Origin of the sequence: Arthrobacter sp. 2RAF6, from assembly GCF_052115205.1 — a bacterium.
Lineage (GTDB): Bacteria > Actinomycetota > Actinomycetes > Actinomycetales > Micrococcaceae > Arthrobacter.
Genome location: NZ_JBFRGF010000018.1, coordinates 1 through 94,710, shown reverse-complemented (window position 1 = coordinate 94,710; position 94,710 = coordinate 1). Strand labels below are relative to the sequence as shown.

The following is a 94,710-nucleotide window of genomic DNA, read 5'->3' as shown; positions in this document are numbered from 1 at the left end:
AGTGGGTATCCGGTTAGCTCAGGTATTCTGGGTAAATGTCGAGACCGGATTTTCCGCGGACGATTCTGGAGTTCCAGTCGCGGTTTGGCGACGAGAAGGCGTGTCTGGACTATCTGCTTGAGTGCCGCTGGCCGGAGGGCTACGTGTGTCCGCGGTGTCAAGGCCGGTCTGCCTGGCCCGTGGCGGCGCGGGGACTTTGGGAATGCGCCGCCTGCCGTTACCAAGTCTCGCTGACGGCCGGTACGGTGCTCCACAAGACCCACACAGCGCTGCATTTATGGTTCTGGGCGGCCTACCTGATGACGACTGGTACCCCGGGGATCTCCGCCCGGCAGCTGCAGCGACAGCTCGGATTGTCCCGGTACGAGACGGCGTGGACCATGCTGCACAAGCTGCGCCGGGCTATGGTCAACCCGGAACGCACCTTGCTGACCGGTGAGGTCGAGGTGGACGAGTGCGAGGTCGGCGGTCCTGAGATCGGCCGGCGCGGCGGCAGGAGCCTCACAGCCCGGGCCGCGCACGTCGTCGTTGCCGTGGAGGTGCGCGGCCAGGGCTCGGGACGGGTGCGGATGAAAGTGATCCAGGATGCCACCGGTGACACTCTGACCGGTTTCGTGATGGACACCGTGGCTCGTGGGGCCATTGTGCATACTGACGGCTGGATGGGGTACGCGCCGTTGGCCAAAAAGGGCTACAGTTCCGCTACAACCGGCGCGGCACGCCCATGGCGGCCTTCCAGTCCCTGCTCGGCCTCGGCACTACGCAAGCACCGACCACCTACCGCCAAATCACTGCCCACGATTCGGGACCGGACCCCGCCACCTGAGCTAACCGGATACCCACTAGCTGCATTATGCCGATGTCCGGATTATGCCGACGTTTGCTGTTGTGGCCTGATTTGGCGGGCTTGTCTGGGATTCTTATCGGCATAATCAGAGGGCTTCGAGGAACGCGAGGAGCTTGTCGCCGGGTGCGTAGCGGCCCGGCGGCGTGTTCGTTGGGCGGATCCTTTCGAGTGCTTTCTCTTTCAGTGCGAGGTCGGCGTGGACGTAAATCTGTGTTGTCTCGGCGCTTTCATGTCCGAGCCAGAGCGCGATCACTGAGGTCTCGATACCGGCATGCAGCATCCTCATGGCAGTGGAGTGGCGCAGCACGTGGGGCGTGATGTTCTTTCCGCTCATTGATGGCTCGGTATTCGCTGCGGTGACGGCATGGAGGCTCACTCGCTGGGCAACTGCGTCGGTGCTCATCCGGGCTCCGGTGCGGGTGGGGAACACGGGGTCGTGTTCGGAGGGTCTCTGCTCCAGTCGCAAGGTCGTGAGCGTTTTCACGTTCTCCGGGCTGAGCGGGGTTGCTCGGTTCTTTCGCCCCTTGCCCTGGCAGATGACGTGCGCTCCGGGACCGAGGTGGATGTGTTCCCAGGTCAGTCCGGTCAGCTCTGTGACGCGTAGCCCGGTCGTGATCGCGGTAAGGATAAGAGCGTGATCGCGTCGCCCGGTGCGGGTAGTCCGGTCGGGTGCGGCCAGTAGTGCTTTGATCTGGTCCTCGGTGAGCCAGTCGATATCGCTGCGATCAACTCGTTTTTGCGGGATGGCTAGGACCCGGGCGATCAGCTCGGCGTGCTCTGGGTGCTGGTAGGCGGCGTAGGCGAAGAAGGAGCGGATGGCGGCCAGTCTCGCGTTCCGGGTCCGGGTGCTGTTGCCGCGTTCGTGCTCGAGATGTTTGATGAAGCTGGTGATCCGGGCGCTGTGAAGCATCGTCAGCTCGATTTTGTCCGGGCTGATCGCGGTGGATTCGTGGACGTGGGCCAGCAGCAGCCGCCAGGTGTCGCGGTAAGCGGCGATGGTGTGGGTGCTGGCGCCGAGAGCGCGCATCAGGTGCTCGGCGAAGTACTTCTCCAGCGTCGGCGCGAGCAAAGTCATGATTGCTCCTCCGCCTGAAGCGGGCCCAAGCGTCGTCCGGCCTCGGCGAGAAGCTCGGGGACCGCTTCCAGATACCAGTAAGTGCTTCCCGGGCTCGCATGCCCCAGATAGGTGGAGAGCACGGGAAGTACCTCGGCCGGGACGGCTCCGTCCCGGTAGGCGCCGATCATCGTGGTGACGGCGAAGCTATGCCGCAGATCATGGATCCTCGGCCGGCACTGCTGCGATTTCGGCGTGATGCCGGCCCGGGCGACAAGACGATGGAAAACCCTGTGCACATTCTTGTAAATCAGCCGCGTTCCCGCGCTGGATACCAGCAACGCCTCCGTGGAAACCGGCCCGAGCAGCCGGTGACGGGTGAGCGCATAATCGGCGAGCACCTCCAGGACGCTGGAGTGCAACGGGACCAGCCGGGACTTACCGAACTTCGTGTCGGCAACGCTCAACACGCCTGCGTCCAGGTCCGAACGATTTGCGTTGATCGCCTCGCTCACCCGCATCCCGGTGCAGGCCAACAGGCCGATCAGCGTGCGGTAAGTGGCCGCGACCATCGGGGAGCGCAACAGCCGGGCCTGTTCCAGCAGCGCCAGGACCTGCTCATCCGAGTAGATGAACGGGACGGCCCGCGGCGACCGAGCGGGCAGAAGCTGCCGCGGCGGGACCTCGATACTCGAATCGAAGGCGTGCGCCCAGCGAGCGAATGAACGCGCCACGGAGAGCCTGGCGCCGTGATAGCTGGCAGCGCCGCCCGGAGCTCTCGCCCAGCCAAGAATATTCTCCGTCGTCACCGTTTCCTGGCCGTTTCGCTCGAGGTATCGGAGGTATTCGGTGAGGTAACGCTCGTGGGTCGCGAGCTTGAAACCCAGTCCGCGGCGCAGCCGCAGATAATCCCCCACCAGCGACTCAAGCGCGCTCATCGGAGCTCACCGCCCGCCAGACCTGCTCCGAGACCCGGCCAGGGCCGGGCCAGACCGGCCAACCGGGTGAGGTCGACCTTCGCGTAGATCGTCGTCGAGGCCAGATGGCGATGCCGCAGCAGCTGGGCCACCTCTTCCAAGGACGCGCCGGCATTGATCGTCGCCGTCCCAGCAGCATGCCGCAACCGGTGAGCACCCACCGGCCCGAGTCCGGCCCGTGCGCCGGCGCACCGGACCACGGCTTTGACAGCTGCGCTGGAGAGCTGACGATACGGAGCCGAGGACGTGAAGAACAACGCCCTGCCCGTCGCGGCAGGATGACGTTCGACCGACAGATGCGCAGCTAACCCCGCACCAACATCGGCGGCCAGCGGCAGCAGATCGCTCTGCCCGCCCTTACCGGGAACTCGCAGCGTTCCCGCCCGCCAATCGATATCGTCCAGGCTCAACGCAGCGACCTCCCCGGCCCGCAACCCGAGCCGGGCAAGTAGGAGCACGATCGCGAGATCACGCTTTCCCGTGCGGGATGCCGGATCGACCGCGGCGATCAACGCCTTCACCCGCTCGGGAGTCAGACCTCGTGGCAGGCCGGAATCCCGATACCCCGACCGGGCCGGCACCACCTGATCCAGCCGATCGCCGATGTGGCCGGCGGCGAACAGGAAACGCAGCAGCGACCGCAGCGCCGTCACCGTCAGCTTGGCCGACCCCACCGGCATTCCCGGAATCTGCGACATGACGAACCCGCTCACCGCCCGAGCATCCAGACCCTTCAGATCCAGCGCCTGGCCGCCTAACCGCGACAGCAGAAACGGACGCGCCAACTCTCGGTAGTACCGGATCGTCGATACCCTCAGACCACGATCGTCGGCCAAGAACCGGCCCCACCGCTCCAGAACAAGATCCACCGGACCAGGCTCCGGCACGGTCTCGGGTTCCTCGCCTGGAATCACCTCGATCGATCGCAGATACGCGACCACAGGCGCCAGGCTCCCCGCCGAGGACATGTCCGTGTGCGTCACCCGGCGGCCCATCAGGAACCGTTCGAGTGCGGCAGCATCGCACGCCGCCGGTGAGACCGCTTCCTCGGCGAGCCACCGGCTCAGATGCCGCATCAGATTCAACCGCAAACCGATCGAGGTCGGCGCATACCCCAGCCGGCCAAGATACTCAGCGAACCCGACTCTGAAACCGTCCAACGGCCCAGAAACCACGACGTTCAAAGCACTATCCATCACGCTCTCCCTTTCCAAAACGAGGAAAGGCAAGCGTGCACCCGTCACCTGATTATGCCGATAAGAATCCCAGACAAGCCCGCCAAATCAGGCCACAACAGCAAACGTCGGCATAATCCGGACATCGGCATAATGCAGCCACCACCACCATCTGATCCACAAGGAAGAGTGGCACATCCAGGTCCGAGCAGGCGTGCCCTGGTTCATCCCGCCACCCCACATCGACCCAAGGCAAAAACCACGCAAGAACCGCTATTTTCAGGTGTGAGCACGTTTCTTGGTATTGATCCTCAAGGCCTGTGCAAGAGTGTGGGGATGGAAATTCGTAACCGTGAGATCCTCGTCGATGAACTCACGGCTGTCATGCGCGGGTACGAGGCGGCCAACAACACACACGACATCGAGCGGGTTCTGCCGTATATAGACAGCGACGCTACCTACTGGTTCTCAGACGGATCTCACGAGGGGCGCGTTCAGGTCCGGGCAGCCATCGAGGCGACCTTCTTTGCGATTCGGGACGAGCGATACGTCGTTGACGAACTGACGTGGGTGCTCGTGCAGGAGGAGGCCGCCGTGTGCCGCTACCGATTCTCCTGGACGGGAATTATTGACGGGCAACAACACTCCGGAAGAGGACGCGGCACCAACGTGGTCGTGCGCACACACGAAGGCTGGCAGATTGTCCACGAACAACTGACGGCCGATTCGTAATAGCGCACCGGGAGGCGCCGTTGCCTGAGGCGAAACTGGGTGGCCAGATCCCGCGCTTGTGTCGCGAATTGGTGATTCCGAACGACCCCGAATGGAAAGTACTCTCTGGTTTACTAGGGCACATGGGGGACTTGGCAGAAAACAAAGTTCGCACGCTCAAAGTTGAAGGCTTGGTCAACGGACGCGACCTCGGTGGTCTACGGCGCGTCGATGGGACGGTCACTCCACGCGGCATCTTCTTCCGGAGTGAGAACGTCGATTGGATCACCGGGAACGGATGGCAACAGGTCTACGATGCCGGGATACGCACCGTGGTGGACCTCCGTCAGCAACGGGAACGCAACACAGATACCCGGGAACGGCCCGGCTGGCTCACCACGAGCCACGTTGACCTTGACGGCCTGGAAAACAAAGAGTTCTGGGCGGACTATTGGGACAACGGCCTAGTGGGCGCCGCGATTTACTTCCTCCCGCACCTTGCAGCCATGCCCGAACGGGCCGGTATAGCCATGACGGAGGTACTCAACGCACCGGCAGGAGAAGTCCTCTTCCATTGCATGGGAGGCAGGGACAGGACGGGCCTACTTGCCATGGCTCTGCTTCATGCAATCGGCACCGACCCCGAATGCATCGTCGATGACTATCTGGAAACCGTCAGGCTGGGTGATGCACGGGCAGCCAACGGCGAGCGAAACAACGCCGAACCGAGGCTTGAGGAACTCTGCCGGCAACACGGTACAACAACCGAAGCCGCGTTTCGGGATGCCTTGGCAAATTTCGATCTCCAAACCTTCCTCGACGCCGCAGAGCTCGCCGACAAGGACCGGGAGGGCTTGTTCACCTGGCGCGGCGCGACGGCTGCATGTGCATACGTAGGTTGATCTCGACTCGCATCCCGATCTGCGACACAGAAAATGCCCCACGAGGCGCGTATTCGCGTGTCGTGGGGCATTTTGCGTCGCGTGAAACAGGTGCGCGTCCCCCTACGCCGCAACCCCTTGAAAGTGTTTCTCGATAATCCCCTTGATGTCCCCATGGCACCCACCACACCCAGTGCCAGCCCGCGTAGACTTTGAAACCTCAGGCACGGAAGAGCAGCCATCCAGCACGGCTTCCTTGATGCTCGCACCGCTGACGCCCGCGCAGCGGCACACTGTGCGCTGCGGATCATCATTCGAAGCAGAAGAATCGAGCTGGTCCGGGCCGTCCAGACGGAGCAGGAGGGACCGGTCTGCCGGCAGCTCGGAGCCCCGTTCGAACAGCATCACGAGCTCCGCGGCCGTGCGCGGCATACCCACGGTCACAAGTCCTTCGAGCGCTCCGCTCCGCGTGGTCATTTTGACATAGCGGCCGTGTTCGGGGTCGGCCCACTGGGCGACCTGGCGCCGGGGCATTCCCTCGGAGACACCGACGGACAACAACAGCTCGTCATCCCAGGGCTCGGCGCTGTTGTCGCCGGCGACCGCCAGGTTGATGCCGCGTGCCTTCAACACGACGACGCCGGGCTTCTCCTGCGGCAGGGGGGCCAAGGTGTCGGCCGCGGCCTGGCCGCCCTCGGCTAGGAGGATCAGGTACTCGGCAAGCCATTCGGCCTGGCGCCAGCCCGGACCCACCAGGCCGGATGGACCCAGTGCGGTGCGGCATTCGGCGCACTCGGTATCGGCGCAGCGGACTTCGGCGCAGTCGCCGATCGCGAACATGTGGGGCTCATGGTAGGTCCGAAGGTGGTGATCCACCAAGATGCCGGTGGCTGCAGGCAGCCCACAACCTTCGGCCAGTTCGATCCGCGGCCGAACGCCGCAGGAAAGGACAAGAAGGTCGCCCTCGATCCTTGATCCATCGTCGAGCACGAGGGCGGAAAACATGCCGTCGGGGCCATTGTGCTCCACCGCTGTGGAGCGGGCGTTGCCCACCATAGTGATCCCGCTGTTGCGCAAGCTCGCCGCCAGAACGGCTCCACCGCCGCGGTCGATATTGCGGCCCAGCGGGAAGGAACCGTTGTGCACCACCGTGGTCAAGGCGCCTTCCTCTGCCGCGGCGAGGGCCGTTTCAAGGCCAAGTACGCCACCACCGAGGACGATCACGCGCTTGCCGGCAGTCACGGCGTCGCGCAATTGCGCGGCGTCGCGGAGGTCGCGCAGGGCCGTCACCCCTAAGGGGAGCACCGGGTGCGAAGGATCAGGGTTGATACCCGTGAGGTTCGGAATGACGGGCCTCGAACCGGTGGCGAACACCAAGCGATCGTAGCGGGGCGTGGTCCCGTCCGAAAGGACAAGCTGCTGGCGCGCGCGGTCGATGCGTTTGACGGTGACGCCCAGCCGCACCTCGACGCCGTCGGCCGCCAGATCGCCAGCGTCCGCCATCGCGAGTGCCTCTGCCGTGGTCCGCCCCACGCCGAGTTCGGCCACCATGACGCGGTTGTACGCGGCTTCGGCTTCCTGCCCGACGACGAGCAACTGGACAAGGCCGCTGCGAACGGCGGGCAACAACTCGTCCACTAGCCGGGCCGCGACCGGTCCGAACCCGACAATCACAATGCGCTCGCTCACGATGCCTCCTTGACCTGCATAGACAAGCTGTCCTGCATTGACAAGCCGACCGCCGCTGGCACAGCCAACTGGGCAGCCAACGCCGATTCGACTTTTGCTAGTGTGGCCTTCCGGACCCAGACCGTGCTGGTCTTGAACTCCGGCATTCCGGAAATAGGATCCGTGACCGCCTCGGTGAGACGATTGGCGCTGCCCAGTCCTGGAAAATGGAAAGGCAGGAAGACGGTGTCCGTCCGGATGCTGTTGCTGAGCTCCACCTTGCACAGGACCTCTCCGCGCTCGTTGGAGACCCGGACAAAGTCGCCGTCGGAGATGTCCCTGACGGCCGCCGCCGCGGGGTGGATCTGCAGGAGCGCCTCCGGCTGCGCGGCCGCGAGTTCGGCCACGCGGCGGGTCTGGGCGCCCGATTGGTAATGTTCCAGCAATCGCCCGGTGACGAGCGTCAGCGGATCTGGATCGGAGCCGACGACGGCGGAGCGCCGGGACCGCTTTTGCGGCGCCACCGGGACCATCACCGCGCGTCCGCCGGCGTGCGCGAAGCTATCGAGGAAGAGCCGCGGCGTTCCCGAACTGCCGGTGGGATAGGGCCAGTAGGCGGCTTCTCCGCGATCCAGCATGGCGTAGTCGATTCCCGAGTAGTCGGCCAGGCCGCCTGCCGAGGCGAGCCGGAGCTCCTCGAAGACGGTTTCGGGATCGTCGCTGAACGTGGACGGTGCGTCGAGGGATTCGGCCAGCCGGGCCATGAGCCACAATTCGCTGCGGACGCCCGCGGGAGGAGTGAGCGCCTGCCGGCGACGGAGCACGCGGCCCTCGAGGTTGGTCAGGGTGCCTTCTTCCTCGGCCCATTGGGTGACCGGGAGGACGAGGTCGGCCTCCAGAGCGGTCTCGGACATGAAGAAATCGCAGACAACCAGGAAATCCAGGCTGCGCAGGCCCTCGATCACCGCACCGGCGTCGGGGGCTGACACCGCCACGTTGGCGCCGTGCACGAAAAGGCAGCGGACGCCGTCGGGCTGTCCCAAGGACTTCAACAGCTCAACTGCGGGCAGGCCGGGGCCGGGAATGAGGCTTTCGTCCACGCCCCACACCTTGGCGACATGGGCGCGGGCGGCGGGATCGGTGATCTTGCGGTAACCGGGGAGCTGGTCGGCCTTCTGGCCGTGCTCGCGGCCGCCCTGGCCGTTGCCTTGGCCCGTCAGCGTGCCGTAGCCGCTGCGGGATGAGCCCGGCAGGCCGAGAAGGAGGCTGAGGTTGATCGCGGCCGTGGCGGTGTCCGTGCCATCGACGTGCTGCTCGACTCCGCGGCCGGTCAGGATGTAGCTGCCGCCGCGCCGGGCGCCGTCGGCGAGGCGGCGGGCGGTGTCCCGGATAAGCGTGGCGGGCACGCCGGTGATCGACTGGACCCGTTCCGGCCAGAAGCCGGCGAGGCTACGAACGATCGCCGGGTACCCGGTAGTGCGGTTCTCGAGGTAGTCGGCGTCGGCGAGGCCTTCGTGGATGACAACGTGGGAGATACCCAAAAGCAGGGCGAGGTCCGTTCCGGGGGTCGGCTGCAAGTGGATGCCGCCGCCGTCGCCGGTGAATGCGGCCGTCGCGGAACGGCGGGGATCGGCCACGATCAACCCGCCGGAATCGCGTGCGCCCTGCAGGTGCTGGACGAACGGCGGCATGGTCTCGGCAACATTGGAGCCGAGAAGGAAGATAACGTTCGCCGAATCAAGGTCCTCCACGGGGAAGGGGAGGCCGCGGTCCACGCCGAACGCGCGGTTTCCGGCTGCCGCAGCTGAGGACATGCAGAAACGTCCGTTGTAGTCGATGCGCGAGGTTCCCAGGGCCAGGCGGGCGAACTTCCCCAACTGGTAGGCCTTCTCATTGGTGAGTCCGCCGCCGCCGAACACGCCGACTGCGTCGGGCCCGTAGTGCTCGCGGGTCTGCTTGACGGCTCCGGTGACCAGCATGAGTGCCTGGTCCCACGTGACCGGCCGGTGGACGCCGTCGGACCCTTTCAGCATGGGTTCAGTGACGCGTCCGGTGTGGTTCAACAACGACGGCGATGTCCAGCCCTTGCGGCACAGCCCGCCCCGGTTGGTGGGGAAGTCGCGGCCGGTTACCTCCAGTAGTGGAAGTGCCTTTGCTACGGGAGCGGGGTCTGACCCCGGCTGCGCCGAGGGCGCCGCCGGGGTCAGGGTCATGGCGCACTGCAGCGCACAATACGGGCAGTGGGTGTTGGCGCCATTGGGCATATTAGATGTGTCCCATCGCGTTACGGTTAGCCTTCCGGAGGTAGCAGGCCCAGCAGACGATGAGCATCAGCACGTACGCGCCGACGAAGCCGTAGAACGCGGGGGTGTAGGAGCCGGAAGCGCTGGATGCGTTGAGCACCTGGGGGATGACGAATCCGCCGTAGGCGCCGATCGCCGAGATCAGGCCGAGGGAGGAAGACGCGAGGCGTGCCGTGCTGGCGGCGCTCGCCCCGGAGCGGGCTGCCCGGCTCGATGTGGCGAAGATGACCGGGATCATGCGGTAGGTGGCGCCGTTTCCAAAGCCGCTTGCCGTGAAGAGGAAGAGGAACAGGACCAGGAAGAGCCAGAAGTTCTTGAGCGGAAGGGTCCAGATCATGGTCAAGGTGATGATGGCCATCGCTGCGAACGCCGTGACGGTCATCCGGGCTCCGCCCATGCGGTCGGCCATGCGTCCACCGTAAGGACGGGCAAGGGAGCCGACCAGCGGGCCAAGGAAAGCGAGCGAGAGGACAACTGCGCCGAGGTGCATGGAGGAGAAGGCGGGGAAGTAGTCCTTGATGAGCTTGGGGAAGACTCCGGAGAAGCCGATGAACGAACCGAAGGTGCCGATGTACAGGAACGCCATGATCCACAGGTGCGGTTCCTTGAGTGCGGCGATCGAGCCCGCAACGTCACCCTTGGCGCTGGTGAGGTTGTTCATGTACTTCCACGCGCCGAACGCGGCGACAAGGATGAGGGGAATCCAGATGAGGCCGGCCATGGGCAGGTTGACGGTGCCGGCGGCCAGGAGGGTGACGGCGATCGGGACGACGAGCTGCGCGACGGCGGCACCGAGGTTGCCGCCCGCGGCGTTCAGGCCCAGCGCCCAGCCCTTTTCGCGGGCAGGGTAGAAGAAGGTGATGTTTGCCATCGAGCTGGCGAAGTTGCCTCCGCCGAAGCCTGCAAGGCCCGCTACCAGCAGCATGACGCCGAACGGAGTGCCGGGGGTCGAGACACACAGGGCGAGGCCCGCCGTCGGGATCAGCAGCAGGAGGGCCGAGACGATGGTCCAGTTGCGGCCACCGAACCTTGGAACCATGAAGGTGTAAGGGATGCGCAAGGTGGCACCGACCAGGCTGGGGATCGAGATGAGCCAGAAGATCTGGTTGGTGTCGAACTTGAAGCCTGCGGCCGGGAGCTGGACGACGACGATCGACCAGAGCTGCCAGACGACGAAGCCGAGGAATTCGGCAAAGATGGACCAGTACAGGTTGCGCTTGGCGATGGAACGGCCAGCAGCTTCCCACTGATCCTTGTTCTCTGCATCCCAGTTGGCAATCCAGCGGCCAGGGCGGTGTTCAAGCTCGGGGACGAGGGCGGTGGGCGCCTGCTCGTTGGTGAGGATTTCGGTGCTTCGGTCAACTGTCACGGAGTGCCTCCTTTGTGGGGACGTTGTACTTCCACGTTAGGGATGGCGCGTTTCGCGGACCGTCGCGGTTTGTAAACGTGCTGTGACATTTGCCTATCGGAGGGGGTCACCGGTGCGTGAGGCGATGGTGAGGTTGTGTGGCGCAGACCACAGAGTGAGACTTTCCAAAGCGTCCGCATACTGGACTTGATTGTCCATTTGTTGGATACCGGGAACTATTATTGAACTCTCAAATAATCTTTGCCGGCAGGCTCAGGAACGCCGGGCCGGCGTGAACGGAAAGCAACCACTACATGTCTTCCATCGCTGAATCCAAGGAAAGCGAGTCAGTCAAGCCGGTCAACTCGCGGGGACGGGTGATCTTCGCCAGCCTCATCGGGACGTCCATCGAGTTCTACGATTTCTACGTTTACGCCACGGCTGCCGTCCTCGTCTTTCCCAAACTGTTCTTCCCGACGGCGGATGAGACCACCCAGCTGCTGAGCTCCTTGGCGGTGTTCGGTGTCGCCTTCGTCGCCCGCCCGCTCGGCTCCATAATTTTCGGCCACTTCGGTGACAAGTTCGGTCGCAAGGGAACCCTGGTTGCGTCCCTCCTGACCATGGGTATTGCCACGTTCCTGATCGGCTGCCTCCCCACGGCGCAGGTCCCGGGCTGGACCTTCCTCGCCCCCACGTTGCTGGTCGTCCTGCGTTTCGCCCAGGGCCTGGCCCTCGGCGGTGAGTGGAGCGGTGCCGCGCTGCTCGCAACGGAAAACGCGCCGGCCAACAAACGCGCCATCTATGGAACATTTCCGCAGATGGGTGCGCCGATCGGCTTCATTCTGGCCAACATCATCTTCCTGGTCTTCAGCTACACCCTGACTCCCGGGGCCTTCGCCGCCTGGGGCTGGCGCGTGCCATTCCTGCTCAGCGCCGTGATGGTGATCCTCGGCCTCTATGTGCGCCTCAAGCTCATTGAAACTCCCGCTTTCACCAAGGTGCTGGAATCGAACGAAGTGGCCAAGCTGCCCATCGGACGCGTGTTCAAGAAAAGCTGGCGCCCGCTGATCCTCGGTACGTTCATCATGCTCGCGACGTACGTGCTGTTCTACTTGATGACCACGTTCACCCTGACCTACGGCACCAAGCCCACCCTGGCGGGCGCTCAAGCAGCAGCGGTCAAGGCCGGAAAGCCCATGACCGACGCGGCCGCCGCGGCGTTCGTCCCAGGCCTGGGCTTCAGCCGCAACGACTTCCTCTGGATGCTGATCGCCGGCGTCGTCTTCTTCGGCATTTTCACCCTGGTGGCCGGCCCGCTGGCCGAAAAGTACGGCCGTCGCAAGATGCTCCTCGCTGTGACGGCGGCCATCCTGGTATTCGGTTTGCTGTTCGTGCCGTTGTTCAGCGGCGGCTTCGTCGGCACCATGGCGTTGCTGATCATCGGCTTCACGCTGATGGGGCTCACCTTCGGCCCCATGGGTGCGCTGCTTCCGGAACTTTTCCCCACCAACGTCCGCTACACCGGATCCGCCGTCAGCTACAACATGTCCAGCATCCTCGGTGCGGCTGTGGCTCCGTTCATCGCGGTCTGGCTCTGGGAATCGGCCAAGGGAAGCACGGTCCTGGTGGGCGTCTACCTGAGCGTCATGGCGGTCCTGACGCTCGTGGCCCTGTTCCTGTCCAAGGAAACCAAGGACACGGACTACGAGAACAATGTAGCCTGACCCTGTATTAACAAGCTCCCGATTAACAGGCTCCCGTTAAATGGCTCCGGCCCCGCACCAATGGTGCGGGGCCGGAGCCATTCAGCTATTGGTTAGTCTTCGATCGTCGCGATGACGGCCCCTGCGGAGACGGTCTCGCCTGCCTTGGCCACCAAGCCGTGGATGGTGCCGGCCTTGTGGGCGGTGAGGGGCTGTTCCATCTTCATGGCTTCGAGGACCACGATCAGATCGCCTTCGGCAACTACGTCGCCGGCGGCTACTGCCACCTTGACGATGGTGCCCTGCATCGGCGAAGTGAGGGCGTTGCCACCCGCTACAGCAGCCGTGGCGCCCGCCGAGCGGGAACGCTTCTTGACCTTCGCGGCCTTGGTGCCCGTGCTGGCAACCGAGGAAACCGAGCCGAGAGTCGCGGGAAGGACAACTTCCAGCCGCTTGCCGCCAACCTCGACGACGACGCGCTGGCGCTCACCGGCGTCGGCGGCTTCTGTTCCGGTTCCGGTAGGCGTCCACGCGGGGATGTTGTTGACGAACTCGGTCTCGATCCAGCGCGTGTGCACCGTGAACGGGCCTTCGGCCGGAGCGAACGCGGGGTCGGTCACCACTGCGAGGTCGAAAGGAATGACGGTGGGAATGCCTTCAACCACCATTTCCTCGAGGGCCCGGCGGGAACGCTGGAGGGCCTGTTCGCGGCTGGCGCCTGTGACGATCAGCTTGGACAGCATGGAATCGAAGTTCCCGCTGATGACATCGCCCTGCTCGATGCCGGAATCGATGCGGACGCCCGGACCCGTCGGGTTCTTCAGAGTGCTGACGGTTCCCGGTGCAGGCATGAAGTTTCGGCCCGGGTCTTCGCCGGTGATGCGGAATTCAAAGGAGTGGCCGCGGACCTCGGGATCGCCATAGCCGAGCTTTTCGCCGCGGGCGATGCGGAACTGCTCGCGGACCAGGTCGAGGCCCGTGACCTCCTCTGAAACGCAGTGCTCCACCTGAAGTCGCGTGTTGACCTCAAGGAAGGAGATGATGCCGTCCTGGCCCACCAGGAATTCGCACGTTCCTGCGCCCAGGTAGCCGGCTTCTCTCAGGATGGCCTTGGAAGACTCGTACAGTCGCTCGTTCTGCTCGGGGCTCAGGAATGGCGCCGGGGCTTCTTCCACCAGTTTCTGGTTGCGGCGCTGGAGGGAGCAGTCGCGAGTGGAGACCACAACGACGTTTCCGTAGGCGTCGGCGAGGCACTGGGTCTCGACGTGGCGCGGGGAGTCGAGGAAGCGCTCGATGAAGCACTCGCCGCGGCCGAAGGCGGCAATGGCCTCACGCACTGCGGACTCGAAAAGCTCGGGGATTTCCTCGATAGTGCGAGCCACCTTGATGCCGCGGCCGCCACCACCGTAGGCGGCCTTGATAGCGATCGGTAGCCCGAACTCCTGGGCGAAGGCCAGGATCTCGTCAGCGGATTCCACGGGGTCGGCCGTGCCGGGAACCAAGGGAGCGCCGACCTTTTCGGCGATGTGGCGGGCCTGCACCTTGTCGCCCAGCGCGGAGATGGCGTCCGGGGACGGGCCGATCCAGGTGATGCCGGCGTCGATGACCTTGGCGGCAAACTCTGCGTTCTCGGCGAGGAAGCCATAGCCGGGGTGGATGGCGTCCGCACCCGACTGCTTGGCGACCTCGATCAACTTGTCCATCACGAGGTACGACTCAGCAGCGGTGGTGCCGCCCAGTGCGTATGCCTCATCTGCCAGCCGCACGTGCAGGGCGTCGCGATCGGGGTCTGCGTAGACGGCCACGGAAGCGATGCCTTCGTCCCGGGCTGCGCGGATAATGCGGACCGCGATTTCGCCTCGGTTGGCGATCAAGACCTTGGTGAGAGGGCTGGAAATGGGCTGCGCCGGATTAGCTGACAAGTTGACTCCTTCTGTCCTTCAGGGAGCCTAGCGTGATTTTGAGGGTTCCGCCCATATTGATGGGGGATTCCGTGTGTGAGACGGCCTGTCTTTGTAGGGTTGCTACAAAGGCTGGAAGCCGGCATTCGGGCCGGCCCCTCGGACCGCCGCTATTCGCTGCTCGCTCCGGAGCCGTTTTGGGTCCAGAGTTCGGTGATTCCGACGTTCGCTTGCCCCAGCAGATCGCGGAGGGTCGAGATGGAGAGCCCGACGACGGCGTGCGGGTCGCCGTCGACCTTGCGGATGAAGGCCCCGCCCAAGCCGTCGATCGTGAACGAACCGGCGCAATGCAGCGGCTCGCCGGTTGCGATGTAGGCGTCGATGTCCTTCTCGCTCATCTCGGCAAAGTGGACTTCTGCGCTGGACACGGCACCGACTGTTGCTCCGGTGCCGACGGCGGTCTCGCCGTCGTTCACGTCCGCTGCGGTTTCGCGGCAGTCAACCAGCCAGTGCCCGGTGTGGAGTATGCCCTTGGATCCGCTCATGCGAAGCATCCGTTCCTTGGCCACGTCCACCGTGTACGGCTTCCCATGCGATTCGCCGTCGAATTCGAATACGGAGTCGCAGCCGATCACCAGGGCCCCCTCGGCGTCAGGAAGGGACGCGACGGCCTCGGCCTTGGCGCGGGCAAGGAGGAGCGCGGTGTCATGCGCGTCGGTCACCCCATACCGGGCTTGCACGGCGTCCTCGTCCACGTCCGAGACGAGTACTTCGTGGTGGATGCCGGCCTCCGTGAGGAGCTTGGTGCGGGCGGGGGACTGGGAAGCCAGGATCAATCGGGTCACGGCTCAAGCGTAGTACGCGGCCCCGCCCCCCCGACGCTCGCTCACTTATCTGGGTGTCTGGCCGGACGCTCGCTCACTTATCTGGGTGTCTGGCCGGACGCTCGCTCACTTATGCCGCCAAATCGGTCAAATGCTCCTTCAGATATGTCCCAGGGTGGACATGTTCCTGGAATAAAGGTGAGCGAGCGTTTGGGGGATGGGCGTTATAGGTGAGCGAGCGTTTGGGAGAAACGGGTTAAAAGTGAGCGGGCGTCGGTTCTGGACACAGAACCGACGCCCACCGCTAAGACGACCGGGCGCTCAGTGCACCAGCTCCTTGGCCCCGCCTGCCGCCGTCGTGCGCTGCAACTTGGCGCCCTCGACGTCGACGTCGGGCAGGATCCGGGACAGCCATCGCGGCAGCCACCAGGCCTTCTCGCCCAACAGGTACATCACGGCCGGAACGATGGTCATCCGCACCACGAACGCATCCACGAGGACGCCGAACGCCATCGCGAAACCGAGCGGCCGGACCATGGTCAGGTGGCTGAAGATGAAGCCGGCAAACACGCTGACCATGATGATGGCGGCGGCCGTGACCACAGCTGCGGCATGGCTGAAGCCGGTTCGGACCGCCTGCTTCGCGTTCTCCCCGTGCATGAATGATTCGCGCATGCCTGAGGTGATGAACACCTGGTAGTCCATGGCCAGGCCGAACAGCACACCAATCAGGATGATCGGGAGGAAGCTCAGCACGGCTCCGGGATTGGGCACGTCGAACACCGCACCCAGCCAGCCCCATTGGTAGACGGCCACCACAGCGCCGAAGGCTGCCGCGAGCGAGAGCAGGAAGCCGCCGGTGGCGAGGAGCGGAACGACGATCGAGCGGAACACCAGGAGCAGGAGGACCAGCGAGAGACCGACGACGATCGCCAAGTAAGGCGGCAACGCGGCACCGAGCTTCGCGGAGACATCGATGTTGCCGGCCGTCTGCCCCGTCAATCCGATGGTGGCGCCTGTGGCCTGCTGGATTTCGGAACCCTTCGCACGCAGTTCCGAGACGACCTGGACGGTACTTGCACTGGCGGGTCCATCCTTGGGGATGACCTGGAAAACGGCGGTGCGGTGATCCGGGCTGAGGGCTACCGGAACGGCTGCCACGACATTGTCGACGCCGCGCAGCTTGTCCGTCACGTCGAACTGCTTGGCCTTGGCCTGCTCGTCGCTGAGCCCGGACGGGAACGTGCCGACAACCACGATGGGACCGGTCATGCCCTCCCCGAAGCTCTTCCGTGTCAGGTCATAGGCCTTGAACGCTTGCGAGTCGACCGGTTCCGAACCGCCGTCGGGCAAAGCGAGGCGCAGCTGGGAGGCCGGCAGGGCCAGCACCCCAAGCAGCACGACGCCGGCAAGCAGCGAGACCACCGGGTTCCGGGTCACGAGCCCGCCCCACCCGCGGCTGCTCCGGCGCTGGTCCTCCGCGCGGTCCGCCGAGGCGTGCTCCGGCTCCGCGTTGTGGCGCTCCGCCTTGGCCCACGCCCGCTTCGAGATCAGTTTGCGGCCGACCAGTGACAGCACCGCCGGGGTCAGTGTGAGGGAGACGACGACGGCGACTGCCACCGTCGCGGCGGCCGACAGGCCCATGACGGCAAGGAACGGGAGCCCCGGAACGACCAATGCGGCAAGGGCGATGACGACAGTGAGGCCCGCGAAGAGAACGGCGTTGCCTGAGGTGCCGGTGGCGAGGGCCACGGATTCCTCCGCGTCCATCCCCGAAAGCAATTGCCCACGGTGGCGGTTGACGATGAAGAGCGAGTAATCGATTCCGACGGCGAGGCCCAGCATAAGCGCGAGCATCGGGGAAATGGAGCTTATGTCGATGACGCCGGTGAGGGCAAACGTTCCGCCGACGCCCACGGCCACGCCAATGATCGCCATCAGGAGGGGCAAGCCTGCGGCGACAAGCGTTCCCAGCATCACGATGAGGGCGATGGCCGCCACAGCGATGCCGATGATTTCGGAGACCCCGAACAACTGCGAGACGTCCTCGGTGATTTCCTTGCTGGCCAGCGCCGTGACACCTGCTGAGGAGACGCCGTGGACGATGTTCTGGACTTGTTGCCGGGCTGCGGGGGTCAGGCCGTTGATGGAGGTCTTGAACTGGACCTGGGCGATCGCCGCTTTGCCGTCTTCGGAGACGAAACGCATGCCTTGGGAAGCTGTCACCTGGCGCTTGGCGAACGCAACGGCGGCGGCACCATCGGTTGCTTGCTTCTGGCCGGCATCGAGCTTTTGGCGCCCGGCCAGGAGTTCGGCCTTCTGCGGGGCGAGCTGGGCCTGGACCTGCGCAGCGGGCATCCCCGCAGCGGTCATTTGCTGCTCGGCGGCCTTGAGCTGGGCATCACCTGCATCGAGCGTGGCCCGGGCCTTGTCCAGTTCGGCCTGCCCGGCGGCCGCTTTCTGTTCCCCGGCAGCAAGATCGGACGGCGCCTTGTCCAACGTGGCTTGGGTTGTGAAGGGGTTGACCGTGGACTGCACCTCCGGCAGTTTTTCCAGCTGGGCGAGGGCCGACGCAATGGCGTCCTTGCCGGCCTGGTTGAATCCGGCGTCGCCGGCTTCAAAGACGATCCCCGCGGAGCCGCCCGAGGAGGCCGGAAGGTCCTTCTTCAGCTTGTCCAGCATCTGCTGGGTCTCGGTGCCGGGGATCTGGAAGTTGTTGGACATGGTGCCGTGGAAGGCAGCCGCGGAACCGCCGACGGCCACGAGCACGGCCAGCCAGAGGGAGATCACCAGCCAGCGGTGACGGTAGGAGAACTTACCAAGGCGGTAGAGCAGGAGTGCCATATCGGAACCGATCTGTCGGTGTGGTTATGCCGAGTGTTGCGGGTCAGTCGCGGGCGGAGTGCCGCGCGACGCCGGGCTTTGAGGGGCGGGTGCCATGAAGCCCGAACCGAGCAGGCCAATTGCGTCGATCAAGTGCTGCCGCAGGCTCGCGAGGGATTCAGGGGAAAGATCCGGGCCGTGTTGTTCGAACCAGACACTCATGGCTGCCTTGCCGCAGGAAATAATCGACCCGGCCAAGGCCCGCAGATAGAGCTCATCGACATCCGGGCCGAGGCGAAGACGGGCGGCGTCGATGATCTGCGTGGTGCAGTGGTCCCAGGCTTCGAGTTCGGAACGCACCAGGGCACGGTTGTCGTGGGTCAGGCTGAAGAGCTCGGCCATGGGGGAGACCGTCATGGGGTCAGCCAGCGCCGTGAGGGCGGCCCGGGCGGAATCGAGGATGGGTTCGTCCGAAGGGCGCAGGCGGAATTGTTCGAGGGCATGGTCCAGGAAGCCTTCGGTCACGGAGGCCAGTGCGGCTTCAAGGCTCGGGAAGTAATTGAAGAAGGTGCGCCGGGATACGCCGGCCTCTTCCGCGATGTCTTCCACGGTGAAATTGCCAGCGCCCCTGCTGCACAACATGGCGAGGGCTGCGTCCGCTATCGCTCGGCGGGTGGCCGATTTGTTCTGCTCCCTGCGCGAGGGGACAGTGGCGGTGTCGGAAGTTGTCACATACTTACACTAAGTGCAACTTTGCACTCAGGGCAAGTTAAGGTCCGGTTGAATCTTCAGTCGTGGGCTGCGCGGATTGCTGGGCTGCGGTGCTGGTCAGGTAGATCGACTGGCCAGTGGCGCCGGGCTCGCCTTCGGCGAGCGGGATGGCGAACACTGCAGTTCCATAGGCGCACACCTCCGTCCAGTTGCCGCCCATCTCGGACGTGTCGAAGCGCATGGCGACGATTGCGTTGGCGCCGCGCTGCTGTGCCTCGTTGACCATGCGGGCCATGACCTCCTGGCGGCTTTCATAGAGGGCCTTGGTCATTTCGGGCAGCTCGCCGCCGCCGAGGGAGCGGAAACCGGCAATCATTTGGGAGCCGAGATCCCGGGAGCGGACGGTGAGGCCCATGACTTCGCCGAAGACGGCGTCGATCCTGTGGCCCGGAATCTTGTTCGAGGTGACTATCAGCATGGACAGAGCCTATCCAGAATCCACCGTTTCCCACCGTTAAAAGGACGAATCCCCAGGGCATTCCCCGGGGATTCGTCCGTGCGATGGTGAACGGCCGCTAGGCCTTGGCGTCAGCGAGCTCGCGAATGCCCTCGGATGCCTCCGGAGACTCAGTCTCGGCCGCGAACGCCGTTCCCCTGCGTGGGGCGTTGTAGAGCGATTCGTCCAGGATTCCCTGCCGTTTGGCGACGATGGCCGGAACCAGCGCCTGTCCGGCCACGTTGACGGCCGTGCGGCCCATGTCCAGGATGGGGTCGATCGCCAGGAGGAGCCCGACGCCGGCAAGCGGCAGCCCCAGCGTGGACAGGGTCAGCGTGAGCATGACGACGGCGCCGGTGGTGCCTGCCGTTGCCGCCGAACCAAGGACCGAAACCACCACGATCAGCAGGTATTGGCTGAAGTCCAGGTTGATGCCGAAGAACTGGGCAACGAAGATCGCAGCGACGGCGGGGTAGATGGCGGCGCAACCGTCCATCTTGGTGGTGGCGCCGAGCGGCACGGCGAAGGATGCGTAACCTTGCGGAACGCCGAGGTTGCGTTCGGTGACGCGCTGCGTGAGCGGCAGCGTGCCGATCGAGGAACGCGAGACGAATGCCAGCTGCACGGCGGGCCACACTCCCGAGAAGTACTGCTTGACGGACAGTCCATGCGTCTTGACCAGGATGGGGTAGACGACGAAGAGCACCAGGGCGAGGCCCGCGTAGATGGCCACAGTGAACTTGCCGAGCGAACCAATGGTGTCCCAACCGTAGACGGACACAGCGTTGCCGATCAGGCCGATGGTGCCCAGCGGGGCGATGCGGATGATCCACCAGAGGACCTTCTGGATGACGGCCAGGGCGGAAGCGTTGAGGTTCAGGAACGGTTCGGCCTGCTTGCCGACCTTGAGGGCGGCGACGCCGACGGCGATGGCGATCACCAGGATCTGCAGCACGTTGAAACTGATCGACGTGCTGGCGACGCCGTCCGTGACGCTCGTGCTGGCGCCAATGCCCAGGAAGTTCTTGGGGAAGAGGCCGGTGAGGAAGGCCCACCAGTCGCCCGTCTTTCCTGTGTACTCGGCCTTCTTGGTGATGCCGGTGCCGGAGCCCGGCTGCAGGAGCACTCCAAGTCCGATGCCGATCATCACTGCGATGAGCGAGGTGATGGCGAACCAGAGCAAGGTGTTCCACGCCAATTTCGCCGCATTGGACACTTGGCGAAGGTTCGCGATTGAGCTCACCACTGCGGTGAAGATCAAGGGCACGACGGCGGTCTGCAGCAGTGAGACGTAGCTCGAGCCGATGGTCTGCAGCGTGGCGCCGAGCCCGTTGGGAGCCTTGGTGGTGCTACCGGTGGTTTTGGCCAGGAGCCCGAGTGCCAGGCCGATCACCAAAGCCGCGATGATCTGGACGCCGAAGGACGTTGCCCACGTGGGAAGCCGGGACGAAGTCTCTCCGGCGGAAGTCAAAGTGTTGGATGAATTGCTCACCGGAACAAACTAGGCCCCGACAAATACCACCGCGACCAGACGTTGAGAAATGTTACGTTCTTAAATTCGAGCAACTAGGGGAAGATCTCCTATGGGTCAACCCATCTAGCTCGCATTTGTTGTCGTTTTGAGCCCTCAAAACGACAACAAATGCGAGTCAGTTGGACTACCCCAGCAACGCCCGGCGAAGCGTATCCAGGCCAACAGAGCCGATATTCAGCGCATCCGTGTGGAACGATTTCAGGTCGAACCCGTCGCGGCGTTCGAGTTCAGCCCGGATTTCTTCCCATAGCCGCTGCCCCACTTTGTACGACGGGGCCTGGCCCGGCCAGCCGAGGTACCGGGTGAATTCGAACTGGAGCTGGCCCGCGCTGATGGGAAGGTTGGCCTTGAGGAATTCGAAGCCCTTGTCCGAGGTCCAGGTGCCACTGCCCCAACGTTCTGGAACTTCCAGCTCGAGGTGGACGCCGATATCGAACACCACGCGGGCGGCACGCATGCGCTGCATGTCCAGCATGCCCATGTGGTCGCCCGGATCCTTGAGGTAACCGAGCTCCAGCATGAGCTTTTCGGCATACAGGGCCCAGCCTTCGCCGTGCCCGGACACCCAGCAGACGTTCCGTCGCCAGTTGTTGAGGAGTTCGCGGCGGTAGACGGCGGTGGCCACCTGGAGGTGGTGGCCGGGTACGCCTTCGTGGAACACCGTGGTGGTTTCGGCCCAGGTGGTGAAGGTGTCTTCGCCGGCCGGGACGGACCACCACATGCGGCCGGGCCGGGAGAAGTCGTCAGAGGGACCCGTGTAGTAGATGCCGCCTTCGTCGGTGGGCGCGATACGGCATTCGAGCGTCTTCATGATGTCCGGGATGTCGAAATGGACGTCCGCAAGTTCGGCTACTGCGCGGTCTGAGAGTTCCTGCATCCAGGCTTTGAGGGCATCGGTGCCTTTGATTTGCCGTTCGGGATCGTTGTCGAGAATGGCTTTGGCCTCCTCGATGGACGCGCCGGGCTTGATTTGCTCGGCCACGCGTTCCTGTTCGGCAATGATCCTGTCGAGTTCCTGCACGCCCCAGGCGTACGTTTCCTCCAGGTCCACGGTTGCTCCGAGGAACGAACGCGAGGCCAGGGCGTAGCGTTCGCGGCCCACAGCGTCCTTTTCGGGAGCAAAGGGCAAAAGCTCCGCTTCGAGGAAGGCGGCAAGGCGCAAGTAAGCGGAACGCGCGACGGCGGCACCGGCGTCGAGCTTTTCCTGCAGTTCGGCCCGCAGCGCCTGGCCGTCGATGGTGGCTTCGGAGGCGAGCTTGGCGAAAAAGCCGTCCTCGGCCGCGTATTTGCTGGTCTGTTCGATGACGATCCTGACTTGGCGGACCGCGGAGACTTTCCCTGCGTCCCTGGCCGAACGGAGGGAAACGATGTACCCGTCAATGGCTTCCGCAACGTTGGCCGCGCGGCCGGCGATGTGCTCCCAGTGTTCGGCCGTGTCGGTGGGCATGAGGTCGAAGATCGCGCGGATGGTTTGGGCCGGAGACTCGATATTGTTCAGGTCCGCGGCGTCCCAGCCGGACTCGTGGATCTCGAGGGCCAGGCCGAGCCGTTCCCGCATCGCGTCAAGGGTGACGACATCGGAGGCGTCCGTCGGTTCGAGCGCGGCCAGCTCATCGAGCGTGTGGCGTGCCGCCTTGGCGAATGCCTCCGCGCCGGCAAGCGAGAAATCCTGGTATTCGGTTTCGTGTCCGGGCAGGCCGAGGGTGGTGGCGAGGCTCGGGTTGAGGGCAAGGAGGGTTTCCGTGTAGGCGTCGGCGACCGCGTCGATGGCAGTCTGGATGCGTGCCGGAGCTGTGTTAGGAGTAGTCACCCCACGAGCCTAGCCGCGACAAGACTCTTGTGAAAGGGTTGTTGCAGAAGTCTCGGAGGCCAACCCAACTGACTGGCATTTAATGTCGTTTTGAAGGCTCAAAACGACATTAAATGCGACTCAGTTGGGTCACCGGGGGAGTCAGCCCCTGCTGCGCTTCCAGGCGCCCGGCCCCGGAGTGGGGTCCATGCGCAGTTGCTGTCGGCGCAGCCAGTGCCGCGTGCTCGGTTTTGGAGTTTCGGCTTCCTCGTGCGATCCAAGGGAAGCGACGACGGCGGCAAGCGCCGCGAGCTCTTCCGGCGTCGGGTCTCCCTTGACCACCGAAAGCAAGGGCTCGGCCGGCCCCACGTCAGTGGAATCAGCCGCGGAGTCCGGAACGTTCTGTTCGAGGCTCACAGGGGGATGTTTCCGTGCTTCTTGGTGGGCAGGCTGGCGCGCTTGTCGCGAAGGGCGCGGAGGCCCTTGATGATCTGGATGCGGGTCTCCGACGGCACGATGACGGCGTCGACGTAGCCAAGCTCGGCTGCCTGGTAGGGGTTGAGGAGTTCTTCCTCGTACTGGCGGATGATCTCGGCACGCTTGCCTTCGACGTCGCCACCGGCCTCGGCGACGGCGGCAAGGTCGCGGCGGTACAGGATGTTGACGGCACCTTGGGCGCCCATGACGCCGATCTGGGCCGTCGGCCAGGCCAGGTTGAGGTCGGCCCCAAGCTTCTTGGAACCCATGACGATGTACGCTCCGCCGTAGGCCTTGCGGGTGATGACGGTCAATTTGGGCACGGTGGCTTCGGCGTAGGCGTAAAGGAGCTTGGCACCGCGGCGGATGATGCCCTGGAATTCCTGGTCCTTGCCGGGCAGGAAGCCGGGGACGTCCACCAAAGTGATGATCGGAACATTGAAGGCATCGCAGTGGCGGACAAAGCGGGCGGCCTTTTCCGAAGCGGAGATGTCCAGGGTGCCGGCGAACTGCATCGGCTGGTTGGCCACGATCCCGACGGTGTGGCCTTCGACCCGGCCATAGCCGATGATCACATTGGGGGCATAGAGCGACTGCATTTCGAGGAAATGGGCGTCATCCACGATCTGCTCGATGACCTTGCGCATGTCGTAGGGCTGGTTGGCAGAGTCCGGGATGAGCGTGTCCAGGGCGAGGTCGTCGTCGTCGAGCTCCAGTTCTTGCTCGTGCTCCAGGACGGGGGCCTCGGACAAGTTGTTGGACGGCAGGAAGTCCAGGAGTTCGCGGACGAACTCGATCGCGTCGGCTTCGTCGCTGGCGAGGTACGTTGCAGTGCCGGTGGTGGCGTTGTGCTGGCGCGCGCCGCCGAGGGTTTCCATGTCCACGTCTTCGCCGGTGACGGTCTTGATGACGTCGGGGCCGGTGATGAACATGTGGGAGGTCTTGTCCACCATCACCACGTAGTCGGTGAGGGCGGGGGAGTAGGCGGCGCCGCCGGCGCACGGGCCCATGATGAGGGAAATCTGGGGGACAACGCCGGAAGAATGGACGTTGTTGCGGAAGATGTCGGCGAACATCGCCAGCGAGGCGACGCCTTCCTGGATGCGCGCGCCGCCGCCGTCGTTGATGCCGACCATCGGGCAGCCGTTGCGGAGGGCGAATTCCTGGACCTTGACGATCTTCTCGCCGTTGACCTGGCTCAGGGAGCCGCCGTAGACGCTGAATTCCTGGCTGTAGATGGCTACGAGGCGGCCGTCAACGGTGCCGTAGCCTGAGACGACGCCGTCGCCGAGGGGCTTCTTCTTCTCCATGCCGAACGCGGTGGAGCGGTGGACGGCCAAGGCGTCGAACTCTACGAAGGAGTCTTCGTCGAGGAGCATGTCGATGCGTTCGCGGGCGGTGTTCTTGCCGCGGGCATGCTGCTTCTCGATCGCTTCGGGGCCGGAAGGTTGTTCTGCACGGGCCTGGCGGTCGCGGAAGTCGGCAATCTTTCCCGCTGTCGTTGTCAGATCGTGGCTCATCAATGTCTCCGGCTCTGTAGCTGATTTACGCTGGCACTGCTTCGTTAGGCATGCGCTCTTAAGTAGCATCCGTACAAAGTGCGGGCCCTGTTGGCTAGTCTAATGACGCAAAAGCCACAGACCGCTGTAGAAACCCTACAATTTTCCGACTTCAAGTCGGGCGTTGAACAATGTTACTCACCGGTAACATGGTTGGGCTACAGTGTCCTCATGACCTCAAGCAACGATGCTTCTGCAAACCCTGCCTTTCCCTATCAGGCTCGTGGATCACTGAAGGGCCGCACCATCCTGATGTCCGGAGGCAGCCGCGGCATCGGCCTGGCAATCGCCACCCGCGCTGCCCGCGACGGCGCCAACATCGTCATCATGGCCAAGACCGGAGAACCCCACCCGAAGCTGCAAGGAACGGTCTTCACGGCCGCCGAGCAACTGGAAGCAGCCGGCGGCCAGGCGCTGCCGCTCGTGGGAGATGTCCGCAACGACGGCGACGTTGCCGCGGCGGTTGCCGCCGCCGTCGAACGCTTTGGCGGAATCGACGTCGTCGTCAACAACGCCTCGGCGATAGATCTCTCCCGCACTGACGCCATTGACATGAAACGCTACGACCTCATGCAGGACATCAACGTTCGCGGCACCTTCCTGCTGTCCAAGCTCGCGCTTCCGGCCCTGCGGAAATCGAGCAACGCGCACATCCTGACTCTTTCCCCGCCGTTGAACCTTGACCCGAAGTGGGCCGGCATGCATTTGGCCTACACGTTGGCCAAGTACGGCATGAGCCTCACCACGCTGGGCCTGGCCGAAGAACTCAAGAACGACGGCGTGGCGGTCAACTCCCTGTGGCCATGCACTCTGATCGACACCGCTGCCATCCGAAATATGCCCGGAGGGGCACAGATCGTCCAAGCCGCCAGGGGCTCGGAAATCATGGCCGATGCGGCCCACGCTGTCCTGACCGGCGCGCACCTGACCGCAGGCCCAGCCGGTTCGGCAACTAATACAGGCAATTTCTACACGGACGAACAAGTGTTGAGGGCTGCAGGTGTTTCAGACTTCAGGCCCTACAGTCTGGGTGCCCCGGAGGAGAAGCTTGTGCCGGATATCTTCCTCTAAGCGGACAACTCCTTCCGGGACCAGCCTGGCTGGATAGGATTCTGTCTATGGATGTCGAACAGCCTGCCAGCAGCGAACCACGTGCCCCCCGCTTGGGCCTGGACCGTGATGCCCTGCTTCATCCCGACTTCCTCGCGGCCACCGGTATTTCGCAATTGAAGATCGTGGAGACCACAGGCTCCACGAACGCAGATCTGCTGCGCGCCGTCACCACGGAACCCAAGGAATGGTCCGACCTCGCAGTCCTCACCGCCGAGCACCAGACGGCGGCGCGGGGCCGGCTCGACCGTCACTGGGAATCTCCCGCACGTTCGGCGATTTCCGTTTCGATCGTCCTGCGCCCCGTCAATTCCCAGGGCCTGCCCGTCCCGACCCAGAGCTACTCCTGGCTCTCCCTCCTGGGCGCGCTGGCCCTGCGCGAGACGCTCCTGGAGACCGCCGGTCTTCCTGCCGAGATCAAATGGCCCAACGATGTCCTCGTCCGAGGCAAGAAGATTGCCGGCATCCTGGCCCAGATGGGGCCGATGGGCGACGGATCGGTTCCTGCCGTGATCCTGGGCACCGGCCTCAACGTCACGCTTGGCGAGGATGAATTGCCTGTCCCCACTGCGACCTCCCTCCTCCTTGAGGGCGCCACGACCACGGACCGCTCCGTGCTTCTGCGGAACTATTTGTCCCGCTTCGCGGCGCTCTACCGCAGTTTCTGCAATGCCGACGGCGACCCTGCAGCAGGATTGGCCGGGGGCTCCTCCCTGCACAAGCGGGTGGAAGCTGTCATGGTCACCTTGGGACGCGAAGTGAAGGCGCATTTGCCCGGCGACCACGAATTGGTGGGGCATGCGTCCAGGTTGGATGAATATGGTTCCCTTTTGGTGGTGGACCATGGTGGCCGCGAGCACGTCGTGACCGCCGGCGACGTCGTCCACCTGAGGGCTACCGAAAGTGGTTATGCGTAAAGAGCTCCTGCGTGGGGAGCAAGTCATCGTGATCACGCGGCAGCAGCCCAGGATGCTCTTTGGTCCCGTCCTGGCATTCATCATGGTCCCCGCTGCGGCCGCGTTCGCCTGTGCATGGATAGTCAAGGGCGGACCGGGCAAGTTGCTCCCTGTCATCACGAGCGACTGGACCCAATGGTTGGTTGCCGCGTGCCTGGCCATAATGGCGATCGTGCTGCTCGGCTACAGCCTTCCGCGATTCGTCCGCTGGCGTGGCATACGGTACATCCTGACAAGCGGTCGGATAGTTGCCCGTTTCGGAATGCTTCGCCGGGGCGACTGGCAGGTGCCGCTGGCTGCGGTGCGCAGCGTAGGGATCAAACAATCGCTGCTCCAACGGATATTGCGCTCCGGGAATATATCCTTGGATACCGGGCACCCCGGCGAGACCGTCCTCGCGGACGTTCCGGAGGTCGGCAAGTTTCGAAGTTTCATCCTCGATGCGATGGCCGAGCTTCCGACGAATGTCAGGTTCGGCCCCGGCGCCGTGCCGGAGCACAGCGATTTTGACGGTTTTGCCGAGCCAGTTGACTACCCTGGTGCCGCGTTGCCCTGGGATGTGAGAGAAGGTGGAAGAGATGAGCGTTGACGAGCAGGAGCCTGAGTACATGGACCACGAGCCCGACGCCGTGCCCGAACCTTCCGTGGACCAGGCACCAACGGGGGTCCTCCCTGTCGTGTCCCCGCCCACCGGGGCCCTGTCAGCAGAACGGCTTGCCATCAAGGCCTTGGAAACGAGGCTTCTGGGCGGCGAACGCAAACTCCGGCGACGCGAAGTGGCGGCGGGCGCAGGCGTCTCGCTATTGTCGGCCCGCAAGCTGTGGCGAGCGCTGGGTTTCCCCAACTTCGGCGACCAGGATGTGGCGTTCACGGAGCGCGACCTCGCGGCGCTTTCCACCATCCTTGACCTTGTCCGCGCGGGAAAGCTCACCGAGGAAGCTGCCATTTCCGTGACGCGCGCCATCGGGCAGATGACCGACCGCATGGTGGTGTGGCAAGTCGAGGCGCTCATTGAAGACATGGTGGTGCAGCAAGGCATTCCCGACGCCGTTGCCCGCAAACAGTTGGTCAACGAACTGCCCAACCTCGTGGATGCCATGGAAGAGATCCTGCTGTACTCGTGGCGCCGCCAGATGAACGCCGGCGTGCAGCGCCTGGCCGTCCGTGCCGAAGCAGGTTTGCAGGCCAGCGAGGCCGGCCGCGAAGGGGACGAAGACGACGCTCCTCTGCCCTTGGCGCGCGCCGTAGGCTTTGCCGACCTCGTCTCCTACACGAGCCTCTCACGCCGCATGAACGAGAAAACCCTGGCCCAGTTGGTCCAGCGCTTCGAGAACAAGTGCGCGGAAATCATCTCCATCGGCGGTGGACGCCTCGTCAAGACCGTCGGCGACGAAGTCCTCTACATCGCCGAGACGCCGGCCGCCGGCGCCGAGATCTCCTTGGCGCTCGCCCAGGCCTTCACGGAAGACGAAATCCTGCCGGAAGCCCGCGTGGCCATGGTCTGGGGACGCATCCTTTCCCGTCTCGGCGATATTTACGGCCCGACCGTCAACCTGGCGGCCCGTCTCACGGCCTTGGCTGAACCCGGTACGGTCCTCGTGGACGAGATGACGGCGGCAGCGCTGGGCCAGGACGAACGCTTCGTCCTGGTTCCGCAGACGGCCGAGAACGTTCGTGGCTTCGGGGAAATCCTTCCCGTCCGGCTTGCGCGCGGCCTTGGCAAGGGCCTGGTTCTCGACTGATGAATTCACCCTCCGCAGCGACCGCCCCTGAGCCGGAATTCACGTTGAGCTATGGCTATGGGACGGACCGCGGACTCAGCCGGGAACTCAACGAAGATTCACTCATCGCGGAGGATCCGGTCTTCGCGGTGGCTGACGGCATGGGTGGGCATGAGGCAGGCGAGATTGCCAGCGCATTGTGCGTACGGACTCTCGGCAGCATGCCGCAATTGGCGTCGGGAGTCCGCTCGGCGACCGCTGTTGCCATGCAAGAGTGCATCCTTGCGGCCGACTTCCAGATCCGGAATGCCACGGGTGGCCGCGCCGGAACCACACTCACCGGCGTCGTCGTCGCTGAGCACATGGGCGTCCCGTATTGGCTCGTCATGAACATCGGCGATTCGCGGACGTATCGCTTGAGCGGGGGCGATTTCAGGCAGATCAGCGTGGACCACTCGGAAGTCCAGGAACTCGTGGAGGCCGGCAGCATCACGCGTGAAGAAGCCATGGTGCATCCGCGCCGCCATGTGGTGACCCGCGCGCTTGGCACCGGCGGCGAAAACGAAGCGGACTTCTGGTTGCTGCCCATCCAGGACGGGGACCGGATGCTGATCTGCTCGGACGGACTCACGGGGGAGCTGAGCGACGAACACATGTTCCGGATCCTGAGCACGGTGGAGAAGCCCCAGGACGTCGTGGATGCCCTCATCCAGGAGGCGTTGCTGAGCGGCGGACGGGACAATGTCACCGCGATTGTGGTGGATGCCAGGATCGGGTAGAACGACGCCGAATGGGCCGGCACACGCTCGTGCCGATGGGGTTTTTGGGGAACGGGATTTGCGACACGCCCGGACTTTGTAGGAAGATTCCGGTCAATACCACCCCAACTCCGGGCGGCCTGTGCCGTCCTGCAGAGGTAAACATGACCCAACGCTCCTCCGCGCGCTCTGGCGGCGCGACCCGTGCCGCCGTGCGACGCCCGTTCTCCGTTGCCCTCGCGGGCATTGCCATGGCTGTGGTGATGTGCGCTTTCCCGTTGCTTTCGGCCCACGCCGAGACCGTCGTGGCTCCCGGCCAGGGACAAGTTTTGCCCACCTCCCCGGCCCCGGACCCGGCACCAACCGAGCCCACGGCGACCCAGCCGAAAGTCGTGGATCCCGCTCCCTCCAAGCCACCCGTCGTCGTGCCGGTTCAACCTGCCCCGGTGGCACCCGCGCCTGCCGCGCCCGCACAGGCCCCCATGACACAAGTGACGGTGGAACCGGAACCCAGCGTGGCGCCGTCGGAGGCTTCTGTGGCCTCCAGCCCTGCGACCCCCTCGGACACCCCGACGACGAGCAGCGCCTCGCCGTCGGCGTCGTCCAATTGGAATACCCCCATCCAAGACGGGCTCAAGGCCACCCAGGCTGCCTCGGTGGGCGATGCCAAAGGGCCGGGTTCGGACATGTTCGCCGTGATCGCCATCATGGGCGGCGTTCTTTTGGTGGCGGCCGGCGGCATTGCCTTCGCTTTGTGGAGCCGCCACCGCTTTACGCACTGATTCCTGCTTGTCGCCCGTGCTTGTGATTCCTGCTTGTCGCCCAGCGGCCCTATTTTGTCGCGGCTTTGCGGCAAGATAGGTACGTGAGCACAGCAGAGAGCGAAACCGCAGTTCCAACGGAAGCCGTACGGGAAGAGTACGAAAACCTCGCAGACCTCGTCCGCAAGTACCGCTACGCGTACTACCAGGAGGATGCGCCGACGGTTTCGGACGCCGAGTTCGACTCCCTGTACCGCCGCCTTGAGGAGATCGAGGCCCTGCACCCCGAGCTCGTGTCCAACGATTCGCCAACTCAGGAAGTGGGCGGCGAGGTGTCGGCTGCTTTCGCCGCCGTCGAGCATCTTCAGAGGATGTACAGCCTGGAGGATGTCTTCTCGCTGGACGAGTTGGAAGCGTGGGTCCGCAAGGCCGAGGCTTCGGTCGAAAAACTGGGCACGGCGGCTTCCCGCATTGCATGGCTGACGGAGCTCAAGATCGACGGCCTGGCAGTGAACCTGCTCTATCGCGACGGCAAGCTGGTCCGTGCCGCCACGCGCGGTGATGGCACCACGGGCGAGGACATCACCCACAACGTGCTCACCATCAAGGAGATCCCGCGCCAGCTCAGCGGCAGTGGATTTCCGTCCGAAGTGGAAATCCGGGGCGAAGTCTTCATTCCGTCCAAGGCTTTCGCTGAATTCAACGAAGCGCTGATCGAGGCCGGCAAGGCGCCGTTGGCCAACCCCCGCAACGCCGCGGCCGGCTCCCTGCGCCAGAAGGACCCTGCGGAAACAGCCAAGCGTCCGTTGCGGATGTTCGTCCACGGCATCGGAGCCCGCGAAGGCCTTGATTCCACCAGCCAGTCGGAAACGTACAAGCTGCTGGAAGAATGGGGCTTGCCGGTCAGCCCCTACTTGAAGGTCTTGGACTCCTTCGAAGAGGTCCTGGACTTCATCAAGCACTTCGGCGAACACCGGCACGACCTCCTGCACGAGATCGACGGCATCGTGGTCAAAATCGACGACTTCGCCACGCAGCGCGCCCTCGGTTACACCTCGCGGGTTCCTCGTTGGGCCGTTGCCTACAAATACCCGCCGGAGGAAGTCCACACGAAGCTGCTCGACATCCAGGTCAACGTTGGCCGCACCGGCCGCGTCACTCCCTACGGGGTGATGGAACCGGTCAAGGTGGCTGGATCCACCGTGGAGATGGCCACCCTGCACAACCAGGATGTGGTCAAGGCCAAGGGAGTCATGATCGGCGACATCGTGGTGCTGCGGAAGGCCGGCGATGTCATTCCTGAGATCGTCGGGCCGGTATTGGCGCTGCGTGATCAGCAGGATCCTCCCGTGCGTGAGTTCGTGATGCCCACGGAATGCCCGTCCTGCCACACGCCCCTGGCTCCGGCGAAGGAAGGCGACGTCGATATCCGATGCCCCAACGCGAAGTCGTGCCCGTCCCAGCTGCGCGAGCGTGTCTTCCACGTCGCGAGCAGGGGCGCCTTCGACATTGAAGCTTTGGGGTGGGAAGCAGCCATCGCCCTTACCCAGCCTGCCGAACCGGAAACGCCGCCCCTGCGCAGTGAAGCGGCCTTGTTCAGCCTCACACCGGAGGATCTCGCCGAGGTCCGCATCCGGCGCGAGAAGCGCTCCAAAGGCGTGGGCACGGGAACGTTCGAACTCGTTCCCTACTTCTATTCCAAAGCCACCGCGAAGACCCCCTCAAAACCCACAGCCACCACGGACAAGCTGTTCAAAGAACTTGAGAAAGCCAAGTCACAACCCCTCTGGCGCGTCCTCGTTGCCCTGTCCATCCGGCACGTCGGCCCCACTGCGTCCCGGGCCCTGGCCACGGCCCTTGGGAGCATGGAAGCCATCCGGGCCGCCTCCGAGGAGGAGCTGGCCAACGTTGACGGCGTGGGACCGACCATCGCCGCGGCACTCAAGGAATGGTTTGCCGTTGACTGGCACCAGGAAATCGTTGATCGCTGGGCAGCTGCCGGAGTGCGCATGGTTGACGAACGCGATGCCGGCCTCCAGCGGAACCTGGAAGGCCTCACCATCGTGGTGACGGGCTCCCTCCCCACGCTGAGCCGGGACGAAGCCAAGGAAGCCATCATCATCAGGGGCGGCAAGGCAGCCGGCTCGGTTTCCAAGAACACCAGTTACGTCGTGGCCGGGGAGAACGCAGGCTCCAAGCTGGACAAGGCCGAGCAGCTCGGCATCCGGGTGTTGGACGAAGACGGTTTCAAGGCATTGCTCGACGGCGTCCTGGAACCAGCCGACGGCACGGCTCCGGATGATGAAGACGCAGCCGCTGCTCTGGCCGGCGCTGCCTCGTCGGACACGGACGCCGCCGAATGACGGCCGACGTTTTGGAACTTCTCGCTGTCGCCCGAGATGCTGCTGCGGCAGGAGCGGAGGTGCTCGCCGCCAGGCCTGCCGGCCCCAACTCGGCGGGGAACCTCGGCGTCGTGAACAAAGGCGACGCCGGCGACTGGGTGACGGCCTTCGACGTCGCGGCGGAGAACGCTGTGCGGGGCGCCATTACGGCAGCCCGCCCGCACGACACCATCACGGGCGAAGAGCACGGCACCACCCGGCCCGAGCGGCCCAGTGGCTACCGATGGTCCATCGATCCGCTGGACGGCACCACCAACTTCATCCGTAATATCGTCTACTACGCCACGTCCGTGGCCGTTGCGGATGCCGACGGCGTCTGGCTGGCCGGCGTCGTCAACGCCCCCGCGCTGGGACGCATCTACTCGGCGGCACGCGGCCACGGAGCGTGGCTTGAAGAAAACGGGCAGCACACCCAGCTGAGCGGACCGCTCTTGGGCCGCACCGGGCTGATCGTTGCCTCAGGGTTCAGCTATGATCCCGCCACGAGGGCCGAGCAGTTCGCCGGGCTCGGGAGCCTCATGGAAGGCTTTGCCGACCTCCGCCGGCTGGGCTCCGCCGCGTTGGACCTCTGCCTCGTGGCCGATGGAACCCACGACGCCTTCGGAGAGCGCGGGCTCAACGAACACGACTACGCGGCGGGCGCGCTGATCGCCGAGGAAGCCGGATGCTGGGTCCGGCGCCCACGGCTGACCAGCCCGCTGGACGGCGGCCCCACAGATGCGGACCGATTGGAAGCGTGGACGTGCGCGGGGACCCTTGAGCTCTCGGGCAAGTTCCCGCTCTAGGCTCCTGCGACGCCCGCTCTCTTATGTTGGTTTTCGGACGACGCCCGCTGCTGTCGGGGTGCGAGCCCTGTCAGGCGCCGGCATTCGCGAGCGACCCCACCGCTGAGAATCGGTTCGCGGGGCGTTCCAAGCCGTAGTGTTCGCGCAGCGTGTCACCGCTGTACTCGCGGCGGAACAGCCCGCGCTGGCGCAGCACCGGCACCACCTGGTCAACAAATGTTTCGAGCCCCGACGGTAGAACGGCGGGCATGATGTTGAAGCCGTCTGCCGCGCCGTTTTCAAACCATAGCTGGATCGCATCGGCGACTTGCTCCGGCGTTCCGGCGAAGGTCAGGTGGCCGCGGCCGCCTCCGAGCCTGCCGATCAGCTGCCGTACCGTGAGTTTCTCGCGGCGGGCCAGTTCCACAATGAGGGTATAGCGGCTCTTGGCGCCTTCGATCGAATCCTCGTCCGGGAGATCGGCGGGAAGCTGCCGGTCCAGCGGCAGGTCCTCAGGATCCACGCGGAGGGTCTTGGCAAGCTCGGCCCTGGCGTATTCGGGCCGGATGAGCTCGTCCAATTCGCGTTCCAGACGCAGCGCTTCGGCTTGGGTGGAGGCGATCACAGGCACAATTCCGGGGAGGATCTTGAGGCTCTCAGCCGCCCGGCCAAGTGCGACGGTCCGGGCCTTGAGATCAGCGTAGAACGCCTGTGCGTCTTCCAAAGTTTGCTGGGCGGTGAACACAGCCTCCGCATACCTGGCCGCCAGGCCCTTGCCGTTCTCGGAGGAGCCCGCCTGGACAATCAGGGGATGGCCCTGGGGTGAGCGTGGCACATTGAGCGGCCCTTGGACCCGGAAATGCCTGCCCACGTGGTTGATGGGCCGGACCTTGGCGGAGTCTGCCCAGACGCCGGCTTCCTTGTCCGCAAGCACAGCGTCGTCCTCCCAGCTGTCCCAGAGCTTGGCGGCCACCTCCAGGAACTCGGCTGCCCGTTCATAGCGGGCGGCATGGGCGGGCTGATCGTCTATGCCGAAGTTGCGTGCTGCTTCCGGTCCGGCTGTGGTCACCACGTTCCAGCCAGCCCTTCCTCCACTGACGAAGTCCACCGAAGCGAAGCGCCTGGCCAGGTTGAAGGGATCGTTGTACGTGGTGGACGCCGTGGCGATGAGGCCGATCTTTTCGGTTGCAGCCGCAATCGCGGTGAGCAGCACGGTCGGTTCCAGCTTGCCCGCGGGACGGCGTCCGACGTCGCCGAAGATTACGGGGGAGTCGGCGAAGAAGATGGAATCGAAAGTGCCACGCTCGGCAATCTGCGCGAGGTTTTGGTAGTGCCGGATGTCGGTGCTGGCGCGCGGGTTGCTCTCGGGCAGCCGCCACGAAGCCTCGTGGTGGCCAGTGCTCATGAGGAATGCGTTGAGGTGGAGTGTGCGTTGCTGGGGGCTCATGCGGGGTCCTTTCGTTGTGTCCTGGCCGCCAATCAACCACGCGACACCCGCCCCGCGCCAGCCTCGCGCAACCTTCCCGCAACAACAGGAAACCGGGCTTCACAGCCCGAAACCGGACTCAATCTGGCGCCACGCAAAGCAATGTTTGAGGGTCCCGGACGCTCGCTCACGTATGTGGGGTTTCCGGCGGACGCTCGCTCACGTTTGTGGGGTTTCCGGCGGACGCTCGCTCACTGATATCTGAGCGGGCGTGCGGTCAATGGTGATAGTTCGGTCACGGAAACGGCGCTTTGGCACCTCGGCCCCCATGGACGCGACTACCATGGATCAGTGCATTCGCAGATTACCGTCCGTCCCGCCCTGCCCGAAGACTACGACGCCGTAGCCCGTATCACGATGGCGTCTTACGTGACCGCGGGCTACTACGGCAGCCCGGACCACCCGTACCTGGAGAAGCTGCGCGATGTGGCCGGCCGCGCCCGGTACGCCGACGTTTTCGTCGCCGAGCGCGATGGCCGGGTCATCGGCTCCGTCACGTCAGCCAAGTCCGGAGGCGACTTTTCGGACATTGGCCTTCCGGACGAACTCGAAATGCGCACCTTGGTAGTTGATCCGGACGTGCAGCGCTCGGGCGCGGGACGAGCCCTCGTTCAGGCGGTCGTCGACCAGGCCCGCTCCATGGATGGCATCAACGCCGTTTCCCTCACCACCGGCGCCACGTGGCAAAGCGCCAATGCCCTCTACGCCAAGACCGGATTCGAGAGGGAGCCCGAGCGTGATTGGTTCGTACCCGGGACCGACATAAAGCTGTTCGTTTACCGGCAGGATGTCCGCCAGCCATAAAGTTTCCTCGTAAACCCCGGTCATCGGGCCGGGTGCGGAAACTGAGAAAGGCGCGGCATGCGCAAGACATTCGGCACGGGCTCGGTCTGGGAACAGACCCTTGGATACTCCCGTGCGGTCCAGGTGGACAACACACTCTTCATTTCGGCCACAGCGGCGTCCGGAACCGTTGATGGCAAGAACGCGATAGTCGGCGACGACTTCTACTCGCAGACCAAGTACATCCTCGAAAAGCTGGGTGCGGTCTTGGCCGACGCCGGGTTCGCTTACGAGGACGTCGTGCAGTCCAAGCTCTACCTGACCGACATCAGCAAGTGGGAAGACGCCGGCCGCGCGCACGGCGAAGTCTTCGGCGAGATCCGTCCCACCCTTTCCCTGGTCCACGTCCTGCCGTTCCTCGACCCGGAAATGCTGGTCGAAATCGAACTGGTAGCCCAGAAGAGCGCCTAAGAACGATCAAGGGTTGGGCGCGAGCTGGCAGTAGATGCCCTCAAAAACGGCGGGAAGGGTCATTTGCTGCCAGTTTGCGCGGGGACACCGTAGCGATGTTCCGGGCGGCCCGTGGTGCCGTAACGAAGTTGGATCTCGACGGCGCCATCATCGGCGAGCGAGGACAGGTACCGTTGCGCCGTGGCGCGCGAGACGCCCACCCGTTCCGCTACTTCCGTGGCCGAGTATTGTTCCCCCGGTGCCAAGGAGTCCAGCACCGACGCTTCGGTCGCCGAACGCGGCTTTCCCGACGGCGCCACGTCGCCGGCGACGAGCGCCCGTTTGGCCCGTTCGATCGTGTCCTGGTCCACGGCATGCTGCCGGCCGAGGATCCGCCGGTATCTGGCATAGGAACGCAGTTGCTGCGAAAGCGATTCAGCTGTGAACGGTTTCAGTAGATACGCCAAAGCCCCGCGGCGCAGGGCTGTCCTGATGGACACGGCGTCGGACGCTGCAGTCAGCATCATGGCATCGACATCGAGTTGCCCCAGGAGATCCAAACCCGAACCGTCGGGCAGATAAACGTCCAGCAACACGAGGTCCGGCCGAAGGCTATGCACGGACTGCAGCGCCTGCGCCGTGGATCCCACCGGGGCCAAGGCAAGGAAACCGGCCACGGAGTCCACGTAGGCGGCATGGAGCTTGGCGACGTGGAAATCGTCATCCACAATCAACACCCTGAAGTCTTCGCTCACTGGTGTCCTTCCTTGCGTTCGGCTGGTGCGGAGCGTTCGGCTGCTGCGGATGGTTCGGCTGGTGCGGCATCGCCCGGCGTGCCGGTCACTTTCGGCATCGTGGCCATGAAGACGGCGCCTGGACCGCCCGGCGAGCCCGGTTCCAGGACGCGCACGTCGCCACCGCGACGGCGGGCGAGTTGCCGGACCAGCGCGAGGCCGAGTCCCTGCCCGCCTGCCCTGGCGATCCCGACCTCGGCGGGCTCCGCCGTCGTGAATCCTTCCACGAAAACCACTTCGGGCTCGATGCCGCCGAGGCCGTCGCCGGAGTCCGCGACGACGATGTGCAGCGTGCCGCCGTCGGGCCCCGGTTCGTCGAGCAGCTCAAGCTCCACCCAGCGTTGCGTCGAAGAGCCGGCGACGGCAGCGTTGACGGCGTTGTCGATCAGGTTGCCGAGCACTGTGGTGACGTCCTGCGGCTCGGTGACGTGCTCCCGCACCAGCGTCTCCGGGCCGATCCGCAGCGCCACCCCTCGCTCGTCCGCTTCAACGCTCTTCGCACCGACGAACGCCTGCAGATAAGGATCCTGGAGGAGCTCGGCTTGCTGCACGGGAAACTTCAGCGGCCCGGTGGCGGAGATCCTGGCGAGATAGTCCTTGGCCTGGCCATGTTGGCCGATGCTCATGAACCCGGCGATCGTATGGAGCTGGTTCGCGAATTCGTGGCGCTGGGCCCGGAGCGCGGCGGACATGGTGCCCACGGCGTCGAGCTGGCGTGTCAGCTGCTGCAGCTCGGTCCGGTCCCTGAGCATGACCACCCAGCCGAGATCTTCCTTGCGGTGCAGCGCCTTGCGGGCGTTGGCAACCAAGACGCGGCCGCCCGCAACGATTTCCACGGCTTCGGCGTCGTGCGCGGAGGGTTGAGTGAGGGCTTTGAGCTGCGCCGGGACGGCGGCACTCTCCCAGTCGGTGCCGGTCCAATCCGAGCCCGTCCAGTCGGTGCCGGTCGCGGCGGGGGAGCCGGGGGTTCCCGATGCTTCCGGCATGCCCAACAGTCGTCGGGCCGCCGCATTGAATACTGTGATGCGGCCGTCGGCGGAAATGCCGATCACGCCGTCGTCCACGCCCTGAAGCACGGCCACCTGGTCGTGCACGAGGGTGCTGATCTCTTCGGGTTCGAGGCCCAGTGTGAGGCGTTGCAATCGGCGGCGCAGGAGGAATGAGGCCAAAACGCCTGCAATCAGGGAGCCCGCCGCGGTCAGGGCAATCGGGACGATGTCCTCGGCGAGGCTTTGGCCGAGCGACTCCATCGAATAGCCCACGCTGACTTCGCCCACCACCGACGCGGCGGAACCCGGAGCGAAGACCGGAACCTTGGCACCCGCGGATGGTCCCAAGGTCCCCGTGTTCCGGGTGGTGACTTCCTTTCCGGACAGGGCGTCCGAGGGGTCAGTGCTGACCCGTTCGCCGAGCCGGACCAAGTCCGGGTGAGCCAGCCGCAAGCCGGTCTCGTCCGTAACCACCACGAACAAAGCACCAGTGCGGCCCCGGGCCGCCTCGGCAGCGGCTTGGATCGGCCCGGCCGCTAGAACGGTAGCGGGCGGGGTTCCGGGCTCCTTGCTGATGGCTTCGACCTGGGCACGGATCACCGGATCCGAGGCCACGGTGCGCGCCAAAGTCAACGCCTGGTTTTCCGCCTCGGCGCCGATCCGCCCATAGACGAGCCACGCATGGACGGTGCCGCTAAGCAGCACGACCAAGAGAACGACCCCCAGTTGCAGGAGCAGGGTCTGCGTCGAGAACCGCAGGGCAAGCCTGGGCATCCTGCCTCCTTCCGGCGGGGATTGGCCGGCTGGAGCTGGGCAGCAGCGGCGCTGTACTTGTTCGTCTACCTCTCCATTGAAGCATTGAGCACAATGAGCAAAATGCTCTCAATCAGCAGTATGTCCATCAAATCCCACAAACACCCGGCCGTGAGCGCCGCCACTATACGTTCTGTATCGCGCATCACATCGACGTGATGCCGTTCACTGTAGTAAGGAGCCGGCTGTGCTGGTATTGCTTGGATTCGCAATGATTGCGGTGTTCATGGTCCTGATCATGACAAAGAAGTTGACGCCCGTTCTGGCGCTGATCATCGTTCCTACCATTTTCGGCCTGTTTGCCGGTGCCGGTCTTGGCATCGGAAGCATGGTGATGGACTCGATGAAGTCCATGACGTCCACGGCCGCCCTCCTGATGTTCGCGATCGTGTATTTCGGACTCATGATCGACGTCGGCCTGTTCGACCCACTGGTCAAGTTCATTCTCCGCAAGCTGGGCAACGACCCCGCCAAAGTGGTCCTGGGGACCGCCATCCTCGCTGCCGCTGTTTCGCTCGATGGCGACGGCTCCACGACCTTCATTCTCACCACTGCGGCGATGCTGCCCGTGTACCTCCGTTTGAAGATGAGCCCCGTGGTCCTGACCTGCGTGGCCGGTCTGGCGAACGGCACCATGAACATCCTGCCGTGGGGTGGTCCAACCGCCCGCGCGGCCACCGCCCTCAAGATCGATGTCAACGACGTATTTGTTCCGATGGTGCCGTCCCTCATTGCGGGCCTCGTCGTCGTATTCGTGTTCTCCTGGCTCTTGGGCCTGCAGGAACGCAACCGCCTCCGTGCCACGGCTCCCGAGATCTGGGGCGATGTCGCCGACGCAGGGGACGTGTTCGACGGCGGCACGCACCGCGGCGGTGCTGGCGCCGGATCCTCGGGCCGCGGTTCCGGCCCGGGCCGCACCGCCGCCAGGCCTGGCGCCGGCGGAGGCGCCGGCGTCGGACTCCTGGAAAGCACCGAAACCCTCGTGGACCTCGCCGACTCCGGCTTGACCGCCACCGCACTCGATCCCAACCGCAAGACCCTGCGCCCGAAGCTCTTCTGGTTCAACCTCGGCCTGACCGTCGCTGTCATGGTCATGCTCGTGGCCAACCTCGTGCCGCTGCCGTATGTGTTCATGGTGGGTTCCGCGATTGCCCTCCTGGTGAACTTCCCCAGGGTCAAGGAACAGGGCGCGCAGCTGGTGGCCCATGCGCCGTCCATCGTGGCTGTGGTCAGCATGGTCATGGCGGCGGCTGTCCTGACGGGTGTCCTCAACGGCACCGGCATGGTCAAGGAAATGTCCGCATGGTTGGTCCACATCATCCCCGCCGAGATGGGTCCGTTCATGGCCGTCATCACCGGCCTGCTCAGCATCCCGATGACGTTCTTCATGAGCAACGACGCCTTCTACTTCGGTGTCCTGCCGGTCCTGAGCGAAACCGCCGCGCACTACGGCATCAGCGGAGCGGAAATGGCCCGCGCCTCCATCACCGGCCAGCCCTTCCACCTCCAGAGCCCCTTGGTCCCCGCCATCCTGCTCCTCGTCTCCCTGGCCAAGGTGGAACTGGGAGACCACCACAAGAAGGTCCTGTGGCGCACGGCTGTCATCTCCGTCGTCATGCTCGCAGTAGGCATGCTGACGGGAGCCATCGGCATCGGGTAGCAAACCAGTCACCCGCACCAAGCAACGCGGGGTCACTTACGGCCCATTCCGGACCTCCGGATGGGCCGTAAGTGACCCCGCGTTGTTCGTCGTTTAACCCACGTAGACTAGTCCGGAAAACCATTTGAACTTTGCAGGGGAGATCCATGGCTGCGATCAACCGTGACGACGTCGCGCATCTTGCGCGTCTGGCTCACATTGAAATGAGTGCCGAAGAGCTGGACAGGATGGCCGGCGAGCTTGCCGTCATCGTGGATTCGGTGAAGTCCGTCAGCGAAGCCGCCGGGGACGATGTCCCGGCTACGTCCCACCCGATTCCGTTGAGCAACGTGTTCCGTGAGGACGTCGTGGGCCACACCTTCACGGCCGAGCAGGCGTTGTCCGGGGCTCCGGATTCCTTCGAGGGCCGCTTCAAGGTTCCGGCAATCCTGGATGAGGACTAAGCGAATGACTGAATTGAACAACTCCGAACTCATCCGCCTGTCGGCAGCACAGCTGGCCGCCAAGCTGGCCGCGCGCGAGGTCACGTCCGTCGAGGTCACCCAGGCGTACCTGGACCGCATTGCCCTTGTAGACGGCGGGGCTGATGGCATCCATGCTTTTTTGCACGTCAACACTGAAGAGGCGCTCGCCGTCGCCGCCGAAGTGGACGCGATCCGCGCCGCCGGCGGTGCCGAAGCTGAAGCGCTGCACGAACTCGCCGGCGTACCCATCGCCGTCAAGGACCTCATCGTCACCATTGGCCAGCCCACCACGGCCGGTTCCAAAATCCTCGAGGGCTGGCACAGCCCTTATGACGCCACCGTCATCAAGAAGCTGCGCGCAGCGAAGATGCCCATCCTTGGCAAGACCAACCTGGACGAATTCGCCATGGGGTCCTCCACGGAACACTCGGCTTACGGCCCCACCCGCAACCCGTGGGACCTGGACCGCATTCCGGGCGGCTCCGGCGGTGGCTCCGCGGCCGCCGTCGCAGCTTTCGAAGCTCCGTTGGCCCTCGGCACGGACACCGGCGGATCCATCCGCCAGCCCGGCGCCGTCACCGGCACCGTCGGCATGAAGCCCACGTACGGCGCTGTATCGCGCTACGGTGCCATTGCCATGGCGTCGTCGCTGGACCAGATCGGCCCGGTTTCGCGGACCGTGCTGGACTCGGCCCTGCTGCAGGAAGTCATCGGCGGCCACGACCCCTTCGACTCCACCTCGCTGACGGACCCCTTCGACACCCTCGTTGCCGCAGCCAGGACGGGCAACGTCACGGGCATGAAGATCGGCATCATCAAGGAACTCCACGGCGAGGGTTACCAAGCCGGCGTCGAGAACCGTTTCAACGAGTCCCTTGAGCTGCTCAAGGAGGCCGGCGCGGAAATCGTCGAGGTTTCCTGCCCCAACTTCAAGTACGCGCTGGGCGCCTACTACCTGATCATGCCGTCCGAGGTTTCCAGCAACCTGGCCAAGTTCGACGGCGTGCGCTACGGTCTGCGGGTTCTCCCCGAGAACGGCCCCATGACGATCGAACGCGTCATGGCCGCTACCCGTGCCGCCGGTTTCGGCGATGAGGTCAAGCGTCGCATCATCCTGGGCACCTACGCCCTGAGCGCCGGGTATTACGACGCCTACTACGGTTCGGCGCAGAAGGTCCGGACGCTCATCCAGCGTGACTTCGACGCCGCGTTCGCCCAGGCCGATGTCCTGATTTCGCCGACGGCTCCTACTACCGCCTTCAAGCTGGGGGAGAAGCTGGACGATCCGCTGGCCATGTACCTCAACGACGTCGCCACCATCCCGGCGAACATGGCCGGTATCCCGGGCTTGTCCCTGCCTGGCGGCCTGGCCGACGAAGACGGCCTGCCCGTAGGCATCCAGCTGCTGGCGCCTGCCCGCGAGGACGCCCGACTGTACCGTGTGGGCGCTGTCCTTGAATCCTTGCTCGAAGAGAAGTGGGGTGGCCCCTTGCTGGACCGTGCCCCTGTTCTCGGTTCCAGCTCCACCATCGCCGGAGGTTCCAACTGATGTCTACCGACGCCATCCTCAGCTTCGAAGAGGCCATGGAGAAGTTCGATCCAGTCCTTGGCTTCGAGGTCCACGTGGAGCTCAACACCAAGACCAAGATGTTCTCATCAGCCCCGAACGTCTTCGGCGACGAGCCGAACACCAACGTCAACGAGGTTGACCTGGGCATGCCCGGCGTCCTGCCGGTGGTGAACAAGACGGCAGTGGAGTCCTCCATCAAGATCGGCCTTGCCCTGAACTGCAAGATCGCCGAGTACTGCCGCTTCGCCCGGAAGAATTACTTCTACCCGGACACCCCGAAGAACTTCCAGACGTCCCAGTACGACGAACCCATCGCATACGACGGATACCTGGACATCGAACTCTCGGACGGCACCGTATTCCGCGTCGAGATCGAGCGCGCACACATGGAAGAGGACGCCGGAAAGCTCACCCACATGGGTGGCGCCACGGGCCGCATCCAGGGCGCCGACTACTCGCTGGTGGACTACAACCGTTCCGGTGTGCCGCTCGTGGAAATCGTCACCAAGCCGATCGAGGGCGCGGGCAGCCGGGCACCCGAGCTCGCCAAGGCCTACGTTGCCGCAGTGCGCGAAATCGTCAAGAACCTCGGCGTTTCCGACGCCAAGATGGAGCGCGGCAACGTCCGTTGCGATGCCAACGTCTCCCTGCGTCCGCACGGCCGCGAACGTTTCGGCATCCGTTCCGAGACGAAGAACGTGAACTCGCTTCGCGCCGTCGAGCACGCCGTCCGTTACGAAATCCAGCGCCACGCTGCGGTTTTGGACTCCGGTGAGCCGGTCATCCAGGAAACGCGCCACTGGCACGAAGACACGCGCACGACGACGTCGGGCCGGGCAAAGTCCGACGCCGACGACTACCGCTACTTCCCGGAGCCGGACCTCGTTCCGGTCCTCGCGTCCCGTGAATGGGTTGAAGAACTCCGTGCCACGCTGCCCGAGCCGCCCGCGGCCCGCCGCAAGCGGCTCCAAGCCGACTGGGGCTATTCGGACCTCGAGTTCCGCGACGTCGTGAACGCGGGCGTCATGGACTCCATCGAGGAGACCATCGCCGCCGGTGCCAGCGCCTCCGTGGCCCGCAAATGGTGGATGGGCGAGATCGTCGGACGCGCGAAGACGGCCGACGTCGATCCCTCCGAACTCGGCGTCACGTCGGAAACCATCGTGGAGCTCAACAAGCTCGTCGAGGGCGGCAAGATCAACAACAAGATGGCTTCCCAGGTGCTGGACGGCGTCCTCGCCGGCGAGGGCACCCCGGCGGAGATCGTCGAGACGCGCGGCCTCGCCGTCGTGTCCGACGACGGCCCCCTTCTGGAAGCGATCGACGCCGCACTTGCGGCCCAGCCCGACGTCGCGGAGAAGATCCGCAGCGGCAAGCTGCAGGCTATCGGTGCGATCGTCGGCGGAGTCATGAAGGCCACTCGTGGGCAGGCCGACGCCGGCCGAGTCAAGGAGTTGATCCTGGAGAGGCTCGGCGTCGAGGGCTGATCCCCACCACCACCCTAACCTCGCTTCACCCAACTAGCTCGCAGTTAATGTCGTTATGAGCCGTCAAAACGACAACAACTGCGAGCTAGTTGTGTCTGGATCCACAGCCGTCACACAGCTTCAAGGATCATCATGGAGTCATCAGTTCTTTGCTGACCGCCCCTTACCGGCCCGGGGAGGAGCGGAGGAAGGATTCGGCCATGTCCACCATGACTCCGAGGCTTCGTAAGGCCCTCCTCGCCGGCGGTATCGCCGTCGTCTTGAGCGGCGGTGGTGTGGCCGCCGCCTGGGCTGCCGGCCAGATCATCCCCTCGTACGTGGTGAGCGCGACGCCGACAAGTACCGCATCGCCTGCCACTCCGTCGCCCGGGGCTACTTCGCCGGCGGCCCCTTCGCCCGGCAAGGCCCGGCCGTTCCCCGTACTTCCACGCGGCTTCGCAGGTCCGGGGATCCACGGTGAGTTCACGGTCAAGAACAAGGACGGCACCTACACGACCCTCGTGTCCCAGCGTGGCACCGTGCAGTCCGTCAGCGATTCGAGTATTTTCGTGAAGAGCGATGACGGCTTCACGCAGAGCTACGCGATCACACCGTCTACCACCATCGTGAAACTCCCTGCTGCCGGATCGGGCACGCAAGGCCGCCATCCATCGCCCCAAACCATCAAGGCCACCGACCTGAAGGCGGGCGACACCGTCGCAGTCTCCGGTACGAAGAGCGGCACCACCGTCACGGCCACACGCATTATCGGGGGTACCCTGCCCGCGGCGCCCAATGATGGCGGACGGCGGCTGGGTTACGGGAGCGTCTCCTCCTGATCTTGTTTGATCGCGGACGCCGGGCGACGCGCCGAAGCTTCCAGCGTGTCGACGCCGTTGGACCAGCAAAGAAGGTCAGGACGGCGCCCGCTCGTCTGGCTATGATGCTACTACCGCCGAACCACGCCCGTGGTTCGGCGGCTTAGCCAAGAAGGAGACGAATGCGCCCCACGATCAAGTCCGTGGCGGCGGCAGCCGGGGTTTCGACGGCGACTGTTTCCTACGTGCTTTCAGGCAGAAGCGGAAAAGACGGCAGCAGGAGCGGGTCCGGCGTGGCCCCCGCTACCGTGCTGCGGGTTCAAGAGGCTGCCCTGGCCCTCGGATATCGCCCCAACCAATCGGCCAGGGCGATCCGCACTGGACGAACGAACCTGATCATGTTGTCGCTGACCATGATCTCGGATCCGTGGGCACTGGATGTGAGCCGCGCGGTCGGTGCGGCTGCTGCCCAACGCGGGATTACGCCCATGATCCTGGCCGATACCGACTGGCGGGTCGCCCTGAAACGGCAAAACGCAGACGTGACATTCATCGACGGCGCCGAAGAGCCCGGGGATGTCGAACTGCTGGCGCAGGCGGCGAGATTGCAGCGCTTGGTGGTTTTCAGCGACACCATGGAACCTGAGGGATTCGACGTCGTGCGGCCCTTGGCCGGTTCGTCTTGCGAACAGGCGGTGGATCACCTCACCGGGCGGCACCGCCGGGTAGCTTGCCTGATCTCCTCAAGACATTCGATGAGCACCCTGGACATCCGATTGGGCGCCTACATCCGTGGCCTGGCCAAGGCTGGTTTGGATTACCGGGACGACTACGTCGAGACGTATGACCGCGACGGACTCAGCGCCTTCGATGCGGCGCTGCGGCTCCTGCAGCGGGCGGACCGTCCGACGGCCATCTATGCGACCACCGACTTCGCCGCGATCGCAGCCATCCACGCGGCCCAACGGCTGCAACTCCGCATTCCCGAAGACATCGAAGTCCTCGGTATCGGCAACACCACTGAAGGCGAGCGCATGACGCCGTCGCTGACCACCGTTGGTCCCGAGGGCTTCTTCGATGGCCTGGCCGCATTCCTGCTCGACCGGGCAGAGAATCCCGATGGGCCCGCCAGCATTCTGGAATTCCCCTGGAAGCTCATCGTGAGGGAATCAGCGCCCGCGGTGTGAACCCGCGGCGCCCCTCGGCATGAACCAGCGGCTATCGCGATGGCGTGCCGAATACTTGCCCGATGATCAGGCGACTCGCCTTCATGCACTTTGATGACGTTTTCTACCCGTAAAAGTTAAGGAAAGATCATTCGAAACCTTGCCTTTAAACGATTAACATGATGTGATCAACTGCACAACACCAGTTGGGTTGGCTGTTCGCCGAATGCGGGCCCGCCCCCGAAGGACCGTCGGTCTTCTGACCAAGACATCGGAGAATTCTTATGAACCACAACGTGACCCGCAGGTCATTCCTTTCCTTTGCGGCTGCCGGTGCCGCCGTCGTTTCGCTCGCGGCGTGCGGCGGGAACAGTGCCGCCGGGGGTAGCGCAGCCAAGGCCGCCTACGCTGCTCCCGCCAAGGACCTGAGCGCCGAGCTGAGTTACGCCATCTGGGACGCGGCGCAAAAGCCCGCGATGCAGAAGATCGTGACCGAATTCAACAAGCAATACCCGAACATCAAGGTCACCATCGACGTCACGCCGTCGAAGGGTTCGGCCTACTGGACGAAGATCCAAACCCAGGCAAGCAGCAACACCCTGCCGGACGTTTTCTGGATGAATGGCCCGCACATCAAGCTTTACGCGCAAAACAACCAGCTGATGCCCTTGGACGGCCTGGTGTCCGGCAAAGCGGTGGATACGGCCAATTACCCCAGGGCGTTGGTCGATCTGTACACCGTCAACGGGGCGTTCTATGGGGTCCCCAAGGACTTCGATACGAGCGCGCTCTTCTACAACAAGGCCCTCTTCAAGGAAGCCGGGGTGTCCGAGCCGACATCCAACTGGACGTGGGACGACGTGAAATCCGCTGGCGCCAAGCTGTCCAAGTTCTATCAGGGCAAAGGTATCTACGGGTATGCCGGTGACCTCACAGGTGGCCAGACCAGCTACTACAACACCATGATCGAGGCCGGCGGGACCATCATCTCGACTGATGGCAAGAAATCCGGATACGACTCCGCCGGCTCAATCGCCGGCCTCCAGTTCTGGCGCGACCTGATCGAATCCGGCGTATCTCCCTCGATGCAGCAATTGACGGATACCGCGTCGAGCGACATGTTCACGTCCAGGAAATTGGCTATGACCATGGACGGCTCCTGGACCGTCGGGCCGGCCCAGAAAGCCCTTGGCGACGATCTGGGCATTGCCAGCCTCCCGAAGGGGCCGAAGAGCAACCAGAGCGTGATCCACGGACTTGCCAACGTGATTCCCGCCAATGCGAAGAACCCGGCCGCTGCGCAGGCGTTCGTGGCCTTCCTGGGAACCCGGGATGCTGCCAAGATCCAGGCAGAAACGGGAACCGTCATCCCGGCCTTCAACGGCACGCAGGATGCCTGGGTCAAGTCTGTTCCCTCTGTTGACCTCAACGTCTTCCTTGATCTGGCCAAGGATGCCTCGCCCTACCCTGCGTCGGCAAACACGGCCGCCTGGAACGAGCTCGAGAACACCTTGCTGCCGCAGGCGTTCGCCGGGACCAAGCCGGTTGCCGACGTCGCCAAGGACCTCGCCAGCCAGATGAATGCCGCGCTGGCCAAAGAATCATGAAAGCCCAGACCCTGACGCCGGCCTCCAAAAGCGGCCGGACCGCCCAAACAACGGGGGATCGCCGCGAAGGAAAATCGAAGTCGGATGGCTGGTGGCCGTGGTTGTTCGTGGTGCCTACTGTTGCGGGCATCGGTGTGTTCTACCTTTGGCCGATCGTCCAGACGTTCTACTACAGCTTCACCAAGTGGGGAGTGTTCGGCGGAACAAAGTTCATCGGCCTGGACAACTATGCGCGGATGTTCGCGGATTCCACTATTCCGCAGTCGATCCTCAATACGCTGATCTACACGGTCGTCGTGCTGTTGGGGATTCCCATCGCGGTCGTCCTTGCGTCCTTGATCGAGCGTCCCGGCCTGCGCTTCGCAGCCCTGTACCGGACGCTGTACTTCATTCCCTACATCACGATGCCGGCCGCCGTCGGGATTGTCTGGAGGTTGATCTACAACGGTGACTTCGGACCCATCAACTGGTTCTTGGGCTTGTTCGGGATCCAGGGCCCCTACTGGACGTCCACGCCGGGGTTTGCACTGCTCGCCGTGGCTACCGTAGGGCTTTGGATGTCGCTGGGATTCAACCTCATCATCATCAGCGCGGGACTGCGGGAGATCCCGCGTGAGCTCTTCGAGGCCGCGGAAATGGACGGGGCCAGCCGGGTCCGCCAATTCTTCAGCATTACCGTTCCGTTGTTGACGCCCAGCATCTTCTTCGTCACGATCGTCACCGTGATCAGCGGCTTCCAGCTGTTCGATCTGCTGTACGTGATGATGGGGAAAGCCAACCTGGCGATGCCGCAGACGCAAAGCCTCGTGTACATCTTCTACAACCAGGCCTTCCTTCAGAACGACAAGGGCTATGCGGCAGCCATCGGCATCCTGATCCTGGTCATCATCGCTCTTCTGACTGCTTTCCAATTCCGTATCCAGAAGAGGTGGGTCAACTATGTCTGAATCGATGTTTTCAACAAAGAGCGGCGTCGAATCGCGACGGCGCGGGGCGGCTGCCACGAGGCCATCTCAAGCTGGAGGCAAACCCTCGGGACCCGCAAGCCGCGGCGCCAAGGACCGCGGCGCCAAGGGCCATGGCGTCAAAGGCGCCAAACGCCACGGCGCCAAAGGCGGCAAGCAGGGCTCGAACGTCCTGGCACACTGTGTACTGGCCATCGGCGGGTTGGCCATGATCTCACCACTCCTATACCAGATCGTCATGTCGCTTTCGACGAACGCCGAAGTCCAAAGCACGCCGCCCACCCTGTGGCCCAGCGTTGTCCAATGGCATAATTTCGCGGACGTCTTTACCTCCATGAATTTCGGTTCACAGCTCTGGGTGACGGTAGCAATCACTGTCGTCAGGGTGATCGGCCAGGTGCTCCTCTGCTCGATGGCGGGCTACGCCTTCGCGCGGATGCAGTTCCGGTTCAAAGGGCCGATTCTGGCCATTGTCTTGTCGATCATCATGGTGCCGTCGCAATTGTTCCTGATCCCGCAGTACCAGATCATCCAGAACCTGGGTTGGCTGAACAGCATTGCCGGCATCGTCGCTCCGGGTATCTTCAGCGCCTTCGGCCTGTTCCTGATGCGCCAGTTCTTCATGGGGCTCCCGGACGAACTCGAAGACGCGGCACGGCTAGACGGTGCCAATCCGTTCCAGATCTTCTTCCGGGTCATGCTGCCCCTCGCGGCAAACGGCCTGTGGGCACTGGTCATCATTACCGTGCTGTGGTCCTGGAATGACCTCCTGTGGCCCTTGGTTGTGACGTCGACGGCGAACGCCGCACCGTTGAGTGTCGGGCTTTCGAATCTCCAAGGTGAGCACGCCAACAATTACCCGATACTCATGGCGGCATCGCTGATGGCCATGGCGCCGATCCTGATCATGTTCCTGCTCATGCAGAAGCGTGTCATGGCAGGAATCGGCCGCTCCGGACTCAAGTAGAGCTCAAGTAGAGCTCACGAAGAGACCCACACAGGAAAGGATCGCAGCCTTGACGGGACAGAACCCGGCCCCGGCGGACGGCTGGTCGTTCGTGCTGGTGGACTCCTTGGAAAAGGTCTACCCGGACGCTCCACCACGGCCGTTCGACAGGACCATTCCGATGTCCGTTTTCCCCGGCGAGACCGCCTCGGTCCAGGTGGCCCTCAGGCCGCCCATGAAGCACGACTTTCGGCTGGCGGGGGCGTTGGAAGTTGCAGTCGATGGTCCGGCGGCAGTGTTTGCCTCCATTTCGCAGGTCGAGCTGGTGCCATGTTCCTTGGCGGCATTCCCGCAGCATGATGGCGGCTATGACCGGGACGCTCCCGGTTTGTACCCCGACCTTCTGCGCCCCGCCCCGGATAGGCTGATCAAGCCCCTCTACGGGCAATGGACCGCTGCATGGATCGACCTCCTGGTGCCATCCGCCGAGAACGCCGGCGATCACGAGCTCGGTATCTCGGTGCGGGACGTGGAAGGCAACACGCTCTTCAGCACCAGCATCGACGTCACGGTCCTGGCGGCTCCGGCCCCGGAACTGGAGATCGTGAACGCCCACTGGTTCCACTGCGACGGCTTGGCGAGCCATTACGGCGTCGGCGTGTTCAGCGAGGAGCATTGGTCGATCATCGATGCCTTCATGGGGTCTGCGGCAAGGATGGGCGCGAACTCGCTGCTGACACCCACGTGGACTCCTCCGCTGGACACGGCTGTCGGGGGAACGCGGCTGCCCACCCAGCTGATCGGGATCCGCCAAGATTCCGGCTACCACTTTGATTTCAGCAAGCTGCTGCGCTGGGTGGCCCTTTGTGCCAAACATGGCATCCAGTACTTGGAAATCGCCCACCTGTTTACGCAATGGGGAGCCAAGGCGACGCCGGCGATCTACGTCGAGACCACGCTAGGCCTGGAGCGACGCTTTGGCTGGGACGTGCCGTCGACGTCGCCGTCTTACCGGGAGTTGATGGCCGGGCTACTGCCGGCCCTGCGTTCATTCCTGGCAGAGCATTGGTCCCTTGACCGGGTCATTTTCCACATTTCCGATGAACCGGAGGGGGCCGAAGCCCTGGTGGGGTACCAGCAGGCAAAGGACGTCGTCGCGGATCTCCTGGACGGGATGACGGTGGTTGACGCCCTGAGCGACTTTGAGTTCTACAGCAGCGGGGCAGTACCGAATCCCGTGGTGGCAAGCGATGCCGTGGCACCGTTCCTGGCGGCCGGTGTGAAGGACTTGTGGGTCTATTACTGCGTCGCGCAGGACACCGGCGTTGCCAACCGGTTCATTTCCATGCCTTCAGTGCGAAACAGGGTGTTGGGCCACCAGCTCTTCGCCTTGGCATGTGCGGGCTTCCTGCATTGGGGATTCAACTTCTACAACACAGCCCACTCGCTGGCGCCCGTCGACCCGTTCAAGGACACCTGTGCCGGAGGAGCTTTTCCGGGCGGCGACGCCTTCATGGTCTATCCCGGACCGGACGGGGTGCCGTGGGAATCGATCCGTTACAAGGTGTTCGCGCAGGCCATGTGGGACCACCGGGCACTCTCGCTCCTGGCCAAGCTGGCCGGTCGCGAGGAAGTGCTCGCCCTCATCGATACGGACGGCGCGGGCGGGAGCCTCGCCATGGACAGCTTCAGCTACGACCCCCTTCATTATCGGAGGGTTCGCGAGCTGGTCAACCAAGGAATCGCGCAGCGCGTGGGTCAAACACGCCGGCGCATCAACTGATCTAGTTAGGAAAGTACTTATGGACCTCAAAGTAGGCATCGTCGGATTCGGCTTGCGGTCGTCACTGTGGCGCCACGCGCACAAGCCCGGCCACGGTTCGGAAGTCACCGTCGTGTGCGATCTGGGCGAGCGGGGCCGGGCGGATGCGGCCGAGAAGATCCCGACCGCGGTGATCACCGACGATCTGGACGTCCTGTTGGCCTCTGGCCTGGACGCGGTCCTGGTCCTGACTCCGGACAACCAGCACGCCGCCGTCGCCGTCCGGACGCTCACAACGGGCATCCCGACCTTCTGCGAGAAACCGCTTGACGTCACGCTGGAAGCAGCCGACCACATCCTGCAGACGGCCTTCGACACCGGAACGCGCCTCTACGTGGGCCACAACATGCGGCATATGCCGGTGGTGGTGCAGATGCGCGAAATCATCCAGGCCGGGACCATCGGTGATGTCAAGGCAATCTGGTGCCGGCACTTCGTGGGGAACGGCGGGGACTACTATTTCAAGGATTGGCACGCCCAGCGCGCCAACACCACGGGGCTGCTGCTGCAAAAGGGCGCGCACGATATCGACGTCATCCACTGGCTCGCCGGGGGATACAGCACCAAGGTGCAGGCGGTCGGCGACCTGGCCGTCTACGGGGATGTCGCTTCCCGGCGCGACAACACGGGGCGCCGGATGGGAGATTGGTTCTCCGTGGACAATTGGCCCCCCACCGAACAGACGGACCTCGCCGAGACGATCGACGTCGAGGACATCTCGATGATGAACATGGTCCTGGACAACGGCGTGCTCGCCTCGTACCAGCAGTGCCATTTCACCCCGGACTATTGGCGGAACTACACGGTGATCGGCACCAAGGGCAGGATCGAGAACTTCGGAGACCGGGCCGGCGACCAGATCTACGTGTGGACCACCAGGACCACCTCCGGTTTCGCCGAGCCCGACCAGAAGGTCTTGGTCAGTGACGGAGAAGGCGGCCACGGGGGTGCGGACCCCTTGCTCATAGCTGAGTTCCTGCGCTTCGCCAGGAACGGGGGCGCCACTGCGACTTCGCCGATCGCGGCCCGCGAGGCCGTGGCTGCGGGAGTGCTCGCCACCGAGTCCCTTCGCGGCGACGGTTGCGCCCGCGAAATTCCGGCCTTGCCCGAAGAGCTCGTGGAGTATTTCAATGCAGGCCAGCCGGCCCGGGTCCGGGAACTCTAGCGCCCGCGCCCCCAAGTAGCTCGCATTTGTTGTCGTTTTGGAGCCTCATAACGACATCAAATGTGAGTCAGTTGGGCTGGATGCCGCCGGCGAGTTCGGTCATGACGGTCTGCAGTGCTTCGCAGACCGTCATGACCGATTTCCGTTTCAGGGTTTCCGGCCTCGCCAGGATGTCGATCTTGCGCACGGAATTCACCCCCGCGAGCGGACGCAGCACTACGCCCGCGTCGAGTACCCGCTGGGCCGTGAACCGCGGGAGCAGACCTATCGCGCCACCATCGGCCACGAGCGAGGCCACGGTGGAGTAGTCGTTGATGCGGTGCAGGACATCCGCCGGACGCCCACTGACGGCGACGACGGCGGCCAGCACGTCCGCGGGGGAGTAGCCGGCGCGGCTGGTCACCCAGGGCTGCCCGACGACGTCGGCCGGCCTGAGTTCGCGGCGCGCCGCGAGCGGGTGCCCGGCAGGCAACGCGACGTCGAGCGGTTCGTCGGCGAGCGGAATCACGGCTACTTTGTCGGTGGGCCACCCGGGGCTGTGCTCCATCCGGTGCGCCAGCACGAGGTCATAGCGCGCGGCGAGGCCAGGAAAATCCTCCTGCGCTACGTCTTCGTCGGCGAGTTTCACGCGCGGAACGCTGCCTTCCGGACCCGCGTTGCGCGCGGTGGTCAGCAATGCCGCGAGCGGAGCGAACAAAGCCTGGCCTGCACTGTGGAAGGCGCTCACGGTCACGGTGGAGCCCGGTGAGTCGTGGTACGCGCCGATGGCTGCCCGGGCGTCGGCCATGGCGCTCACGACGGCGGCTCCGGCGTCGGCGAGGACCCGGCCCGCGTCCGTGAGCACCAGGGCGCGGCCTTCCTTGCGGGTCAGCGGCACGTCCACCGACTTCTGCAGGAGTGCGAGCTGTTGGGAGACAGCCGACGGGGTGACCATGAGCGTCTCGGCCACGGCCTTGACACTGCCGAGATCTCCTAGTTCCCTGAGCATTTGGAGCTGATGAACTTCCATTTAGCAAATGCTAAATCGTTGATTGAGAAAAACCTAGTTGTGCTAAACCGTCCGTGGGGCTTCAATGAAGTGAAACGGCACACAAACGGCCCAGTCCCTTGAGTTAGGAAGACCCATGAAGGCTCTCTACAAGTCCGGTCCCCACGCCGGTTTTGAACTCGTCGAACGCCCCGAGCCGGAGGCAGGTCCCAGCGATGTCAAGATCCGCGTCATGACCACCGGCATCTGCGGAACGGACCTGCACATCCAGTCCTGGGACGCTTGGGCGCAGGGCATCATCGAGACTCCGTTGATCGCGGGACACGAGTTCTACGGCGAAGTGGTCTCCGTGGGCGAGGACGTCCGCGACGTCAAGGTCGGCGACCGTGTCTCCGGGGAAGGCCACGTGGTCTGCGGCATCTGCCGAAATTGCCGTGCAGGCCGCCGGCAGATGTGCATCCACACGGTGTCGGTGGGCGTGCAGCGCGACGGTGCTTTTGCCGAATACGTCGTCATCCCGGAGACAAACGTCTGGGTCCACCAGGATCCCTCCATCACTCCCGAGCTCGGCGCAATCTTCGACCCCTTCGGCAACGCCGTCCACACCGCACTGAGCTTCCCCTTGGTCGGCGAGGACGTACTCATCACCGGTGCCGGGCCCATCGGACTCATGGCAATCGCCGTCGCGCGCCACGCCGGTGCCCGCAAGATTGCCATCACGGACGTCTCCGCTCCCCGCCTCGAACTCGCCCGGAAGATGGGCGTGGACCTCGCCGTCGACGTGTCGAAGATGCGCGTCAAGGATGCCCAGCTCGAGCTCGGCATGCGCGAAGGATTCGACATTGGCCTGGAAATGTCCGGGCATCCCACGGCCCTGCCTGAGATGATCGACAACATGAACCACGGCGGACGCATCGCCATGCTTGGCTTGCCCAGCCAGTCCATCGACATTGACTGGGGCAAAGTGGTCACCCACATGCTGACCCTCAAGGGCATCTACGGCCGCGAAATGTACGAAACCTGGTACGCGATGAGCGCCATGCTGTCCTCCAACCCCGTACTTCACAGCCACATATCCGCCGTCGTCACGGACAAGCTGTCCGCCACCGACTGGGAAAAGGGCTTCGAAATCGCCCGCGCCGGCACGGGCGGCAAGGTTGTCCTCGACTGGACCGAAATCTAGTCGCCGTAGAGTCCTCGCCAAGACCCCAGTACCCAAGACCCCAGTACCAGGAGCCACCATGTACTCAAGCATCAAGGACCAGCTGCAGGGCGAACTTGAAGAGATCCGCACTGCGGGCCTCTTCAAGACCGAACGCCACATTGACTCGCCGCAGGCCAGCCACATCTCGGCGGGCCAGCTCGGCCAGCCGGCGAACACCGTCCTGAATTTCTGCGCCAACAACTACCTGGGCCTCGCAGACCACCCGGACATCATCGCGGCAGCCAAGTCCGCCATGGACGAGCGCGGCTTCGGCATGGCATCCGTCCGATTCATCTGCGGCACCCAGGACCTGCACCTTGAGCTCGAGGCCCGGGTCTCACAGTTCCTCGGAACCGAAGACACCATCCTGTTCTCCAGCTGCTTCGATGCCAACGGAGGCGTCTTCGAGTCCCTGTTCGGGGCCGAGGACGCCATCATCTCCGATTCCCTCAACCACGCCTCCATCATCGACGGCATCCGGCTCAGCAAGGCCAAGCGCTTCCGCTACGCCAACCAGGACATGGCTGACCTCGAAACCAAGCTGATCGAGGCGTCAACCGGCGAGGCGCCGGCCCGGCGCAAGATCATTGTGACCGACGGCGTCTTCTCCATGGACGGCTACCTCGCTCCGCTCGAGGCCATCTGCGATCTCGCGGAAAAGCACGACGCGCTGGTCATGGTGGACGATTCCCACGCCGTCGGCTTCATGGGAGCCACCGGTGCCGGAACCCCGGAACACGCGGGTGTTTCCAACAGGATCGACATCTACACCGGCACGTTCGGCAAGGCCCTGGGAGGCGCCTCCGGCGGCTACGTCTCCGGCCGCAGCGAAATCATCGCCATGCTGCGCCAGAAGGCCCGCCCGTACCTGTTCTCCAACTCCTTGGCTCCGGCAATCGTTGCAGCCACCATCAAGGCCATTGAGCTGGTCCAGGGTTCGGGCGAGCTCCGCTCCAGGCTCTTCGAGAATGCTGCCTTGTTCCGCCGCCGCATGAGCGAGGAAGGCTTCGAGCTGCTCGACGGCGAGCACGCTATCATTCCGGTGATGTTCGGCGACGCCGTGGCGGCCGCGAAGGTTGCCGACGAGATGCTCCACCACGGAGTGTTCGTCACGGCGTTCAGCTACCCCGTAGTACCCAAGGGGGCTGCCCGGATCCGCGTGCAGCTCTCGGCGGCACACAGCGCCGACGATGTAGAGGCGTGTGTCCAGGCGTTCGTGAAGAGCCGCGCAGCCGCGGGGCTCTGAGTTCCCATGATCCTCACCATCCTGGGCGGCGGGGGGTTCCGGGTACCCCTGGTCTATTCAGCACTGCTGTCGGACCACGGGCCCGGCCGGGTCACCGAACTGAGGCTGTTCGATGCCGACCCCGTGCGCCTGGGCGTCGTGGCGAGGGTCCTCGCCGACATGGCCGAGGGGGTGCCCGATGCACCCGCAGTGCGGATGTTCACGGAGCTGTCAGAGGGGTTGCCGGGCACCGACTTTATCTTCTCTGCCATCAGGGTGGGCGGGCTGGAGGGGCGCGCCGCAGATGAACGGATCGCCCTGGAGCACGGGGTCATCGGGCAGGAGACCGTCGGTGCCGGGGGGATTTCGTATGCACTGAGGACCATTCCCGTGGTCCTGGACATCGCCGCGTCGGTGAAGGAGCATGCTCCGGAAGCCTGGTTCATCAACTTCACCAACCCGGCCGGCGTCATCACCGAAGTCATGACACGGGTCCTTGGCAAGAAGGTGGTGGGGATCTGCGATTCGCCGGTGGGGCTGGCCAGGAGATGCCTGCACGCAGCCGGAGTCCACCGCGGAGCGGCAGCCTTTCGGGACGGTTCCGTGGAAATCGACTACATCGGACTGAACCACCTGGGCTGGCTGCGCGGGCTGGTGGTCGACGGTGAGGATGTCCTGCCGCGGCTCCTGGCCGACGACGGCGCCATCGAGTCCTTTGAAGAGGGCCGGCTGTTCGGCGCTTCGTGGATCAAAGCCCTGGGCGCGGTTCCCAACGAGTATCTGCATTACTACTACTTCAGGCGGGAGGCGCTCGACGCCGACCGGCGCACCGAAACCACCCGTGGCGCCTACTTGGCGAGGCAGCAGTCGGCCTTCTACAGCGGGCTAGCGGAAGCGAACGACGGCGGTGCGGGGCCCGCCCCGGGGGTCCCGTCGTCGAAATCAGCCCTCGGGCTCTGGGAAAAGACCAAGCTCGATCGCGAAGAGACGTACATGCAGAGCAACAGGGACGCAGCGGGCACGTTCGAGCGGGACGCCGAGGACCTGGTATCCGGCGGCTACGAGGCCGTGGCCTTGGCGATCATGCGTGCCATCAGCCAGGGGGAAACGGCCCGATTGATCCTGAATGTGCCCAATGCGGGCACCCTGGCTGAGCTCGACGCCGACGCCGTCATTGAGGCGCCCTGCCTCGTTGATGCCGGCGGAGTCCGATTGCTCCCGGCCAAGGCTCTCCCGGACTACGCGCGTGGACTCGTCATCAACGCCAAGGCAGTGGAACGCGCCACGATCGACGCTGCGCTCACGGGTTCCCGGCGCTCCGCGTACAAAGCGATGGCCATGAACCCGCTCGTGGACTCGGTCAGGGTGGCAGAAGCCCTCCTGGATGACTACATCAACAATTTCAAGGAGCTCCAGTACTTGCGCTAGGTCCCCTTCACGGGAGCACTGTCCCAAGGGGGATCGGAGGCCTAGTATCTGCAGCATGGACAAAGATGCAGCACAACGTGTAACCGAGGTGTTGGATTCGCAGCAATGCTGGAATCTCCTGAGGGGCGTGTCCGTCGGCAGGCTGGCCGTGTGGCTCGGAGACCACCCCGACATTTTTCCGATCAATTACACCGTGGACCAGGGGACGGTTGTCTTCAGGACCGGAGCGGGCGCGAAACTCGCCGCGGCTCTGGGCGAATTCCCGGTGGCCATGGAGGTGGACGGTGTCGACGCGAACACGGGAGTCGCGTGGAGTGTTGTGCTCCACGGCAAAGCGGCGCCCGTCAAACAGCTCGATGACGTGGTCAATTCGTTCTCGTTGCCCCTGTTTCCTTGGGAAGCTGGCAAGAAGGACCATTTCGTGCGGGTTCCCGCGGATTCGATCTCGGGGCGGCGCTTCACCGTCACGGAGCCGCTCACATGGTGGACCCCCTACAGCGGGATCAAGCCGTCCGCGGTGGAATAGTGCCCTCGCATCTGGGCCTGTGCGCTGACAGGATGGGGGGATGGCTGCAAATTATGATGTCGTAATTGTCGGTGGAGGCATCGCCGGGTTGTCGCTGGCTTCGGCGCTGGCCGGCCAGTGCTCGGTGGCCCTCGTGGAAGCCGAACAGACACTTGCCTACCACACGTCCTCCCGCTCGGCCCGGCAGTTGATACCGAGCTACGGACCCGCCGTCGTGCAGGAACTTACCGTCCGCACGCTGGAACTGATGGCAGCCCGTGACGCTGCATTACCGGTGCCGGTACTGGAGCCGCGCTCGTTCATGTTGGTGGGCGACGAAGCCACCGTCAAGGCAGAAGCAAGCGGGCACATGCACCCCATCACGCACGCCGAAGCCCTTGAGCTGTGCCCGGCACTGAATCCTGGATCCTTCACGGCCGCCGGCCTGGATACCGGGTCGTTCGCCTGCAATGCGCCCGTGCTCTTGGAAGACCACCGCCAACGGGCCGAGGCCGGGGGAGTGGACATCATCACCGGCGCCCGGGTCCATTCGGCCCAACGCCTCGGTTCCGGCTGGCAATTGGGCGCCGGGCTGGAAGGCTTCCAGTCCGCCGTCGTCGTCAACGCAGCAGGTGCCTGGGCGGATGAACTCGCGGTGCTCAGCGGGGTGGAGAAACTGGGCTTGCAGCCGTTCCGGCGCACGGCGGCAATCGTCGACGTCGAACGCCCGCTTCCGCTCGGAAGTCCCATGGTGTGCGCCGCGGATGACACCTACTACTTCCGTCGCGAGGGCGATCAGGTACTCATTTCGCCGTCGGAGACGGTGCCGAGCGGCCCCGAAGACGCACAGCCGCGGCCCAGCGACGTGGAAGAGCTCGTCGCCCGGCTGAATACGATCACCTCGTTGGGCATCCGCTCCGTGGCCAAAGCCTGGACCGGGTTGCGCACTGAAGCTGCCGACGGCGTTCCGGTGGTGGGTTTCGACGCCGAGGCTCCCGGCTTCTTCTGGCTTGCGGGCCAAGGTGGCTACGGTTTCCAAACCTCTTCCGCCATCGCCGAACTCGCGGCCGCGGAAATCCTGGGTTCGGCGTTCCCTGGCTCCGCATCCGGGCTTAGTCCGGTATCCCGGACACCTATGGAGCTTGCCGCCGCGCGTTGGTCCATCCGCCGTTGAACAATAGGTTCATGAGCGGCCAAACGAGCACACTGATCAGCAACGTCGGCGAACTGATGACCCAGGACGCGGAGCATCGTGTCCTCAAGGACGCCGCCGTGGTGATCGAAGGTGAGCGGATTTCCTGGATCGGACCGGCGTCGGAGGCTCCCTCGGCTGATGAACATGTGGACGCAGAAGGCCGCGCGGTGCTCCCGGGTTGGGTGGACTCGCACTCGCACCTGATTTTCGCCGGGGACCGCACCGCCGAATTCGAGGCCAGGATGGCGGGCCAGAGCTACAGTGCCGGCGGGATCGCCGTCACCACGGGCGCCACGCGCGCCGCGAGCGACGAGGAGCTGACCCGGCTCGCTGCCGGGCGCGTGGCCGAAGCCGTCTCCCAAGGTACTACCTATCTTGAGAGCAAGACCGGCTACGGACTGGACCTCGAGAATGAGGCCCGCAGTGCACGCATCGCGGCAGCGACTGTAGATGAAGTCACCTACCTCGGCGCGCATTTGGTTCCGGCCGGAGTCGACGCCGAGGAATACACGGACCTCGTCTGCGGTCCGATGCTCGACGCTGTCCGCCCGTACGTCCGTTGGGCCGACGTTTTCTGCGAGCGCGGCGCTTTCACCGAAGAGCAGTCGCGCCGCGTCCTGACCGCGTGCCGCGATGCGGGCCTGGGCCTGCGTGTCCACGGCAACCAATTGGGTGAAGGACCTGGTGTGCAGTTGGCCGTGGAGTTCGGTGCGGCCAGCGTTGACCACGTCAATTACCTTTCGGCGGCCGATATCGAGGCGCTCGCCGGAACCTGGAGCGGCTGGGACGCCTCCACCGGAACGGGTGCACGCGGCACGGTGGCCACGTGCCTGCCTGCCTGCGATCTTTCCACCCGCCAGCCGCTCGCCCCGGGCCGCACGTTGATCGACGCGGGGGTGCAGATTGCCTTGGCCGCGAACTGCAACCCCGGCACCTCCTACACGAGTTCCATCGCCTTCTGCGTCACAACGGCCGTGTTGCAGATGCGCCTGAGCGTCCACGAAGCCGTGCGGGCGGCCACCTATGGCGGTGCGCTGGCGCTCGGCAGGGAATCGGGCAACGACGTCGACGGCGAACGGGCGGTGGGTTCGATCGCCGTCGGACACCGTGCCGACCTGCACATGCTCAAGGCGCCATCGGCGACGCACCTGGCCTACCGTCCCGGTATCCCGCTGACTTTCGCTGTGTGGCGGGCAGGCGTTCGCGCGGCCTAGCGGCGCTCCCGAGTCAACAAAGCAGGGCCTCTCCAGATGGAGGGGCCCTGCTTTTTCTTTCGGCGCACGTGGTGCCTGCCACGATCCTTGTGCGATTGAATATGATCGTTTAGTGTTTGTATGGATCATAAAACGTCAAACCGTCGAATGTTGAATGACGTGTTGAAGAGTGCGTCGAAGAAGCGCGGACAGGAATGGTAAGTGCGATGAGTAACAACACCCTCGGGGCCTTCATGGAAGAAGAGCTTGTTTCGCAGCCCGAGGTCTGGAAGCGGGCCATCGAGCAGTGCGAACTTGAGCAAGCCAAGGCGGGGCACCTGCTTCCTGCTGACGGTGAGCGAGTCGCCGTCGTCGGTTGCGGTACCTCATGGTTCATGGCTCAGAGCTATGCCGCTGCCCGGGAAGCCGCGGGCAAGGGCGTCACCGACGCGTTCGCAGCGTCCGAAGCCTTCCTCAATCACAACAGCGCCGGCCGCCACTACGACGCCGTCATCGCCATCACCCGCTCCGGCACCACCACGGAGGTACTTGAGCTTTTGGAAGCCTTGCGTGGAAAAGTCCGCACCATCGCGGTAATCGGGGACGTGAATTCGCCCATCACCACCCTGGCCGACGCCGTGATCGGCCTTCCCTACGCGGACGAGAAATCGGTGGTCCAGACCCGTTTCGCCACGACGGCCCTCGTGTACCTCCTGACGAGCCTTGGTATCGAGCTCGGCACGGCAATCGAGGACGCCGTCGCTGCCGTCGCCGAGCCTGTTTCCCGGGAGCTGCTCGACGCCGAACAGTTCACCTTCCTCGGTACCGGCTGGACCGTTGGCCTGGCCCACGAAGCCGGACTCAAGATGCGCGAAGCAGTGCAGGGGTGGACCGAATCCTATCCGGCGATGGAATACCGGCACGGTCCCATTTCCATCGCCGCTCCTGGTCGAGTGACGTGGATCTTCGGCCCTCAGCCTGAGGGCTTGGACGCCGATATGGGCCGCACGGGCGCCCTCTATGTCAACACCGGCAAGCACCCGCTCGCCGAGCTGGCCCGGGTCCATAAAGTCACCCTGGACCGGGCACGCGTGCGCGGCCTCAATCCCGATCTGCCGCGCAACCTCACGCGTTCTGTCGTCCTGAACGCCACGGCCTAGGCAATCCCATGGTTCTCGGAACCGCTGAATCCGCAGTCCTGGCCTTCGATGTCGGCGGCACGGATCTGAAGGCAGGCCTTGTCGACACGGCCGGGAATGTCCTGGGCCTGCGCCGCACTGCTACGCCGCATGATCCCTTGCGGCCTGGCGAGGCGATCCTGGACGCCATCGCCGCGATGGCTGCTGAGTTTGCCGCTGAATTTCCCGGCCACCCGGCGAAGGCCGCGTGCATTGTGGTTCCGGGAATCGTGGACTCAGACACCGGAATCGGGATCTATTCGGCGAACCTGGGATGGCGGAACTTTCCCTTCGGGGAAAAGGCCGCGCAGCGCCTCGGACTGCCGGTCTCCTTCGGCCACGATGTCAGCACGGCAGCCGAAGCCGAATTCCGGTTCGGAGCGGCCCGCGATTTTCGCAACGTCGTGGTGATGGTGGTTGGTACCGGGATCGCCGCCGCCGTCATCTCCGACGGGTACCCGGTGCGCGCAGGCGGCTTCGCCGGGGAACTGGGCCACGCCCTCGTACCGGACCCCGACGGTCCGGGCCACGCGATCCTCGAGGCAGTCGGCTCCGCCGGGGCGATCGCCCGGCGTTACAGTGACAAAGCCGGAACTCCCCGCACCGGTGCCCGTGAAGTCCTCGAACGGGCCAAAGCAGGCGATGCGCTTGCGGCCCGGATCTGGGGCGATGCAGTGGATGCACTCGCTTTCAGCCTCAGCCAATGCGTCAGCATCATCGGCACCGAGGCAGTGGTGGTGGGCGGCGGGCTCGCCGAAGCGGGAGAAGGACTCCTGCAGCCACTCCGTTCGGGCCTCGACGAGCTGCTCGATTTCCAGCGCCGGCCCGTCATCATGCGCGCCCAACTGGGCCAGGATGCAGGCCTGCTCGGCGCCGCCATGAGGGCCCGGGCCTTGCTCCCGGCCGCGAAGGCCGCCTCCGGCACAGGGACGAGGCGATGAAACAGGCCATGAAACGGGTCATTACCGTCACGCCCAATCCGGCCATCGACCTCAGCTACCACGTCGCCGGGATCACCCCCGGAGCAAGCCATCGCGTCGCCGCACCCCTCAGCCGCGCGGGTGGAAAGGGCCTCAACGTTGCGCGGGTGGCCCATCAGCTGGGCCACCCCGTACTAGTTCTCGCCCCCTCGGGCGGCACGGCCGGTGCCGAATTCGCTGCCGAACTGCTCAGCAGCGGCGTCCCGCATCGCCTGATTCCGGTCGCCGCGGAAACACGGCGCAGCATCGCCCTCGTCGACACGGTGGGCGGCGAAACGTCCATTTTCAATGAGGAGGGGAGTCCCCTCCAATCGTCCGAATGGCAGGCGCTGGCCGCCGCCGTCGTCGACGCCCTCGACGGGCAAAGCGCGGGAGTGCTTGTCGGTTCGGGCAGCCTGCCGCCCGGCGCGCCCGCCGACTTCTACCCGGCACTGGTGCGTCTGGCGCACGACGCCGGTATTCCCGCCGTCGTCGATACCTCCGGTCCCGGGATCATCGCCGCCGCACAGGCCGGGGCGGATCTCCTCAAGCCCAACAATCACGAACTACTCGAAGCAACAGGGGAAAGCAGCCTGGACGTCGCGGCGCGGCGATTGATCGCCCTCGGGGCCAAAACTGTCCTGGTCAGTGCCGGCGCTGAAGGCATGCTTGCGTTCCACCATGCCGCCCCCGGAGGCTACTGGAGCGCGCGGCTCCCGGAGCCGCTCAGCGGCAACCCCACTGGAGCCGGCGACGCCGGTGTGGCGGCTGCCGCCGTCGCGCTCGCCGCAGGCTTCACCGACATCACTGATATTCCCGGGATTCTGCGCCGGGCAACCGCCTGGTCCGCCGCCGCGGTGCTCATGCCGGTGGCCGGCGAGATCTCGCCGCTTTACGCGGACCTCGAAGACCAACTCATTCTCAGCTGGAAGGAGACCCTGTGACGCTCGTCAGTACACGGGAACTCATGGATACCGCCGCGTCCAATGGAATCGGACAGGGCGCCTTCAATGTCATCCACCTCGAAACCGCCGAAGGCCTGGTGGCGGGGGCGGAGACGGCGGGTGTCCCGTTGATCCTGCAGATCTCGGAGAACTGCGTCCGTTTCCACGGCGGACTCGTCCCGATTGCCCGGGGTGCAATGTCCATCGCCAGGGACTCTTCGGTACCCGTGGCCCTGCACCTGGACCACGCCGAATCCGAAGAGCTGGCACTGCAAGCTGTCGACCTCGGGTTCGGCTCGGTCATGTACGACGGCGCGCACTTGCCTTACGACTCGAACGTTGAAGTCACGCGTCGGATCGCCAGATACGCCCAGGACCACGGGGTGTACGTCGAGGCCGAGCTCGGGAAAGTGGGAGGCAAGGACGGTGCCCATGCTCCGGGAGTCCGGACGGATCCGGCCGAGGCCCGTTCCTTCGTGGACGCCACCGGCGTCGACGCCCTCGCCGTCGCCGTCGGTTCCTCGCACGCGATGACCGAACGCAGCGCAGCCTTGGACTTGGCCCTCATCACCCGGCTCAAGGAGGCCGTCCAGCTGCCGCTCGTCCTTCACGGGTCCTCCGGCGTGGCGGACGAAACGCTGGTGGCGGCAATCCGGGCCGGTATGACTAAGATCAACATATCCACACACTTGAACGGGTTCTTCACCCGCGCCGTCCGTGAGTACCTGGATGCCAACCCCTCGGTGGTGGACTCCCGCAAGTACATCAAGGCCGGACGAGACGCCCTGGTGTTGGAAACCGCACGTTTGCTGACGCTGTTCGCGAAAGTGAACTAGTCCCAATTTCCGGAAGGTTCGTGATGACCCGCAACGATCGACTGACAGCCATCCTTGATCTCCTCGCCGAGTCAGGGCATGTTGAGGTCGAGGATATCGTGACCCGGCTGGCCGTCTCGCCGGCTACTGCGCGCCGTGATCTGGACAGCCTCGCCAAGCAGCGGCTCCTGAGCCGTACCCGGGGCGGTGCAACGACGGGATCAGTGGCCTACGAACTTCCGGGGCGCTACAACAGGGATGATCACGCCGAGGCCAAGCAGCAGATTGCCCTGGCAGCTTCGGAGCTCATCATGCCCGGGGCAGTGATCGGACTCAGCGGCGGCACCACCAACACGGCCCTGGCCCAGGTGCTGTCCACCCGCGAAGACCTCAACGCGCCCTCCAACCGGCCCATGCTGACGGTGGTCACCAACGCCATCAATATCGCCGCCCAGCTTGCCGTGAGACCCAACATCAAGATCATGGTCACCGGCGGCATCCTGAACCCGCGTTCGTACGAACTTGTCGGGCCTTACACGGATGTCATCATGCAGAAGGTTGCCTTGGACATCGCTTTCATCGGCGTTAATGGAGTCGATCCCAAGATCGGTCCCACCATTACCGACGAAGGAGAAGCCATGGTGAATACCGTGATGGCCCGCCGCGCCACCGACTCCTACGTCCTGGCCGACTCCACGAAGATCGGCAAGCGTGCCTTCGCGGCGATGGCCGGGTACGATTTCCGCAGGCTCATCACGGATTCGGGCATCACGGCAGAGGACAAGGCAGCGTTTGAAGCCAGCGGCACCGAGGTGATCGTGGCCAAGGACGCCTAGCAGCGTTGTGCCCGTCAGAAGACCATCGGGGGAGCGTTCAGGACGGTTTCGTCCGTGCTGCGCTGCACCCACTGGCTGAAGGGCGTGTCGAGATCGTACTTGTCCTGATCGTTGCGGATAAGGGTCCGTAGCTCCGCGTTGCCCGGGTTGTTGAGGGACTCGAAGTACTCCACCGACCAGTGGAACCATCGCATGCAGAAGAGCCGCATGGTGAGGCCATGGGTCACCAGCAGGGTGTTGGGCGCGTAGTCGGGTTTTTCCCAATGCCGGTACAGGGTTTCCATGAAGGACGAAATCCGGTCGTAGACATCGGAGCCTGATTCGCCCTCGCGGAACCGGTAGAAGAAGTGCCCGTAGAGGTTGCGAAGCTCCTTCTGGTCCCCGATGTCTCCGGCAATCTGGAAGTTGGCCCAGTCCTGTTCACGCAGCCGGGGCTCCTCGATCACCCTTTCCGTGATGCTGTCCAGATTCAGTGCCTCGAGGGTCTGGTACGCCCGAAGGTAGGGCGAGACATAAACGCACACAGGTTCGCCGTCGAGCTTCCTGCGCAGGGCCTCACCCGCGGCCCGTGCCTGTTCGATGCCGAGCTTCGTCAGCGGGATGCGGTAATCGGGCACACGGTTGTAGATGGAAGTGTCGGCATTGGCGGCGGACTGGCCGTGCCGGATCATGAAGATTCGTGCTGGCGCGCTCATCCCACCAAGCATAGGGTCAGGAGCCGCCCGGCCCATGCAAGAGGACACCGGGGACCCGGCTCAGGGAAAACATCAGGCAAATGCGGGCAAGATAGGAGCATGCTCCTAGCCTCAACGCGCCGGTTGCGCGCCGAAGTGCTGATTGTCCTTGGCTTGTCCCTGGGTCAATCGGCTGTGTACTCCGTAGTGCAGTTGTTGGACAAGATGACCCAGGGGCCCTTGGCCCATGCGACGTCTACCCTCAACCGCTCGCAGAGCACGCGCGAGTACTTCGACCTCACCTACCAGCTGCTGGATATCGCGTTCGCCCTGGTCCCTGTGGTGTTGGTGTTCTACTTCCTGTCCTTGCACCGCCAAACGGCGGAGAGTCCCTCGGGATTCACCCGGCTGGGCTTCAACTTCGCCCGCCCGGGCCGTGACGCCTTGCACGGACTGGGCCTCGCCGCGCTGATCGGCATCCCGTCGCTGGGCCTCTATGCGGCCGGCCGCGCCCTCGGGATCACGACGGCGATCATCCCCAGCGGCCTGGACTCCTACTGGTGGACCGTGCCGGTGCTGGTCCTCTCCGCGGTGCGGCACGCCGTCGTCGAAGAAGTCATCGTGGTGGGCTACCTCCTGGACCGGTTCGGGAAGTTCGGGTGGAGCACCCCGCTGGCGATCATGCTCAGCGCCCTCCTTCGCGGCAGCTACCACCTGTACCAAGGCTTCGGGCCGTTCATCGGCAACGCCGTCATGGGCCTCGTGTTTGGCTGGATTTACACGAAGACCAAACGCGTCATGCCGCTCGTCGTGGCGCACGCGCTCCTGGACATCGTGGCGTTTGTCGGCTTCAGCGTCTTCGGCAAGGCCATCGGGCTGGGCTAGGGGCGCGTTAAAAGGTATCGGCCGCCATTGCGGGGTGACATCGTTGGCACCCGCATATGGCGGCCGAAGTTTTTCCCGGACCATCCTGGCCCGTTGGTCCGTCAGATGGTGACGGCCCCGTTGGTGGTTTCGAACGTTACCGACATGATTCCCGGCGTTCCGTGCGGAGCCATCCATTGGACTGCAACGTCCTCAAGCGGCTTCTCCACGGGTTCCCCAAGCCACTCGGTGACGCGCTCCGCTGAGCCCGCAATGGTGAGGCTGGACATCTTGACGTCGCTTGGGTACACGAGGGACGGGTGAAGGGCAGGGTCGCCCTCCCAACGGAGCAAGTAGGGAACCTGGGGATCGGCGATGAGTCCCAGGATGCCGATCTGCGACCAGACGAGTTCGCGGCCGTCCGGAAACTTGCGGTTGCCGGGAACAGCGGCGCGTCCGAGCCGCTGTTCGAACGGGCTCAGGTCGTCAACAGCGACGCACCAGCCCATCCATCCACCTCCCGTGGCGGAGCGTGCACGGACGGCTTGTCCAAAAGGTGCCTTGTCGGATGCCGGGTGGTCAAGGACCTCGACAACTTCCAGGTATTTGTGGTCAGCAAGGGGAATGATCATGTTCCGGGTACCGAAGCGCGGGTGCACTCCGCCCCGGACTGCGTCCACTCCCAATGCTGCGGAAATCCGCTCGGTGGTGGCCAACAGGCCATCTCGTTCACAAGCGTAAGAGACGTGATCCATGCGCATGGCTTCATCTTGGCACTTTGTGATGGAGCTCTCAGCTAAGTCAAGCCTAACCAAGGTGGGATGTATCGAAAAGGCAGCTCAGAGTCACTTCAGGACGCGCCGGGACCGAAAACTACTGGGTTCGTCACAAAGCTTCCGGAGCCCGCAATACCGTCCCTAGACTGGCGGCAACCGAACGCCGGCACGCTGAATACCGCAGCCCGGCAGGCTGAAGCACGGCAAAAGCCCAGACAACCAGGAGTCCGCATGTCCCAAGGATGGTCATTCGAAACGCGCCAGATCCACGCCGGCCAGGAGCCGGACGCCGCCACCGGCGCCCGGGCACTCCCGATCTACCAGACCACCTCGTTCGTCTTTCCCAGCGCGGAAAGCGCAGCCAACCGCTTCGCGCTGGCCGAACTGGCACCCATCTACACCCGGATCGGCAACCCCACGCAGGATGCGGTGGAACAGCGCATAGCGAGCCTGGAGGGTGGCTTGGCGGCGCTCCTGCTGAGCTCCGGCCAGGCCGCGGAAACGTTCGCCATCCTCAACGTCGCCGAGGCTGGCGACCATCTGGTCGCCAGCCCGAGCCTCTACGGCGGCACCTACAACCTGCTCGCCCACACGCTCAAGAAATTCGGAATTTCGGTCACCTTCGTCGAGGACCCGGACAACCTCGACCACTGGCGCGACGCAGTGCAGCCAAATACCAAGCTCTTCTTCGCCGAAGTCGTCTCCAACCCCCGCCAGGATGTTTTGGACATCGAGGGCGTCTCCCGCATTGCGCACGAGGCAGGGGTCCCGCTCGTCGTGGACAACACCCTCGCCACGCCCTACCTGATCCGGCCCATCGAGTGGGGCGCGGACATCGTGGTGCATTCGGCCACCAAGTACCTTGGCGGGCACGGATCTGCCATCGCCGGCGTCATCGTGGACTCCGGCAACTTCGATTTCGGCAAGGACCCTGAGCGGTTCCCCAACTTCAATACTCCGGACCCCAGCTACAACGGCCTGGTCTACGCCCGCGACCTCGGCAAGGACGGTGCCCTCGGCGCGAACCTCTCCTACATCCTCAAGGCCCGGGTCCAGCTCCTGCGCGACCTCGGCTCGGCAGTTTCCCCGTTCAACGCTTTCCTGATCGCCCAAGGAATCGAAACCCTCAGCCTGCGGGTGGAACGCCACGTGGACAACGCCACCAAAGTGGCGCAATGGCTCGAAGGGCGCGACGACGTCGAATCGGTCGCGTACGCGGGGCTGCCTTCCAGTCCGTGGTTCGAACGCGGGCGGAAGTACGGCCCCCGGGGCACCGGCGCGGTGGTGTCCTTCACCATCCGCGGCGGGATCGACGCCGGCAAACGCTTCGTGGACGCCCTGGAGCTGCATTCGCACGTGGCAAACATCGGCGACGTCCGTTCCTTGGTCATCCACCCCGCGTCCACCACGCACAGCCAGCTGACCGCTGAACAGCAGGCCGTTGCCGGAGTGACCCCGGGCTTGGTGCGGTTGTCAGTCGGGATCGAGCACATCGACGACATCCTCGCGGACCTCGAGGCAGGATTCCGGGCAGCCAAGGGCAGCTAGGCGCATTTGCCGGTTCGTTCGATGCCGGGGCGCCCACTCCTGTGGGCGCCCCGTTCCCCGGTTAACCCGCGATGTAATACCCGGAAGTGTCGGCGATAAGTTGGACCGTGCCGGAGGAGGTGTTGGTGAAGGAGATCGTTCCGTCGGCGGAGACCGGGGTGATGGCGAAGTTGGGGACGATCTGCCCTGGGGCGTAGTTGACGTTGGAGGTGTTTGGTTGCGGGGTTCCTGCGGCATAAGCGGTGATGAAGCCGTTGGACGTGGGGCCGGCGACGGTGATGTTCATCGCGACCGCTGAAACACCCGTGGCCGGGATGCCTCCGTGCCCTGCGACTTTGACGTTGACGGTTTGTCCTGGCCCCACGGGTCCGTTGACCCCGCCGGTGCCGTTACGCGTGTCCAATTGCCGGAAAGGAGCCTGGGCGGAAAACGCGCCCGCACCGGTAGCCGCACCGCCAAGGAAATAGCCGGAGGTGTCGGCGATGATTTGGACAGTACCGGAGGAAGTGTTGGTGAAGGAGATCGTTCCGTCGGCGGAGACAGGGGTGATGGCGAAGTTGGGGACGATCTGCCCTGGGGCGTAGTTGACGTTGGAGGTGTTTGGTTGCGGGGTTCCAGCGGCGTAGGCGGTGATGAAGCCGTTGGACGTGGTGTTGGCGACGGTGATGTTCATCGCGACCGCTGAAACACCCGTGGCCGGGATGCCTCCGTGCCCTGCGACTTTGACGTTGACGGTTTGTCCTGGCCCCACTGGACCGTTGACCCCACCGGTGCCGTCGCGGGTATCCAATTGCCGGATTGGTACTTGGGCGGAAAACGCGCCCGCACCGGTAGCCGCACCGCCAAGGAAATAGCCGGAGGTGTCGGCGATGATTTGGACAGTGCCGGAGGAAGTGTTGGTGAAGGAGATCGTTCCGTCGGCTGAGACCGGGGTGATGGCGAAGTTGGGGACGATTTGCCCTGGGGCGTAGTTGACGTTCGAGGTGTTTGGTTGCGGGGTTCCAGCGGCGTAGGCGGTGACGAAGCCGTTGGAGGTGGGGTTGGCGACGGTGATGTTCATCGCGACCGCTGAAACACCCGTGGCCGGGATGCCTCCGTGCCCTGCGACTTTGACGTTGACGGTTTGTCCTGGCCCCACTGGACCGTTGACCCCGCCGGTGCCGTCACGGGTATCCAGTTGCCTGCAGGGTGCTGCCGCGACAAAGCCGCCTGAAAGATACGGCGGTGCCGTGAAGAGTGAATTGCTGACATAAAGCAGCCGGTTCGGCGTGCAGTTTCCGGCCGACTGGATGACCCCGAAGGTCGCCCCCGTGGTCAACGTCGACGCCACCTGTGCCGGGGTCCATGAAGGGTGCTGGGAGAGGAGCATCGCCGCGGCGCCTGCTACGTGCGGCGCCGCCATGGACGTGCCAGTGAGGACATTAGTCGCAGTATTCGATGTCGCCCAATCGGACGTGATCTGAACCCCTGGAGCGTATAGGTCAATGCAGGAACCAAAGTTGGAGAAAAATGCCTGGCGATCCGACATGTCCGAGGCGGCCACCGTCAGAGCCGCGGGCACCCGGGCCGGGGACACGGTGCAAGCGTCGCCGCTCGAATTGCCCGCCGCCAAGGTGACGGTAATGCCGTTGTCGATCACCCCTTGGACCGCATCGTCCAGGCTTTGGCTGGTCTGGCCGGGAAGGCCTGAAAGGCTGAGGTTTGCGACGGCGGGCTGTCCAGGCTGGTGCTGCTGCACCATCCAGTCCAGTCCCGCTATGACGTCGGAGGTGTTTCCATTGCCTTTGCAGTCGAGTGCCCGGATCGGCACAATCGTTGCCGATTTGGCCATTCCATAAGTGCTGCCGGCCGCGATTCCGGCGACGTGCGTGCCGTGGCCGGCATCGGGGAATGTTGACGTATCGGTGCAAGGAGAGGCCGCCGGGGCGCTCCGGGTAATGGCGTCCCAACCCGCGCTTACGCGGCCGGCGAAGTCCTGATGGGTGCCAAGCACGCCGTTGTCCACCACGTAGATCGAGACGCCTGCGCCGCTCGACGGTGGCGTGTAGCTTCCGGACAGAGGAAGAGATCTTTGGTCCGTGCGATCGAGACCCCAGGGTGCTGGCGCCTGAGTGTCCGAAATACGCACCGGCATATCCCGGTCCACGGACGCGACCCGACCCGACTTGGCCAATTGTGCCGCCTTGGCGGACGTCGTGGTGACGACGGCAGCCTTCACTGCGTGCGTGAACGTCCTGTCGACCGAGACTCCGCTTGACCGCAGTTCCGCGGCTTTGTCTGCAACATCCGCATCGGGCGTATAACGGACCACGTATCGGTCTTCGCCGGCTCCCGGAGTTGTGTCGGCATGCGCCGGCAGCGGCACTCCCACAGTGAAACCTGATACCAGCATGAACAGGGCTATCGGAACGACGCCGAGTGGCTTTTTCACGAACTTCAATCTTCCTGTGACGCACAGTGCCGGCGGAGGCATCCGAAGGATGCAGACTGCTGCACCCAATTCTATCTCCAGTCACACAGGCAACATCCGTCTCTTCAATTTCAGACGTCCTCGGCCTCCGCTTCGTGAACAAAACGCGGCGAAGTGTCACAAAGATGTCATAATCTTCGTCAGGAGGGGTCTGGTTTTCCTAGACTCTTCCTATAGGTCATGAGTGCCAGCGACAGCCCCGGCTTGCTGGCCGGCAACCCTCCATTCGCGGCGGGGTGCCCCGGGTGAAGACCTGGCCCTTCGCTGTATTGGCGGCGGGCAAGCGCGATGTGAGGTGTCAACGAATGACAATTGCTGTAACAGCCATACCCCTTTCCGGTACCCAGGACGGAACCCTCAAGTATGTTTCCGTGGGCGGACTCGAACTGGAGGCCGGAGGTTTCCTGCCGGAGGTCGTCCTTGCGTACGAGACGTGGGGGCGGCTCAACGCAGACGCTTCCAACGCTGTCCTGGTGGAACACGCCCTGACCGGCAGCACCCATGTGGCCCGCGGCGAGAGCGCCGAAGAAGGCTGGTGGGAACAACTCGTTGGCCCCGGTGCCACCATCGACACGGACCGCTACTTCGTGGTCTCCGTCAACATCGTGGGAGGCTGCTATGGCAGCACCGGGCCGTCGTCGAGCGCTCCTGACGGCAGGCCGTGGGGCTCCCGCTTCCCGCTCGTGACCCTGCGGGACAGCACCGTAGCCGAAGCCCGGCTGGCCGACGCTTTGGGGATCCACAGCTGGCACACCGTCGTCGGCGGGTCCATGGGCGGTGCCCGCGCACTCGAATGGGCCGTCAGCTATCCGGACCGCGTCAAGCGATGCGCCGTGATTTCGATCGGGGCGTACAGCACTGCCGAGCAGATCGCGTTTGCGCAGGCCCAGACGCTCGCCATCCGGCAGGACGCCGACTTCAAGGGCGGCGACTACTATGGCCAGGCCGCGCCCGAGGCCGGGTTGGCCCTTGCCCGGCGGATCGCCCACATCACCTATCGTTCGGCGGATGAACTGGACTTCCGCTTCGGCCGGAACGCCCAGGGCAGCGAGGCGCCCCTTCAGGCTGCCGCGTTGGGGGACCGGGGCCGCTACCAGGTGGAGAGCTACCTGGACCACCAGGGAAGCAAGCTGGTCCAGCGCTTCGACGCCAACAGCTACATCGCCATTACCGAGGCCCTCATGAGCCATGACATCACCCGCGGCCGGGGCTCATTGGAGGAGGCGCTGTCCGTGGCAACGGCGAAGTTCTTCGTTGCCTCGGTGGACTCGGACCGCCTCTACTTCCCGCAACAATCCCACGAGCTTGCCAAGGCCTTGCCCGGAGAAGTTCCCGTTCACGTGATCGAGGCGCCGATCGGGCACGACGGTTTCCTCACCGAGATCGGCCAGCTCGGTCCCCAGCTGCGCGAAGCTTTCTTCGGCTGAATCAGCCGTTCATGATCTCCTGGCGGAGCTTCATGTAGTCCTCCATGGCGATTTTCCCGTCGCTGTACTCCTGGTCCAGTTCGGCCAGTTTCCGGGCCCGGTAGCCTTGGGGCGCAGCGTTCGCTTGGGGAGTAGCCGACGACGGCCGAGCGGCCTGCCGTGCGGGCGTCGCCACCGGGGGTTGCGGCTCAGCCGGGATGATCACCGGGGGTTGCTCCGGGTATCCGACGGGGTAGTTCTGTGGAGGGTAGTTCTGTGGAGGATAGGACTGCCCGGAAAACGGGCCGTCGGGATATTGCTGGCCGGGGAACTGTCCCGGAGGGGTTCCAGGGTAGTTTCCGTAGCTGTTATTCCCGTAGTCACCGTTCCGGAGCCTGCGCTGGCGCGATCGGTTGTACATGCGGATCCCCATGGGAATCAGCCAAGAGCAGACGATGATCCAGAAGATCAAATTGTTCACGGTGGAGGCCTCCTAGGTCTTTCACCAGCTTAGTCCCGCTCCCTGTGACCCGCCCCGTGGTCCTCTCTCAGTTCCGCGGCACGAAGGTGTCAGCCGGACCGAAGACGGGTCCCGGCGTCGGGCGTTTTGGCAAGATTCCATCGCCCGAGGACTGGTGCCGGATCCGGCGGATGACCCACGGGACAAAATACTCGCGCGCCCATACGAGGTCGCCCGAGCGGGCTTCGCGCCAACTGCGCTGGGGGAGCGGCTTGGGGAACAGCGGTTCGAGGTTGTGCGGCACATTGAGTGAATCGAGGACCATCGCGGCGATGGTGTGATGGCCGAGCGGCGAGAAATGCAGGCGGTCTTCGTCCCACATCTGGGAGTTCGAAAGTTGCCGGAGGGACCACATATCAGCGATCACGGCATCGTGGCGGGCGGCCACGGTGCGGAGGTTTTCGTTGTAGATGGCCACCTTGCCGCGGATCCGGCCGAGTACTGATGACACGGTGTCCGGACCGTTGAAGAGAACCACGGTGGCGCCTTCGGAACTCAGGGTCTGCACGGCGGCGTCGAGTTTCTCGGCCAAGGAGTCGGGATCGCCCCCTGGACGGATGAGGTCGTTGCCACCTGCGGAAATGCTCACGAGGTCCGGCTTGAGGTCCATGCACGGGCCAAGTTGCTCGTCGAGGATCTGCTGTAGCAACCGCCCGCGTATGGCGAGGTTGGCGTAGGCGAAATCCCGGTGTCCCCGGCTCAGTTCCTCCGCAACGCGGTCCGCCCAGCCGCGATGTCCCCCGGGATTGTTGGGTTCCGGGTCGCCGATGCCTTCGGTAAAGGAATCACCTAATGCCACGTAGCGGGTCCACGGATGAATCCGCTCGACCGACTTGGGCCCGACCGTGGAACCAGTGTCACTCACGTTCATATCCTGCCTCTTGCTGCAACGCCACGCGCCCGTAGCTTGTTACTCATGGGTAACTGCAAGAATAGTCCCATGAGTCAAGCTTCCGCCTTCCCTGCCCCTGCTTTTCCAGATCCGGTCGTTTTGTGGTCCCACGAAGAGGAAGAACGGGCTGGAAAGCCGTTGCTGCTCCTGTTGCACGGTTATGGATCCAACGAGCAAGACCTCTTCAGCCTTGCCGGGCTGTTGCCCCAGGACTTCGTCATCGCTTCGCTCCGCGCGCCGATAGCCACTGGCCCGGGCTTCACCTGGTTCCCGCTCACGGCGTCCATCGACTACTCCCTCGACGCTGTCAAGGACGCCGCGGAGTACGTGTTTTCCTGGTTGGACTCGTTCAAGTCCAACCACAGTTCGGTGACGCTCCTCGGATTTTCCATGGGCATGGCGATGGCCACCTCGCTGCTTCGGCAGCGCCCCGCGGACTTCGCCGCCGTCGTCGGGCTTTCAGGCTTCGCCGTTGACGCCGATGCCGACCCCGCGTTCCGTGACGCCGAACTGGATGGTTCCGTGCCGCTCTTCTGGGGACGGGACCAGCAGGATCCTGTCATCACCCCGGACAAGATCGAATACACCATGGGGTGGGTACGAAAGCACACGGACCTTACCAAGGTGCTCTACACAGGCATGTGGCACGGCATCAACCAGCAGGAAATCGGCCACGTCGCAGAATTCCTGGAGCACAAGGTCCTCACCTCCGTCTAGGAAGCAACGCGGGGTCACTTACGGCCCATCCTGAGGCACGTAATGGGCCGTAAGTGACCCCGCGTTGCTAGGAAGCGGCTGCGATCCGCACCGTCTGTCCGTTGACCGTCACGGTGTCGCCTACGTGGAGTTGGCGGCCGCGCCGATCGTCGATCTCGCCGTTGACTTTGACCAGGCCGTTCTTGATGAGTTCCGTGGCTTCCACACCGTCCTCCACCAGGTTGGCGAGCTTCAGGAGCTGACCGAGTCGGATCATGTCGTCGCGAATGGGGATTTCTTCGATCTCCGGGTTGTTCATACAAGCAATGATGCCTGAAAGTAAGGTGGTGAAAATGCCGCAGTCGTCCCGTCCCGCCTTCCGAAGTACCTCCCCTCCGTTGCTCACCGGCCTCCTTCTTGCGGTGGCCAACGGTACCCTGCTTCCGGTCCAAGGACGGATCAACAGTGCGCTGGGGGCCAGGCTCGACGACGGCGTCGCGGCCGCCGTCGTAAGCTTCACTACCGGGCTGGTAATGATCGCCGTGATCGGCCTTGCACTGCCGAAAGGCCGCGCTGGTTTGCGCCGGATAGTTCCTGCCGTCAAGGAGCGCAGCTTTCCGCGGTTCTATGTGGTGGCCGGCGGGATCGGCGCCCTCTACGTGATTGCCCAATCGTTCACCATTGGCCTGCTTGGCGTCGCGTTGTTCACGGTAGCCGTGATCACGGGCCAGACCCTGAGCGGACTACTCGTGGACCGGCTCGGGATCGGTCCCGGCGGCAAACGATCGATCACCGGGGTCCGTATCCTCGGCAGCGTCCTGACGCTCGCCGCCGTCGTCTGGGCCGTTTCGCCGCGCCTCGGGGCAGCGTCCGAGGTCGGGTCCCTAATGCTCCCGATCCTGTTGCCCGTCGTGGCTGGCTGCCTGATGAGTTTCCAGCAGGCGATGAACGGCACGGCGACCGTGCACTACGGCAGCCCCATCGCCGCGACGCTGGTGAATTTCGTGGCCGGAACGGTCATTCTCTGGATCGCCTGGCTCATCAAAGTGATCTTCGTTGGCCCCGGCCACGCCCTGCCTGCTGAATGGTGGTATTACGTGGGCGGGCCAATGGGCTGCGTCTTTATCGGCCTGGCTGCCTTGCTGGTCCGCAGCCTCGGTGTCCTGGTGACCGGGTTGGGGATGATCGCCGGACAGTTGCTCGGATCCCTCGCGCTTGACCTGGTCCTGCCTGCTCCGGGAACCGTGGTTGCGTTGCCCACGATCCTTGGCACCTTGCTGACCCTATTCGCCATCATCGTCGCCACCTTGCCTTGGCCGAAGGGCGCACTCACTTCCCGCCGTCCCGCCAAGAGCCATGCGGACCAGTCCCGGAGGCAGGACAGCGGTCAAAGGCCGGTAGGCTAGGACACGCAGCTTCCTGCACAGCAATACCTTCGCGCACAACCACGGACCGCACCCAGCGGCCCTGTAGAACATTGGAGTACCCATGGCAGCAAAATCCGTCCTCGACCAGGTCATTTCCCTCTCCAAGCGGAGGGGCTTCGTGTTCCAGGCCGGTGAAATCTATGGTGGCTCCCGGTCCGCATGGGACTACGGCCCCCTCGGTGCCGAGCTCAAGGAAAACATCAAGCGCCAGTGGTGGCAGAGCGTAGTCCGCGGCCGCGAAGATGTAGTTGGCCTCGATTCCTCCGTGATCCTGCCCCGCCAGGTATGGGAAGCCTCCGGCCACGTCGAGGTGTTCTCCGACCCCCTGGTCGAGTGCCTCTCCTGCCACAAGCGCTACCGCGCCGACCACCTCGAAGAAGAGTACGAGGAAAAGAAGGGCCGTCCCGCCGAAAACGGCCTCAAAGACATCGCCTGTGCCAACTGCGGCACCCGCGGCCAATGGACCGAACCGCAGGAGTTCTCCGGCCTGCTCAAGACCTTCCTGGGCCCCGTCGCCAGTGAAGAAGGCCTGCACTACCTGCGCCCGGAAACCGCACAGGGCATTTTCGTCAACTTCAGCAACGTGCTCACCACGTCCCGCAAGAAGCCGCCGTTCGGCATCGGCCAGATCGGCAAGTCCTTCCGCAACGAAATCACGCCGGGCAACTTCATCTTCCGCACCCGCGAGTTCGAACAGATGGAAATGGAATTCTTCGTCGAGCCGGGCACGGACGAAGAATGGCACCGGTACTGGATGAAGGAACGTATGTCCTGGTACACCGGTCTGGGCATCCGGCCGGAGAACCTGCGTTTCTTCGAGCACCCGTTGGACAAGCTCAGCCACTACTCCAAGGGCACCACGGACATCGAGTACCGTTTCGGTTTCCAGGGCTCCGAGTGGGGCGAGCTCGAGGGCATCGCCAACCGCACCGACTTCGACCTCTCCACCCATTCGAAGGCATCCGGCCAGGACCTCAGCTACTTCAACCAAGCCACCAACGAGCGCTACACGCCGTACGTCATTGAACCGGCTGCCGGCCTGACGCGGTCCTTCATGGCCTTCCTCGTGGACGCCTACACCGAGGACGAGGCTCCCAACGCCAAGGGCGGCGTCGACGTCCGCACTGTCCTGAAGCTCGACCCCCGCCTGGCACCGGTCAAGGCGGCCGTGCTGCCGCTGAGCCGCAACGAGGACTTGTCCCCGAAGGCGAAAGACTTGGGTGCCCAGTTGCGCAAGAACTGGAACATCGACTTCGACGACGCCGGCGCCATCGGCCGCCGCTACCGTCGCCAGGACGAGATCGGTACCCCGTTCTGCATCACCGTCGACTTCGACACGCTTGATGACCAGGCCGTCACCATCCGTGAGCGCGACACCATGAGCCAGGAACGTGTGTCCCTGGACAAGGTGGAGGGCTACCTGGCCGCACGGCTGATCGGCGCCTAAGCGTGTCCATCGAATACCGCGAATGGCGTGAGGGCGACGACCTCGCGCTCCTGGAAATGTGGGGTGGGCCCGAGACCCTGCCGGCCCAGCAATTCCGCGCAGCCCTGGCGCCGTCGAGCAACAGCGGCCAAGGCCAGCCTTGGCGCCGGTGCATCGTGGCGGAAGACGTCGTTGACGGCATCGGCATCCCGGTCGCGGCAGGTGTGGTCCACGAGGCCTCCCTGCACCCGGAACGGCTCTGGGCCTACATCGAGGTTGCCAAGGACCACCGCCGGAGCGGGATAGGGGCGACGCTCCTGACCATGCTGCGGCGCGAAGCGGAGCAGTCGCCGTCGGGGGTTAGCAAGCTGCGCAGCAAAGTGGAGCCGGGCACCGCGGGTGCCGCATTCGCCGAGTGGGCCGGGCTTGCACCCATCCAGCGTTCGCAGCTTGTGGTGGTGGATCCCGAGCCGCTCAGGCTCCCGGTGTTTGGCGACGGTTCCGAGAAAGCTGCTTCCGAGCAGGTGGAAGACCTCGCCACGGGATCCGTGGAACTGAGCGACGTCGTGGGCCGGTACTACACCGCCGTGCACGATTGGGACGACCCTGGAGAGCTGGCCATCCCGACGGTGCAGCGGCTGTTCCTTGACGATCTGACAGGGGCGCACGGTGCGCTCGTGCTGCGTGCGCCGAAGGCGAGCGCTTTTGGCTCGGGCGTTCCGGCCACCCGCAAGGGCAAGCTGCAGGCTTTCGCCATCAGCTATGCCCAGGGCAGCTCGGACGAGCCTTCCGAGGTATTCCTTGGGCACGATCCGCTTTTGCAGGACGACGAGGCGCGCGCCGCAATCCGTGACCTGCTGGCGCTCATTGCCTACCAGCACCCCGTGCTCCTCGAAGTGGACGATTCCATGACGGCCGTGCGGGCCGTCGTCGACCCCTTGCTGGAGCTGGGCAAGGCGAAGCTCCGGGGTGCGGACACCTTGGTGGTCAGCGAATAGCTGTTCTTCTCCGCTTGGCCCAACTGACTCGCATTAGTTGTCGTTTTGAGCCCTCATAACGACAACTAATGCGAGTCAGTTGGGTGAACCCTTGACGAGGTCGTGGCATGGGTGTAGGCATGACGACGTAAGCCCCGGCCGTTGGTCTGGCGGGAAAGCGGCGGGTGGAATGAATCCGGTCTGATGAAGAGAATCGGCGGTAACACCCATGAATGGAACACCCCTCGACGGACTGCGCGAACAGCTCCGTGGGCAACTCGTCACTCCAACTGATCCTGACTATGATTCCGCCCGCGCCGTCTTTAACGGGATGATCGACAAGCGTCCGGCAGGGGTCGTCCGGGTGGCCCAGGTATCGGACGTCATTGCCAGCGTGAACTTTGCCCGGGACAATTCCCTGCCCTTGGCTATCCGCGGCGGCGGCCACAGCGCCCCCGGCTTCGGGACCTGGGACGATGCCCTTGTCATCGATTTCGTCAACCGCACCGGGGTCCGTATTGACCCCGAAGCCGGTACCGCCCGTGCCGAGGCGGGAACAACCTGGGCAGATTTCAACCATGCGACCCACGCCTTCGGGCTGGCCACTACCGGCGGGATTGTGGGGTCCACCGGCATCGCGGGCCTGACCCTGGGTGGCGGCATCGGCTATCTTGCCCGCAAGTACGGCCTGTCTTGTGACAATTTGATTTCGGCCGACGTAGTGACGGCAGACGGCAAATTCCTCACTGCCAGTGAAACCCGGAACGAGGACTTGTTCTGGGCCTTGCGGGGAGGCGGAGGCAATTTCGGTGTGGTGACGTCACTGGAATACAAACTGCACCCGGTGGACATGGTCCACGTGGGCATCGTCATCTACGGAGCAGGGCACACCGAGACTGTCGCCAAGTTCTACCGGGATTACATCGACTCCGCTCCCGAAGAATTCGGGGCGTTCCTCGGCTTCCATCAGGGCCCGCCGGTGCCGTTCCTTCCCGAAGAGTGGCACGGCAAGCCTGTGTGCGTCGTGGTCGGGATGTGGACGGGGGACATGGCGGAAGGTGAGTCCCGCTGGCAGCCGTTCCTCGATGCCGCACCCGTGGCCGGATCCCTGATCATGCCGATGCCCTATCCGGCACTCAACGTCGCTTTTGACGGGCTCAATCCCAAAGGCCTGCAAGGGTACTGGAAAGCCAACTTCATCAGTGAGCTCAACGATGGAGTCATCGACGCGCATGCCGAATTTGGTTCCACGGTCACCAGCCTCAACACTGCGGTCCACGTCTACCCGATCGACGGCGCCGTGGCCCGGGTTGGAGCACTGGACACGGCTTTCGTGAACCGCGGGATGAAGTTCGCCCCCGTGATCGCGGCGCAATGGCCGGACCCCGCCGACAACGAAGCCAACATTGCCTGGGCCCGCAACTACGCGGAGGCCCTCCGTCCGCACTCTGCCGTCAGCGGCTACATCAACTTCATGGATGCGGAAGACCAGAACCGTATTGCCGAGAACTACGGGGTCAACTACGAGCGGCTCCAAGCCATCAAGGGCAAGTACGATCCAGGAAACCTCTTCCACGTGAACCAAAACATCAAACCCGCCTGAACCCCGGTGCCCGGGTGACCCACAACTGACTGGCAGTAGATGTCGTTTTCAGTGCTCATAACGACAACAACTGCGAGCTAGTTGGGTGGGACGCCGCGCTGCCCCACGTAGGCTTGGGGGCATGAGGTTTTGCAGCTAATGGGTCACGGCCATTCACACGGACACACAGAGCATTTCGAGCCAAGCCCGCAGGCGCTCGCGGCACGCAAGCGGGCCAACTGGCTCCTCGTAGCCGTGCTGGCTCCGATCGCCGTGCTCACGATCGTTGCCATGCTGCTCATGTGGCCGTCCGGGAGCAAGGAAGGCATCACCTTCGCGAGCCCCTACACAGCTGCTCCCGGGGTGACGTTCGATACCGGCAAGATCCAAGCCGTCAGCCAGGAAAGCTGCACGCAGGGGACCCAGGCTCCCGGTACGAACGGTACGAACGGTACGAACGGTACGAACGGTACGAACCAAAGCAGCGGCGCACAGCCGCAGGGGTCCCAATGCACCTTCGCGTCCACGCAACCGGATAACGGCGGGAGTCCCGTGAAGGTGGTCATCAACCCGGATGTGGCCAAGTCCCATGGCGTCAAAGTGGGGGACAGCATCCGCTACCTGAACCTCTCCGGGGTGCAGGGCGCAGCGGCAGGCAACGGCTCGCCGTCGTACGTTTTCCTGGATTTCGTCCGGACCGTTCCCATGGCCCTTCTGGCGATCCTGTATGCCGTGGTGGTCATTGCGGTCGCGCGCTGGCGCGGCTTCAGGGCGCTCCTTGGGCTGGCCGGAGCCTACGTGGTGATGGTCAGCTTCATGCTTCCGGGATTGGTGGAAGGCAAACCACCGCTGCTCGTGGCATTGGTCGGCTCCACGGCGATCATGATGGGGGTGCTCTATTTCGCCCACGGATTCTCAGCCAAGACCTCCACCGCGCTGCTGGGCACGATCTTCGGCCTCGGCATTACGGCGCTGCTGGCGGCCTGGGCCACGGATGCGGCTAATCTGACCGGGATCGGCAGCAGCGAAGGCGCCACGCTGGTGAACATGTCGGACAAGATCTCGCTCTCCGGGATCATCCTCTGTGGGCTGATCATCTCCGGACTCGGAGTCCTCAACGACGTGACCATCACCCAGTCCGCGGCCGTGTGGGAACTCTACGAGCTGGCGCCGGAGACTGGAGCGCGCAAGCTGTTCACCTCGGCCATGAGGATCGGCCGCGACCACATCGCCTCCACCGTCTACACGATCGCCTTCGCCTACGCCGGTGCCGCGCTCCCCATCCTGATCATTGTCATGCTGTACGACCGCCCGCTGGTCGATGCCCTCACGAGTGCCGAGTTGTCCGAAGAAGTCATCCGCACCCTGGTAGGGTCCATCGGCCTGGTGCTGGCGATCCCGGTGACCACCCTGATCGCCGTGATGGTGGTCAAAGCGACCGGTCCGAGGCGGCCGGCGGCCGCCGTCGCCGCGGATTCGGCACCAGACGACGACGGGAAGGTCCGGGAGCTTGAAACCGCAGGGTCCGCCGACGCTTTCGAATCGTTCGACACGGGCGAGCTAGCCGCCGTCGTCTCGACCCGGCGGGCGCGCAGGGAAGCCGAGCGCCGGCAGTAGCGTCCGGCGTCGAAACCGCGACTGCGGGCCGAGCGCTGCGTGCCGGCCCTACAGCTACCGGGCGAACCCCACGTATTCACCGATAACAGCGTCCGCATGACATTTGTCATCCCTCATTGGTGACACACGCCCGGGCACCGGACGCGGATCTCGGCTTTGATGGGTAGCGGAGTAAACCAAAGCCAAGGAGAGCCATGACAACAGCGAGTGTGCCGGCCGTCCACGCCGCCGGAATGCACAAGAGCTTCGGGAAGGTCCACGCCGTCCGCGGCCTCGACCTCACCGTGCGGCCGGGGGAAGTGGTGGCGTTCCTCGGTCCCAACGGGGCGGGCAAGACCACCACCATCGACATGATCCTCGGATTGAGCGCCCCGGACCAGGGAAGCGTTTCCATCTTCGGCCACACTCCCCGGGGAGCCATTGCCCGCGGCCAGGTGGCAGCCGTGATGCAGACCGGCGGCTTGCTGCGGGACATCAGTGTCCGCGAGACCGTGCAGCTCAATGCAGCCATGTTCGATTCCTCCCGCCCTGTGGACGAAGTCCTGGCGCGGGCGGGCATCCTGGAGATCGCCGACCGCAAGGTGGAGAAATGCTCCGGCGGCCAGCAGCAGCGGCTGCGCTTCGCCATGGCCCTCGTCTCCGATCCCGGATTGCTCATCCTGGACGAGCCCACCACCGGCATGGATGTGGCGGGACGACGCGACTTCTGGACCGCCATCAGGGCCGACGCCCAGCGCGGACGGACCGTCATCTTCGCCACCCATTACCTCGAAGAAGCCGACGCCTACGCGGACAGGATTGTCCTGGTCCGGCAAGGCAGCATCGTTGCGGACGGCACCGCCGCCCAGATCAAGAACCTTGCCTCGGGCCGTACCGTCAAGGCTTCGCTTCCGGCGGCAGAGCGCGGGCTCTTGGCCGGGATGCCGCCCGTCGAAAGCATGGATTACGACGGCGGCCGACTCACCGTCCGCACGGGCGACTCGGACGCCGTCGTGCGGTACCTGCTCAACAACACGGGCGCCCACGACGTCGAAGTGGCGGCCAACAACCTCGAGGAAGCGTTCGTCGCCCTCACCGGAGACGATGCCGTGCCGGAATCCGTGAGCATCACTTTTGAAGGAGACCTCGTATGAGCACGGCAACTGTCGTCCAGGAACGGAAACCGTCCGCCGGCGGGGTCAACCGCACGTTCCTCTGGATCGAGATCAAGCGGATGCTTCGTAACCGCCGGACCATCATTTTCACGGTATTCATGCCGGCGGTCTTCTTCTTCATTTTCGGTTTGTCCAACAAGGACAAGCTCCTGCCCAACGGGCACAGCTACGGCCAGTACATCCTCATCAGCCTCACGGTGTATGCCGCGATGACCGCTGCTACGGGCGCCGGCAGCCAAGTGGCAGTGGAACGTGCGCAAGGTTGGAGCCGCCAGCTTCGCCTCACGCCCCTCCTGCCCGGTGCGTATATCGCGGTGAAAGCCATGGCCGCGCTGACGCTCTCCCTTGTTGCCGTCGTGGCCCAGTTCGTCATCGGTGCCCTGGCAGGTGTCACCATGGACGCCCAGACCTGGCTGACAGCGGGGTTGGTGGCTTGGCTGGGTTCCTTGGTCTTCGCGGCCCTCGGCTTGTTCGTCGGATACCTCATGCCGAGCCAGAATGTCATGCAGATCCTCGGCCCGGCCCTGGCGATCCTTGCCATGCTCGGTGGACTGTTCATGCCGATCGAAATCATGGGAGAGACCTTCGGGAACATCGCCAGGTTCACGCCCGCATACGGGATCGGACAATTGGCCCGGAGTCCCATCACCGGCGAATTCGATGGGGCGTGGATCGTCAACGTGCTCATCTGGCTCGTGATCTTCGTGGCCGGGGCTGCGATGGCGTTCCGCCGCGACACGAAACGTGTCTGAACAAGCCACCAAAAACAGGCCGCTAGGGTAAGCACCATGACCAGCAACGCAGGCGGAACCTCCTTCAGGGATGTGCTCACCGGAAACGTGTTCAGCGGCACCCTTTTCAAGGGAGGCAACATGTTCCGCGGTCCGATGTTCCGTGGTCCTGGGCCACGAGGCTGGTTCATCGGTGCGGGACTTTCCATCCTGCTCTGGGCCTGGCCGACGTGGAACATCGTGTGGTCCGTGGACGAGCCGCTGGCCTGGAAAGCGGCGGCGTCGACGTCCCTGATCGTGTTCTTCGCCGCCTACGTCTTGCTGCCGCAGATCAGCTGGCGGCTGGGCGTCCGGGCCGGCATCGTGTCCGTCTGCATCCTGCTGGCGCTGAACGGGCTGATGATCCTCATCATTGGAAGGGAAGCCTTGTGGACCTGGACCTTTCTCGCTTGCGCCATCGCCATGACGTCCCTTCCGCCGCGCACCGATTTCTTCCTCATCGTCACCTTGTCCCTCGCCTCGTTCTCCACCCAGCTTGTGACGGGCAACGGGGAGCAGGCCTTGCTGCAGGCCGGGATCATCTTGTCCCTCGGCCTCATGATGTCCGCTTTCGCGCGGCTGATCCGGCAGACCGCACGGCTCAGGGAAGCACAGACTGAACTGGCCGACGCAGCCGTGGCCGCTGAGCGCAGCCGTGTGGCCCGGGACATGCACGACATCCTGGGACACTCCCTGACGGTGATCGCCGTGAAAGCCGAGTTGGCCGGCAGGATGCTGGACACCGTCCCCGGCGACCACCCTGCCCGGGACCGGGCGGCCGCCGAGATCTCCGCGGTGCAGGACTTGGCCCGCGGTGCGCTCGCCGACGTCCGGGCCACGGTAGCCGGTTACCGCGGCGTCAACGTCCTTGCGGAGCTAGCAGTCGCCCGGACGGCATTGGAATCGGCCGGGATCGACGCTGAATTGCCGGGAACCGTGGAGCAGGTTCCGGCGCGGCACCGGGAGCTCTTCGGCTGGGTCCTGCGCGAAGGCATCACCAACGTTGTTCGGCACTCCGGTGCCGCGCGCTGCCGCGTCCGGTTGACGGCGTCGAGCGTTCTGGTTGAGGACGACGGCGTCGGCCCGGCCTCCGGAGGCCGCTCCGGGAACGGACTGGCGGGGATCCGCGAACGCGTGGGTGCCGCCGGAGGAACGGTCAGCATTGGCCCGAGTGACCTGGGAGGGTTCAGATTGGCGGTGGAGGTATGAGCATCCGATTGGTGATCGCCGACGACCAGGCGCTCGTGCGCGGAGCATTGGCGGCTCTGCTGGGACTGGAACCGGACATCGAGGTGGTCGCCGAACTGGGCGACGGGACAGGGGTGGCGGCCGCCGTCGTCGAGCACTCCGCTGATGTGGCAATGCTCGACGTCGAGATGCCCGGCTTGGACGGGATCAGCGCGGCGGCGGCCGTGCGGCGGGCCGCGCCGTCGTGCCGGGTCCTCATGGTGACCACCTTCGGACGGCCCGGCTACCTCAAGCGCGCCATGCAGGCCGGTGCCTCCGGATTCGTCGTCAAGGACACGCCGGCGCGGCAATTGGCCGAAGCGGTGCGCCGCGTCCATCAGGGGCTCAGGGTGGTGGACCCCGTACTCGCCGCGGAATCTTTGACCGCGGGAGACAGTCCGTTGACCGAACGCGAGGCAGAGGTGCTCAAAGCAGCGTCCGACGGCGGCACGGTGGCCGATATCGCGAAGTCGGCGATGCTTTCCGAGGGGACCGTGCGGAACTACCTGTCCGCCGCGATGGCCAAGACCGGCGGACGGACCCGTGCCGAAGCTGTGCGGATTGCCGAAGATAACGGCTGGCTGCTCTAGCGTCCCGACTTGAGAACGTGGGTGCGGGCCGGGCGCTGCGTTCCAGCCCTATGTGCCGTAGCAGTCGGCCCGCACCCACGTATTCGGCAAGCTCCAGTCTGAGACAATGGACGGGTGACTGTAGTAGCAACGCCCCCTTCGCCCAAGCTTGAACTGCCCGCGCTGCAGCTCGGCCGGATCACCGTGGACACCCCCGTGATCCTTGCGCCGATGGCCGGCATCACCAACTCGGCCTTCCGTCGGCTGTGCCGTGAATACGGCGGCGGTCTGTACGTCGCGGAAATGGTGACCTCCCGTGCGCTGGTGGAGCGCACCCCGGAATCGTTGCGCATCATCTCCCACGACGACGACGAAAAGGTCCGGTCCGTGCAGTTGTACGGCGTGGACCCTGTAACTGTGGGCCAGGCCGTACGCATGCTCGTCGAAGAAGACCGGGCGGACCACATCGACCTCAACTTCGGCTGTCCCGTGCCCAAGGTCACCCGCCGAGGGGGCGGATCCGCCCTTCCCTGGAAGATCGACCTCTTCACCTCCATCGTCCAGACCGCCGTCAAGGAAGCCTCCAAGGGCCATATCCCGCTGACCATCAAGATGCGCAAGGGCATTGACGAGGACCACCTCACGTACCTCGACGCCGGCCGCATCGCCCGCGATTCCGGCGTTGCCGCCGTCGCGCTCCACGGCCGCACGGCCGCGCAGTTCTACTCCGGCCAGGCCGACTGGTCCGCCATCGCACGGCTGCGCGAAGCCCTCCCGGACATTCCTGTCCTGGGCAACGGCGATATCTGGTCCGCCGAAGACGCAGTCCGCATGGTGCGCGAAACCGGGATCGACGGCGTCGTGGTTGGCCGCGGCTGCCAAGGCCGCCCGTGGCTCTTCGGTGACCTCCAGGCCGCGTTTGAAGGAAGCGACGAGCGTCACCGTCCGGGCCTGCGCGAAGTAGCCGACGGCGTCTACCGCCACGCCGAGCTCATGATCGAAACCTTCGGCAACGACGAGTACAAGGCGCTGCGCGAGATCCGTAAGCACATGGCCTGGTACTTCAAGGGCTACGTCGTGGGCGGGGAACTGCGCGCCAAACTGGCCACCGTGCCGACGCTCGAGGTCCTGCGCGAGCTGCTGGACCAACTCGACATGGACCTGCCGTACCCGGGCGTCGACTCGGAGGGCCCGCGAGGACGCGCAGGTTCCCCCAAGAGGCCGGCGTTGCCCAAGGACTGGCTGCTCAGCCGGAAGATGGACGCCGATCAGACGCGCGATATCGCCGCGGCCGAACTCGACGTCTCGGGCGGCTAAAGCGCGGCCCGGGTTGCCGCGTGCACGCGCACGGCCAGAGTCGTGGAAAACTGGCTGCATAGGCACTGGCTGAAGAGACGCCGGTGCACGGCAAGCGGAGGAGGCAGATACCCATGGGAACTGAAGCGATGTCTGCAGCACGCCCGGCCGAAAACGCAACGGGCATTCCAGGCTATGTGGAGGCCGACTCGGCACGCTGGGTCCAGGAACCCCGGAAAAACACCTACCGCTCGGACTTCGAAAGGGACCGGGCAAGGGTGCTGCATTCGTCGGCCCTCCGGCGGCTCGGAGCCAAGACCCAAGTAGTCGCCCCGGACACCGATGACTTCGTCCGCACCCGCCTGACGCACAGCCTTGAAGTGGCCCAGGTGGGCCGCGAGTTGGGCCGCGCGCTCGGTTGCGATCCGGATGTTGTGGACACGGCGTGCCTGAGCCACGATCTTGGCCACCCGCCTTTTGGCCACAACGGGGAATCCGCGCTCAACGAGGTAGCCCACGGAATCGGTGGCTTCGAAGGCAACGCCCAGACTCTGCGGCTGCTGACCCGCCTTGAACCCAAGGTCCTTGCCGCCGACGGCCGGCCCGCGGGCCTGAACCTGACCCGCGCCAGCCTTGACGCCGCGTCCAAATACCCGTGGTCCGCCGTCGATGCCCCCGTCATCCACGGACAGCGGAGCAGCAAATTCGGTGCCTATGAAGACGATCTGCCCGTGTTTGCCTGGCTTCGTGACGGCGCGCCGGGCAACCGCTCCTGCATCGAGGCCCAGGTGATGGACCTGGCCGACGACATCTCGTACTCCGTTCATGACGTTGAGGACGCCATCGTTGCCGGCCATTTCCAGCTGAAGTGGCTGGACAATCCTGATCACCGGGCCCGCGTGGTGGGGTACACCAAGCAGTGGTACCTGCCCCACAATGATCCCGCCGAAATTGATGCCGCCCTGGCCCGCCTCGAAGCCACGAGCGTGTGGGTCCGCGAGGCCGACGGCAGCCGCAAATCGATGGCTGCGCTGAAAGACATGACCAGCCAACTGATCGGCCGGTTCTGCCAGAGTGCCCTGGAGACCACGCGCGCCCGCTTCGGCCCGGATCACCTCACCCGGTACGGCGCTGAACTCATGGTCCCGGAGGACACCACCACGGAGATTGCCGCCATGAAGGGCCTTGCCACGACGTTCGTGATTTCCACCGACCATCGGCAGCCTGTCTATGAGCGCCAGCGCGAAGTCCTGCACGCGTTGGTAGGCGTACTCAACGCGAGCGGAGACCGCCATCTGGAACCGATGTTCGCTGCAGACTGGCGGGACGCCCCCGACGACGGCGCCCGGCTTCGCGTCGTCATCGACCAGGTGGCGTCCCTGACAGACGCTTCGGCGCTGGCGATGTACGAACGCTTGGTGGGTAGCCTGCCGTCGCTCTGGTAGGTCCCCGTCGACTTCTCGGCCCGCTCAGGGGCTGCCCGCCTGAGCGACTAGGATGGTGACGTGGCTGGCCTGATCAAACGTGAAGATATCGACGAAGTACGCCAGCGCACCGATATCAAGGAAGTGGTGGACGGCTACGTCACCCTCAAGGGCGCCGGCCTGGGCACCTTCAAAGGCCTCTGCCCCTTCCACGACGAGCGCTCGCCGTCGTTCACCGTCCGTCCCCAAGTAGGCCGGTACCACTGCTTCGGCTGCGGTGAAGACGGCGACGCCATCTCGTTCGTCCAGAAGATGGACCACACCTCCTTCCACGAGGCTGTGGAAAAGCTCGCAGCCCGGATTGGCTACGAGCTGCGCTATGAAGACGGCGGCACCGGTCCCAACCGCGAAGAGGTCGGCAAGCGCCAACGGCTGCTGGATGCCCACAAGATCGCCGACGAATTCTTCCGTGCCCAGCTGCTCACGGCAGGTGCCGCCGAGGGCCGCAACTTCCTCCATGGCCGCGGCTTCGACCGGACCGCAGCCGAACAGTTTGGCGTCGGCTACGCGCCTCAGGGTTGGGACTCGCTCCTGAAACACCTGCGTGGACGCGGGTTCACGGACGCCGAATTGAAGCTCACGGGAATGTTTTCTGAAGGCAACAGGGGCATTTACGACCGCTTCCGGGGCCGGCTCATCTGGCCTATCCGGGACATCGCCGGCGATACCATCGGCTTCGGAGCCCGGAAGCTCTACGAGGACGACCAGGGCCCGAAGTACCTGAACACTCCGGAGACCGTGCTCTACAAGAAGTCCCAGGTCCTCTACGGCATCGACCTCGCCAAACGGAACATCGCCAAGGACCGGCAACTGGTGGTGGTGGAGGGGTACACGGACGTCATGGCCTGCCACCTTGCCGGAGTCGGTACCGCTGTGGCCACGTGCGGTACGGCTTTCGGTACTGACCACATCAAGATCGCCCGCCGCTTGCTGTCCGACGACGGCACCGGGGGAGAGGTCATCTTCACGTTCGATGGCGACGCCGCCGGGCAGAAGGCGGCACTCCGCGCCTTTGAGGAGGACCAGCGCTTTGTCGCGCAGACCTACGTGGCCGTGGAGCCGAGCGGGGCCGATCCCTGCGACTTGCGCCAGCTCAAGGGGGCTGCGGCAGTCCGGGACCTGATCGGCACCCGCCGGCCGCTCTTCGAATTCGCCATCCGGGCCTCCCTCAAACGCCACAACCTGGACACCGTGGAAGGCCGGGTCGCCGCGCTGCGGGAGTCGGCCCCTGTGGTGGCACAGATCCGCGATTCCGGCATCCGTCCGGCGTATGTCCGCGAGCTGGCAGGCTGGCTCGGCATGCCCATTGAGGAGGTCAGCCGGGCAGTGGGGTTGGCTGCGAAGCGCGCTGCTTCCGGCGCTCCGGGCACTGCGGGAACTGCAGGTGCGGCGAGCACGGCAGGAGCCCCGGGGGCCGGGCAGGGCACAACGCCGGGCCAGGCCGGCAAGCCGGCGGCAGCACCGCCGTCGGACGCTCCCATCGCCTTCATGCGCCCTGATCCCCGGGATCCCATTGCCGCAATGGAGCGGCAGGCCCTCGAGGTGGTCATCCAGAACCCCGCCGTCCTGGGTGGCGAAGCTGCGCTTAGCGGTGGAGCATGGGAACGGTTTGAGGCCTGCCACTTCGTCACTCCGGCCTACTCTGCGGTACACACGGCTGTTCGGGCAGCCGGGCTGGCCCACGCGGGAGACCCTGTGGCCTGGGTGGAAGGGATTCGCCAGGAGGTTCCGGGACCACTCCAGGGTTTGGTCTCGGAGCTTGCTGTGGTTCCGCTGCCCGCCAGCACTCCCGAAGCGCTTCAGCGGTATTGCCGCGACATTTTGGCCCGGCTTTTCGAACTACAGATCACCAGGGTCAAGGCGGACAAGATGGGTCAATTGCAGCGTCTGGACGCCTCAGCCCAGCCGGAGGAGTTCCAACGCCTCAACCGGGAACTCATGCAGCTGGAAATGCAGCGCCGCGCCCTCCGCATGGATAGCTGAAGGCCTTCCCGGGCGCCGATTTCGTTTCCCGGCAGCCCTTTGTTAGGCTTGTACACGCTTCATTCCTCCGTAGCTCAATTGGCAGAGCATTCGACTGTTAATCGAAGGGTTACTGGTTCAAGTCCAGTCGGAGGAGCTTTGAGTCGGAATCCCCGTCAGCCGCGTGCTGGCGGGGATTTTTCGTGCTTATGACGGATCCTAGGCGGTATGCGTCGTCGTGTGGCTTATCAATCTCTTGACGCGTACAGTCACGAATACACACCACATCGTTGGTGGCGTTCGTTCATGGCGGGGGCTACAGAACGGATTCCTTATTGCTCTCACGCAAGAATCCAGTGCCTATTGGCACCGAACGCGGGAAGCTGCGGGTTGTTGAACCCGCCCGCAATCGCGCTTTTCATTTCGGTCCTTGACCGCCAGGTTCTTGCGTTTCTCAACCGCTTCGTCAGTGGCAAATCACTGCATGCCATTTTGGCGTGCCCACCAACATCTGGAGAATCCCATGCGCAAAATCCTCAAGGCCGCGGGCATTCTTGCCGCCGCCGGAATCCTGCTCAGCGCCGCACTCCCGGCAGCGACGGCGGACACCGTGGACTCGACGGTTTCCGGCGGGGCCCTGACCTCGACCACCGCGGGCGCTACCCTGACGGGCGTCACCCTGACCGGGGCCACCCAAACAGCCACCGGTACCTCGTCTTCACCGTGGAGCATTTCCGACACACGCGGCACCGGTGCGGCCTGGTCGCTTTCAGTCACCGCCACGGTCCCCACCAGCGCTGCCGGGACCGTTGAAACAACAGCCCGCACCATTCCGGTCGGCGACCTGACCATCACCCCGGGGACGGTCACCGCTAGCATCGGTGCTGACGCTGCTGCCGGCATAACCGCGCCTGCCCTGGCAATGTCCGGTTCGGCCCAGTCCCTCGTATCGTCGTTGGGTACCAACAAAGGAACCTACGCGCTGACGCCCACGTACAGCCTTGTCGTCCCCGCCAATGCCTTCCGATCGAATTATTTCGGCGCGGTCGGGTCCACTGCTTTGCTGCCCTACGTCTCGACCCTTACTTACACCATCTCCTGACAGCATGAGCACAGTGCGGCCCGCCGATTGTTTCGCCCTGAAGGCCGGCGGTCGACGGGCTGCACGCCACCCCGGACAGAGCTTGAAACTCCCCGCCGTCCTGCGTTCCTGTCACGAAACCTGGCAATCCGATCGCTCTAGCAAGGACTTCCCAGTGACCAACCCCCTACAAGGTCCCCGACCGTGCCTGCCCCTGCGCACAGCCATGACGACAGTGGTGCTGTCCGTTGCCCTGCTCGCCAGCTCAGGACCGGCAGTGGCAGTCGACAACGGGGCCCTGGGAATCCGGCCCGCGAACGAAGCAGATTTCTTCCATTTCTCCCTGTTTCCGGGGGCAGCCTTGGAAGCTACAGCGATAGTAACCAACCATTCGCAGTCCCCGATGACACTGCTGGACTATCCGGTAGACGGAACCAGCACCCCGCAAGGGGCTTTTGCACTAGCCAACCAGGACGATCCGCGCCCCGGCGTCGGCGGCTGGGTCCATTTGGACGCGGACCACATCACCGTCGCGGGGAACGCGGAACTGAAAGTCAATTTCCGCATCAGCGTGCCGGCTGGGACTCCGCCGGGCGACTACGCCGGTGGTCTGATCATCCAAAGCCCTCCGGTCCAAGGCCAAACGACCAAAGTCAACGGAGATACGGCAGTCCGCTTGGACGTCATCCAGCGCCAGGGCGTGCGCATCTATCTCAACGTCGCCGGCACCGCCGTCAAGTCCCTTCAGCACGGCGATATGAGCTGGCAGCAGAACGGGGACGCGCTCACATTCACCTTGCCCCTGAAGAACACGGGCAACACCATCCTGCACCCGTCCGCCAACCTCGATATCAGCAGCTGGGTGGGCGCAAACACCCAACTCACATTCGACACCCCCGAAAGCATGCTTCCCGGAGCCAATCTCGATCTGCACGCCAAGCTGACACAGGCACCGCTCATCCAGGCCGGCAACGCGGAGGCAAACATCACCTCCGAGGCCGGCACCGGGCATGTTGGGACCACCATCAACTACGCCCCGTGGCCTCTCATGATCACCGGACTGCTCCTCGCCCTAGCGGCCCTTTATGGTTCCTGGCGGATGGTCCGTTTTGTCCGTAGAGCCCGCCGCGCCATTGCCCAAGTCTCGGCAAATGAACGCGAAGCTCCACAGTCGGCTGTAAGTTGACGCTCACGACCTTCTGGTACTTCCTTGGGGCTCCGGATGTTGGCTGGGACGGGGGGCAATGCCTGTTGTAAAGCATGATGATCTGGTGATGCAGTCGCGACTGCTGGAGGAAATCCAGCAGTCGGTAATCGGACTCGATGGCATCTGGCAAGTGAGCTATTGGAACCAAGCCTCCGAGCGGCTTTACGGGTTCCGGTCTACGGAGGTCCTCGGTCGGAAGATCACCGAGCTTGGGATCATCGCCAGCCCGGACGTACCGGGCCAGGCAGCGACCATGCAGGAGATCACAGACGTGATCGCCGCGGGCCAAGGCTGGGCAGGTGAGTTCTGGATGCAGGACCGAACGGGACGCGGGTTCACGGTGTATGCCACGGTCAGTCCTGTCCGAGGCATAGGGGCCATGACGGTCGCGGCGGTGGCCGTGTCCACGGAAATAACGCGGGACCTCGCTGAACTGAAACGTCTGCAGGTGGCCGCCGCCGAACTTGAACGCCTTATCGCCGCCCAAGAAATGGTTCACATGGGCAGCGTTGAACACGACATCGTTTCGGACCGGTGGTCGCACTCAGATGAATATGCCCGGATCTACGGACTGGCCCCGGGCGAACTGGTCTCACGGAAACAGTCCCTGGCGCTGGTCCATCCTGAGGACTTGGAGGTGATCGAGGCCGCGCGGCGGGCGCTTGATTCAGGCACGAAGCGTGTTGAATACGAGTTTCGCATCATGAGGGCCGACGGTGAGCTTCGGTGGATGCAGTCCCAAGCCAGAATGACCCACGACGCCACTAGCGGGGCGCCATTGCGTTTCCTAGCCACGGTCATGGACATCACTGACCGTAAAGACGCCGAACAGGTTCTTGAATGGCAGGCCCGCCACGACGCGTTGACAGGTCTGCCGAACAGATATCTGCTCATCGATGTGCTCCGGGGCTTCCTGGGGCGGGCATCCCAGCGGGTAGTGGTGATGTTCGTGGATGTCGACCGGTTCAAGCTCGTCAATGATGGCATCGGGCACACGGCCGGGGACGCTCTCTTGATCCTCCTCGGGGAACGGCTCCGGACTGCCGTCCGACCGGGCGATACCGTGGGCCGATTCGGCGGCGACGAATTCGTCATCGTCTGCGAGAACCTGGGCACCCGCGACGCCGCAGCGGTTGCGGAACGCATCAGGATGGCGACCCGGCAGCCGTTTAATATTGACGGACGAAGGATCTTCCTGAACGTCAGTGTCGGGATCGCCGTCTCGGGCCCGGGAGATACTGCGGAATCGTTGCTGCACGGCGCAGACACGGCCATGTATGAAGCTAAGGCCGCCGGTGGAGACGGGTCAGTGGTCTATGACTCTCGCACAACCGGGCAGGCAGCCGGGCGCCTGGACCTGCAATCCGACCTGCGCGTGGCCTTGGAACGGGATGAACTTTTCCTGGAATATCAACCCATCATTGAACTGGATACGGAACAAACGGTCGGGTTCGAGGCCCTCTTGCGCTGGCGTCATCGTGAACACGGACTGATCATGCCGGACACGTTCATCCCCATCGCCGAGGAAACAGGCCTCATCGTTCCAATCGGAACCTGGGTGCTCAACGAGGCACTGGCCCAGGTCCAGCGGTGGCGCTCCAATGTTCCGGGAGCCGGGAACCTTTGGGCCGCAGTGAACATTTCCGCCCGCCAGCTCGTGACCCCCGACTTCCCGGACATCGTGCACACGGCGGCTCTGGCGGCGGGCATCGATCCAGCGGCGGTGAACCTGGAAATCACCGAAACCGTGTTGATGGAGCAACCTGAGCTGCCATCGGAGACCCTCCACCGGCTGCACGACCTCGGCGTCGGGCTTTCCATCGACGACTTCGGCACCGGCTATTCCTCATTGAGCTACATTCAATGGATGTCCGCCCGCACCCTGAAGATCGACCGGTCCTTTATTGAGGTACTCGACACGGATCCGCAGAGGGCTTCCATCATCGAACTCATCTTAGGCATGGCACGCACCCTCGACCTGGTTGTGATCGCGGAAGGAGTCGAAACCCCAAATCAACTCGCCGAACTTCGACGCCTCGGCGTCCACCATGCCCAGGGCTACCTCTGGAGTAAGCCAATGCCGACTGACCAAGTCACCGCCTGGCTGACGTGAAGGTCCGACTCTCGGCGGGGCGGCCCGGGCTTGAACGTGCAATCCGGCCCGGACCAGCGGGGCGCCGAGCGGTTACCCGAAATCCCTGCCCTCAGCATGAGGGCAGGGATTTTTGGCGTCTGGTGCGTCTACCTCGTGGTGAGGGTGACGTCGTCGAGGTACATCCAGGTGTCATCCGCAGGGCTGGAGCCGTCGAGGTGGACGTTGAACCAGAGGGTGATGGTCTGGCCTTTGTAGGCGGTGAGGTCGGCGCTGAACTGGGTCCAGGTGCCGTTGTCGTTGCAG

General features: G+C 64.4%; 79 protein-coding genes, 1 tRNA gene, 1 pseudogene and 1 riboswitch. Of the genes and pseudogenes, 56 read left to right on the top strand and 25 right to left on the bottom strand.

Translation table 11 applies throughout. The features are described 5' to 3' along the window. The first annotated feature begins 35 nt into the window (after positions 1-35). Positions 36-826: pseudogene (locus AB4Z38_RS14250) on the top strand (IS1595 family transposase). Between the two features lie 106 nt (positions 827-932). Here AB4Z38_RS14250 and AB4Z38_RS14245 read toward each other — a convergent pair. From AB4Z38_RS14245 to AB4Z38_RS14235, 3 genes are read right to left on the bottom strand one after another with little or no spacing between them, the layout of a single operon-like run. After that, complete coding sequence (locus AB4Z38_RS14245; RefSeq protein ID WP_441430321.1) at positions 933-1,922, bottom strand: tyrosine-type recombinase/integrase; 990 nt, start codon at positions 1,920-1,922, stop codon at positions 933-935. Continuing rightward, complete coding sequence (locus AB4Z38_RS14240; protein ID WP_441430320.1) at positions 1,919-2,839, bottom strand: tyrosine-type recombinase/integrase; 921 nt, start codon at positions 2,837-2,839, stop codon at positions 1,919-1,921. Before AB4Z38_RS14240 ends, AB4Z38_RS14245 begins: the two co-directional genes overlap by 4 nt. Then, positions 2,836-4,074: a tyrosine-type recombinase/integrase gene (locus AB4Z38_RS14235; RefSeq protein WP_441430319.1), complete on the bottom strand. Its 1,239-nt coding sequence runs from the start codon at positions 4,072-4,074 to the stop codon at positions 2,836-2,838. Before AB4Z38_RS14235 ends, AB4Z38_RS14240 begins: the two co-directional genes overlap by 4 nt. 315 nt (positions 4,075-4,389) lie before the next feature. Here AB4Z38_RS14235 and AB4Z38_RS14230 point away from each other — a divergent pair, with 315 nt between their 5' ends. Together AB4Z38_RS14230 and AB4Z38_RS14225 are read left to right on the top strand one after the other, a co-directional pair. Continuing rightward, positions 4,390-4,785: a YybH family protein gene (locus AB4Z38_RS14230; RefSeq protein WP_441430318.1), complete on the top strand. Its 396-nt coding sequence runs from the start codon at positions 4,390-4,392 to the stop codon at positions 4,783-4,785. Between the two features lie 131 nt (positions 4,786-4,916). Next, entirely contained in the window at positions 4,917-5,666 is a 750-nt protein-coding gene (locus AB4Z38_RS14225) for a tyrosine-protein phosphatase (RefSeq protein ID WP_441430317.1), read from the top strand. Between the two features lie 102 nt (positions 5,667-5,768). Here the strand turns inward: AB4Z38_RS14225 and AB4Z38_RS14220 are convergent, their stop codons facing one another. The 3 genes from AB4Z38_RS14220 to AB4Z38_RS14210 are packed head-to-tail and all read right to left on the bottom strand — an operon-like array spanning position 5,769 to position 10,985. Beyond that, positions 5,769-7,334 carry an FAD-dependent oxidoreductase gene (locus AB4Z38_RS14220; RefSeq protein WP_441430316.1) on the bottom strand — a complete coding sequence of 522 codons (1,566 nt, stop codon included), beginning with the start codon at positions 7,332-7,334 and terminating at the stop codon, positions 5,769-5,771. Beyond that, on the bottom strand, positions 7,331-9,577 hold the full coding sequence (locus tag AB4Z38_RS14215; protein WP_441430315.1) for a molybdopterin oxidoreductase family protein: 2,247 nt from the start codon (positions 9,575-9,577) through the stop codon (positions 7,331-7,333). Before AB4Z38_RS14215 ends, AB4Z38_RS14220 begins: the two co-directional genes overlap by 4 nt. 1 nt (position 9,578) lies before the next feature. After that, positions 9,579-10,985, bottom strand: a complete 1,407-nt coding sequence (locus tag AB4Z38_RS14210; RefSeq protein WP_441430314.1) for an MFS transporter — start codon at positions 10,983-10,985, stop codon at positions 9,579-9,581. Between the two features lie 293 nt (positions 10,986-11,278). Here AB4Z38_RS14210 and AB4Z38_RS14205 point away from each other — a divergent pair, with 293 nt between their 5' ends. Next, on the top strand, positions 11,279-12,688 hold the full coding sequence (locus tag AB4Z38_RS14205; RefSeq protein WP_441430313.1) for an MFS transporter: 1,410 nt from the start codon (positions 11,279-11,281) through the stop codon (positions 12,686-12,688). A 92-nt stretch (positions 12,689-12,780) separates the two neighbouring features. On the opposite strand, the gene AB4Z38_RS14200 is transcribed toward AB4Z38_RS14205, so the two are convergent. The 9 genes from AB4Z38_RS14200 to AB4Z38_RS14160 all read right to left on the bottom strand — a co-directional run bounded on the left by AB4Z38_RS14200 (position 12,781) and on the right by AB4Z38_RS14160 (position 24,742). Next, positions 12,781-14,589 (bottom strand): acetyl/propionyl/methylcrotonyl-CoA carboxylase subunit alpha, encoded by a 1,809-nt coding sequence (locus AB4Z38_RS14200; RefSeq protein WP_441430312.1) that lies wholly within the window; start codon positions 14,587-14,589, stop codon positions 12,781-12,783. A 149-nt stretch (positions 14,590-14,738) separates the two neighbouring features. Continuing rightward, complete coding sequence (locus tag AB4Z38_RS14195; RefSeq protein WP_441430311.1) at positions 14,739-15,413, bottom strand: Maf family protein; 675 nt, start codon at positions 15,411-15,413, stop codon at positions 14,739-14,741. A gap of 300 nt (positions 15,414-15,713) precedes the next feature. Beyond that, positions 15,714-18,236 (bottom strand): MMPL family transporter, encoded by a 2,523-nt coding sequence (locus tag AB4Z38_RS14190; protein WP_441430310.1) that lies wholly within the window; start codon positions 18,234-18,236, stop codon positions 15,714-15,716. Between the two features lie 24 nt (positions 18,237-18,260). Next, positions 18,261-18,947 (bottom strand): TetR/AcrR family transcriptional regulator, encoded by a 687-nt coding sequence (locus AB4Z38_RS14185; protein WP_441430309.1) that lies wholly within the window; start codon positions 18,945-18,947, stop codon positions 18,261-18,263. Positions 18,948-18,984: 37 nt separating this feature from the next. Then, entirely contained in the window at positions 18,985-19,404 is a 420-nt protein-coding gene (locus AB4Z38_RS14180) for a YbjQ family protein (RefSeq protein ID WP_441430308.1), read from the bottom strand. A 97-nt stretch (positions 19,405-19,501) separates the two neighbouring features. Continuing rightward, positions 19,502-20,914, bottom strand: coding sequence for a dicarboxylate/amino acid:cation symporter (locus AB4Z38_RS14175; RefSeq protein WP_441430307.1), 1,413 nt, complete (start codon positions 20,912-20,914; stop codon positions 19,502-19,504). Positions 20,915-21,080: 166 nt separating this feature from the next. Beyond that, the gene (locus AB4Z38_RS14170; protein ID WP_441430306.1) at positions 21,081-22,766 is read right to left on the bottom strand and encodes a DUF885 domain-containing protein; all 1,686 of its coding nucleotides are present in this window, start codon (positions 22,764-22,766) and stop codon (positions 21,081-21,083) included. 141 nt (positions 22,767-22,907) lie between these two features. Next, entirely contained in the window at positions 22,908-23,162 is a 255-nt protein-coding gene (locus tag AB4Z38_RS14165) for an acyl-CoA carboxylase epsilon subunit (protein WP_441430305.1), read from the bottom strand. Then, entirely contained in the window at positions 23,159-24,742 is a 1,584-nt protein-coding gene (locus AB4Z38_RS14160; RefSeq protein ID WP_234750804.1) for an acyl-CoA carboxylase subunit beta, read from the bottom strand. Before AB4Z38_RS14160 ends, AB4Z38_RS14165 begins: the two co-directional genes overlap by 4 nt. 210 nt (positions 24,743-24,952) lie before the next feature. Here AB4Z38_RS14160 and AB4Z38_RS14155 point away from each other — a divergent pair, with 210 nt between their 5' ends. The 8 genes from AB4Z38_RS14155 to AB4Z38_RS14120 all read left to right on the top strand — a co-directional run bounded on the left by AB4Z38_RS14155 (position 24,953) and on the right by AB4Z38_RS14120 (position 33,274). Next, on the top strand, positions 24,953-25,852 hold the full coding sequence (locus AB4Z38_RS14155) for an SDR family oxidoreductase (RefSeq protein WP_441430304.1): 900 nt from the start codon (positions 24,953-24,955) through the stop codon (positions 25,850-25,852). Positions 25,853-25,899: 47 nt separating this feature from the next. Next, positions 25,900-26,808, top strand: a complete 909-nt coding sequence (locus AB4Z38_RS14150) for a biotin--[acetyl-CoA-carboxylase] ligase (RefSeq protein WP_441430303.1) — start codon at positions 25,900-25,902, stop codon at positions 26,806-26,808. Beyond that, positions 26,801-27,436, top strand: a complete 636-nt coding sequence (locus tag AB4Z38_RS14145) for a PH domain-containing protein (RefSeq protein ID WP_441430322.1) — start codon at positions 26,801-26,803, stop codon at positions 27,434-27,436. The genes AB4Z38_RS14150 and AB4Z38_RS14145 overlap by 8 nt, the downstream gene beginning before the upstream one ends. Continuing rightward, positions 27,426-28,589 carry an adenylate/guanylate cyclase domain-containing protein gene (locus AB4Z38_RS14140; RefSeq protein ID WP_284989780.1) on the top strand — a complete coding sequence of 388 codons (1,164 nt, stop codon included), beginning with the start codon at positions 27,426-27,428 and terminating at the stop codon, positions 28,587-28,589. The genes AB4Z38_RS14145 and AB4Z38_RS14140 overlap by 11 nt, the downstream gene beginning before the upstream one ends. Further along, positions 28,589-29,347 (top strand): PP2C family protein-serine/threonine phosphatase, encoded by a 759-nt coding sequence (locus AB4Z38_RS14135; RefSeq protein WP_441430302.1) that lies wholly within the window; start codon positions 28,589-28,591, stop codon positions 29,345-29,347. Before AB4Z38_RS14140 ends, AB4Z38_RS14135 begins: the two co-directional genes overlap by 1 nt. A gap of 143 nt (positions 29,348-29,490) precedes the next feature. After that, positions 29,491-30,108: a hypothetical protein gene (locus tag AB4Z38_RS14130; RefSeq protein ID WP_441430301.1), complete on the top strand. Its 618-nt coding sequence runs from the start codon at positions 29,491-29,493 to the stop codon at positions 30,106-30,108. Between the two features lie 65 nt (positions 30,109-30,173). After that, positions 30,174-32,450, top strand: a complete 2,277-nt coding sequence (ligA, locus tag AB4Z38_RS14125) for an NAD-dependent DNA ligase LigA (protein WP_441430300.1) — start codon at positions 30,174-30,176, stop codon at positions 32,448-32,450. Further along, positions 32,447-33,274 (top strand): inositol monophosphatase family protein, encoded by an 828-nt coding sequence (locus tag AB4Z38_RS14120; RefSeq protein WP_441430299.1) that lies wholly within the window; start codon positions 32,447-32,449, stop codon positions 33,272-33,274. The genes ligA and AB4Z38_RS14120 overlap by 4 nt, the downstream gene beginning before the upstream one ends. A 70-nt stretch (positions 33,275-33,344) precedes the next feature. Here the strand turns inward: AB4Z38_RS14120 and AB4Z38_RS14115 are convergent, their stop codons facing one another. Then, entirely contained in the window at positions 33,345-34,700 is a 1,356-nt protein-coding gene (locus tag AB4Z38_RS14115) for an LLM class flavin-dependent oxidoreductase (protein WP_441430298.1), read from the bottom strand. Positions 34,701-35,030: 330 nt separating this feature from the next. Here AB4Z38_RS14115 and AB4Z38_RS14110 point away from each other — a divergent pair, with 330 nt between their 5' ends. Together AB4Z38_RS14110 and AB4Z38_RS14105 are read left to right on the top strand one after the other, a co-directional pair. Next, positions 35,031-35,543 (top strand): GNAT family N-acetyltransferase, encoded by a 513-nt coding sequence (locus tag AB4Z38_RS14110; protein ID WP_441430297.1) that lies wholly within the window; start codon positions 35,031-35,033, stop codon positions 35,541-35,543. 57 nt (positions 35,544-35,600) lie between these two features. Continuing rightward, positions 35,601-35,993: a RidA family protein gene (locus AB4Z38_RS14105; RefSeq protein WP_441430296.1), complete on the top strand. Its 393-nt coding sequence runs from the start codon at positions 35,601-35,603 to the stop codon at positions 35,991-35,993. Positions 35,994-36,052: 59 nt separating this feature from the next. On the opposite strand, the gene AB4Z38_RS14100 is transcribed toward AB4Z38_RS14105, so the two are convergent. Together AB4Z38_RS14100 and AB4Z38_RS14095 are read right to left on the bottom strand one after the other, a co-directional pair. Then, complete coding sequence (locus tag AB4Z38_RS14100) at positions 36,053-36,727, bottom strand: response regulator (RefSeq protein ID WP_441430295.1); 675 nt, start codon at positions 36,725-36,727, stop codon at positions 36,053-36,055. Beyond that, the gene (locus AB4Z38_RS14095) at positions 36,724-38,529 is read right to left on the bottom strand and encodes an ATP-binding protein (protein ID WP_441430294.1); all 1,806 of its coding nucleotides are present in this window, start codon (positions 38,527-38,529) and stop codon (positions 36,724-36,726) included. The genes AB4Z38_RS14100 and AB4Z38_RS14095 overlap by 4 nt, the downstream gene beginning before the upstream one ends. A gap of 226 nt (positions 38,530-38,755) precedes the next feature. Here AB4Z38_RS14095 and AB4Z38_RS14090 point away from each other — a divergent pair, with 226 nt between their 5' ends. The 11 genes from AB4Z38_RS14090 (at position 38,756) to AB4Z38_RS14040 (ending at position 52,217) form a co-directional block, all read left to right on the top strand. Continuing rightward, positions 38,756-40,228, top strand: a complete 1,473-nt coding sequence (locus AB4Z38_RS14090) for a CitMHS family transporter (RefSeq protein WP_441430293.1) — start codon at positions 38,756-38,758, stop codon at positions 40,226-40,228. 146 nt (positions 40,229-40,374) lie between these two features. Further along, the gene (gene gatC / locus AB4Z38_RS14085) at positions 40,375-40,671 is read left to right on the top strand and encodes an Asp-tRNA(Asn)/Glu-tRNA(Gln) amidotransferase subunit GatC (protein ID WP_078105822.1); all 297 of its coding nucleotides are present in this window, start codon (positions 40,375-40,377) and stop codon (positions 40,669-40,671) included. A 4-nt stretch (positions 40,672-40,675) separates the two neighbouring features. After that, positions 40,676-42,241, top strand: a complete 1,566-nt coding sequence (gatA, locus tag AB4Z38_RS14080) for an Asp-tRNA(Asn)/Glu-tRNA(Gln) amidotransferase subunit GatA (RefSeq protein ID WP_441430292.1) — start codon at positions 40,676-40,678, stop codon at positions 42,239-42,241. Continuing rightward, positions 42,241-43,749, top strand: a complete 1,509-nt coding sequence (gatB, locus tag AB4Z38_RS14075; RefSeq protein WP_441430291.1) for an Asp-tRNA(Asn)/Glu-tRNA(Gln) amidotransferase subunit GatB — start codon at positions 42,241-42,243, stop codon at positions 43,747-43,749. Before gatA ends, gatB begins: the two co-directional genes overlap by 1 nt. A 200-nt stretch (positions 43,750-43,949) precedes the next feature. After that, complete coding sequence (locus tag AB4Z38_RS14070) at positions 43,950-44,567, top strand: DUF5666 domain-containing protein (RefSeq protein ID WP_441430290.1); 618 nt, start codon at positions 43,950-43,952, stop codon at positions 44,565-44,567. Positions 44,568-44,728: 161 nt separating this feature from the next. Further along, positions 44,729-45,733 carry a LacI family DNA-binding transcriptional regulator gene (locus tag AB4Z38_RS14065; protein ID WP_441430289.1) on the top strand — a complete coding sequence of 335 codons (1,005 nt, stop codon included), beginning with the start codon at positions 44,729-44,731 and terminating at the stop codon, positions 45,731-45,733. Between the two features lie 263 nt (positions 45,734-45,996). Next, positions 45,997-47,319: an extracellular solute-binding protein gene (locus tag AB4Z38_RS14060; protein ID WP_441430288.1), complete on the top strand. Its 1,323-nt coding sequence runs from the start codon at positions 45,997-45,999 to the stop codon at positions 47,317-47,319. Beyond that, on the top strand, positions 47,316-48,266 hold the full coding sequence (locus AB4Z38_RS14055) for a carbohydrate ABC transporter permease (RefSeq protein ID WP_441430287.1): 951 nt from the start codon (positions 47,316-47,318) through the stop codon (positions 48,264-48,266). Before AB4Z38_RS14060 ends, AB4Z38_RS14055 begins: the two co-directional genes overlap by 4 nt. Continuing rightward, on the top strand, positions 48,259-49,251 hold the full coding sequence (locus tag AB4Z38_RS14050) for a carbohydrate ABC transporter permease (protein ID WP_441430286.1): 993 nt from the start codon (positions 48,259-48,261) through the stop codon (positions 49,249-49,251). Before AB4Z38_RS14055 ends, AB4Z38_RS14050 begins: the two co-directional genes overlap by 8 nt. Positions 49,252-49,300: 49 nt before the next feature. Continuing rightward, entirely contained in the window at positions 49,301-51,013 is a 1,713-nt protein-coding gene (locus tag AB4Z38_RS14045) for a glycoside hydrolase domain-containing protein (RefSeq protein WP_441430285.1), read from the top strand. Positions 51,014-51,032: 19 nt separating this feature from the next. Next, the gene (locus tag AB4Z38_RS14040) at positions 51,033-52,217 is read left to right on the top strand and encodes a Gfo/Idh/MocA family protein (RefSeq protein ID WP_441430284.1); all 1,185 of its coding nucleotides are present in this window, start codon (positions 51,033-51,035) and stop codon (positions 52,215-52,217) included. 67 nt (positions 52,218-52,284) lie between these two features. Here AB4Z38_RS14040 and AB4Z38_RS14035 read toward each other — a convergent pair whose 3' ends face one another. Beyond that, entirely contained in the window at positions 52,285-53,226 is a 942-nt protein-coding gene (locus AB4Z38_RS14035) for a LysR family transcriptional regulator (RefSeq protein ID WP_441430283.1), read from the bottom strand. A 115-nt stretch (positions 53,227-53,341) separates the two neighbouring features. Between AB4Z38_RS14035 and tdh the strand changes: the two genes are divergently transcribed. The 11 genes from tdh to AB4Z38_RS13980 all read left to right on the top strand — a co-directional run bounded on the left by tdh (position 53,342) and on the right by AB4Z38_RS13980 (position 64,687). Beyond that, entirely contained in the window at positions 53,342-54,388 is a 1,047-nt protein-coding gene (gene tdh, locus AB4Z38_RS14030) for an L-threonine 3-dehydrogenase (protein WP_441430282.1), read from the top strand. A gap of 58 nt (positions 54,389-54,446) precedes the next feature. Continuing rightward, positions 54,447-55,655, top strand: a complete 1,209-nt coding sequence (locus tag AB4Z38_RS14025; protein ID WP_441430281.1) for a glycine C-acetyltransferase — start codon at positions 54,447-54,449, stop codon at positions 55,653-55,655. 6 nt (positions 55,656-55,661) lie between these two features. Next, positions 55,662-57,062 (top strand): 6-phospho-beta-glucosidase, encoded by a 1,401-nt coding sequence (locus AB4Z38_RS14020; protein WP_441430280.1) that lies wholly within the window; start codon positions 55,662-55,664, stop codon positions 57,060-57,062. A 55-nt stretch (positions 57,063-57,117) separates the two neighbouring features. After that, positions 57,118-57,588: a pyridoxamine 5'-phosphate oxidase family protein gene (locus tag AB4Z38_RS14015; protein ID WP_441430279.1), complete on the top strand. Its 471-nt coding sequence runs from the start codon at positions 57,118-57,120 to the stop codon at positions 57,586-57,588. A 40-nt stretch (positions 57,589-57,628) separates the two neighbouring features. Next, entirely contained in the window at positions 57,629-58,741 is a 1,113-nt protein-coding gene (locus tag AB4Z38_RS14010) for an NAD(P)/FAD-dependent oxidoreductase (RefSeq protein ID WP_441430278.1), read from the top strand. 11 nt (positions 58,742-58,752) lie between these two features. Continuing rightward, positions 58,753-59,976 (top strand): imidazolonepropionase, encoded by a 1,224-nt coding sequence (gene hutI / locus AB4Z38_RS14005; RefSeq protein ID WP_441430277.1) that lies wholly within the window; start codon positions 58,753-58,755, stop codon positions 59,974-59,976. A 206-nt stretch (positions 59,977-60,182) separates the two neighbouring features. Then, on the top strand, positions 60,183-61,115 hold the full coding sequence (locus tag AB4Z38_RS14000; protein ID WP_441430276.1) for an SIS domain-containing protein: 933 nt from the start codon (positions 60,183-60,185) through the stop codon (positions 61,113-61,115). 8 nt (positions 61,116-61,123) lie between these two features. Then, positions 61,124-62,074 carry an ROK family protein gene (locus AB4Z38_RS13995; protein ID WP_441430275.1) on the top strand — a complete coding sequence of 317 codons (951 nt, stop codon included), beginning with the start codon at positions 61,124-61,126 and terminating at the stop codon, positions 62,072-62,074. After that, positions 62,071-63,036, top strand: coding sequence for a 1-phosphofructokinase family hexose kinase (locus tag AB4Z38_RS13990; RefSeq protein WP_441430274.1), 966 nt, complete (start codon positions 62,071-62,073; stop codon positions 63,034-63,036). Before AB4Z38_RS13995 ends, AB4Z38_RS13990 begins: the two co-directional genes overlap by 4 nt. After that, the gene (locus tag AB4Z38_RS13985; protein WP_441430273.1) at positions 63,033-63,872 is read left to right on the top strand and encodes a class II fructose-bisphosphate aldolase; all 840 of its coding nucleotides are present in this window, start codon (positions 63,033-63,035) and stop codon (positions 63,870-63,872) included. The genes AB4Z38_RS13990 and AB4Z38_RS13985 overlap by 4 nt, the downstream gene beginning before the upstream one ends. Before the next feature lie 23 nt (positions 63,873-63,895). After that, positions 63,896-64,687, top strand: a complete 792-nt coding sequence (locus tag AB4Z38_RS13980; RefSeq protein ID WP_234750768.1) for a DeoR/GlpR family DNA-binding transcription regulator — start codon at positions 63,896-63,898, stop codon at positions 64,685-64,687. A gap of 14 nt (positions 64,688-64,701) precedes the next feature. On the opposite strand, the gene AB4Z38_RS13975 is transcribed toward AB4Z38_RS13980, so the two are convergent. Further along, complete coding sequence (locus tag AB4Z38_RS13975) at positions 64,702-65,382, bottom strand: histidine phosphatase family protein (RefSeq protein WP_441430272.1); 681 nt, start codon at positions 65,380-65,382, stop codon at positions 64,702-64,704. A 99-nt stretch (positions 65,383-65,481) separates the two neighbouring features. Between AB4Z38_RS13975 and AB4Z38_RS13970 the strand changes: the two genes are divergently transcribed. Next, positions 65,482-66,246: a CPBP family intramembrane glutamic endopeptidase gene (locus AB4Z38_RS13970; RefSeq protein WP_441430271.1), complete on the top strand. Its 765-nt coding sequence runs from the start codon at positions 65,482-65,484 to the stop codon at positions 66,244-66,246. Between the two features lie 101 nt (positions 66,247-66,347). Here AB4Z38_RS13970 and AB4Z38_RS13965 read toward each other — a convergent pair whose 3' ends face one another. Then, the gene (locus tag AB4Z38_RS13965) at positions 66,348-66,986 is read right to left on the bottom strand and encodes a VOC family protein (RefSeq protein ID WP_441430270.1); all 639 of its coding nucleotides are present in this window, start codon (positions 66,984-66,986) and stop codon (positions 66,348-66,350) included. 246 nt (positions 66,987-67,232) lie between these two features. On the opposite strand from AB4Z38_RS13965, the gene AB4Z38_RS13960 reads away from it, so the two are divergent. After that, positions 67,233-68,549, top strand: coding sequence for a bifunctional o-acetylhomoserine/o-acetylserine sulfhydrylase (locus AB4Z38_RS13960; RefSeq protein ID WP_441430269.1), 1,317 nt, complete (start codon positions 67,233-67,235; stop codon positions 68,547-68,549). A gap of 61 nt (positions 68,550-68,610) precedes the next feature. Here AB4Z38_RS13960 and AB4Z38_RS13955 read toward each other — a convergent pair whose 3' ends face one another. After that, positions 68,611-70,980, bottom strand: coding sequence for a S8 family peptidase (locus tag AB4Z38_RS13955; protein ID WP_441430268.1), 2,370 nt, complete (start codon positions 70,978-70,980; stop codon positions 68,611-68,613). Between the two features lie 215 nt (positions 70,981-71,195). Further along, a riboswitch (SAM riboswitch) is annotated at positions 71,196-71,311 on the top strand. Positions 71,312-71,324: 13 nt separating this feature from the next. Between AB4Z38_RS13955 and metX the strand changes: the two genes are divergently transcribed. Then, entirely contained in the window at positions 71,325-72,446 is a 1,122-nt protein-coding gene (gene metX, locus AB4Z38_RS13950; protein ID WP_441430267.1) for a homoserine O-acetyltransferase MetX, read from the top strand. Position 72,447: 1 nt separating this feature from the next. Here the strand turns inward: metX and AB4Z38_RS13945 are convergent, their stop codons facing one another. Both AB4Z38_RS13945 and AB4Z38_RS13940 read right to left on the bottom strand, forming a co-directional pair. Then, positions 72,448-72,906 (bottom strand): hypothetical protein, encoded by a 459-nt coding sequence (locus AB4Z38_RS13945; protein ID WP_441430266.1) that lies wholly within the window; start codon positions 72,904-72,906, stop codon positions 72,448-72,450. 67 nt (positions 72,907-72,973) lie between these two features. After that, positions 72,974-73,816, bottom strand: a complete 843-nt coding sequence (locus tag AB4Z38_RS13940) for an SGNH/GDSL hydrolase family protein (RefSeq protein ID WP_441430265.1) — start codon at positions 73,814-73,816, stop codon at positions 72,974-72,976. 69 nt (positions 73,817-73,885) lie between these two features. Between AB4Z38_RS13940 and AB4Z38_RS13935 the strand changes: the two genes are divergently transcribed. Then, entirely contained in the window at positions 73,886-74,554 is a 669-nt protein-coding gene (locus AB4Z38_RS13935) for an alpha/beta hydrolase (RefSeq protein ID WP_441430264.1), read from the top strand. Positions 74,555-74,621: 67 nt separating this feature from the next. Here the strand turns inward: AB4Z38_RS13935 and AB4Z38_RS13930 are convergent, their stop codons facing one another. Continuing rightward, complete coding sequence (locus tag AB4Z38_RS13930; protein WP_441430263.1) at positions 74,622-74,852, bottom strand: RNA-binding S4 domain-containing protein; 231 nt, start codon at positions 74,850-74,852, stop codon at positions 74,622-74,624. 34 nt (positions 74,853-74,886) lie between these two features. Between AB4Z38_RS13930 and AB4Z38_RS13925 the strand changes: the two genes are divergently transcribed. The 16 genes from AB4Z38_RS13925 to AB4Z38_RS13850 all read left to right on the top strand — a co-directional run bounded on the left by AB4Z38_RS13925 (position 74,887) and on the right by AB4Z38_RS13850 (position 94,425). Continuing rightward, complete coding sequence (locus tag AB4Z38_RS13925) at positions 74,887-75,939, top strand: DMT family transporter (RefSeq protein WP_441430262.1); 1,053 nt, start codon at positions 74,887-74,889, stop codon at positions 75,937-75,939. Between the two features lie 82 nt (positions 75,940-76,021). Next, positions 76,022-77,407: a glycine--tRNA ligase gene (locus tag AB4Z38_RS13920; protein WP_441430261.1), complete on the top strand. Its 1,386-nt coding sequence runs from the start codon at positions 76,022-76,024 to the stop codon at positions 77,405-77,407. Between the two features lie 2 nt (positions 77,408-77,409). Beyond that, positions 77,410-78,384, top strand: a complete 975-nt coding sequence (locus tag AB4Z38_RS13915; RefSeq protein ID WP_441430260.1) for a GNAT family N-acetyltransferase — start codon at positions 77,410-77,412, stop codon at positions 78,382-78,384. A gap of 208 nt (positions 78,385-78,592) precedes the next feature. Then, on the top strand, positions 78,593-79,966 hold the full coding sequence (locus AB4Z38_RS13910) for an FAD-binding oxidoreductase (protein WP_441430259.1): 1,374 nt from the start codon (positions 78,593-78,595) through the stop codon (positions 79,964-79,966). Positions 79,967-80,104: 138 nt separating this feature from the next. Further along, on the top strand, positions 80,105-81,562 hold the full coding sequence (locus AB4Z38_RS13905; RefSeq protein WP_441430258.1) for a YibE/F family protein: 1,458 nt from the start codon (positions 80,105-80,107) through the stop codon (positions 81,560-81,562). 194 nt (positions 81,563-81,756) lie between these two features. Next, positions 81,757-82,695, top strand: a complete 939-nt coding sequence (locus AB4Z38_RS13900; RefSeq protein ID WP_441430257.1) for an ABC transporter ATP-binding protein — start codon at positions 81,757-81,759, stop codon at positions 82,693-82,695. Further along, on the top strand, positions 82,692-83,468 hold the full coding sequence (locus tag AB4Z38_RS13895) for an ABC transporter permease (protein ID WP_441430256.1): 777 nt from the start codon (positions 82,692-82,694) through the stop codon (positions 83,466-83,468). Before AB4Z38_RS13900 ends, AB4Z38_RS13895 begins: the two co-directional genes overlap by 4 nt. Before the next feature lie 36 nt (positions 83,469-83,504). Next, complete coding sequence (locus AB4Z38_RS13890; RefSeq protein WP_441430255.1) at positions 83,505-84,695, top strand: sensor histidine kinase; 1,191 nt, start codon at positions 83,505-83,507, stop codon at positions 84,693-84,695. After that, positions 84,692-85,303: a response regulator transcription factor gene (locus tag AB4Z38_RS13885; RefSeq protein WP_441430254.1), complete on the top strand. Its 612-nt coding sequence runs from the start codon at positions 84,692-84,694 to the stop codon at positions 85,301-85,303. The genes AB4Z38_RS13890 and AB4Z38_RS13885 overlap by 4 nt, the downstream gene beginning before the upstream one ends. Positions 85,304-85,417: 114 nt before the next feature. Further along, entirely contained in the window at positions 85,418-86,599 is a 1,182-nt protein-coding gene (dusB, locus tag AB4Z38_RS13880; protein WP_441430253.1) for a tRNA dihydrouridine synthase DusB, read from the top strand. Between the two features lie 113 nt (positions 86,600-86,712). Further along, the gene (locus AB4Z38_RS13875) at positions 86,713-88,023 is read left to right on the top strand and encodes a deoxyguanosinetriphosphate triphosphohydrolase (protein WP_372460917.1); all 1,311 of its coding nucleotides are present in this window, start codon (positions 86,713-86,715) and stop codon (positions 88,021-88,023) included. Positions 88,024-88,083: 60 nt separating this feature from the next. Then, positions 88,084-90,045, top strand: a complete 1,962-nt coding sequence (dnaG, locus tag AB4Z38_RS13870) for a DNA primase (RefSeq protein WP_441430252.1) — start codon at positions 88,084-88,086, stop codon at positions 90,043-90,045. Positions 90,046-90,108: 63 nt separating this feature from the next. Next, positions 90,109-90,181: transfer RNA gene (locus tag AB4Z38_RS13865), tRNA-Asn, on the top strand. Positions 90,182-90,547: 366 nt separating this feature from the next. Beyond that, complete coding sequence (locus AB4Z38_RS13860; RefSeq protein WP_441430251.1) at positions 90,548-91,126, top strand: WxL domain-containing protein; 579 nt, start codon at positions 90,548-90,550, stop codon at positions 91,124-91,126. A 154-nt stretch (positions 91,127-91,280) separates the two neighbouring features. Next, on the top strand, positions 91,281-92,291 hold the full coding sequence (locus tag AB4Z38_RS13855; protein WP_441430250.1) for a COG1470 family protein: 1,011 nt from the start codon (positions 91,281-91,283) through the stop codon (positions 92,289-92,291). Positions 92,292-92,379: 88 nt separating this feature from the next. Continuing rightward, positions 92,380-94,425 carry a sensor domain-containing protein gene (locus tag AB4Z38_RS13850; protein WP_441430249.1) on the top strand — a complete coding sequence of 682 codons (2,046 nt, stop codon included), beginning with the start codon at positions 92,380-92,382 and terminating at the stop codon, positions 94,423-94,425. The last annotated feature ends 285 nt before the right edge of the window (positions 94,426-94,710 follow it).

Coding starts and splice junctions, on each gene's coding strand:
- AB4Z38_RS14180 (WP_441430308.1), bottom strand. CDS start 19,404: ATGCTGATAGTCACCTCGAACAAGATTCCGGGCCACAGGATCGACGCC.
- AB4Z38_RS14145 (WP_441430322.1), top strand. CDS start 26,801: ATGCGTAAAGAGCTCCTGCGTGGGGAGCAAGTCATCGTGATCACGCGG.
- AB4Z38_RS13895 (WP_441430256.1), top strand. CDS start 82,692: ATGAGCACGGCAACTGTCGTCCAGGAACGGAAACCGTCCGCCGGCGGG.
- AB4Z38_RS14205 (WP_441430313.1), top strand. CDS start 11,279: ATGTCTTCCATCGCTGAATCCAAGGAAAGCGAGTCAGTCAAGCCGGTC.
- hutI (WP_441430277.1), top strand. CDS start 58,753: ATGAGCGGCCAAACGAGCACACTGATCAGCAACGTCGGCGAACTGATG.
- AB4Z38_RS14235 (WP_441430319.1), bottom strand. CDS start 4,074: ATGGATAGTGCTTTGAACGTCGTGGTTTCTGGGCCGTTGGACGGTTTC.
- AB4Z38_RS14135 (WP_441430302.1), top strand. CDS start 28,589: ATGAATTCACCCTCCGCAGCGACCGCCCCTGAGCCGGAATTCACGTTG.
- AB4Z38_RS13930 (WP_441430263.1), bottom strand. CDS start 74,852: ATGAACAACCCGGAGATCGAAGAAATCCCCATTCGCGACGACATGATC.
- AB4Z38_RS14020 (WP_441430280.1), top strand. CDS start 55,662: ATGATCCTCACCATCCTGGGCGGCGGGGGGTTCCGGGTACCCCTGGTC.
- AB4Z38_RS14150 (WP_441430303.1), top strand. CDS start 25,900: ATGGATGTCGAACAGCCTGCCAGCAGCGAACCACGTGCCCCCCGCTTG.
- AB4Z38_RS13850 (WP_441430249.1), top strand. CDS start 92,380: ATGCAGTCGCGACTGCTGGAGGAAATCCAGCAGTCGGTAATCGGACTC.
- AB4Z38_RS14130 (WP_441430301.1), top strand. CDS start 29,491: ATGACCCAACGCTCCTCCGCGCGCTCTGGCGGCGCGACCCGTGCCGCC.
- tdh (WP_441430282.1), top strand. CDS start 53,342: ATGAAGGCTCTCTACAAGTCCGGTCCCCACGCCGGTTTTGAACTCGTC.
- AB4Z38_RS13925 (WP_441430262.1), top strand. CDS start 74,887: ATGCCGCAGTCGTCCCGTCCCGCCTTCCGAAGTACCTCCCCTCCGTTG.
- AB4Z38_RS14095 (WP_441430294.1), bottom strand. CDS start 38,529: ATGCCCAGGCTTGCCCTGCGGTTCTCGACGCAGACCCTGCTCCTGCAA.
- AB4Z38_RS14190 (WP_441430310.1), bottom strand. CDS start 18,236: ATGGCACTCCTGCTCTACCGCCTTGGTAAGTTCTCCTACCGTCACCGC.
- AB4Z38_RS14115 (WP_441430298.1), bottom strand. CDS start 34,700: ATGAGCCCCCAGCAACGCACACTCCACCTCAACGCATTCCTCATGAGC.
- AB4Z38_RS13975 (WP_441430272.1), bottom strand. CDS start 65,382: ATGAGCGCGCCAGCACGAATCTTCATGATCCGGCACGGCCAGTCCGCC.
- AB4Z38_RS14160 (WP_234750804.1), bottom strand. CDS start 24,742: ATGAGCCACGATCTGACAACGACAGCGGGAAAGATTGCCGACTTCCGC.
- AB4Z38_RS13860 (WP_441430251.1), top strand. CDS start 90,548: ATGCGCAAAATCCTCAAGGCCGCGGGCATTCTTGCCGCCGCCGGAATC.
- AB4Z38_RS14215 (WP_441430315.1), bottom strand. CDS start 9,577: ATGCCCAATGGCGCCAACACCCACTGCCCGTATTGTGCGCTGCAGTGC.
- AB4Z38_RS14105 (WP_441430296.1), top strand. CDS start 35,601: ATGCGCAAGACATTCGGCACGGGCTCGGTCTGGGAACAGACCCTTGGA.
- metX (WP_441430267.1), top strand. CDS start 71,325: ATGACAATTGCTGTAACAGCCATACCCCTTTCCGGTACCCAGGACGGA.
- AB4Z38_RS13965 (WP_441430270.1), bottom strand. CDS start 66,986: ATGCGCATGGATCACGTCTCTTACGCTTGTGAACGAGATGGCCTGTTG.
- AB4Z38_RS14245 (WP_441430321.1), bottom strand. CDS start 1,922: ATGACTTTGCTCGCGCCGACGCTGGAGAAGTACTTCGCCGAGCACCTG.
- AB4Z38_RS14035 (WP_441430283.1), bottom strand. CDS start 53,226: ATGGAAGTTCATCAGCTCCAAATGCTCAGGGAACTAGGAGATCTCGGC.
- AB4Z38_RS13920 (WP_441430261.1), top strand. CDS start 76,022: ATGGCAGCAAAATCCGTCCTCGACCAGGTCATTTCCCTCTCCAAGCGG.
- gatB (WP_441430291.1), top strand. CDS start 42,241: ATGTCTACCGACGCCATCCTCAGCTTCGAAGAGGCCATGGAGAAGTTC.
- AB4Z38_RS14050 (WP_441430286.1), top strand. CDS start 48,259: ATGTCTGAATCGATGTTTTCAACAAAGAGCGGCGTCGAATCGCGACGG.
- AB4Z38_RS13935 (WP_441430264.1), top strand. CDS start 73,886: ATGAGTCAAGCTTCCGCCTTCCCTGCCCCTGCTTTTCCAGATCCGGTC.
- AB4Z38_RS14065 (WP_441430289.1), top strand. CDS start 44,729: ATGCGCCCCACGATCAAGTCCGTGGCGGCGGCAGCCGGGGTTTCGACG.
- AB4Z38_RS14055 (WP_441430287.1), top strand. CDS start 47,316: ATGAAAGCCCAGACCCTGACGCCGGCCTCCAAAAGCGGCCGGACCGCC.
- AB4Z38_RS14140 (WP_284989780.1), top strand. CDS start 27,426: ATGAGCGTTGACGAGCAGGAGCCTGAGTACATGGACCACGAGCCCGAC.
- AB4Z38_RS13905 (WP_441430258.1), top strand. CDS start 80,105: ATGGGTCACGGCCATTCACACGGACACACAGAGCATTTCGAGCCAAGC.
- AB4Z38_RS13900 (WP_441430257.1), top strand. CDS start 81,757: ATGACAACAGCGAGTGTGCCGGCCGTCCACGCCGCCGGAATGCACAAG.
- AB4Z38_RS14155 (WP_441430304.1), top strand. CDS start 24,953: ATGACCTCAAGCAACGATGCTTCTGCAAACCCTGCCTTTCCCTATCAG.
- AB4Z38_RS14040 (WP_441430284.1), top strand. CDS start 51,033: ATGGACCTCAAAGTAGGCATCGTCGGATTCGGCTTGCGGTCGTCACTG.
- AB4Z38_RS14025 (WP_441430281.1), top strand. CDS start 54,447: ATGTACTCAAGCATCAAGGACCAGCTGCAGGGCGAACTTGAAGAGATC.
- AB4Z38_RS14010 (WP_441430278.1), top strand. CDS start 57,629: ATGGCTGCAAATTATGATGTCGTAATTGTCGGTGGAGGCATCGCCGGG.
- AB4Z38_RS14240 (WP_441430320.1), bottom strand. CDS start 2,839: ATGAGCGCGCTTGAGTCGCTGGTGGGGGATTATCTGCGGCTGCGCCGC.
- AB4Z38_RS13910 (WP_441430259.1), top strand. CDS start 78,593: ATGAATGGAACACCCCTCGACGGACTGCGCGAACAGCTCCGTGGGCAA.
- gatC (WP_078105822.1), top strand. CDS start 40,375: ATGGCTGCGATCAACCGTGACGACGTCGCGCATCTTGCGCGTCTGGCT.
- AB4Z38_RS14120 (WP_441430299.1), top strand. CDS start 32,447: ATGACGGCCGACGTTTTGGAACTTCTCGCTGTCGCCCGAGATGCTGCT.
- AB4Z38_RS14070 (WP_441430290.1), top strand. CDS start 43,950: ATGTCCACCATGACTCCGAGGCTTCGTAAGGCCCTCCTCGCCGGCGGT.
- AB4Z38_RS14230 (WP_441430318.1), top strand. CDS start 4,390: ATGGAAATTCGTAACCGTGAGATCCTCGTCGATGAACTCACGGCTGTC.
- AB4Z38_RS13990 (WP_441430274.1), top strand. CDS start 62,071: ATGAAACAGGCCATGAAACGGGTCATTACCGTCACGCCCAATCCGGCC.
- AB4Z38_RS13960 (WP_441430269.1), top strand. CDS start 67,233: ATGTCCCAAGGATGGTCATTCGAAACGCGCCAGATCCACGCCGGCCAG.
- AB4Z38_RS13970 (WP_441430271.1), top strand. CDS start 65,482: ATGCTCCTAGCCTCAACGCGCCGGTTGCGCGCCGAAGTGCTGATTGTC.
- AB4Z38_RS14000 (WP_441430276.1), top strand. CDS start 60,183: ATGAGTAACAACACCCTCGGGGCCTTCATGGAAGAAGAGCTTGTTTCG.
- AB4Z38_RS13995 (WP_441430275.1), top strand. CDS start 61,124: ATGGTTCTCGGAACCGCTGAATCCGCAGTCCTGGCCTTCGATGTCGGC.
- AB4Z38_RS14015 (WP_441430279.1), top strand. CDS start 57,118: ATGGACAAAGATGCAGCACAACGTGTAACCGAGGTGTTGGATTCGCAG.
- AB4Z38_RS13885 (WP_441430254.1), top strand. CDS start 84,692: ATGAGCATCCGATTGGTGATCGCCGACGACCAGGCGCTCGTGCGCGGA.
- gatA (WP_441430292.1), top strand. CDS start 40,676: ATGACTGAATTGAACAACTCCGAACTCATCCGCCTGTCGGCAGCACAG.
- AB4Z38_RS13940 (WP_441430265.1), bottom strand. CDS start 73,816: ATGAACGTGAGTGACACTGGTTCCACGGTCGGGCCCAAGTCGGTCGAG.
- AB4Z38_RS13890 (WP_441430255.1), top strand. CDS start 83,505: ATGACCAGCAACGCAGGCGGAACCTCCTTCAGGGATGTGCTCACCGGA.
- AB4Z38_RS13980 (WP_234750768.1), top strand. CDS start 63,896: ATGACCCGCAACGATCGACTGACAGCCATCCTTGATCTCCTCGCCGAG.
- AB4Z38_RS14060 (WP_441430288.1), top strand. CDS start 45,997: ATGAACCACAACGTGACCCGCAGGTCATTCCTTTCCTTTGCGGCTGCC.
- AB4Z38_RS13875 (WP_372460917.1), top strand. CDS start 86,713: ATGGGAACTGAAGCGATGTCTGCAGCACGCCCGGCCGAAAACGCAACG.